Source organism: Comamonas sp. Z3 (genome assembly GCF_008121565.1).
GTDB lineage: Bacteria > Pseudomonadota > Gammaproteobacteria > Burkholderiales > Burkholderiaceae_C > Comamonas > Comamonas brasiliensis.
On sequence record NZ_VOQU01000002.1, the window covers coordinates 1 to 115,343 of the forward strand.

The following is a 115,343-nucleotide window of genomic DNA, read 5'->3' on the forward strand; positions in this document are numbered from 1 at the left end:
CGTCAGGCTCTTACAGTGAAAACCCCGTAGTCGCAAGATTACGGGGTTTTTTATTGGGTGCTTCAAAACGAGGAGCGCCTGTCGCATGCTGTCAAAGTATTGCAGCTTCAAAAATACCGGAAATCCAAAAAAAGAGAGCGCTAGGCGCTCTCTTTTTATTCTTGCGTGGGTGCGTAGAAGCGCAGGATGCCGTTTTCATCCAGGCGCCGCGTCAGTTGTCGGCTGTACCAGAGATAGTGCAGGTGGGCCAGAGCCTCGCCCATGGCAAAAGTCATCTGGTGGGTGTCCAGCTGGCGTTTGAAGAGGATGGGAAGGATGTCGGCAGCGCTCAGTCCTTGCTGCCGGGAGGCTTGCATGATGTCGTCCAGGCGCTCCTGGTGGTGGTCGAGCAGTTGCTGGACACGGGTATGCAATCCTGTGAAGGGTTTGCCATGCGAGGGCAGAACATAGATGTCCTGGGGGAGCTCGAAATAGCGCTTGAGCGATGTGAGAAACAGCTGCAGCGGATTGGCTTCGGGCTCGGAAGAATGCACGCTGACATTGGCGGAAATCCGGGGTAGAACCATGTCGCCGCTGATCAGTGTCTCGAGCTCGGCGCAATACAGCGCCATGTGCTCCGGTGCGTGGCCATAGCCGGCAATGCATTGCCATGGGCGGCCGTTGATGTTGATCTGGTCGCCATCCATGATGCGGTGATAGATGTCGGGGATGGGGGCCACCAGGGAAGAGTAGTAGCTGCCACGGCCGCGCACATGGAGCAGAAATTCTTCATCTCTCTGTCCGTGCAGGCTGTAGAAGTCCGCACCGGACTCGCCACCGAAGCCATCCCTGTCCTTCATGGCGACGCGGGCGACGTTGTAATCGGTGGCGCTGATCCAGAGGGGGGCATTCCACTGCCGGCAGATCCAGCCGGCCAGGCCGATATGGTCGGGGTGCATGTGGGTGACGATGACACGCAAGATGGGCAGGCCTTGCAGCTCGGAGGCAAAGATCTGCTCCCATTGATCGCGCGCCTCGGTGCGGTTGACGCAGCAGTCGACGACCGTCCAGCCTTCGCGTGTCTGACCATGGAGATCCATCTGGCGATCACGCAGCAGCCAGAGGTTGATGTGGTCCAGGGCAAATGGCAAGGTCATGCGGATCCACTTGACGCCGGGTGCGACTTCCAGGGTCTGGGCCGGACCGGGCAAGGTATCGCCGAGCGGGTAATGAAGTGCGGATTCTTGGCTTGAGGTCATGAGGCTGTATTTCGTTTAGCATTGACGTTAACGTAAACGTCAGTTTTGTCAAAGCATTTTAGAGACCGGCCTGCCCCATGCAGTCGCCTGTGCGATGCAAGACTCGGAACTCCACGAAATCATGTCGACCATCTACACCATCAGCGATCTTGCCAAAGAGTTTGATCTCACGACCCGGGCCATCCGTTTTTATGAGGACATGGGCTTGCTGCAGCCCGAGCGCTCCGGCGCAGGCGGTCGCAACCGCGTGTACTCGTCCCGAGACCGCGCACGTCTGCGTCTGACACTGCGGGCCAAGCGCCTGGGACTGTCGCTGTCCGAGGCCAAGGAAATCATCGACATGTACGACAGCCCGCGCGATACGGGCGTGCAGTTGCGCAAATTTCTCGATGTACTGGCCATCCATCGCAAGCAGCTTGAAGCGCAGATGGCCGATCTGCAGGTGACTCTGGATGAGGTGCGAGAGCAGGAAAAAGAGGCACGCACACTGCTGAAAAGAAGCGAGAGCAAAAATGGCGCATAATTGACGTTTACGTAAACGTCAATTGAAGCGCTTCGCTGGAGAATTGCCCATGTCTGCTGCAGGTAGCACCGAGTCTCGGGATTTCGTCGATAGGGTGAGACAGAGCTTTGCCAAGCAAGGCGCGATGGCCACGATTGGTGCAGAGCTGACCCTGGTGGAGCCTGGCGCTGTGGATATCTGCTTGGACTGGGCTGCGGGCCTGACGCAGCAGCACGGTTTTCTGCATGCCGGCATGCTCTCCACTGCACTCGACTCGGCCTGCGGCTATGCGGGACTGACGCTGATGCCAATGGATGCCGCAGTGCTCACCATCGAATTCAAGATCAATCTGCTGGCCCCGGCCAAGGGCCAGCGCTTTCGCATGGAGGGCCGGGTCATCAAGCCCGGGCGCACCATCACCGTATCCGAAGGCAAGGCATTTGCGATTGACCAGGGAAAAGAGAAGCTGGTTGCCACGATGAGCTGCACCCTGATGTGCGTGCAGCAGCGCGAAGGCATACAGCACTGACAAGACGATTCATCAGACCATATCTACAGGAGACAACCATGAGCCTTGCCAATCTGCCAGGACTGAACTTCCAGCTCGGTGAAGACATCGATGCGCTGCGCGATGCCGTGCGTGAATTTGCCCAGATCGAGATTGCTCCGCGTGCGGCCGAGATCGACCGCAGCGACCAGTTCCCCATGGATCTGTGGCGCAAGTTCGGCGAATTGGGCGTGCTCGGCATCACCGTCTCCGAGCAATATGGCGGTGCCGACATGGGCTATCTGGCGCATATGGTGGCGATGGAGGAAATCTCGCGCGCCAGTGCCTCCGTGGGCCTGTCCTATGGCGCTCACAGCAATCTGTGCGTGAATCAGATCAATCGCAACGGCAGCGAGGCGCAAAAGGCCAAGTATCTGCCCAAGCTCATCAGCGGCGAGCATGTGGGAGCTCTGGCCATGAGCGAGCCCGGCGCCGGCTCTGACGTGATCAGCATGAAGCTCAAGGCAGAGGACAAGGGCGGCTACTACCTGCTCAATGGCAGCAAGATGTGGATCACCAACGGGCCCGATGCCGATACCCTGGTGGTCTATGCCAAGACCGAGCCGGAGATGGGCGCGCGCGGCGTCACGGCCTTTCTGATCGAGAAGGGCATGCAGGGCTTCTCGATCGCGCAAAAGCTCGACAAGCTGGGCATGCGCGGCAGCCACACGGGCGAGCTGGTGTTCCAGAACGTGGAAGTGCCCGCAGAAAACATACTGGGCGGCCTGAACATGGGCGCCAAGGTCTTGATGAGCGGACTGGACTATGAGCGCGCCGTGCTGACCGGCGGCCCGCTGGGCATCATGCAGTCCGTCATGGACAATGTCGTCCCCTATATCCACGACCGCAAGCAGTTTGGCCAGAGCATCGGCGAGTTCCAGCTGGTCCAGGGCAAGGTGGCAGATATGTACACCGTGCTGCAAGCTGGCCGCTCTTTTGCCTATACGGTCGCTAAAAACCTGGATCTTCTGGGAACCGAGCATGTGCGCCAGGTTCGCAAGGACTGCGCCAGCGTCATCCTGTGGTGCGCCGAAAAGGCCACCTGGATGGCCGGCGAAGGCGTGCAAATCTATGGCGGCAATGGGTATATCAACGAGTATCCGCTCGGTCGCCTGTGGCGAGATGCGAAACTCTACGAGATTGGCGCTGGCACCAGCGAAATTCGCCGCATGCTCATAGGCCGCGAGCTGTTTGCTGAAACCTGCTGAAAAAGCGGGAGCTGCGCCGTTCTTTCAACCACAAAAAGAAGGATAGCTTCATGACAACGACCTCCATCGAAGAACTGTTTGTCCACAACCGCGAATGGGCAGACCAGATGGAGCGTGATCGTCCTGGTTTCTTTACCGGACTGATGGCGCAGCAAAAACCCAAATACATGTGGATAGGCTGCTCGGACAGCCGCGTGCCAGCCAACCAGATCACGGGTCTGGAGCCTGGCGAGGTCTTCGTGCACCGCAACGTGGCCAATGTGGTCGTACCCAGCGACCTGAACTGCCTGTCCACCATCCAGTACTCGGTCGATCATCTGAAGATCGAGCACCTGATGGTGGTGGGCCATTATGGCTGCGGCGGCGTGTATGCGGCGCTGAACAATCTGCGCCTGGGCCTGGTGGACAACTGGACCCGCCACGTGCGCGACGTGCGCGACAAGCACATCAAGCTGCTGGAAGGTATCTCCACCCAGTTCCGCCACGATGTGCTGTGCGAGCTCAACGCCATCGAGCAGGTGGTCAATGTGGCCCAGTCCACCGTCATGCAGGACGCCTGGGCCCGCGGCCAGAAGGTGACCCTGCACGGCTGGTGCTACAGCCTCAACAACGGCCACATCACCAACCTCGAAATGACCGTGCCAGGCGTGGGCGGTCTGGAGGATGTCTACAACAAGGCTGTCGAGAAGGTCGCTGCGCGCAAGCGTGACTGATCGCTGCCGCTGCGCAGTTGCAGTGCCCTCAAGCGGACCCAAGACCGGTGTCGCTTGTTCCGCTTGAGAGTGCTGATCACTTATTTGGAGCGACTGGCCCGCCATGTTTCCGCAACGACTGGACGCCCCCGAGGCCTATGCGATTGCGCAGGCCCTGATGCATGGCTACAACCAGCATTACCGCATGTTCAGTGCGGAGGCTGCCCGGGCCAAGCAACGCTTCGAGGCCATGGACTGGCCGGGCCAGCAGCAGGCTCAGCGTGAACGCATAGAGTTCTACGACCGCCAGGTGCGTGCCTGCATCCAGAGGCTGGAAGAGGAGTTTTCCGCCAGCCTGCAGAGCATGGCTGTCTGGCAGCAGGTCAAGCTCCATTACATCGGCCTGATGGTCGATCACCTGCAGCCCGAGCTGGCCGAGACCTTCTTCAACTCGGTCACCACCAAGATTCTGCACCGTACGCATTTCCAGAACGACTTCATCTTCGTGCGTGCGGCCGTCAGCACCGAATACCTCGAAAACACCGCGCCGGGGGCGGTACCCATCTACCGCGCCTATTACCCGGGCAATCTCGCCCAGCTCGAGGGTACGCTGCAGACCCTGTTCGAGCAGCTGCAGCTGCAATGCAGCTTCGAAAACCTGCCGCGCGACGTGCATCTGCTGGCCGAGCGCATACGCCAGAGGCTGGCAGGCCTGACGCTCAGGGCCAACTTCCAGCTCCAGGTGCTGTCCAGCCTGTTCTACCGCAACAAGGGGGCGTATCTGGTCGGCAAGATCATCACCGGCTATACCGAGCTGCCGCTGGCGATTCCCATACTGCATGGAGAGCACGAGCAACTGATACTGCATGCGGCCCTGTTCGGCGAGGACGACCTGCATGCGCTGTTCAGCTTTGCGCGCGCCTACTTCATGGTGGAGATGGAAGTGCCCAGCGCCTATGTGAGCTTTCTGCGCAGCCTCATGCCGCGCAAGCCCAAGGCGGAAATCTATAACGCCCTGGGTCTGGCCAAGCAGGGCAAGACCCTGTTCTACCGCGACTTTTTGCATCATCTGCGCCATTCCAGCGATAAGTTGCGCATCGCGCCCGGCATCAAGGGCCTGGTCATGCTGGTGTTCGATCTGCCCAGCTTCCCCTATGTGTTCAAGCTCATCAAGGACCGTATCGCCAGCAGCAAGGATGTTTCGCGTCCTCAGGTCAAGGCCAAGTACCAGCTGGTCAAGAAGCATGACCGCGGCGGTCGCATGGCCGACACCATGGAGTACAGCCTGGTGGCCTTTCCCAAGGAGCGCTTCAGCGACGAACTGCTGGCCGAGCTGCAGGCCCAGGCCCCCGAGCAGATCGAGATCAGCGACCGTGATGGCGACGGGCAGATGGAAGTCATCATCAGCCACCTCTACATAGAGCGCCGCCTGGTGCCGCTGAACCTGTTCCTGATGGAGTGTCTGGCGGAAGCAGACACCAAGCCGGAGCGTCGCGCAGCCATGGAGCGGGCGATTCTCGAATACGGCAATGCCATCAAGGACCTGGTCGCCACGAATATCTTTCCCGGCGACATGCTGTGGAAGAACTTCGGCGTCACGCGCGGCGGCAAGGTGGTGTTCTACGACTATGACGAGATCGAATACCTGACCGATTGCAATTTCCGCCAGGTGCCGCAGCCACGCACCGAGGAAGAGGAGATGTCGGGCGACGTCTGGTATTCGGTCGGCCCCAGGGATGTCTTTCCCGAGACCTTCGGTCCTTTTCTGCTGGGCCACCCGGCCGTGCGCGACATCTTCATGCGCCATCACGCCGACTTGCTGGAGGCAGACTTCTGGCGTGCCCACCAGAGCCGCATCCGTGACGGCCATTTCCTGGACGTGTTTCCCTATGAGCGCAGCCGCTTTCTGCATGCCGGCGACGCAGGACTGGACACGCAGCGTTTCGAGAGTTCCGCCCATAGCCTCGTTTGAAGAGGCAGATCACATCCATCCATTTTTCAAGGAGACAAACCATGCATCAGGATCCCGTAGTCATCGTCAGCGCAGCCCGCACTCCCATGGGCGCGTTTCAGGGCGATTTTTCCGATCTGGCTGCCCATGATCTGGGCGGCGCCGCCATCAAGGCCGCGGTCGAACGTGCGGGCATCCGGCCCGAGCTGGTGGAGGAAGTGCTGTTCGGCAACTGCCTGATGGCCGGCCAGGGCCAGGCTCCGGCTCGTCAGGCCGGCTTCAAGGGCGGTCTGCCGCAGAGTACGGGCGCCGTGACCCTGTCCAAGATGTGCGGCGCGGGCATGGAGGCGACCATCCTGGCACATGACCAGCTCATCGCCGGCAGCCGCGAGGTGATGATTGCCGGCGGTATGGAGAGCATGACCAATGCTCCCTATCTGCTCAAGAAGGGGCGTGGCGGCTACCGCATGGGACATGACAAGATCTTCGACCACATGATGCTCGACGGTCTGGAAGACGCCTATGAAGCCGGCCGCTCCATGGGCACCTTCGGTGAGGACTGCGCCGCCAAATACCAGTTCACGCGCGAAGCGCAGGATGCGTTTGCCATTGCCAGCGTGCAGCGCGCCCAGGCCGCCGCGCAAAGCGGTGCTTTTGACGCCGAAATCACGCCCGTCACCGTCAAGACCCGCAAGGGCGACGTGACCGTCAGCGTTGACGAAGGCCCGGCCAAGGCCAAGCTGGACAAGATCTCCAGCCTCAAGCCTGCGTTCAAGAAGGACGGCACCATCACGGCGGCGTCGAGCTCCAGCATCAACGATGGCGCTGCCGCCATGGTGCTGATGCGCGAGTCCACCGCCAAGCAGCTGGGCTGCAAGCCGCTGGCGCGCATCGTCTCGCATGCCACCTTTGCGCAGGCTCCCGAGTGGTTCACCACCGCGCCCGTCGGCGCGACCGAGAAGGCGCTGAAGAAGGCAGGCTGGGCCGTGGAGGATGTGGATCTGTGGGAGATCAACGAAGCCTTTGCCGTGGTGCCCATGGCGCTGATGGCCGATCTCAAGGTCTCGCATGACAAGGTCAACGTGAACGGCGGCGCCTGCGCCCTTGGACACCCGATTGGCGCCAGCGGCGCGCGCATTCTGGTCACCCTGCTGCACGCGCTGAAGACACGCGGCAAGAAGAAGGGCCTGGCCACGCTGTGCATCGGCGGCGGCGAGGCCACGGCCATGGCCGTTGAGCTGATCTGACGTCATTTGCTCAGAATCGTCACCAGTTTGCTCTACAGTGAACGCATGTTCAACGGATTGCACGCATTCGCGCTGAATGTGTGCAGTTCACATTGCGGAAATCATTCATGAGCGCAGACATTCACCACGACGAGAGCGAGACCATCAAGCCGCTGGAGCCGCAGCAGATTGATGCTTTCTGGGGCGATTTTTCCAACCAGCTGAGCCAGCTGGAGGAACTCGATCGTCAGGAGTTTGTGGAGAGCTCCAATGAGCTGCTGCAGCAATATGCGCCGGGCCTGAGCATGGAGCTGGAGGGCAAGCTCGGCGAAGCCGGCTCCCGTCTGGTGATTTCTGCCCATGGCAACACGGCGCAGTTCGAGAATGCGCAGGCCCTGGTGCGCCAGGCGCCACGTTTCGAGCATTACAGCGTGCAGGCGTTTCGCAGTCGCGCACTGGGCAGCAATTTCGGCATGCGCATGGACGGCTTCGAGCTGGCCTGCTCCGATATCCGCGTGGGCTACTACGATGCGGGAGGCATCATCGGGCTCAAGCTCTCGTTCGAGAAGCCCATAGCCCGGGACATGGCCGAGCATGCGCAGCACATGGCTTTCATCATGCTGGACCATGTACTGGGCGAGTGGGATTTTTCGGTGCGCGTGGGCCCGGTGGAATTTGTCGACGAGGCGGCGGCCGATGTCTACGGCTCCGCGCTGCTGTCGGAGTTTCCGCCGCTGTTCGATGGCTTCATCCGCCAGCAGCTGGGCCGCAGCTATGAATTCCCCCAGGAGGACAGCGACCGCTGGCTGTCTCTGGAAGTGCGCGCGCAGGATGCCGACGAGGACGCCGCCCCCGACATCCTGACCTTTCACGATGGTGCCAATGCCGTGGCCACGCGCGCCGATCTGTCTCACTTCATGGAGTGGCGCTTCAGCTTCTCCAGCCAGCAGGAGCTGGACGGCGTGCGCGATGCCCAGGATGCGCTGGACGAGCAGCTCAGCCGCGAGCAGCGCGGCATTCTGGCCTTCTCGCGCGTGGAAAACATGAGTGCCCGCGTGGCCACCTACTATGTGGAGGACCCGGCCCATGCGGTGCAGCTGGCCGGACAGCTGGGCCGCCAGCATGTGCCGGATCTGGAGGGCGAGCTCAGCGTGAGCTTCGACCCTTCCTGGAACGAGTTCCTGTCGCTGTACGCAGCCATCCACCGCAATGACCGTCCCGAGGAGGTGCTGGCCTCATGATCACATCGCGCGAGCAACTGATGCAGTTGTATGACCCTCCGGCCGAGCGCGCGTTGCTCAAGCAGCAGTGCGAGCTCGACAGGCACTGTCTGCGCTTCATCGCGCTGTCGCCCTTCCTGGTCATGGCCACGGGCGGTGCCGGCGGGGCCCTGCTCGATGCCTCGCCGCGCGGCGGCAAGCCGGGCTTCGTCAAGGCGCCCGATGCCAATACCTTGCTCATTCCCGATGCAGGCGGCAACAACCGGCTCGACAGCCTGAGCAATCTGCTCGACGATCCGCGCCTGGGCCTGCTGTTCCTTGTGCCGGGTTTTGACGAAACCCTGCGCGTCAACGGCAGCGCCCAACTGCGTGACGAGGCGCATTACACGGCCTTGTTTGCCAGCGATCATTTCCGTCCCAAGCTGGTGATCGAAGTCCATGTGCAGGAAGCCTATCTGCACTGTGCCAAGGCGCTGATGCGCTCGCGTCTGTGGAGCGAGGAGGCCAGGGTGGCACGCAACGTCATGCCCTCGCTCAATCAGATCATCCATGCGCAGATGGGGCTGACGGCCCAGCCCGAGTCGCAGGAAAGCATGGTGGCCCGTTATGGGGCCATGATTGCCGCCGAGCAGATCAAGAAAAATTGATAGCTGCTTGCGCTTTTCATGAAAGGATTCTGAATGAAAAACACCTTGAAACCTCATATTCATAGGCGCAAGAAGCTATGGCTTTGATACTCATCATGGGCGCGTCGCGCGGCCTGGGCCGAGCCCTGGCCGAGGCCTATCTGGCGCAAGGCCATCAGGTGATTGCCACCGTGCGCAAGGCCGAGGACAAGGCCGATCTGCAGGCACGCGGTGCCCGGGTGCTGCAGGTCGATCTGGCCGATCCGGCCAGCGTCAGCGGCCTGGCCTGGCAGCTCGAAGGGGCCAGCATCGATATCGCACTTTACGTGGCCGGTGTCTGGGACGGTCATGACGCAGGCGTGCCGCCTACCCAGCAGCAGTTCGATCTGGTGATGCACAGCAATGTGCTGGGCTTCATGCAGGCCCTGCCGCAGATTGCGCCCATGGTGCAGGAGGCCGGCGGCGTGATCGGCGCCTTCTCCAGCGGCATGTCCCTGCTGGGTGATGCGGACGAGAGCGCCTGGCTGTACCGCGTCAGCAAGGCTGCGCTCAATATGGCCGTGGTCTCGGCCTGCCGCCAATGGCCGGGCCTGACACTGCTGGCGCTGGACCCGGGCTGGGTGCAGACCGAGATGGGCGGTGCTGCGGCCCCGCTGTCGGTGAGCCAAAGCGTGCAGGGGCTGATGCAGGCCCTGGCGCAGGTCAAGCCCGAAGACCGTGGTCAGCTGCTGCGCCACGACGGCAGATACATCCAGCTTCTAGACGCCTAGCCCAGGCTGAACAAAGGGCATATAGCTATAAATATCGGAGACAACATGCTGCTGAACCAGGACCAGGAAATGATCCGCGACGCTCTGCGCGATTTTGTGCGCGAGCAGATCACCCCCCATGCCGCGCGCTGGGACAAGGAACATGAGTTCCCCAAGGAGGTGCACCAGGGGCTGGCCGCTCTCGGTGCCTATGGCATCTGCGTGCCCGAGGAACTCGGCGGTGCGGGCCTGGACTATGTGAGCCTGGCCTTGGTGCTTGAGGAAATCGCAGCCGGCGATGGCGGCACCAGCACCGTCATCAGCGTGACCAACTGCCCGGTCAATGCCATCCTGATGAAGTACGGCAATGCCGGCCAGCAGGAGCAATGGCTGCGCCCGCTGGCGCAGGGGCAGATGCTGGGTGCCTTCTGCTTGACCGAGCCCCATGTGGGCAGCGATGCCTCGGCGTTGCGCACCACGGCCGTGCGCGATGGTGGCGACTACGTGATCAACGGCGTCAAGCAGTTCATCACCAGTGGCAAGAATGGCGATGTGGCCATCGTCATTGCCGTCACCGACAAGGCGGCGGGCAAGAAGGGCATGAGCGCCTTCATCGTGCCCACCCGCAATCCCGGCTACCAGGTGGCACGCCTGGAGGACAAGCTGGGCCAGCACAGCAGCGATACGGCGCAGATCAATTTCGAGAACTGCCGCATTCCCGCCGCGAACCTGATCGGGGCCGAGGGCGAGGGCTACAGGATTGCTCTGTCGGCGCTGGAGGGCGGGCGTATCGGCATTGCCGCGCAAAGCGTGGGCATGGCGCGTGCCGCCTTTGAATGTGCACTGCAGTACAGCAAGGAGCGCGAGAGCTTTGGCCAGCCCATCTTCAACCATCAGGCCGTGGGTTTCAGGCTTGCCGACTGCGCCACGCAGATCGAAGCGGCCCGTCAGCTGATCTGGCATGCCGCCAGCCTGCGCGATGCGGGTCTTCCCTGCCTCAAGGAGGCAGCCATGGCCAAGCTCTTTGCCAGCGAGATGGCCGAGCGCGTATGCAGCGCCGCCATCCAGACCCTGGGCGGCTATGGCGTGGTGAGCGACTTCCCCGTGGAACGCATCTACCGCGATGTGCGCGTATGCCAGATCTACGAGGGCACCAGCGATGTGCAGAAGATCCTGATCCAGCGGGCGCTGGCCTGACGGGCTCCTGGGGGCAAAAGAGCGGCCTTGTCAACTGCCGTGCCGGGGTGTTGTGGCGCACCTGGGGACGCGCCGGTTGCCGACGTCACAAGGCCTGCTTAGGATGTGCTCAGCGGGAATGGTAACCTGCAGAGTCTTCAACCATTTGCAGCAGGAGTCCGGCATGCCTTTTGCCCAGGTCAATGGTCAGAATATCTACTACGAGGACACGGGAGGGCGCGGCCCGGCCCTGGTGTTCTCGCACGGCCTGCTCATGGATCACACCATGTTCGAGCCGCAGATACAGGCTTTGCAGGGGCAGTATCGCTGCATCAGCTGGGACGAGCGTGGCCACGGGCAGACTGCGGATCCCGAGCATTGCGAGGCCTTCAGCTACTACGACTCGGCCGACGATCTGGCCGCCCTGCTCAAGTACCTGGGCGTGGAAAAGGCCGTGCTCGTGGGCATGTCGCAAGGCGGCTATCTCTCGCTGCGCTGCGCGCTGATTCACCCCGATGTCGTGGGCGCGCTGGTGCTGATCGACACCCAGGCCATGCTGGAGGATCCCGAGCAGATGCCGCACCACGAGGCGCTGCTCAAGGCCTGGATGGAGCATGGTCTCTCGGACGACATGGCGACCATCGTGGAGCACACGATCCTGGGCCAGGGCTGGCCCGGGGCTGCGCAGTGGCGCGCCAAATGGAAGCAGGCCTCGCCGATCAATCTGGGGCAGAGCTTTGCGACGCTGGCGCTGCGCGACGACATCAGCCCGCGCCTGGCCGAGATCAAGGTGCCGGCACTGGTGATTCATGGTGACAAGGATGCGGCCATCGGCGTGGAACGCGCGCGCGCCATGTTCAAGGGCCTGCCCCATGCCCAGTGGGTGGATGTGGCAGGCGCAGGCCATGCGGCCAATCTCACGCACCCCGAACCCGTGAACGCGGCCATCAGGCAGTTCCTGGACGGCCTGCACTGAGGCTCAGGCCTCCCCGAGCTCGGCCATGCTGCGCTTGCGCAGCACCACGGTGATCTGGCCGTTGGTCTCTATCGTGGCGCGCTCCACCTCATGCGCGTTGAGACAGCCATTGGCGCGCAGGGCCGCTGACAGGTCTTCGCTCGTGATCTGCTCCTGCATCATCAGACCGGGCTGCACCACGCCCTGGTGAATCAGGACCTTGGGCCTGCCATTTACCAGCCTGCGCAGCCGGGCAAAGCGGTAACTCAGGTGCGAGAGCAGCGCATGGCAGCCCAGCAGCGTGGCGGCACTGATCAGGCCGCCGATCAGCGAGTTGTCGCCCGCGTTCATGGAGTTCTGTACCGCGTTGGACAGAATCAGCAGCAGCACCAGATCGAAAGGGGCGTACTGCCCGGTCTGGCGCCTGCCGGTCAAGCGCAGAAACACCAGCAGGAACAGGTAGACGCAGACTCCGCGAATCATGAACTCCCACCAGGGAACCAGCATGGAAAACATAGGCAGACCTTTGAGCAGCGAGCTGTGAACTGCTGCTACTGTGCTCTGGGGCGAGCGACTGTGCAAGCCGGCGGGCTCGTCTTGGCCGACAATGCAGCATTGCCAATCAAGAGTGCCAAAGTTGTGAAAGAAGCCGATAAAAAGCGGGACTGTCCTTGCGGACGCAAGAATGCCAAGGATCGGTCGCTGGCCTATGCCGATTGCTGCGGCCGCTATATCGATCACTGGGATACCCGGCCCGCTCCCGATGCCGAGGCTTTGATGCGCTCGCGCTATACGGCCTTCGTGTCTGAGAACCAGGAATACTTGCAAGCCACCTGGCATGCCAGCCAGCGCCCGGCGCAGCTGGATTTCGATGCCGCCACCAAATGGCTGGGACTGGAGGTAAAGCAGTTCAGGCCGACCGGCGAGGCCTCGGCGGAGGTCGAATTCGTCGCCCGCTACCGCCTGGCGGGTCGCGCCGTGCGTCTGCATGAGCGCAGCCGCTTCGTGCTCGATGCCGGGCGCTGGTTCTACGTCGATGGCGACCAGTTCTGAAGGTGCTTCGGCCGAGCTGACCCGGCTGCAGGCCGGTCTGCGCCTGTTGCAGTCACTGGCTTCGCGTGGCTCCTCCGAAATCGCGGCCTTGCTGATTCCGGCGCTGCTGCTGTGGGTCAGCACCCGCAACAGTCCCGCCGTCAGCGCAGGGCTGGCCTGGTGGTGGGGACTGATGGTCCTCATGGCACTGGGTTTTTTGCTGTTCCGCCGCTCGCTGCATCGCCAGTGGCGGTCGGCGCGCGACTGGGAGCCGCCACGACTGCAGGCCGCATTGACCGCATGGCAGCGGCAGCTGGCGCTGGCCGCGTTGATCAATGGCCTGCTCTGGGTCAGCGTGCTCGCATTTACCTGGGGCGAAAGCCATAGCGAGCTGCGCCTGCTGATCTATCTGGTGCTGCTCGGCGTGATGGCATCGGCCGCCACTTTTCTGGCGCCGGTGCCGCAGGTGTTCGCGGCCTTCATGGCGGGCATCTACCTGCCCATGCTGCTGTGCACGCTGCATTACTTTCCGCACAAAGGTCCTTATCTGCTGCCGCTGCTGCTGTTGTATGGCGCCATACTCGCCCGCCACGCCTGGGGCGCACGGCGTTTTGTGCAGCAGCAGATGGCGCATGAGCTGGAGCGCCAGGCGCTGGCAGAGCGCTACCGCGAAGCCAAGGAGCAGGCCGAGAATGCACTGGCCGAAAAGAACTGGTTTATCTCCGCCGCCAGCCACGATCTGCGGCAACCCCTGCATGCCATGGGTCTGATGCTCCAAGCTGCTCATCAGCGCAATCAGGATGACGATCTGGCGCAGCTGCTGCAGGAAATGCAGGCCTGCACGCGCGACCTGGGCTCCATGTTCAATGACCTGATGGACCTGTCGCGCCTGGAGGGCGACAGCTTCGCACCACAGTGGCAGGCGGTCCCCATGAAGGCGGTGCTTGACGAAGCCCAACGCCTGTTTGCGCGCGACGCAGCGCAGCGCGGGCTGCGTCTGCGCGTCAGGCAGCCAGCCCATATGCCGGCGCTGTGTACGGATGCGGTGCTGCTGCGGCAGATGGTTTTCAATCTGCTGCAGAACGCGCTGCGCTACACCGAAGAGGGCGGGGTGCTGCTGGTGCTGCGGCGTCGGCAGGGACGCTGGTTGCTGCAGGTCTGGGACAGCGGCTGCGGCATGAGCGAGCAGGAATGCGCGCAGGTCTTCATGCGCCACTATCGCAGCCCTGGCCGGCGGCTGCGCGATGCCAGAGAGGGCGTGCCGGCACCATTGCGCGGGCGTGGCCTGGGCCTGTCCGTGGTGGCGCTGGCGGCGCAACGTCTGGGCGTGGAATATGGCGTGCAGTCGCTGCCGGGCAAGGGTTCTTGTTTCTGGCTGCGCTGGCCGCAAGATGCCGAGCAATGGCAGGCTTCGTCAGCGCTGCCGACGCCGCCGCCCTTGTCCGGGCAGCCGTGGTTCGCCCCCCTGTCAGGGCGCTGTCTGGTCGTGGAAAGCGATGCACAGCTGGCCCCGGTGCTGGTGCGGATCTTGCAGAGTTGGGGCGTTCAGGTGCAAAGAGCGGCCGATCTGTCCGAGGCGCAGCAACTGCTGGCCGGTGGCTGGCAGCCGGACTTCGTGCTGTGTGATCAGCGGCTCAAGGATGGTGCCCGCGGAATGGACTGCCTGATGCAGCTGCTGGACGAGCATCCACAGGCCAGCGGGGCCTTGATGAGCGGTGACGAGGCGGTGCTGGAGCAGGTGCAGGATCAGGGCTATCTGGCCCTGGCGACGCCCTTGCAGCCCGATCAGCTGCACGCCGTGCTGGCGCGCTGCATGGCGAGCCGCCAGGCTGCCTAGTCCAGATCGACCTCGATGCCGCGCATGCGTGTGATCAGCGCCACGCGGTTGCTGGCACCCAGGCGTTGCAGCAGGGCGGTGACATGCTCCTTGACCGTGTATTCGGACAGGTTCAGGGCCTGCGCGATGGCTCGGTTGGACTTGCCTTGCAGCAACAGGCTCAGCACCTGGGACTGACGCGCCGTGATGCCCAGCTCTCTGGCGCTCATGTGCAAGGTGCTGCCCGCAGCGGATGCTGGCGGTGCGGCAGGAATCGGAGGCAGAGCCTCGAACCAGGAGCGGCCGGACAGCAGGGCTTGCACGGCCATTTGGAACACCTGAGCCGTGCTGCTCTTGTGCACAAAGCCATGTACACCCGCGGCTGCGGCCTTGTTGACGATGGCCGGGTGCTTGTCGCCGCTGGTCACCAGGATGCGCGTACCGGGCGCCAAGGCCAGGATGCTGTGCACGAACTCCAGTGATGCGCCATCTTCCAGCCAGAAATCCATCACGGTGATGACGGGCTCGCCCAGCGCAGCAATCACGGCCAGGGCCTCGTTGCCGTGGGCAGCACAGCGCACCTGGCGTACGCCGGCGCTGGTCATCAGTACCTGGGCCATGCCTTCGGCGACCAGTGGATGGTCATCCACCACCAGTGCATAGGGGGGCGCGCTCAGCTGGGTAATGCTCAGAATTTGCGGTAGATCGGGCATGAGCGTTCCTTTGGGGCTTGGTAACAAAGACCCCTCATCGGTAGGGAGCCAACTGGTGGCAAGCCTTCCGACAATGACTGTAAGACGACGCTGATGCTTATCTCTCAGTGTCGGGATATGGACATTTTCAACCAACATCAGGACTGAGGAGCAAGCCCGTGCCATCTCTCACGCAAATCACCCGTAGAACCGCAGCCCTGCTGCTGATTTCCACCCTGGCTGCCTGTGGCGGCGGCGACGGAGGCAGCGGCGCAGGCTCAGGAGGCGGCTCCGAAGGCGGCGGCAATACGGGAGGCGGGGACAACGGCGGCGGCAACAATGGTGGAGGTACCGGCGGCGGCACCGGCAATCAGGCCGTCACGGGGACCTACAAGATGGGCGGCCAGACGGCCACCAGCCATGCGCAGATGCTGGATGCCGCCAACAGCATGGGTGCCGACGGCTATGCGCTGTTCAGCTCCCTGGCGGGCTCGATCAGCCCAACCAGTACGGAGATCGGCGACTTCTATCTCACGGATACCGCGCATGCAGGCCGCAAGTTCAGCTATGTCAATCCTGCAGCGCAGCCATCGCGCACCGCCTTTCTGGCCCAGCTGAATCAACAGGGCAGCAGCGGCTATATGTACAAGTCCGATGCCGTGTTCAGCGATGTCAGCGACATCCGCAGCGTCTATGTCAAGGACAACAGCCGCAGCGACCAGTTCAGCTACCGGACGGTGACGCCCGTGGCCACGACTGCCGAAGCCTTTGCCACGGAGCTCAACGGCCAGGGCGCCGAAGGCTATCGCTATCTGGGTCCCCAGATCGTCAACAACGAGCTGTTCAGCCTGTATGCCAAGCGCAATGACAGCGTCACCTATACCTATCAGGTCGACAAGGTCGGCAGCGCATCCTCGGCTGCCGATGCTGCAGAAATGAGAACGCGCCTGGCACAGAAGGGTGCGGACGGCTGGTTCATCCGCGGCACGCAGGGGCTGGGCGGCGACCCGATGAACTTGAACTATGTGGATGTCTTCGAGAAAAGCTCGGCGCAGAATGGCGCCATCGAATATCTGGTCGAGGCCTCGGCAAGCAGTGATTCGCTCACGACCCAGCTGAACAATATGAATGCCAATGCGGCCAACGGCTTCTTCTATTTCAGCGGCATCATGACTGCCGACGGCAAGACCAGTACCATCTACGTCAAGAACAGCGCATGGATGATCAATCCACTGGCCGGAGTGACCTTCCCCTGAACCCGAAAAGGGCGTGAGCGCATAATCACGCCCTCCGTTTCTTGATACTAGGCGCCGTTGGGCGCCTTTTTCGCATCTTCCGATGCGCTGGTAATGTTCCCATGACTGCTTTTGACGCTGTGCTTTTCGACTGTGACGGTGTGCTGGTGGACAGCGAATCCATCACCAATCGCGTGCTGTGCACCATGCTCAACGAATCCGGCTGGGCGATCAGCCAGGAACAGTGCACGCGTGACTTCATCGGCAAAACGGTACGCAGCCAGGCGGCCGTGATCGAGGCCCATACCGGCAAGCCGCTGACCGATGCCTGGATGGCAGAGTTCTACGAGCGCCGCAATGCCGCGCTGAGTGCCGAGCTGGTAGCCATCGACGGCGCACTGGAAGCGGTCAGGCAGATTCATGCACTGTGCGATGGACGCATTGCCTGCGCCTCCGGTGCGGACCGTGCCAAGGTGGAGATGCAGCTCACCAAGGCGGGCATGGCGCCTTATTTCGAAGGCCATGTCTACAGCGGTCATGAAATGCCGCGCAGCAAGCCCTTCCCCGATGTGTATCTGGCTGCGGCCGAGGCGCTGAAGGCCGATCCTGCCAGGTGCCTGGTGATCGAGGACACCATGACCGGGGTTCAGGCCGGCGTGGCAGCAGGTGCCACCGTCTGGGGCTATTTCCCGGCCGACCAGGGCCATGCCACGGCAGAGCAACTGCTCGAGGCTGGCGCCGCGTGCGTGTTCGGCGACATGGGCGATCTGCCCGCCATGTTCGACGCCGTGCGCAGGAGTGCCGCCAGCGCCTTGGCCGGCGATGTCGACGAGCACGACCTGCGCTAAAACTCAGTCCCAGATCGACAGCGCCTCGCGCAGCTGCTTCATGGGCTGATCGTCGATCACGCTGTTGTGCAGCAGTATCACGCGCTGCACGGGCCAGCTTTCGACCTGCTTCACCCAGCTGCGCACGGCAGCCCTGTCCCTGACCAGCAGGCGCACGGTGCGCGGCACGGTCAGGCGCTCATGCCCGCCCGTCAGGCCCAGATACATGCGTACCGGCAGGCTTAGCGGTCCCTGCCAGCATTGCAGCACGTCGGTGGCTATGAGGCTGCCGCTGGCCGGGTGGAACCACAGCGTCTCGTCGAGCATGGGAAGGCCGTCCAGCCGCAGGCATTGCAGCTGGCCCGCCCAGGGCGCCTCGGAGTCTGGCGGCAAGGGCTCCAGCAGCGGCAGATCGGGGCGCTTGCGCAGCACGCCCTGGGTGCCATAGATCCGGGCCTGGGGATAAAGCCTGGCCAGCTTGCCCACGAACAGATGGTGCATGGCGCTGGGGGCCACAATGGCTTGCAGCGGCCCCAGGGCATCGAGCGCCGCTTTCTGCCCGTCCGTCAACGGTACGGCAGAGTGCGAGAACAAGCTGCCGTCGGCCAGCCGGATCACGGTCATGCGGGTGCTGACCTTCATTCCTGCATTGCTGAAGTGATAGCTGAGAGCCCAGACTCCGTCAGCGATTGCCTGCCAGGTTTCTGTGGATTTGTGCACGGCGAACTCCTTTGCGTCAGACGGCACGCTGGCCGGCGGTCTTGCGAAACTCCGAAGGGGACAGCCCTGTCCAGAGGCGAAAGGCTCGGATAAAGCTCTTGTCGTTGAGAAAGCCGCAGGCCTGGGCCACACGCTTGATGGGGCGGCTGGTGCGCAGCAGCAGCGCAATCGCGCGCTCGCGCCGGATATCGTCCTTGAGCGCCTGCAGCGAAACACCTTCTTCCTTGAGCTGGCGGTGCAGGCTGCGCTGCGACAGATGCAGCTGGCGCGACAGGGTCTCGGCCGTCTGCTGCTCCTCCCCGCTGGCGGCCAGCAGATGGCGCACGCGCTGTACCAGCGTCTTCTCGCGCTGATAGGGACGCACCTGGATCGGCAGGGCGCGCTGCAGCATGCGGTTGAGGGCTGCCTCATCGCGCGCCAGCGGTGCCTGCAGCCAGCGCGCTTCGAACTGCAGGCTGGCAACTGGCGCCCCAAAGGCAATGCTGCCCGGCGCGAACAGCACCTTGTAGACATCGGCATGCGCGGGCTCGGCAAACGGGAAGCTGGCATGCAGCAGGCTGATCGGTTCGTTGATCAGCCAGCTGGCAAAGCCGTGGATATTGCGCAGCACCGATACCATGCAGAACTCGCGCATGCTTCCCAGCGGGCGGCTTTCATGCAAGGTGAGCGTGGCAATGCCGGCCTGCTCGCCGAGCTGCAGTTGCAGGTCCTGCGCAATCAGGCCGTGATGGCGGCACCAGCGAGCCAGCGCCAGGCCCAGATGGGGGGCGCTGATGCTGGCACGGGCCAGCATGCCGTAGCTGCCCCAGGGCAGACGGCGCTCGAACCAGCCCAGGGCCTCGTCGTCGAGTTCGCGCATGGCCGCGTCGGAAAGCGCCTCCATCTGCAAGGCCGTGATGCGCTCTTCGGCATCATTGATCAGCTCTGGCGGGATTTGTGCCTTTTCCAGCGCGCCAAGCGCTGACATCTGCCTTGCTTCATAAGCACGGACAATCGCTTGGACAAACGCCATGGGGGTAATTGCCGGGTGCGATTTGAGCACAGAGCTGGCATGGTGTGGCAGTGGAGTCTTGACCAGGGAAGGGGTGAGCATTTGGCAATTATTGCAACCTTGCTGACCTCTTCTGAACAGGGCTTGCCCTTATTCTGAGATGCAGAAAACGGTGCTGAATGGACGCTGTGCAGCCAGTTTGCGGTTGGCTGCCGGCACGCAAGGAGACACAAGACCATGCCATCGCAAGTGAACCCGCTGACCGTCAGCTATGCCAAGGGGCGCACGGATGTGCCGCTGATCGAGCAGACGATAGGCGATTTTTTTGCCGCAATGGCAGGGCGCCAGGGCGCGCGTGACGCGCTGGTCAGCCGTCATCAGGGTCTGCGCTACAGCTATGCCCAACTGCATCAGGCCGCGCGCCAGCTGGCCAGCGCGTTGCTGTCTCGAGGGCTGGTCAAGGGGGACCGGGTAGGTATCTGGAGCCATAACAATGCCGAGTGGGTGCTGATGCAGCTGGCTACGGCTCAGGTGGGACTGGTGCTGGTCAATATCAACCCGGCCTATCGCACCTCTGAAGTCGAATACGCGCTCAACAAGGTGGGCTGCAAGGCGCTGGTGTCCATGCCGCGCTTCAAGACCAGCGACTATCTGGGCATGCTGCGCGAGCTGGCGCCCGAGCTGGCGAGCTGCGCACCAGGCCAGCTGCAATCCAGACGCCTGCCTGCCTTGCGCACGGTGGTGTGGATTGATGCGGCCGGCCCAGGTGCAGCGGATCTGGACGTCGAACAGCCCGGCATGCTGCGTTTTTCGCAGCTGATGGCGCAGGGCACCAGTGCGGATGAGCGCATTGATGCCATTGCGGCCACGCTCAGCAATCTCGATCCCATCAACATCCAGTTCACCAGTGGCACCACGGGCTTTCCCAAGGGCGCGACGCTGACGCACCGCAACATTCTCAATAACGGCTTTTTCATTGGCGAATGCATGCGCCTCACACCCGAGGACCGGCTTTGCATTCCCGTGCCCCTGTATCACTGCTTCGGCATGGTGCTGGGCAATCTGGCCTGCTTCACCCACGGCTCGACCATCGTCTATCCGAATGACGGCTTCGATCCCATCACCGTGCTGGAGGCGGTGCAGGCCGAGAAATGCACGGGCCTGCATGGCGTGCCCACCATGTTCATTGCCGAGCTCGACCACCCGCGCTTTGCCAAGTTCGATCTCTCCACGTTGCGCACCGGCATCATGGCCGGCTCGCCCTGTCCCATCGAGGTGATGAAGCGCGTGGTGCGCGACATGCATCTGAGCGAGATCACCATCGCCTACGGCATGACGGAAACCAGTCCCGTGAGCTGCCAGAGCGATGCCGATACGCCGCTGGAAAAGCGCGTGGCCACCGTGGGCAAGGTGCAGCCGCATCTGGAGGTGAAGATCGTGGACCCGTCCACGGGCGAGATCATGGCGCCCGGCCAGTCGGGAGAGCTGTGCACGCGCGGCTATTCCGTCATGCACGGCTACTGGGACGACGAGGCCAGAACCCGCGAGGCCATCGATGCCGAGCAGTGGATGCACACCGGCGATCTGGCGACCATGGACGCCGAAGGCTATGTGAATATCGTCGGCCGCATCAAGGACATGGTGATCCGTGGCGGCGAGAACATCTACCCACGTGAGATCGAGGAATTCCTCTATCGCCACCCCAAGGTGCAGGACGTGCAGGTGGTGGGCGTGCCCGATGTGCGCTATGGCGAGGAACTGTGTGCCTGGGTCATCGTCAAGCCCGGCCTGGAACTCGGCGAAGACGAGGTGCGCGACTTCTGCAAGGGACAGATCGCGCACTACAAGGTGCCGCGCTATATCCGCTTTGTGCAGGCCTTCCCGATGACGGTGACGGGCAAGATACAGAAGTTCAGGATTCGCGACGAGATGATCGAGTTGCTGGATCTGCGCCTGATCAAGACCGCCTGAAAATGGACTACCCCCTGTGCCGCTTCGCGACTTCCCTGCGCCGGGTGCCCCCCAAGGGGGACGACGCCCTTGCTGCGAGGCGGCTCTTGCTGGGCGTCTGTGACTTAGTGGTTGGCGTGCGTGCTGGTCATGGGCAGACCGGCAGCGCGGCGGGCGACCACGAGGCGCTTGCGCATGGCGATTTCCTGCATGTCCAGCTCGCTGACCAGGCTGCGCAGCGACTCGTCGTTGATGCGGTGGGCCTGTCTTTCGGCGTAGTAAAAGTCCCGTTCGGCATGAATGCACTCGATGCGGGTCTCGATCTCCATCACATAGCGCAGCTTGCGCTGGCGCACGACTTCGGGGGCCTCGCGCAGCAGCTCTATGCTCTGCGCGGCGCCGCTGCCGTCGTCGAGCAACTGGATGCGGTTGCGGTACTCCTGGGTCAGGTGACCGTTGACCTCCTGGCGCATCGCCACCCACTCGGGGTCGCGGCGCTGCATTTCTTCCTCGCTCAGCGTCAGCTTGGCCATGGCCGCCATGCAGGCCTGTTCGCGGGCCAGGCGCTCCTCGCGCACGGTGGGCGACTCTTCGTGCGGGGGCAGATGGCGCAGCACGATGGGCAGGCCCACGGCACCGATCACCAGCGTGAACAAAATCGTGCCCGTGGCGAGAAAGACCAGCATGTCGCGGCCCGGAAAGGGCTGGCCGTTGTTCAGCAGCATGGGCACGGACAGCGCACCGGCCAGTGTGACCGCACCGCGAATGCCGGCCAGCGTGGTGGCCAGATTCAGCAGTGGCGAGGGGCGCTCGGACATCTTGCCCTGCCGGTGGGCGCGCAGCAGCGAGCCATGCACACCCAGGACCAGCCAGATCCAGCGCATCAGCAGCAGCGCAAACGAAATGGCAGCCACATAGCCGACCAGAATCCACCAGTCATGGCCTGCCTGATGCAGCGGCACGCCGATGATGGATGGCAGCTGCAGGCCCAGCAGCAGGAAGATGGCGCCGTTGAAGGCGGCTTCCACCATGCTCCAGGTGCCTTCGGTCTGCAGGCGTTCGCTGATGTAGCTGCTGCGCTCCAGATCGGCGAAATTGGTGGCGATGCCGGCGGCCACGGCAGCCAGAATGCCGGAGACACCGATCTTCTCGCCCACGATATAGGCGGCAAAAGGCAGCAGCACCAGCAGCAACACCATCTGCGTGGCTGCGACATCGCCCAGACGGCGCGTGATGGTGCCGCGCGCATGGCTGAAGCCCCAGCCTATCAGCGCACCCACACCCAGGCCGCCGACGGCCATCCAGGTGAACTCCTTGGCCACTTCGCCCCAGGAGAACATGCCGGTCAGCGTGGCGGCAATCGCAAATTTCAGCGCCACCAGGCCCGATGCGTCGTTGAGCAGCGACTCGCCTTCCAGCACATGCATCGTCTTCTCGGGCATGCCCAGATTGCGCGTGATGGCCGAAACGGCCACGGCATCGGTGGGCGAGATCACGGCGGCCAGGGCGAAGGCCACGGTCAGCGGAATTTCGGGAATCATCCAATGGACGAGATAGCCCAGGCCCAGCACGGTGAACAGCACCAGGCCCAGGGCCAGCAGCAAGATCGGCTTGGCCAGTGCAAAGAATTCACGCTTGGGAATGCGCCAGCCGTCGGCGAACAGCAGCGGCGGAATGAAGAGCAACAGGAACAGCTCGGGGTCGAACGCGATGTGCAGGCCGGCTTGCGGCCAGGCAATCAGCGCACCCAGCGCGATCTGAATCAGAGGCAGGGGAATGGCCCGGACATAGCGGGCCACAATGCCTGTCAGCGCTCCCAGCAGCAAGACAAGCAGAACAGTTTCAACAGCGTGCATGAGGCATTTTCTTCAACTGCCGTGGCAGCGCCGTGTCTGAGCAAGAAAAAAACCAAGTTCTCACATCAGTTATCAAGCGGCAAAGTACGAGCCGTAACTCCTGAAACAGGCGTGTGCCAAGCACGGGACGGCCAGCAAGGACCGCTCCGCAGCGAGGCCATCGTCCCCCTAAGGGGGAAGCGGCGCAGCCGCTCAGGGGGCAATCATTTTTTAAGAGGCAAGCGATGAGCATTCTGGGCACACAACTGAATCCGCGTTCGGCAGATTTCCTGGCCAACGCCGCAGCCATGCAGGCGCTGGTCAATGAGCTGCATGCACGCTGCGATCAGAACGCGCTGGGCGGCAACGAGGCCGCGCGCGCCAAGCATGTGGCGCGCGGCAAGCTCCTGCCGCGCGAGCGCGTGCAGCGGCTGCTGGACCCCGGCACGCCATTCCTGGAGCTGTCGCCGCTGGCCGCGCTCAATATGTACAACAACGATGCACCGGGCGCGGGCGTGATTGTCGGCGTGGGCCGGGTCAGCGGCGTGGACTGCATGATCGTCTGCAACGACGCCACCGTGAAGGGCGGAACCTACTACCCGATGACGGTGAAAAAGCATCTGCGCGCACAGGAAGTGGCGGCACAGAACCGTCTGCCCTGCATCTATCTGGTCGACTCGGGCGGTGCCAACCTGCCCAATCAGGATGAGGTCTTCCCCGATCGCGAGCATTTCGGCCGCATCTTCTACAACCAGGCCAATATGAGCGCCCAGGGCATCGCCCAGATCGCCGTGGTCATGGGTTCGTGCACGGCAGGCGGCGCCTATGTGCCGGCCATGAGCGACGAGTCCATCATCGTCAAGAACCAGGGCACCATCTTCCTGGGCGGCCCTCCCCTGGTCAAGGCCGCCACCGGCGAGGTGGTCAGTGCCGAGGACCTGGGCGGCGGCGATGTGCACACGCGTCTGTCGGGCGTGGCCGACCATCTGGCCGAGAACGATCTGCATGCACTGGCGCTGGCTCGCCAGGCGGTGGCAAACCTGAACAAGGACAAGCCCATTTCCCAGGCCGATCATGCACCTGCCGCGCCCCTCTTCGAGAGCGAAGAGCTGTATGGCGTGATTCCCGTCGATACGCGCAAGCCCTTCGATGTGCGCGAGATCATTGCCCGCATCGTGGATGGCAGCCAGTTCGACGAGTTCAAGGCCCGCTTCGGCAACACCCTGGTCTGCGGCTTTGCGCGCATCGAGGGCATGCAGGTCGGCATCATCGCCAACAACGGCATCCTGTTTTCCGAGTCGGCCGTCAAGGGCGCACACTTCATCGAGCTGTGCTGCCAGCGCAAGGTGCCGCTGGTGTTCCTGCAGAACATCACGGGCTTTATGGTGGGCCGCAAATACGAAAACGAAGGCATTGCCCGTCACGGCGCCAAGCTGGTCACGGCCGTGGCCACGGCAGCGGTGCCCAAGTTCACCATCATCATCGGCGGCAGCTTTGGCGCGGGCAACTACGGCATGTGCGGCCGCGCCTATTCGCCCCGCTTCCTCTGGATGTGGCCCAACGCGCGCATCAGCGTCATGGGCGGCGAGCAGGCGGCCAGCGTGCTGGCCACCGTCAAGCGCGACGGTATCGAAGCCAAGGGAGCTAGCTGGAGTGCGGAAGAGGAGGAACGCTTCAAGGCGCCCATCCGCCAGCAGTACGAAGACCAGGGTCATCCCTTCTACGCGACGGCACGCCTCTGGGACGACGGCGTCATCGATCCCGCCGACACGCGCCGCGTGCTGGCGCTGGGTCTGGCTGCGGCACGCAATGCGCCGATTGAGGACACCCGCTTTGGTGTCTTCCGCATGTAAGCACACGGAGGCCCGAACATGATGCGCTGCACCGTCGCCGCCCTGATGCAAGCGCTGCTGTCTGCAGCGCTGGCACTGTCCGTGGCGGCGCAGGCCCGGGCCGAGGTGCAGCAGTTCGATGCGCGCATTCCGGTCTGGGTGCCGGAGGCCGGCAGCACGCCCGCGCGCACTGCCGAGCTCGCAGGCCATGTCTATCGTCCCCTGGGTCTCGGACCCTGGGGGCTGATCGTGCTCAGCCACGGCACGCCCAGCGGCAAAGAGGCGCGCGAAGCCATGACCGATCGCTACGGCCCGCAGGCGCGCGCTCTGGCCGAACTGGGCTATGTGGTGGTGACGGGTTTGCGCCGCGGCTATGGCGCATCGGACGGTCCTCTGGCCGACCGCTACGGCAGCTGCGATGATCCCGACTATGGCCATGCAGCCCAGGAGGCTGCGCGCGATGTGGCGGCCATCATGGCTTACGGGCAGAAGTTGCCCTATGTCGACAGCACGCATGTGGTGCTGCTGGGCAAGTCTGCCGGCGGCTTTGCCTCGCTGGCGCTGGCGGCCCAGCAACCCGCAGGTCTGCGCGGCGTCATCAATTTTGCCGGTGGCCGCGGTTCGCAGCAGCAGATGCGTGAGAAGACATCGGTCTGCGGCGAGGCGCAACTGCTCAAGACCGTGGCCGGCTTTGCCGCCACCAGCCAGGTGCCCCAGCTGTGGATCTATGCCGAGAACGATAGCTACTTTCGACCGCCGCTGGTGCGCCAGATGGCGCAAAGCTATCTGGCGGCAGGCCGGAAGCTGACCCTGGTGTTCGTGCCGCCAAGCGGCGCGGAAGGACACCAGTTTTTTGACCGGGCCGCCAATATCGGGCAATGGCTGCCGCAGGTCCGTGAATTCCTGATGCAGCAGCTGCCGGGTACGGCGGCTGCGCAACTGCAAAGCCATAACTCACTGGGAGACAAGCCATGACCGCTTTGACTTTGACCGTGGACGGCGGCATCGCCCGCGTTACGCTGGCTCAGCCCGCCATCCGTAATGCCTTCAGCGATGCGGCGATTGCCGAGATCACCGCCGCATTCCTTCAGGTCGGCGAGCGTGCCGATGTGCGCGCCGTGGTGCTGGCCGCCGAAGGACCCGCATTCTGCGCGGGCGCGGACCTGAACTGGATGCGCCGCATGGCCGATTACTCGCGCGACGAAAACCGCGTCGATGCGGGTCTGCTGGCCGAGATGCTGCGCGTCATCTACGAATGCCCCAAGCCCACGATTGCGCGTGTGCAGGGCGATGTCTATGCGGGCGGCATGGGCCTGGTGGCCTCCTGCGATATGGCGGTGGCGGCCGACACGGCAGGTTTCTGCCTCAGCGAGGTCAAGATCGGCCTGATTCCCGCCACCATCAGCCCCTATGTGATCCGTGCCATGGGTGCCAGGGCCGCGCACCGCTACTTTCTCACGGGCGAGCGCTTTTCGGCGCAGGAGGCGCATCGCATCGGCTATGTGCACGAGGTGGTCGATGCCGACGGGCTGGATGCCGTGGTCGACGGCTGGCTCAAGCATTTGCTGAGTGCCGGCCCCGCAGCGGTGCGGGCCTGCAAGCGCCTGGTGCTGGACATGGCCGAGCGCGAGATCAGCGAGCAGCTGATTGCGGCGACCGTGGAGTCGATTGCCACCATCCGCGCCAGCAGCGAAGGCAAGGAAGGCGTGCAGGCCTTTCTCAACAAGCGCAAACCCAACTGGCTGCCCGGATGAGATGACAGACCTGGCGGCCGGGGCGCTTCAGCCTGCGGGCTCGCATAGGAAATGAACACCATGGATATCTGGCAAACCATCATCGACTGGCTGCACCGCACCGGCCTGCACATCGATCCCGATACGGCCAGGGCCGTGGGCGATGCCGCGAGCCAGGTGGGCGATGTGGCCGCCAGGGCCGGGCAGGCCTTGGGACAGATGGACATGGCGTCCATGCTGGCGCTGGCGGCGGCTCTGGGCTGGGCCAGCGGTTTTCGCCTCTATGCCGTGGTGTTCGCCGTGGGCCTGCTGGGTGCCAGCGGTCTGATGCCGCTGCCTGGTGGTCTGCATGTGCTGCAGCACCCGATGGTTCTGCTCATCAGCGGCGGCCTGCTGTTCGTGGAGTTCTTTGCCGACAAGATTCCCGTGGTGGATTCGGTCTGGGACCTGTTCCAGAGCGTGTTGCGCATTCCGGCCGGTGCGGCGCTGGCAGCCTCGGTCTTCGGCGCCGACAACACCACCATGGCCATGGCCGCCGCGCTGATGGGCGGCACGCTGGCCGCGACCAGCCAGGCCGCCAAGACCACCACGCGTGCCCTCATCAATACCTCGCCCGAACCGTTCTCCAACTTGGGAGCCAGTCTGGCGGAAGACACGGTGTCGCTGGGCGCCATCTGGCTGGCGCTGACCAATCCGCTGGTGTTTGCCGCCGTGCTGCTGGTCGTGGTGATTGCGATGTGGCTGGTGATCTGGGCGCTTTGGCGCTTTCTCAAGGCGATTTTTCGACGCCTGCGCGGCAGTGGTGAGGCGCAGGATCCATTGCAAAAAACATAGCTGCTTGCGTTTGATGGATATGCGCTGAGCGGTGAATTGACCGATAAACGGAGACGATATGTTCAAGAAAATTCTGATTGCCAATCGTGGTGAGATCGCCTGCCGTGTGGCCGCGACCGCCCGCCGCATGGGTGTGAAGACCGTGGCCGTGTACTCGGATGCCGATGCCCAGGCCAAGCATGTGGCGGCCTGCGACGAGGCCGTGCACATCGGCGGCAGCGCGCCCAAGGACAGCTATCTGCGCTGGGAGCGCATTCTGGAGGCTGCCAAGGCCACGGGTGCCGAAGCCATCCACCCCGGCTATGGCTTCCTCTCCGAGAACGAGGACTTTGCCAATGCCTGCGCAGCGGCCGGCCTGGTCTTCATCGGCCCGCCCGCCAGCGCGATCCGCGCCATGGGTCTCAAGGCCGAGTCCAAGCAACTGATGGAAAAGGCCGGCGTGCCGCTGGTGCCCGGCTATCACGGACACGACCAGAACCCCGAGCTGCTGCACCGGGAGGCCGATCGCATCGGCTATCCCGTGCTCATCAAGGCCAGCGCGGGCGGCGGCGGCAAGGGCATGCGTCTGGTGGAAAAGAGCGAGGACTTTGCGGCTTCGCTGGAGTCCTGCAAGCGCGAAGCCATCAACAGCTTCGGCAACGATGCCGTGCTGATCGAGAAGTACGTGCTGCGCCCGCGCCATATCGAGATTCAGGTGTTTGGCGACACGCAGGGCAACTGCGTCTATCTGTTCGAACGCGACTGCTCGGTGCAGCGCCGCCACCAGAAGGTACTGGAGGAAGCGCCGGCGCCGGGCATGACTGCCGCGCTGCGCCAGAAGATGGGCGAGGCCGCCGTGGCCGCCGCCAAGGCCGTGAACTATGTGGGCGCGGGCACGGTGGAGTTCATCGTCGAGCAGCCCGGCGGCTACGACCAGCCCGAAGCCATGAAGTTCTACTTCATGGAAATGAACACCCGGCTGCAGGTGGAGCACCCCGTGACCGAAGCCATCACGGGCGAGGATCTGGTGCGCTGGCAGCTGCTGGTGGCTTCGGGACAGCCTTTGCCCAAGGCACAGTCGGAACTCCGTATCCAGGGCCATGCCATCGAGGCACGCATCTGCGCCGAGAACCCCGAGAACAACTTCCTGCCCGCCACCGGTCATCTGGCCGTCTATCGCAAGCCCGAATGCAGCAGCTTCGAGATCAGCGATGTGCGCGTGGACGACGGCGTACGCGAGGGCGATGCGATCAGCCCCTTCTACGACTCCATGATCGCCAAGCTCATCGTCCATGGCGAGGACCGTGCCCAGGCGCTGGCGCGTCTGGACGCGGCGCTGGCTCAGACCCATATCGTGGGCCTGACGACCAATGTGCAGTTTCTGCGCCAGGTGGTGAAGAGCCAGGCTTTCTCCAATGCCTTGCTCGATACCGCGCTGATCGAGCGCGAGCGCGAGGCCTTGTTCGGCAAGGATTTCGTGGGCCGCGACCTGGCCGTCGCCGCTGCCATGGCCTGGCAGCTGCAGGGCGAGCAGGCCGCGCAAGGCGCAGACCCCTTCAGCCGGCGCGACGGCTGGCGCATGTCGGGCCGCTATGTGCGTGCGTTCGGCTTTGCCTACCGCGGCGAGGACTTCACGGCCGGCCTGGCCTACGGTCGCGGCATGCAGGCGGCGCAGACCTATCAGCTCGGCATTGGCGAGGGCGAAGGCCGCAGCGATGCCGCGCTGCAGTGGCGCGCACTGGCCGACGGGCGGCTGGAGCTGGGCCTGGACGGCAAGCGCACGGTGGTCGTGGTCCATGCCCAGGGCGACCAGCTGTCCATCTTCACCGAAGCGGGCAGCACCCAGATCACCGTGGTCGACCAGCTGGCCCACGCCGGCGATACCGGCCATGAAGGCGGCCGCCTGACGGCGCCCATGCCCGGCAAGGTGGTGTCTTTCACGGTCAAGGCCGGCGACAAGGTCAGCAAGGGCCAGCCGCTGGCTGTGATGGAGGCCATGAAGATGGAGCACACGATTGCCGCCCCCGGCGATGGCGTGGTGCTGGAGCTGCTGTATGTGCCCGGCGACCAGGTCAGCGAAGGCGCGGAGCTGCTGCGCATCGAGGTGGCCGCCTGATCCGCCCAGGGTTGAACTGTTTAACAAAAAGAGCGGCTTGCGCTGGACTATCCATGAATTCAGTCACTTTCAATGGTGAAATCAAGACATGTAAAGCGCAAGAAGCTTCTTTTTTGATAGCGGTCCATTGGCCACCTGCGTCTGCAGCGGTCATGGCAAAGCGTTAGGCTTGGCATCCATGAAAGTCTTATTTTGCTGTGACGATACGCGGCCGGAACCCTGGCTCAAAGGTTTGCATGACGCGCTGCCGGGTGCGGAGATTGCCATCTGGGAGCCGGGCGCAGCCCAGGCCGACTATGCATTGGTCTGGGCGCCGCCCCAGCAGTTCCTCGACGAGCAGGCGGCCGGCCTGAAGGCCATGTTCAATATCGGCGCGGGCGTGGATGCCTTGCTGCCGCTGCGTATTCCCGCCGCGCTGCCCGTCTACCGTCTCGAGGATGCGGGCATGGCTGTGCAGATGGCCGAGTATGTGGCCCAGGCAGTGATCCGCTTCTTCCGTGGCCTCGATCGGTACGAGTCCGACATGGCGCAGGGCCTGTGGCAGCACCAGCGCAACCCCAGGCGGGTGGACTATCCCGTGGGCGTGATGGGCCTGGGCAAGATGGGCGAGCGCGTGGCCAGGGCGTTGACGGTGTTCGATTTCAAGGTCAATGGCTGGAGCCGCTCGCCGCGCGAGCTGCAGGGCGTCGAATGCTTCAGCGGCATGGACAGCCTGGACCGCTTTCTGTCCGAGACGCGCATTCTGGTCAACCTGCTGCCCCTGCACGACGAGACCCGCGACATCATCAACGCCCGCACGCTGGCGCTGCTGCAGCCCGGCGCCTATGTGATCAACGTGGGGCGCGGCGGCCATGTGGTCGATGCCGACCTGATTGCGCAGATCGAGTCCGGCCATGTCAGCGGCGCCATGCTGGACGTGTTCCGCGAGGAGCCGCTGCCCGAGAATCACCCGTTCTGGAAGCAGTCCGGGATCATCCTCACCCCCCATACCTCGGCCCGCACGCTGGCAGCGGACAGCATTGCCCAGATCGTGGGCAAGGTCGCCGCCATGAGCCGGGGTGAGCCCGTCACAGGTCGAGTCGACCTGAGCAAGGGCTATTGATAGCAAGGAGACAAGAATGAAGTACCCCGCACGCGTCAAGATCATCGATGTGGGCCCGCGCGACGGCCTGCAGAACGAAAAGCAGCCTGTGCCTGCCGCCGTCAAGATCGAGCTGGTGCAGCGCCTGCAGGACGCAGGCCTCAAGGAGATCGAGGTCACCAGCTATGTGTCGCCCAAATGGGTGCCGCAGATGGCGGACAACGCCGAAGTCATGGCTGGCATGGTGCGCAGAGCCGGGGTGCGGTATTCGGTGCTCACGCCGAATCTCAAGGGCTTCGAAGCCGCGCTGGCCAGCAAGCCCGACGAGATCGTGGTGTTCGGCGCGGCCAGCGAGGCCTTCAGCCAGCGCAACATCAACTGCTCGATTGCCGAGAGTATCGAGCGCTTTGCGCCCGTGGTGCAGGCGGCCCTGGAGGCAGGCATTGCCGTGCGCGGCGCCATGAGCTGCACCGTGGGCTGCCCCTACGAAGGCGAGATCGCGCCCGAGAAGGTGGGCTATCTGGCCGGGCTGATGAAGAGCATCGGCGTGCAGCGCGTGGATGTGGCCGACACCATCGGCGTGGGCACGCCCGTCAAGGTGCAAAAGGCGCTGGAGGCCACGCTGGCGCACTTCGATATCGACCAGGTGTCCGGCCATTTCCACGATACTTACGGCCAGGCCCTGAGCAACACGCTGGCGGCGCTGGATCTGGGGGTCTGGAACTTCCAGTCATCGGTCGCCGGACTGGGCGGCTGTCCCTATGCCAAGGGCGCCACGGGCAATGTGGCCACCGAAGACGTGGTCTATCTGCTGCAGGGCATGGGCATAGAGACCGGCATCGACCTCGACAAGCTGATCGATGCGGGCCAGTTCATCAGCGAGCATCTGGGTCGCCCCACGCAGTCGCGCGTGGCCAAGGCCTTGCTGACCAGGCGCGCGGGCTGAGGCCAAGCGCAGCCCGGGCAGGCATGGGCGTTGTTACCATCGCCGCCATGCAAGCAAGAACAAGTTTTTCGTGGGCCCTGTGTCTGGCGGCAGCTACCCTGCTGGGAGGCTGCGCCGGCATGGATGCCCAGGAGTGCAGGGACACGGACTGGGCCTATCTGGGTCAGCTCGATGCCATGGATGGCAGGCTGGACCTGTCCACCCGTGCCAGACGGCATTTCAAGGCCTGCAAGGACCAGGGCGTGCAGATGGATGCACGGGCCTATCAGCAGGGCTGGCTGCGCGGCCTGCAGGATTTCTGCACTCCCGAAAGCGGCAAGAGCTATGCGGAAGCCGGCAGAAAGTTCCAGCCGGGCTATTGCCCGGCGCCGCTGGAGGCGGCGTTTCTGCAAGGCTATGCGCCGGCGCGCGACCGCTATCAGGACAGGCAGTCGGTGCTTGAGCTGGAGCGTCGCATCGAGGCCAAGAGAAAAGAGCTGCGCGAGGCGCGTGACGCCAAGAACAGTGCCGGACATATCGCCTATGTCCAGAAAGACCTGCGTGATTTGCAGCTGGAGCTGGTGCAGCTCAGGCTCAAGCTGGCACAGTAGGGGCCGTGACGCTGCCGGATGGCGGCGCGATTTTCAGGAAAACATCATGTGTGGGTCAGAACTTCATGCGCTGCCGGAAGGCGTGCAGCGCGTCAGCCGCTTTTTGCAGGATGCCGGTCATCCGCATGCGCCGCAAATGCTGGACGGTGCGGCGCGTACCGCACAGGAGGCGGCAGACCAGCTCAGCATTCTGGTCGGGCAGGTGGCCAAGAGCATCATCTTCAAGCGCAGGAGCGATGGCGCGGCCGTGCTGGTCGTGACTTCGGGCGACAGGCGTGTCGATGAAAAGAAAGTGACGCAGCTGGTGGGCAAGGTCGGCCGCGCCGACGCGGACTTCGTCAAGGCCAGCACCGGCTTCTCGATTGGCGGCGTCAGCCCCGTGGCCCATGCAACCAAGGTGGTGACCTTGATCGATGCCGAGCTGCAGCGCTTCGAGACGGTGTGGGCCGCAGCAGGCCATCCGCACGGCGTGTTTCCTGCATCGCCCGCGCAGCTGCAGTCGCTGACCGCAGCCCCCTGGTCGGACGTGGTGGAGCAGGCATGAGTACGGAACTTCTTCAGGAGCAGCAGGCTCAGCAGCTGGCGCAACTGGCCGCCAAGGCCGAGGTGGCCCTGGTCTGGGCCGAGGCCGACCAGCCCGTGGCTTCGCCCTGCATCAACGTCTGCCGCATGACGCAGGACCGCAGCCATTGCCAGGGCTGCTTCAGAACCATTGACGAGATTCGCGCCTGGTCCAAGGGCGATGCCGAGCTGCGTCTGGAGATCTGGGGCCGGCTGCTGCAGCGCGCCGGCCTCGAGGACCCGCGCCAGGCCGAGATCTGATCACCCTTAGAGGAGAGTCGACATGAAGCACATCACCTGTTACCTGGACTTTGTGTCGCCTTATGCGTGGCTGGCGCTGGAGCAGATGCCCAAGGCGCTGCAAGGGCTCAGCTATCACGTGGACTATCGCCCGGTATTGCTCGGGGCCTTGCTGCAAGGCAATGCCAACCCTGGCCCGGCCGGCATTCCGGCCAAGAGACTGTGGACTTACAGGCATGTGACTTGGCTGGGTCAGGCGCTGGGCGTGGAGTTGCAGATGCCGGCACAGCATCCGTTCAAGCCGCTGCCGCTGCTGCGGCTGGCGCTGGCCCATGGGCGTGACGGCAGCATCAACCGCTTTGTGGCGCAGGCCGTGATGCAGCATGTCTGGCAGGGCGGCCATGAGGCCAATGATGCGCAGCGCCTGCAGGAGCTGCGCGCGCAGTTGAAGGAGCAGCTGCGCCAGGAAGAGGACAGTGCCGAGGTCAAGCAATGGCTGCGCGGCAATACCGAACAGGCGCAGCAGGCCGGCGTGTTCGGCGTGCCGGCCTGGGTGGTGGACGGCCATGTCTTCTGGGGACTCGATGCCTTGCCCATGCTGCGCAGCTATCTGGAGGGCAATGCCTGGTTCGATGCGCAGTGGCAGGCGTCGGCCCAGGTGGAGTCAGGCCTGGGCTGAAGCCTGATTCAGGCCTGTAGAGCTGCAGGCCTGTCGTTCACTCTCTTACTGCGCTGTGGCCTGCTTGGCAGCGCCGCGATAGCGCTCCAGCCAGTGGGCATAGGGCGCGGGCAGGGTCCAGTCGGGGCGGGCCACGCCCAGGCTTTGCGCCAGCTGATAGGTGTAATGCGGGTTGGCCAGATGGGCGCGGCCGATCATGACCAGATCGACCTGGTGCTCGGCCACGATGCGCTCGGCAACCTGCGGATCATCCATGCCCCAGCCCGAAGCCACGGGCAGGCCGGCACTGCGGCTCACGCGCTGGGCAATCGGCGCCAGGAAGGCGGGCGTGCCCCAGGGGATCTTCACATCGGGAATCACGAAGTTGACGCTGACATTGAGCAGGTCCAGGCCGCGCTCGCGCATCTGGCGCGTGACGGCGATGGATTCCTCCAGGGTTTCTTCATCGCGGCCGTCGTACTCGATGACGCCGAAGCGCGCCGTCAGTGGCAGATGCTCGGGCCAGACCTCGCGCACCCTGGCCACGGTCTCCAGCAGAAAGCGGGCGCGGTTGCTGAAGCTGCCGCCGTAGGCATCGTCGCGCTGGTTGCTGTGGGGCGAGAAAAAGCTCTGTGCCAGATAGCCGTGGGCAAAGTGCAGCTCCAGCCATTCGAAGCCGGCCGCAAGCGCGCGGCGGGCTGCCGCGACAAAGTCGGCCTGCACGCGGGCGATGTCCTCCAGCGTCATGGCGCGGGGGACGCGCGGCAGACCGCCGCCAAAGGCAATGGCCGATGGTGCGATCGGCTGCCAGCCGCGGGCATCGCCTTCGGCAATATGGTCGTCGCCTTCCCAGGGATTGTTGGCGCTGGCCTTGCGTCCGGCATGGGCGATCTGGATGCCGGGCACGGCGCCTGCGGCCTTGATGCCGGCGGCAATGCGCGACATGCCTTCGATCTGGGCGTCGTTCCACAGGCCGGTGCAGTCGGGCGAGATGCGGCCTTCGGGCGACACGCCCGTGGCTTCGACAATCACCAGCCCCGCGCCGCCGCGCGCCATGGAGGCGTAGTGGACCTGGTGCCAGTCATTGGTGAGACCGTCCACGGCGCTGTACTGGCACATCGGCGGAATGGCGATGCGGTTGCGCAGGGTCAGGCTTTTGAGAGTGAAAGGGGTAAAGAGTGCAGACATGCGGAGTATCGGTGGTGCGAATGGAATGAGCCGGCAGTCCTGCAGCAGAGCAGGATGCCAAAAGTTTGATAGCGACCTACGCGCCTCATGGCTGGTTTTCAGCATTAAAGACATCTGAAAATCAATGAATGAAGGTGCTGGAAGCTATCAAAAAATCAAGGACAGCGAGATTCTGAAAACTGCGGAGACCGGCCCCGGGCAATGATCTGCCTGGAGACGAAGTTTTCGGTGTTGCCCGGCATGAGGTCGGCGGGCCAGTGAATGCGGTGCATGCAGGGCTTCTGTCGAAGAGGATTGGGGAAATGATGGGGTCTGTGGTGAAATAAATCCAATCGATATTTCTGATTTGTGAAATCATGCCGACTGATATCAAGAGTCTGGACCTGAATCTGCTCAAGGCCCTGGATGCGCTGCTGGACGAGCGCAGCGTGACGCGCGCTGCCGAGCGTCTGGCGCTGACCCAGCCGGCGGTCAGCGGCATGCTGACGCGACTGCGCGAGAGCTTCGACGATCCCTTGTTCGTGCGCACGCAGCGCGGCATCGCCCCCACGCTGCGCGCGCTGGCACTGGCTGGGCCGCTCAAGGAATTGCTGTGCAATGCCGAGGCGCTGCTGCGTCCCCAGGCCTTTGATCCCGCTACGGCACATATGACGCTGCGCATTGCCGCCACGGATTACGCGCTGCAGGCGGTGGTGCTGCCGTTTCTGGCCGTGTTGCGTCAGCGCGCGCCTGGTCTGTGTGTGGCCGTGGTGCCGGCCCAGCATCTGCCGCTGCACGAGCGGCTGGAGCGCGGCGATATCGATATGGCGCTGGTTACGCCGGAGCGCACGGCCCCCGATCTGCATGCACGCCGGCTGTTCGACGAACGCTATGTCTGCGTGATGCGCCAGGGCCATCCCGATGCGCGCCGGCGCGGCCTGTCACTGCAGCGCTTCTGCGCTCTGGATCATGCGCTGGTGTCCTATGACGGAGGCAGTTTTCATGGTGTGACGGACGAGGCGCTGGAGCGCCTGGGACTGCGGCGGCGTGTGGCGCTTTCTGTGACCAGCTTTCTGGTGCTGCCCGAAATCCTGCGCAGCAGCGATCTGATTGCCGTCGTGCCGCGGCGTCTGGTCAAGCCCGACTCGGGGCTGGTGGTGCTGGAGCCGCCGCTGGAGATTCCGGGTTTCACCAAGACGGCTGCCTGGCATGCGCGCACCCATCGCTCTCCAGGGCACCAGTGGGCACGGGAGCTGCTGTTCGAGCTGGCGCAGGCCGGCGGGATGGACGTGGAATGAGCGCGGCCCGCAGAAACCGTGGCGGTCTCTGCGGGCCGAGGTGAGGGCAGATTCCTGCCGGGGCCCGGCATGGTGCCAGGCCCTTCACATCATCAGTGGCCGGATGCGCCTGCGGCGCCCAGACCGGTTTCCGAACGCACTTGCTGCGCAGGGAACACGGCGCGCTCCTTGGCTGCCTGAGCGCTCTTGTCGAGCACGGAGAACAGCCACACGCCAAAGAAGCCGATCGCCATGGAGAACAGTGCAGGCGAGGCGTATGGGAACCATGCCGAGCCGGCCGGGTTGCCCAAGGTGCCTTCCCATACCGAGGGCGAGACAATGGTCAGGCCCACGGAGGAGACCAGACCCAGGAAGCCGCCGATCACGGCGCCCTTGGTGGTGCAGTCTTTCCACAGCACGGACAGCAGCAGGGGCGGGAAGTTGGCCGAAGCCGCCACGGCAAAGGCCAGCGAGACCATGAAGGCAATGTTCTGCTTCTCGAACACAATGCCCAGCAGCACGGCGACAAAGCCCAGGCACAGCGTGGTGATGCGCGAAACCCGCAGTTCGGAGGCGCTGTCGGCCTTGCCCTTCTTGATCACGGTGGCGTAGAGGTCGTGCGAGACAGCCGAGGCGCCAGACAGGGTCAGGCCTGCGACCACAGCCAGAATGGTGGCAAAGGCCACGGCCGAGATAAAGCCGTAGAACACATCGCCGCCCACGCTCTTGGCCACCAGCACGGCTGCCATATTGGCCGTGCCTGCGCCGCCGTGGATCACGCCCTTGGCCGTGTCTGCCATTTCGGGGTTGGTGAGCACCAGGGTGATGGCGCCGAAGCCGATGATGAAGATCAGCACATAGAAGTAGCCGATCCAGGTCGTGGCCCAGAACACGCTCTTGCGCGCTTCCTTGGCGTCAGGCACGGTGAAGAAGCGCATCAGGATGTGGGGCAGGCCCAGCGTGCCGAACATCAGCGCCATGCCGAAGCTGATGGCGGAGATCGGGTCCTTGATGAAGCCGCCCGGGCCCATGATGGCCAGGCCCAGTTTCTCTGCGACGGATGGCTCGGCACCGCCATTGGCGGCGATCTGGGTGCGTACCTTCACGCCTTCGGCAAACAATGCTTCGGGGCTGAAGCCGTATTTGGACAACACCATGAAGCCCATGAAGGTGACGCCGGCCAGCAGCAGGCAGGCCTTGATGATCTGCACCCAGGTAGTGGCCGTCATGCCGCCAAACAGCACATAGATCATCATCAGACCGCCGACCAGCACCACGGCAATCCAGTAGTCCAGGCCAAACAGCAGCTTGATGAGCTGGCCTGCGCCGACCATCTGGGCAATCAGGTAGAAGGCCACCACCACCAGCGTGCCGCAGGAGGCAAAAATCCGGAAGGGCTTTTGCTCGAAACGGTAGCCGGCGACGTCGGCAAAAGTGAAGCGGCCCAGATTGCGCAGGCGTTCCGCCAGCAGAAAAGTCAGAATCGGCCAGCCCACCAGAAAGCCGATGGAGTAGATCAGGCCGTCATAGCCGCTGGCCATGACGGAGGCCGAGATGCCGAGGAAGGAGGCGGCGGACATATAGTCGCCCGCAATCGCCAGACCGTTCTGAAAGCCGGTGATGCCGCCGCCTGCGGTATAGAAGTCGGAGGCCGACTTGGTGCGGCCCGCAGCCCATTTGGTGATCCACAGGGTTGCCACCACAAAGGCGGTGAACATGATGATGGCCGTCCAGTTGGTGGCCTGCTTGGCGGCGTTGCCGACGTCACCGCCGGCGGCCAGCACGGGCGCCGTTGCGGCCAGCGCCGCAGCGCCCGCCAGCCATTGTGAAGAGATGCGCTGCTTCATTGCTTGATGCCTTTGAGAATGTCGCGGGTGAGCTGATCAAACTCGTTGTTGGCGCGGCGCACATAGAGGCCGGTAATGATCACGGAAAAAATGATGACGCCCATGCCGATGGGAATGCCCAGCGTGGTCACTCCCGCGCCGATGGGCTGCGCCAGGAACTCCTTGTCGAACGCGATCAGCGCGACATAGCCGTAGTACACGATCAGCATCAGAACGGTCAGTGCCAGGCCCAGTCGATTGCGCTTGCGGCGCAGTTGCTGGTAGGCGGGGTTGCTTTGGATGGTCTCTATCACCGGGTCTCGCACAGCGTTGTCTCCTTTGAAGTTTTCCAGCCTGCCATCAGCTACGCGGTGGCTTGCTTGCAATGCATTCTGAGAAGCCCGTCTGACCGCCCCCTTACTTACGATATCGGTGTTTGCCCCCGGTTTTTCACATCGGAAAAAAACGGGTCCGGGTAAGTGCGGAGAGGGTCGGGTAATGCCCAGTCTTGAATTTTGGAGAAGCGATTTTTTGTAAGTTGGCGGTCAGTTGTCGCTTTGATATTGGGCAAACAGGTGAGTTGGCAGCGCCTGACATTCCAAAAACCTAGGAGACAAACATGGCCATCAATGCGACAGCAAACATGGGAGGTAAATCGGCCCCACGGCCGATGAGCCCGGAAGAGCGCAAAGTCATCTTTGCGTCTTCACTCGGAACCGTTTTCGAGTGGTACGACTTCTATCTATACGGATCTCTGGCAGCCATCATCGCCAAGCAGTTCTTCAGCGGTCTGGATGCGGGGTCGGCCTTCATCTTCGCCTTGCTGGCCTTTGCGGCAGGCTTCATCGTGCGCCCCTTCGGCGCGCTGGTGTTCGGCCGTCTGGGCGACATGATCGGGCGCAAGTACACCTTCCTGGTGACGATCCTGATCATGGGCCTGTCCACCTTCATCGTGGGGATCTTGCCCAACTACGCCAGCATCGGCGTGGCCGCTCCCGTCATCCTGATCGCGCTGCGCATGCTGCAAGGCCTGGCCCTGGGCGGCGAGTACGGCGGCGCTGCCACCTATGTGGCCGAGCATGCGCCGCAGGGCAGGCGCGGTGCCTACACCTCGTGGATCCAGACCACGGCAACGCTGGGCCTGTTCCTGTCGCTGCTGGTGATCCTGGGCGTGCGCACCATGCTGGGCGAAGAAGCGTTTGCCGACTGGGGCTGGCGCATTCCCTTCCTGGTGTCCATCCTGCTGCTGGCCATCTCGGTCTGGATTCGCATGACGCTGTCCGAGTCTCCCGCCTTCCAGAAGATGAAGGCCGAAGGCAAGGTCTCCAAGGCACCGTTGACGGAGTCCTTCGGCCAGTGGAAGAACCTGAAGATCGTGATCCTGGCGCTGGTCGGCCTGACTGCGGGCCAGGCCGTGGTGTGGTACACCGGCCAGTTCTACGCGCTGTTCTTCCTGACCCAGCAGCTCAAGGTCGATGCCGTCACGGCCAACCTGATGATTGCGGCTGCCCTGCTGATCGGCACGCCTTTCTTTGTGATCTTCGGTACGCTGTCCGACAAGATCGGACGCAAGCCCATCATCATGCTGGGCTGCATTCTGGCGGTGCTGACCTACTTCCCCGCTTTCAAGGCGCTGACCGAAGCAGCCAACCCCGATCTTGCCGCCGCACAGGCCAAGAACAAGGTGGTCATCGTGGCCGATCCTGCGGAGTGCTCCTTCCAGTTCAACCCCACAGGTACCACCAAGTTCACCAGTTCCTGCGACGTGGCCAAGCAGGTGCTGGCTGCCGGTTCCGTGAGCTATGAAACAGAGGATGCACCAGCCGGCACGCAGGCCATGATCCGTATCGGCTCGACCGAGATCCCTTCGTTCTCGCTCAAGGGCCTGCCCGCTGACGAGGCCAAGGCCAAGGACGGCGCCTTCAAGAAGACCGTGGCTGCAGAGCTGGCCAAGGACGGCTATCCCACCAAGGCCGACCCTGCCAAGATGAACAAGGTCATGATGGTCGTGATCCTGACCTATCTGGTGCTGCTGGTGACCATGGTCTACGGCCCGATTGCGGCCATGCTGGTGGAGCTGTTCCCGACCCGCATCCGCTACACCTCGATGAGCTTGCCCTACCACATCGGCAACGGCTGGTTCGGTGGTCTGCTGCCCACCATGTCCTTCGCCATCGTGGCGCAGACCGGCAATATGTACAACGGTCTCTGGTACCCCATCATCATCGCCGGTGTGACGGCCGTGATCGGTACGCTGTTCGTGCCCGAAACCAAGGATCGCGACATCTACGCCGAAGACTGATGTGAAGTGACGGTGCTGCAATTTATGCAGCATCACATCGAAGACCTGCAAGGCTCGTGCTTTGCAGGTCTTATGCCTTTTACTGCAGCACTAATGGGTTACAGCAGTGTGGCAACAAAGCATCATTGCGTTACTTTTTTGCGATGCAAATCATGCTTTTGAGAGGGGCCCACCTAGAATCACACCTAGCCGCGAGAGGGCCAACAACCTACAAGCCAATGCGGTGCAAAAACACTATCCCAGGATATAGGAGCATTGAATGACCAAGATGACTCGCATCGCTCTGGCCGCACTGGCTGTGATGGGCGCGACCACTGCAATGGCACAGAGCAGCGTGACGCTGTACGGCCGTATCAACACCACCGTCGAGCGTCAGAAGTCCGGTGATCAGTCCGTGTCCGGCCTGTACAACAATGCCTCGCGCTGGGGCATTCGCGGCACCGAAGATCTGGGTGGCGGCCTGAAGGCTGGCTTCACGCTGGAGTCCGGCTTCAACTCCGACACCGGCACCGGTTCCGCCTGGACCCATCCCACGACCGGCATGTCCTTTGCCCGTCAGAGCGAAGTGAACCTGTCGGGTGGCTTCGGCATGATCCGTCTGGGCAACTTCGTGCCCGAGTCCTACTATGCAACCGCTGACTACATCAGCATGCACAACCACGACACCGGTTCTTCTTCCGATGCGCTGTACTACGATCCCGTCTGGTTCGGCGGTCTGAGCACCAAGAACAAGGTCGGCTACCGCACCCCCAGCATGGGCGGTCTGACGGTGGATGCCTCCGTGTCGCTGCACGAGAAGGATCCTACGGTCGGTCCCCGCAAGAACGGCTATGACCTGGCCGCCAACTACGCCACCGGTCCTCTGCACCTGGGCGCTGGCTTCAGCAAGGTGGGCGACAACTGGCAAGCTGCCCTGCGCGGCCTGTACACCTTCGGTCAAGTGACTCTGGGTGCCTACTACCAGCGCAACAAGGACGACAACCAGATCACCGGCACCGGCGCCGGCTCGCGCAACAACTTCCGTCTGTCGGCCATGTATGCCCTGGGCGCTTCGGAGTTCCACGCCAACGTGGGTCACGCCAACAAGTGGAGCCACATCGCCGACTCTGCAGCCACTCAGTGGACTCTGGGCTACAACTACAACCTGAGCAAGCGCACCAAGGTCTATGGCTACTACACCAAGGTGAACAACAGCAAGGGTGCGAACTATGTGACCGGTGCTGCCGGCGCGGACTTCAGCTCCTTCGCTCTGGGCGTGCGCCACAACTTCTAATTTGTGCACCGCGCAAGCGGTGTCTCCAGCAGCTGCAGCTGATAATGCAGACCATTACTCCAAGTTCATACCCCATGTCGCGAGGCATGGGGTTTTTTCTTATGCGCAGCCCGACCTGTAGTAAGCCACGCGCAAACTCGATGGGGCTCAATGGTCGTGCTGACCGTAGCGGCGCAAGCCGCCGCCACGGCTGCTTTTCATAACGACTCTGGAGACTGATATGTGGAAGCTCGCGATTGGTTTTGTGGTGTTTGCCGCCGTGGCGCTGTTTGTCATCATGAAGGCGGGTGACAAGGTGGACATGAGCGGCGAAAAACATGGTGCGGATGCAATCCATGCACCGGCGGAGTCCAAATGAACACTGCCGCACCCGCGCAAAGCCCCGCAAGCCGGGGCTTTTTTTCGGCCGCTGCAAAACCTTAATGCACATGCGCAACCCAGGTTCTTGCCAGGACTGCCTAGAATGTTTGGCCTCCATTGAAAAGACCGCAGAACATGACGCAGGGCCTGATCCGTATCCGTGGTGCTCGCCAGCACAATCTTCGCAATCTGGACATCGACATCCGTACCGGTGAGCTGACCGTGGTCACCGGTCCCAGCGGCTCGGGCAAGTCCAGCCTGGTGTTCGACACCTTGTACGCCGAAGGTCAGCGTCGCTATGTGGAGACCTTCTCCGCCTATGCGCGGCAGTTCCTCGACCGCATGGACAAGCCGGCCGTGGACAAGGTCGAGGGTGTGCCGCCCGCGATTGCCATCGACCAGACCAACCCGGTGCGCAACTCGCGCTCCACCGTGGGCACGATGACGGAGATCAACGATCACCTCAAGCTGCTGTTTGCGCGCGCGGCCCAGCTGTTTGACAGCAGGACGGCCCTGCCGGTGCGCCATGACACGGCGGACAGCATTTACGCCGAACTGGCCCAGCGCTGCGAGGCGGCGGGCGATCCGCGCATTGCCATCACCTTCCCGGTGGAGCTGCCGGCCAATACCTCGGCCGAAGAGGTGGAGCAATGGCTGTCTGCCAGCGGCTTCACCAAGGTGCAGGCCGAGCGCGAGGTGGAGCGCGCTCATGCGGCCAGTGACGAAGTCGCCAAGGGCAAGAAAAAAGCCAAGCCAGCCCCCGAGAAGATCAAGGTGCTGGATGTGATCGCCGACCGCTTTCGCCTCGGCAAGGCCGAGCGCGCCCGTGCCATGGAGGCGATCGAGGTGGGCCTCAAGCGCGGCAGCGGCAGGCTCACGGTGTATGTGCTGCCCGAGAGTGCTGCAGAGGCGGCCGAGCCCGAGCTGTGGAAGTTCTCGCTGGGTCTGCATTGCCCTGAAAGCAATCTGACCTATCAGGAGCCGATTCCCTCGCTGTTCTCGTTCAACTCCGCAGTGGGAGCCTGCGATGCCTGCCGTGGTTTCGGGCGCGTCATCGGGGTGGACTGGGGTCTGGTGATTCCGAACGAAAAACTCACCTTGCGCACCGGTGTCATCAAGCCGATCCAGACGCCGGCCTGGAAGGAGATTCAGGACGACCTGATGCGCCACTCCGAGGCCGAGGGCATTCCGCGCGATACGGCCTGGTCCAAGCTGACCCAGGCGCAGAAGGACTGGGTGATCGAGGGCTCGCCCAACTGGAACGGCAAGTGGAGCCAGACCTGGTATGGCATTCGCCGCTTCTTCGAGTACCTCGAAAGCAAGGCCTACAAGATGCATATCCGGGTGCTGCTGTCCAAGTACCGCAGCTATACCGAATGCCCGAGCTGCGGCGGTGCCCGCCTCAAGACCGAAAGCCTGCTCTGGCGCATTGGCAGCAAGCAGGCAGCGGATGCCGTGCTGCCGCCCGGCGACGAGAGCGGCAGATACCAGCGCTTCATGCCGCAGGCAGTGGGCTGGAGCCGTGAGCAGCTGGAAAGCCTGCCAGGCCTGTGTCTGCATGATCTGATGCGTCTGCCGATCACGCGCCTGCGCGAGTTCTTTGCACAGCTGGTGCCCAGCGAGGCAGCCGACAGGAACGATGGCGAAACCCAGGCCTTGAAGATGCTGCATGCCGAAGTCATGACGCGGCTGCAGTATCTGTGCGATGTGGGCATAGGCTATCTCACGCTGGACCGCCAGAGCCGCACGCTGAGCGGTGGCGAGGTGCAGCGCATCAACCTCACCACCGCTCTAGGCACTTCGCTGGTCAACACCTTGTTCGTGCTCGACGAGCCATCGATAGGTCTGCACCCGCGCGATATGGAACGCATCACCGAGGCCATGCAGCGCCTGCGCGATGCGGGCAATACGCTGGTGGTGGTGGAGCATGACCCGGCAGTGATGTTTGCCGCCGACCGCATGATCGACATGGGCCCTGGCCCCGGTGCGCGCGGCGGCCAGATCGTGTTCGACGGCACGCCAGAGGATCTGCGCCAGGCCGATACCCTGACCGGTGCCTACCTGGGCGGGCGCAAGCAGGTGGGTTTCGGCCTCAAGCGCATGGTGACCGAGAGCACGCCGCGCCTGATTCTCGAAGGCGCGCGCGAACACAATCTGCAGGGCATCAGCGTGGACTTTCCGCTGCAGCGCCTGGTCACCATCACCGGCGTTTCGGGCTCGGGCAAATCCACGCTGATCCAGGATGTGCTGGTGCCTGCGCTGATGCGTCACTTCGGCAAGCCCACCGATGCCGCAGGCGCATTCGAGCGCCTGCTGGGCGCAGACCATCTGGCCGATGTGATGTTCGTGGACCAGTCTCCGATCGGCAAGACGGCGCGCTCCAACCCGGTCAGCTATGTGGGCGCCTGGGATGCGATCCGCGAGCTGTTCGCCGTGGCACCACTGTCGCGCCAGCGCGGCTACACCGCTGCCAAGTTCAGCTTCAACAGCGGCGACGGCCGCTGCCCGACCTGCGGCGGCTCGGGCTTCGAGCATGTGGAGATGCAGTTCCTCTCGGACGTCTATCTGCGCTGCCCGGACTGCAACGGCACGCGTTATCGCCCCGAGATTCTGGAAGTGAAAATCGAGCGCAACGGCCAGCCGCTGAATGTGGCCGATGTGCTGGAAATCACGGTGGCCGAAGCCGCGCTGCTGTTTGCGCAGGACCGCGACGTGATCCGCGCGCTGCAGCCCATCGTCGATGTGGGCCTGGAATACGTGAAGCTCGGCCAGCCGGTTCCCACGCTGTCGGGCGGCGAGGCCCAGCGCCTCAAGCTCGCAGGCTTTCTGGCCGAGGCGGCCAAGGCGCAGTCCAAATCCAAGCAGTCGCTGGCCAAGAAAGGCACGCTGTTCCTGTTCGACGAGCCCACGACCGGCCTGCATTTCGAAGACATCGCCAAGCTCATGCGCGCATTGCGCAAGCTGCTGGAAGCGGGCCACTCGCTGATCGTCATCGAGCACAACCTGGACGTGATTCGCGCCAGCGACTGGCTGATCGATCTGGGCCCTGAAGGCGGTGATGGCGGCGGTCTGATCGTCGCCGAGGGCACGCCCGAGGAGGTGCGCCATGTGAAGGAGTCGCACACGGCCCAGGCCCTGCGCGAATACGACCTGGCCATGGGCGTGGGCGGCGAGGCGGTGCGCGAAGTCGCTCCCATGCTCTACAAGCCGCAGCGCAAGGCCCAGGCCGAAAAGGCGCCGCAGGCCAAGAACGCGATCGAGATCGTCAATGCCAAGGAACACAACCTCAAGTCCCTGAGTGTGGATGTGCCACGCGGCAAGTTCAATGTGGTGACCGGGGTGTCGGGGTCGGGCAAGTCCACGCTGGCTTTCGACATCCTGTTCAACGAAGGCCAGCGCCGCTATCTCGAATCGCTCAATGCCTATGCGCGCTCCATCGTGCAGCCTGCGGGCCGTCCCGAGGTTGATGCGGTCTATGGCATACCGCCCACGGTGGCCATCGAGCAGCGCCTGTCGCGCGGCGGTCGCAAGTCCACGGTGGGCACGACCACCGAGATCTGGCACTTTCTGCGCCTGCTCTATGTGAAGCTGGGCGTGCAGCATTGCATCCACGACGATGCCATCGTGCAGCCGCAGACCGAGGAAAGCATTGCCGCGCAGCTGATGACGAATTTCCGCGGCCAGACCATAGGCCTGCTGAGTCCGCTGGTCGTCAACCGCAAGGGCGTCTATACCGAGCTGGCCGACTGGGCCAGACCCAAGGGCTACACGCATCTGCGCGTGGACGGCGAGTTTCTGCCGACCACGGGCTTTCCGCGCATAGATCGCTTCAAGGAACACACCATCGAGCTGCCCGTGGCCAGCGTGACGGTGACCGCAGCCAACGAGAAGGAGCTGCGCGGCCATCTGCGCCAGGCACTGGAAATCGGCAAGGGCGTGCTGCATGTGCTGTCCGGCATCGAGAACCTGGCCGACGCCATGCAGGGCGGCCGGAGCACGGCCGGCATCGGCGCGCTGCAGGTGTTCTCCACCCAGCGTGCCTGCCCGGTCTGCGCCACCAGCTATGCCGAGCTGGACCCGCGTCTGTTCTCCTACAACAGCAAGCATGGCTGGTGCCCCGATTGCGTGGGCACGGGCGTGAAGCTGACCAAGGACCAGCGCAAGGTCTATGACGACACCTTGCTGGCCGACGACAACCGTGGCCGGGAGGTGAAGTTCGAGGGCCAGGAAGTGGAAGATCTGGCCGAGGTGGAATGCCCCAAGTGCCACGGCACACGTCTGAACCCCGTGGCGCGAGCCGTGAAGTTTCACGACGAGGCGATTACCGATATCGCCCAGCTGTCGGTCAGCGATGTGCGCCGCTGGATACAGAGTCTGGAGCTTACGGGCCGCGAAGCCGATATTGCGCGCGATCTGATTCCCGAGATCCAGAGCCGTCTCGAATTTCTTGAAGAAGTCGGTCTCAACTATCTGACGCTGGACCGCGGCGCCCCCACCCTGAGCGGGGGCGAGGCCCAGCGCATCCGTCTGGCCGCACAGCTGGGCAGCAATCTGCAGGGCGTCTGCTATGTGCTGGACGAACCCACCATCGGCCTGCATGCGCGCGACAACCAGATTCTGCTCAATGCCTTGCACAAGCTCGGCGACAAGGGCAACACGCTGGTGGTGGTGGAGCACGACGAAGACACGATTCGCCGCGCCGATCACGTGATCGATATCGGCCCCAGCGCCGGCATTCGCGGCGGCCGTCTGGTGGCCGAGGGCACGGTTGCCGACATCATGGCGGCCAAGGACTCGGTCACCGGGCGCTATCTGCTGCACGCCATGCGCCACCCTTTCAAGCCACGTCTGTGGGTGGGAGAGGGCCAGCCTCCGGTACAGCCGGCTGCTATCGATGCAGAAGCTTCTGACGCTGGCGATATGGAGGCTTCAGACAAGAAGCCATCCAAAGCCAAGAAAAAGAAAGCGGTAGCTGCTAATGAAAATGTGGTTCAGCAAGAGAGCGACGCATTGCACTGGCTGACGGTGCTGGGCGCGAATCTGCACAATCTGCAGAATGTGGACGCGCGCGTTCCGCTCGAGCGGCTGGTGGCCGTGACCGGGGTTTCGGGCTCGGGCAAGTCCACGCTGGCGCGCGATGTGCTGCTGAGCAATGTGGCGGCCTGGGTGCAGCAGCGCTCGACCAAGGCCGGCCGCGATGCCATGGATGCCGGCAAGTCGCCGGCGCTCGTGGGCTGCAAGGGGCTCAAGGGCTTCGAGACCATCGATCGCGTGCTCGAAGTCGACCAGACTCCGATCGGCAAGACGCCGCGCTCCTGCCCCGCGACCTATATCGGCTTCTGGGACACGATTCGCAAGCTGTTCGCCGAGACCCTGGAGGCCAAGGCACGCGGCTATGCGGCCGGCCGCTTCTCGTTCAACACCGGTGAAGGCCGTTGCCCGGCCTGCGAGGGCCAGGGCGTGCGCACCATCGAGATGAGCTTTCTGCCCGATGTGAAAGTGCCTTGCGAAGTCTGCCACGGCGCACGCTTCAACCCCGAAACGCTGGCCGTGACCTGGCGCGGCAAGAGCATTGGCGATGTGCTGCAGATGGAGGTCGATGAGGCCGTGGAGTTCTTCGCCTCCATGCCCTCGATTGCCCATCCGCTGCAGTTGCTGAAAGACGTGGGTCTGGGCTACCTGACCCTGGGCCAGCCATCGCCCACACTGTCGGGCGGCGAGGCCCAGCGCATCAAGCTGGTGACCGAGCTGACCAAGGTGCGCGACGATATCGGCCGACGCGGACAGAAGGCTGCGCACACGCTGTATGTGCTGGACGAGCCCACTGTGGGCCTGCACATGGCCGATGTGGACAAGCTCATCCATGTGCTGCACCGACTCGTCGATGGCGGCCACAGCGTGGTAGTCATCGAGCATGACCTCGACGTGATTGCCGAGGCGGACTGGATCATCGATCTGGGCCCCGAAGGCGGCAAGGACGGCGGGCGCATCGTGGCCACGGGAACCCCCGAGGATCTGGTCGGCATCGGCACCCACACCGGCAAGGCACTGGCGCCGGTGCTGGCGCGGTAAGAGGCGGCGCGCACCATGTCTTTCTCGCGCAGCAGCTTTCCTGCACCGGCGGAGCTGGCCGCCTCGCGTGTCGCGTGGATGGCGCAGATCGCGCGCCCACCGCTGCCGCCGGCGGTGCAGGCCTGGATGACGTGGGCGCGTGGCTGCAAGGATGCGCTGCCGTGGTTGCAGCTTCCTGCATGGCGTGAAGGCGCGGGCAACTGGCTCGCGATGCAGCGTGCCACCGATACGACCGGGCTGTGGTCTCAGACTGGTGAGTACCGCTTCGGCCTGGACCTCAAGGCCAGCACGCCCGGTGATCTGCGCTGGATCGATGGTGCGGTGGCGGATGGCTGGAGCCCGCACTGGCTGGTGCTGACCCATGGCCTGGATGGCGACCCGCTGATCGGTGACATGAGCCGGCCCGAAGTGCCTGTGCTGTGGAAGTGGCATGACGAGCCGCACCGCGCGGCCAGGCCATTGTTTGCCTCGCTCGAGGAGTTGATGGCGCACGTGCAGCCCAAGGCAGCCAAAGCGCCACTGGTACCGCGTGAAACACGCTCTTCCATCATCTTCTACACCGTGCGCCTGCTGGAGCTGGGGCCCGATCCGGCCAGGGTCATGCTGGCGCTCAGGAAAATCTTCACGACGATGTCTGTGCAGGAGCTGCTGAAACTCAAGACCCGGCTGCCGCTGACGCTGCTGGACGATAGCGTCAGCGCCTTGCAAAAAGACCGCCTGGTGCAGCATTTCGAGGGTCTGGGCGCTCGCGTGGAAGTGAGTGAACGTCGCTTGTAGCGCGCAGGCAAGGGCGGTCGATACGGCGCATGCAGCGCGCCCTTCCACAACTCACCTCACCATCATCACGCATCACCCGCGCCATTTCAGCAAAGGCAGGTGCATGGTGTTCATGGAGCTGCAGCACCGATTATTTGATCGAAAAAAAGGCCCACGTGATGCACGCAGGCCTTGTGGTCCAGCACAGTCCGCTTTACTGGAAGCCCAGCGTATGCGGCAGCCAGGTCGACAGCTCGGGGATAAAGGTCAGCAGGCACAGCACGACGAAGTGGGCCAGCAGGAACAGCGGCATCTCGCGCGTCAGCTCGGTGATGGACACGCGCGTGGACACGGCGGTCACGAACAGCAGGCCGCCGACCGGTGGCGTGATCATGCCCAGCGTGAGGTTGACGATCACCACCATGGCGAAGTGCGTGGGATCGATGCCCAGGCTGAAGGCGATGGGCGCGAGAATGGGCACCAGAATCATCACGCCGGGCAGCGGCTCCATGAAGATGCCGAAGACCAGCAGCAGAATGTTCACGGCAATCAGGAACATCACGGGCGACAGCTCCCAGCTCACGATCAGCCCGGACAGATACTGGGGAATGCCTTCCACCGTGAGCACCCAGGCAAATGCTGCCGAGGTCGCCATCACCAGCAGCACCGAGGCCGTGAGCATGGCCGAGCGCGCCAGGATGCCGGGCAGGGCCGACCACTTGAGCGTGCGGTAGACCCATTTGCCGCAGACCAGGGCATAGAACACGGCCACGACGGACGCTTCCGTGGGCGTGAAGATGCCGAAGCGGATGCCGACCACGATGAGCACGATGAGCATCAGCGCGGGGATGGCCTTGAAGCTGGTGCTCCACATCTCGCGTGCCGAAGGGCGCGGCTCGGTGCTGCGGTAGTTGCGCTTCTTGCAGACCCACCAGTTGACGGCCGCCATGGCCAGCGCGATCAGAATGCCGGGAATGAAGCCGGCCATGAACAGGCCGCCCACGGACACATTCTCATCCTGCAGCGCATAGATGATCATGCTCACCGATGGCGGAATGATGGGGCCCACGATGGCGGTGCTGGCCGTCAGCGCGGCTGCATAGGGGCGGCTGTAGCCGGCCTTGTCCATCATCTTGACCATCATGGAGCCGGGGCCGGCTGCATCGGCCAGGGCCGAGCCCGAGATGCCCGAGAACATGGTCAGCGACAGCACATTGGCATAGCCCAGGCCGCCGCGCAGATGGCCGACGAACTGGGCGGCAAAGCGCAGCAGCACGGCCGTGAGCGCACCGCCCGACATCAGCTCTGCGGCCAGGATGAAGAAGGGCACGGCCATCAGCGGAAAGCTGTCGATGCCCGTGAACATTTCCTTGAAGACGATCAGCTGTGGATAACGTCCACCGACAAAGACTGCAAGGGCTGCCGAGATGGCCAGCGCAAACGCCACCGGAAAGCCCAGCGTGAGCAGGGCGATGATGGCAACAAATAAAGTGATACCCATGATGTTTCAATCGATCAGTGATTCATGGCGCAGCGCATGAAACTGGCGCACCCCAAGTGAGATACACCGAGGAAGGGCCTATGCCGGCCGCGCCGCCCCGCACCGAGGTGTGTCTCCCTCCCGCGAACCGAGAGAGGGGGGGAGGCGCGCAGCGACTCAGATTCGCGGCGCAATGCATAAAACTGGGCTGACCCAGGCCAGGGACAGCGAGCAAGGGCCGCCCCGCAGCTAGGCTGTCGTCCCCCTTCCAGGGGGAAGGCGCGCAGCGACCTTGATTCGCGGCGCAACGCATAAAACTGGCCTGACCCAAGCCAGGGACAGCGAGCAAGGGCCGCCCCGCAGCGAGGCTGTCGTCCCCCTTCCAGGGGGAAGGCGCGCAGCGACTCAGATTCGTGGCGCAATGCATAAAACTGGGCTGACCCAGGCCAGGGACAGCGAGCAAGGGCCGCCCCGCAGCTAGGCTGTCGTCCCCCTTCCAGGGGGAAGGCGCGCAGCGACTCAGGGGGTGTTTCATATAGACGCTGCGGCATCCGCATCCATTTCATCCGACTCTGCGTAGCTGCCTGCGGTGATGTAGCCGCGTGCGATGAACAGCAGATGGATCAGCATCAGCACAAAGCCCACAGGCATGGCGCCGTAGATATAGGAGATCGGAATGTCCGTGGCCGCCGTGGTCTGAAAGCGTGTGGCGTACACATACTGCGACGAGGTCACGGTCATCACGACAAAGAAGACCGCCAGGATCAGCACGACAAAGCCGCGCATGGCCTGCGCCTTGCGGGTGCTCACGCTGCGGTGCAGATTGTCGATGGCCACATGGCCGCCAAAGCGCAGCACCAGGCCGGAGCCCAGAAAAGTGACCCAGATCATCATGTGGCGGGCCACTTCTTCGGCCCAGACGATGGAGTCGCCCGTGGTGTAGCGCAGCACCACATTGGCAAAAACGATGCAGGCCATGGCCAGCAGCAGCAAGATCAGCAGCCAGCGATTGCCGGCCACGAGAGTGCGTTCGATACGATCAAGCATAGGAATGGGGGTGAGCAGAGGCAGCGGCGAAGCCTGCCGCAAGAGCCGGCTGCGTCACGGAGTTGAAGGCTGCGTCATCATCGGCGGGAATTGGCGCAAGTCCATTCGTGCTGACCGCAGCCGGGCAAGGACCTGCCTTGCCCAGGAGTGAGAAAAATGCATGGACCAGCCTCAGCGGAGGCCGTCCCATGGTGCCGTTGCTTACTTGACGGCGGTGATGGAGTCCAGCGTCTTCTGGCCGAACTTCTTGGCGTATTCCTTGTAGGCGGGCTCCAGCGCGGTGCGGAAGGCGGCCTGATCGACCTTCTCGACGACCTTCATGCCGTTGGCCTTGGCTTCTTCAACGCCCTTCTTCTCCACGTTGTCCACAAAGGCGCGCGAGGCAAGCGCCCCCTTCTTGGCGGCTTCCGTGAAGGCGGTCTTCTGGGCGGCATTCAGCGATCCCCAGAACGAGGGCGACACGATCAGGGCCATGGGGGCGTAGACGTGGGAGGTCAGGGTCAGGTGCTTTTGCACTTGCCACAGCTTGGCGGACACCAGCACGGAGATGGGGTTCTCCTGGCCGTCGATCGTGCCTTGCTGCAGCGCACCGATGACTTCGGGCCAGGACATGGGGGTGGGCGAGGCACCCAGGGTGCGGAAGGCCGTGATGTGCACGGGGTTCTCGGTCACGCGGATCTTCAGGCCCTTGAGGTCAGCCACGCCATTGACGGCATGCTTGTTGTTGCTCAGGTGGCGAAAGCCCTGCTCGCCCCAGGCCAGCGCGATCAGGCCGCGCTTCTGGAACTTGGCCAGCAGGTCCTGACCGAAGGCACCGTCCATCACGGCTCGTGCGTGCTGGGTGTCGCGGAACAGGAAGGGGATGTCCACCACGCCCACATCGGGCACGAAGTTGCTCAGGGCGCCGGTGGAGACGATGGCGGCTTCCACGGTGCCCAGCTGCAGACCTTCGATCAGCTCACGCTCGCCACCCAGGGCGGAGGCGGGGAACTGCTTGAACTTGTAGGCACCATTGGTGCCTTTTTCCACGCCTTCGGCCCAGGCGTTGGCGGCAGCGCCGTAGTGGGAGTTGACGGCCAGCGCATAGCCGATCTTGACTTCCTTGCCCTGGGCAAATGCAGTGCCTGCGGTCAGGGCGGCTGTTGCTGCCACGGCCGTGGCGACGAAGGTGCGGCGAATCATGCGCATGGTGTTGGTCTCTCAGAAATGTTTTGAAATGAATCAAAAATTGTAGTGAGTGCCAACCGTGGGTTTTTACGCATCCGGGGGTCGTCTTGTACGGGTGGGTGCATCGTGTTTGGCGATGGATGGGCGTCAAAAAAGGCCTCTGTGCCGACAAGCACGGAGGCCTTTGAAAATGAGAGCTGCTTGCGCTTGTTCTAAAACGATTTCAGATCGTTTTGATATTGAAATCGTTAAGCAATAAGCGGTTACAGCTACTATTTTTGCTGAGCCAGCAACTGATCGGCAAGCTGCACAAAGCCGTCGCCGCGCTCGGCCGTGGTCACATAGCGCGGCAGATGCCTGAGCTGGGGCACGAAGCGCGCGATATTGGCCACGCCCACGCTGTGGGGCATGTGCTCGAACATCTGCTGGTCGTTGGTCGAGTCGCCGATATACACCCAGCGCGCCAGCGTGGCGTCCAGATCGATGTCGAACAGCTCGCGCGTGATCCAGCGCGCACCTTCGAGCTTGTTGTGCTCGCCGAACCAGCCGTTGATGTGGATGGAGCTGACGGTGGCATTCATGCCGGCCGCCTTCATGATGGCCACGCATTCATCGATCTGTGCCTGGGGCAGGTTCGTGAATTCGCTGTGATCCACGGCGATATCGCATTCGCGGCCGGCCGAGTCCGTGGCGCGTTTGGCGCCGGGCACGGTGGCCTCGATCTGCTCGAGCACCTGCTGCATGCGGGCAAAGTTGCGGGCGCGCTCGTCGGCCGCTTGCTGGTAGAGCTTGTCCAGGCCGCCCTGGGCATTGCGGCGCAGGGCCACGGCACCGTTCTCGGCCACGATGGCGTCCACGGGCCAGGCCGATGCAAACGGCACGCTCCAGCCGACGGGGCGGCCGGTGATGGGCACCACTTTCAGGCCCGCATCCTTGAGGCGCGCAATGGCGGCCACCACATGCTCGGGCACCACGCCGTCGGTGGTCAGCGTGTCGTCGATATCGGTCAGCACGCCCAGCAGCTTGGCAGGTGTCTGCAGCTCAGACAAAGGACGCAGAAATTCTTGGCTCACAACAAACTCTCAATGCATTGCAAAAGACGCTTGAACCTGGCGCGGCCCATCGGCGGGACGCCGAACAAGGGCCGCCCCTTACGCTCAGGGCGTCGTCCCCCTGCGGCGAAGCCAGAGAGGGGGAAGGCGCGAAGCGCCTCAGGGGGTGATCGCGCTCAGTTCGCTGAGCCCAGTGCCAGGCCCGCATGCTCGCGCAGCGGGTGGAAATGAATCTTGGGGAAACGCTCCTGGGCCAGGCGCACGTCATAGGGGCTGGTGCACAGATAGGCCAGGGTGTCGGCCGCATCATGCGCCAGACGCATGGGGTAGGCGTTCTCGAACTCGCGCAGCTCGGCGGGCGAGTCGGCCGTGATCCAGCGCGCACCGGTGTACTGGCAGCCTTCCAGGCGGACGTCGCAGTCGTACTCGGTCTTGAGGCGGTGCTGCACCACTTCGAACTGCAGCTGACCCACGGCGCCCAGCAGCATGTTGCCGCCGACATCGGGCTTGAAGACCTGAATCGCGCCTTCCTCGCCCAGCTGCATCAGGCCTTGCTGCAGCTGCTTGGTGCGCAGCGGGTTTTTGAGCACCACGGTCATGAACATTTCGGGCGCGAAGAAGGGCAGGCCGGTGAACTGCAGATTGGGGCCATCGGTGATGGAGTCGCCCAGCTGCACGCCGCCGTGAATCGTGAAGCCGATGATGTCGCCCGCATAGGCTTCGTCGACGGCTTCGCGGCGCTGCGACATGAAGGTCACCACGGATGTGGGGCGCAGTTCCTTGCCGGTGCGCTGCACCTTCATCTTCATGCCAGGGGTGTACTTGCCGCTGGCCACGCGCACGAAGGCGATGCGGTCACGGTGATTGGCATCCATGTTCGCCTGCACCTTGAACACCACGCCTGCGAAGGTCTTGTCTTCGGGGTTGATGGTGACTTCTTCGCGCTGGCGGTTCACTTCGGTGAAGGCAACGCGCGGGCCGGGCGGGGGCGACATGTCGACCACGGCGTTCAGCACTTCCATCACACCGAAGTTGTTCACGCCGGAGCCGAAGAACACGGGGGTCAGCTTGCCGTCCAGAAACGCCTGGTGGTCCCATTCGGCCGATGCGCCCTGGGCCAGTTCCATGCTCTCGATGGCATCGTCGTAGGCCTGGCCGAAACGGGCACGCAGTCTGTCGACTTCCGTCAGCGCAATGACTTCGAAGTCTTCGGGGCGCTTTTCGCTGCCGGCGGCAAACACCGTCATGCTCTGCGTCTGCAGATTGATGATGCCGCCGAAGCTCTTGCCCTGACCCACGGGCCAGGTGATGGGGCAGCAGGGCATGCCCAGTTCGCGCTCGACTTCGTCCATGATGTCCAGCGGGTCGCGCACTTCCCGGTCGAACTTGTTGACGAAGGAGATGATGGGCGTGTTGCGCTGGCGGCAGACCTCGATCAGGCGGCGGGTCTGCGATTCAACGCCGTTGGCCGCGTCGATCACCATCAGCGCAGAGTCCACGGCCGTCAGCACGCGGTAGGTATCTTCCGAGAAGTCCTTGTGGCCGGGAGTGTCGAGCAGGTTGATCACATGGTCGCGGTAGCTCATCTGCATCACCGACGAGGCCACCGAGATGCCGCGCTGCTTCTCGATTTCCATCCAGTCGGAGGTGGCGTGGCGCGAGGCCTTGCGGCCCTTGACGGCGCCGGCAATCTGGATCGCGCCCGAGAACAGCAGCAGCTTTTCGGTCAGCGTGGTCTTACCCGCGTCCGGGTGGGAGATGATGGCGAACGTACGACGGCGCCGGGTTTCTGGGGCGTATGACACAGTATTGAGAGCTGTAAATACAGCCGGAGAACGCCGGCTGTGACAACAAAAGGTGCAGCGGTCCGTTTGCCGCACCAGGCCCGCACCCATGCAGGGCAGACCTGTGAATAAGTCTTGAGGGCGCTTATTTTAACGGCAGGGCCAATTCTTGGAGCCGCTGCGGAAATGCGGGCCGGTCGACGCCATTGCCCAAGGCCGCTGGCTCCGGCAACTGGCAGATGCACAGCACAATAGGGGCCTTGTTTCCGGCCCTCATTTTTCCCTCATGAACAGCGCCCCGCAGGATGTGAATACCTCCTTACCTAACCAGTCTCCTGCCACTGCAGCTCCGGTATGGATCAAGCGCGGCACACCCGAGTACTGGCGGGTCAGCGTGGCGCTGTTCCTGGCGGGGTTTGCCACCTTCTCCCTGCTGTACTGCGTGCAGCCGCTGCTGCCGGAGCTGGTCCACAGCTTTGCCATCAGTCCGGCCCAGAGCGCTCTGGCACTGTCGGTCTCCACGGCCTGCCTGGCCGGATCCATCGTGCTGGCTGGGGCCTTGTCCGAGGGGCTGGGGCGGCGCAAGCTGATGTTCATCTCCATGGCCCTGGCGGCGCTGTGCAATCTGCTGGCTTCATTCATGCCGCAATGGCATGCGCTGCTGGCCGCGCGCGCGCTGGAAGGCTTGTTGCTGGGCGGCGTGCCCGCCGTGGCCATGGCCTATCTGTCCGAGGAGATCGATCCGCCCGGCCTGGGCTTTGCCATGGGCCTGTATGTGGGCGGCACGGCGCTGGGCGGCATGCTGGGCCGGGTCGGCATGAGCGCCATGACCGAGTTCTGGGGCTGGCGCCACGCCATGGCGGTGCTTTCGGTGCTCGATCTGCTGGCCGCCCTGGGTTTTGTCTGGCTGTTGCCCCATTCGCGCAACTTCATCAAGAAGACCGGGCTGGGCGCCAGATACCACCTGCAGGCCTGGGGTCGGCATCTGCACCACCCGGGCCTGCCGCTGCTGTTCCTGATCGCCTTCGGCCTGATGGGCGTGTTTGTCAGCATCTACAACTATGCCGGCTTTCTGCTCAGTGCATCGCCCTATGGTCTGAGCCAGTTGCAGATCAGCCATATCTTCTACGCCTATCTGCTGGGCACGGCGGCGTCGCCGATTGCCGGGGGGCTGGCCGACCGGCTGGGTCGCGGGCCGGTGCTGGTCGCGGGCACTTTGCTGATGGCCGTGGGCGTGGTGCTGACCCTGTTGCCGCCGCTGGCCGCCATCGTGACCGGCATGGTCCTGCTGACGGCCGGCTTCTTTGTCGCGCATTCGGTGGCCAGCGGCTGGGTGGGGCGGCTGGCCACCCAGTCCAAAGGCCATGCCTCGTCGCTATACCTCTGGGGCTACTACATGGGCTCCAGCGTGCTGGGGGCCGGGGCGGGCTGGTTCTGGTCGCGCTGGGGCTGGACGGGCGTGGGCTCCGTGGCCCTGGCCGTGCTGGCGCTGGTCATCGTGCTGGCCCTGCGCGTGCAGTGGCTGGCCAAGGTAGCAGCCGCGAACCGGGCCGCGTCTTGATGCCGTCTTGATATCGGCAAGCCCAATCTCTACCCGTTCTTGACGGGCGAATTCCTACAGTTCCTCCATCGCAATCAAGCCGCGTGAACGGCTTGCGGGAGGAATGAAATGAGCATCACCTGGATCGAAGCCCTGGCCGCCCTGACGGCGCTGGGGCTGTTTGCCTATTTGGGCTATGCGCTGCTGCGCCCCGAGAAATTCTGAAGGGGGCGCCATGCAAGTGCTGCAAGACCTTGTTTTTGTGAGTCTGACCGTGGTCTGCTTTGTCGGACTGCTGGGCTTTGTGCGCGCCCTGGCGCGTATCTGAAAGGGGTGGATCATGTGGCTACCCTGGATGGAATTCGCGGCCGTGCTGACGGCGGCGACCTTGCTGACGATTCCCATGGGCCAATGGCTGGCTCGCTGCTTTACCAGCGAGCACCACGGCTGGCTGGAGCGCCTGAGCTACCGTGCCATGGGCGTGAACCCGCAGGAGCGCATGGGCTGGCAGCGCTATGGCGCAGCCCTGGTGCTGAGCAATGCGCTGATGATGCTGCTGGGCTACGGGCTGCTGCGCCTGCAGGGCGCCCTGCCGCTGAATCCGCTGGAGATTGCGGCGCAGGCGCCCGACCTGGCTTTCAACACCGCCGCCTCCTTCATCACCAACACCAACTGGCAGGCCTACTCGGGTGAGAACAGCCTGAGCAATGCAACGCAGATGGTGGTCATCACCTTTCTGATGTTTGCCGGTGCCACCACAGGTGTCGCTGCCGGTGCCGGCTTTGTGCGCGGACTGGCACGATCCAGTAGCAAGGATGTCGGCAACTTCTGGGTCGACTTCGTGCGCGTGTTCTGGCGCGTGCTGCTGCCGCTGTCCTTCATCATGGCCCTGGTCTATGTCTGGCAGGGCATTCCGCAGACCCTGCATGCCGAAGCCGTGGCGACGACGCTCGAAGGAGGCCGTCAGCAGCTGCTGATGGGGCCGGTGGCCAGCCTGGAAAGCATCAAGCATCTGGGCACCAACGGCGGCGGATTCTTTGCCATGAATGCGGCCCATCCCTTCGAGAACCCGACGCCGCTGACCAATCTGCTGCACATCCTCTCGATGCTGCTGATTCCTGCGGGCATGACCTACGCCTTCGGCTCCATGCTGCTGCGTCGCAAGCAGGGCTGGGTGCTGTTTGCAGCCTGCATGGTGATGTTCGTCGGCTTTCTGAGCCTGGTGTTCGTGGCCGAGCAGAACGGCAGCCAGCTGCTGGCGCGCTCTGGAGCCGATCAGCAGTACAGCCTGACCCAGAGCGGCGGCAATATGGAAGGCAAGGAGCTGCGCTTCGGCATTGCCGATACGGCCTTGTTCGTGGCGACCACCACCGCGGCCACCACGGGCTCGGTCAATGCCATGCATGATTCGCTGACCCCGCTGGGCGGCATCACACCGCTGGCCCAGATGATGCTCAACTGCGTCTTCGGCGGCGACGGCGTGGGGCTGATCAATCTGATTCAGTACGCCATCCTCACGGTGTTTCTGGCCGGCATGATGATAGGCCGCACGCCGGAATTCCTGGGCAAGAAGATCGAGGTGCGCGAGATCAAGCTGGTCATGCTCGCAGTGCTGGTGCCGCCGGCCTGCATTCTGGGATTCACGGCGCTGGCCGCGCTCTGGCCCGATGCCGTTGCCAGTCTCAACAACCGCGGCCCGCACGGCTTCTCGGAGATCCTCTACGCCTATGCATCGGCCACTGCCAACAACGGATCGGCCTTTGCCGGGCTGAACGCCAACACCCCGTTCTTCAACACCACCACGGGTCTGGCCATGCTGGCGGGACGCTTTCTGACGCTGCTGCCCATGCTGGCCGTGGCCGGCAGCCTGGCGGCCAAGGCCACCGTGCCCGCAGGGCCGGGAACATTCCCCACGGCCACACCGCTGTTCATGGGCCTGCTGGTGTTCGTGGTGCTGGTGGTGGGCGGTCTCACCTTTCTGCCGGCACTGGCCCTGGGTCCCGTGATCGAGCAGCTGCAAATGCTGGTGGGTCAGCTCTACGCCTGACGCCTTCTTCCAAGTGATGCCAATGGTCTGCAGTCCTTTTGCGGCTGCAGACCGGGGAGCAAACATGAAAACATCGACTCAAACTCTTTGCACCTCGGTGCAGCCCGGCCATGCAACAACGCAGCCCGAGGCGCAAGCCGCTTCCTGGCCCCGGCTGCTGGGCTCCAGCGTGCGTGCCGCCTTGCTGGTGATGGTGGTCTCGGGCATTGCCTATCCCCTGCTGACCACGGGCGTAGCACAGGCGCTGTTTCCCCATGCGGCCAATGGCAGCCTGATCGAGCGCGAGGGCTTGATCGTGGGCTCGGCCCTGATCGGCCAGCAGTTCACCGGGCCACAGTATTTCCACGGTCGGCCCAGCGCCACCATGGCGCCGGATCCGAACCAGGAGGGTGCAAGCCTTGCCGCTGCCTACAACGCAGGGCTTTCCGGTGCCAGCAACCAGGGGGCGACGCACAAGGACCTGTCCGAAGCCGTGGCGCAGCGTGTCGCCCAGTACCGCGCCGATAACGACATGGCCGCAGATCTGGCGGTGCCGGTGGATGCGGTCACCGCCTCCGCCTCGGGCCTGGACCCGCATATCTCGCTGGCCAATGCCAGGCTGCAGCTGCCGCGCGTGGCACAGGCGCGCCAGCTGCCCGAGGCCAGGCTTGTGGAACTGATGGACAGGGCCACCGAACCGCGCAGCCTGGGCCTGCTGGGCGAGCCGCGCGTGAACGTGTTGCAACTCAATCTGGCGCTGGATGCCTTGCAGCCCGCCAACAGCGCCGCGAAGGAGTAAGCCATGAGCGCAAGAAAAATGACGGCAGGCCGCAGCCTGCTTGACGCCGCGCTGGTGAAGTCGGCGCTCTGGGATGCGCTGCGCAAGCTCTCGCCACGCACGCAGTGGGCCAACCCGGTGATGTTTGTGGTGTATCTGGGTGCGATCCTGAGCAGTCTCTTGTGGTGGCAGAGCCTGATGGAGCCGGGCAGCGAGAACAGCGGCTTTGTGCTGGCGATTGCGCTGTGGCTGTGGTTCACCGTGCTGTTTGCCAACTTTGCCGAGGCCCTGGCCGAGGGCCGCAGCCGCGCGCAGGCCGCCAGCCTGCGCGGCATGAAGCGCGATACCGTGGCCAAGCTGCTGCAGCAGCCGCATTTCGGCAGCTCCTGGATTCCCATGCGCGCCAGCGAGCTGCGCAAGGGGGTGGTCATCTTCGTCGAGGCCGGTGACACGATTGCACTCGACGGCACGGTGATCGAGGGCGTGGCGTCGGTGGACGAAAGCGCGATCACCGGCGAATCCGCTCCCGTGATCCGCGAGGCCGGCGGCGACTTCTCGTCGGTGACTGGCGGCACGCGCGTGCTGTCGGACTGGCTGGTGGTGGAGGTCACGGTCAACCCCGGCGAGTCGTTTCTGGATCGCATGATCTCCATGGTCGAGTCGGCCAAGCGCCAGAAGACCCCGAACGAGATGGCGCTGACGATCTTGCTCGTGGGTCTGACGCTGGTCTTTCTGCTGGTCATCGTCACGCTGTGGCCGTTCTCGGTCTTTGCGGTGACGCAGGCCGGCACCGGCTCGGTGGTCGGCATCGCCGTGCTGATTGCGCTGCTGGTCTGCCTGATTCCGACCACCATCGGCGGCCTGCTGTCGGCCATCGGCGTGGCCGGCATGAGCCGCATGATGCAGGCCAACGTCATCGCCACCTCAGGGCGGGCCGTGGAGGCTGCCGGCGATGTGGACGTGCTGCTGCTGGACAAGACCGGCACCATCACCCTGGGCAACCGCCAGGCCTGCGACTTCCTGCCGGCGCCGGGAACGAGCGCCGCGCAGCTGGCCGAAGCGGCCCAGCTGTCCTCGCTGGCCGATGAAACCCCCGAAGGCCGCAGTGTGGTGGCGCTGGCCAGGGAGCGCCATGGCCTGCCCGAGCGCAGCAGCGCCGATTTCCCGGGCGAGTTCGTGCCCTTTACCGCACAGACGCGCATGAGTGGGGTCGATCTGCAGGGCGCTCAAGGCCTGCGCAGCTTGCGCAAGGGCGCTGCCGATGCTGTGCGCCGGCATGTCGAGGCGCTGGGCGGCAGCTTCCCGGCCCAGGTGCAACTGTCCGTGGATAACGTCTCGCGCAAGGGCAGCACGCCGCTGGTGGTGGCCGATGGCGCCAAGGTGCTGGGCGTGATCGAGCTCAAGGACATCGTCAAGCCAGGCATGCGTGAGCGCTTTGCCGAGCTGCGCCGCATGGGCATAAAGACGGTGATGGTGACGGGCGACAACCCGCTGACGGCGGCCGCCATTGCCGCCGAGGCCGGGGTGGACGATTACCTGGCCGAAGCCAGGCCCGAGGACAAGCTGCAGCTGATCCGCTCGCACCAGGCGGCCGGTCGTCTGGTGGCCATGACGGGGGACGGCACCAACGATGCGCCGGCCCTGGCCCAGGCCGATGTGGCCGTGGCCATGAACAGCGGCACCCAGGCCGCCAAGGAAGCCGGCAACATGGTCGATCTCGACTCCAACCCCACCAAGCTGATCGAGGTGGTGGAGACCGGCAAGCAGATGCTGATGACGCGCGGGGCCTTGACCACCTTCAGCATTGCCAACGATGTGGCCAAGTATTTCGCCATCATTCCGGCCGCCTTTGTGGGTACCTATCCGCAGCTGGCCTCGCTCAACGTGATGCAGCTGCACAGCGCGGATTCCGCCATCCTGAGCGCCGTGATCTTCAACGCGCTGATCATCATCGCCCTGGTGCCGCTGGCCTTGCGCGGCGTGCAGTACCGCGCCGTGGGCGCCGCCATATTGCTGCGCCGCAACCTGCTGATCTACGGCCTGGGCGGGCTGATCGTGCCGTTTGTGGGCATCAAGCTCATCGACCTGCTGTTGACCGCGCTCCATCTGGTCTGAGCCTTTTGCCTTTCGGGGCTCCTCCGGGCTGCCTGGCTGCCGAGAAACGTGCAGCCGGGGCCGCCCTGTCTCTTTCGCATTTCCTATGTCTCAATCTCCCGTGAAGAAATTTCTGGCCGGACCCTTCCTGGCCGTGGCAAGCGCCTTGCTGCTGATGGCTGCTTCCGGCGCCACCCCCGCCAGGGCCCAGACTCCTGCCGACGAGGCTACCGACAAGCCGCCCGTCACCGGTTCGCTCGGCCTGCTCAGCGACTATCGCTTTCGCGGCATTTCGCAAACCTGGCAGGGGGCGGCCGTGCAGGGTGGTGTGGAGCTGGCCCTGCCGCGCGGCTGGTATCTGGGCACTTCGCTGTCCAATGTCTCGACCCACAGCTACGGCCGGGGCCAGGGGCTGGAGCACGATATCTACGGCGGCTGGCGCGGCGATGTGGCGCCCGGCTGGCAGCTCGACGCCGGGCTGCTGCACTACCGATACCCCGGCGCGAGGCTGATGGCCGATGACGGCACTGCCAGGCGCTTTGACACCACCGAGCTCTACCTGGGCGCAGCGCATGGCGGCTTCAGCGCGAAGTGGTCTGTGGCGCTGACGCCTTATTTCGGGCTGGGAGAGAGCACGGCGGCTTCAGCCTTCGCGTCGGCGCTGCGCCCATCGGGCAGCAGCCGAGGCAGCCAGTATCTGGATCTGAACTATCAGCATCCGCTGGCCGATATCGCCACCCTGGGTCTGCATGGCGGCTATACCTGGGTGCGCAATTACAGCGATGTTTCCTATGCCGACTGGCGGCTCTCGCTGTCCAGGAGCTGGGGCGCGTGGACGGCCTCGCTGGCCTATGTCGGCACCTCGGCCGATGCCCGCTTCTACAGTGCTGCCAACGGCCTGGGCCAGTGGCGGGATCTGGGGCGCAGCGGCTGGTTGCTCGGACTGAGTGCCGCATTCTGAGCGGGTTTGAGTGATACGCTGATCGTCCGATGCCTTCATCCACCAACACCTCCGCCGCGTCGCGCCCCGATCCCGACGCACTGCTCGCCCAGTTGCAGGCCGACAGCCAGCGCGCCCATCGTGGCAAGCTGCGCATCTACTTCGGCTCCAACGCCGGGGTGGGCAAGACCTATGCCATGCTGGCGGCCGCGCAGCGCGAGCGCCAGGCCGGGCGCAGCGTGCTGGTGGGGCTGGTGGAAACTCACGGCCGTGCCGAGACCGAGCAGCAGCTGCATGACCTGGAGCTGCTGCCGCGGCGTCAGCTGGTCTACCAGGGCCGGCAACTGGACGAGTTCGATCTGGATGCGGCACTGGCGCGGCGCCCGGAAGTGCTGCTGCTCGACGAGCTGGCGCACAGCAATGTGAGCGGCTCGCGCCATCCCAAGCGCTGGCAGGATGTGCAGGAGCTGCTGGAAGCGGGAATCGAGGTGTGGACCACGCTCAACGTCCAGCATCTGGAAAGCCTCAACGATGTGGTGGGCGGCATCGTGGGCATACAGGTCCACGAGACCGTGCCCGACCATCTGTTTGACGATGCCGACGAGGTCATCGTGGTCGACATCCCCCCCGAGGAGCTGCTCAAGCGCCTCAAGGCGGGCAAGGTCTATCCGCTGGAGCAGGCCGAAAGGGCCTCGCGCAATTTCTTCCGCCAGGGCAATTTGCTGGCGCTGCGCGAGCTGGCCTTGCGCCGCACGGCAGACCGGGTCGATGAGGACATGCGCGACTATCGCCGCGAGCGTGCCATCGACGATGTCTGGCCGACGCGCGAGCGCCTGCTGGTGGGCGTGGGCGGGCGCGCCGGCGACGATGCCCTGGTGCGCCAGGTGGCACGACTGGCGAGAAGGCTGGAGGCCGACTGGGTGGTGGTCTATGTGGATGCGCCCGAGCGCCAGCATCGGCCCCGTGCGGCCCAGGAAGCCGTGCTCAGGACTTTGGCGCTGGCCGCGCGTCTGGGGGCGGAAACGGCCACCATTCCCGGCGCCCAAGTGGCCCAGGCCCTGGTGGATTTTGCGCGTGAGCGCAATGCCAGCCATCTGGTGCTGGCACGGGTGCATGAACCTTTGAGTCGCTGGCTGCGCTGGCGCTCCCCCAGCCTGTCCGAGCAGATTGCCGCGCTCGATCCCGGCCTGGACGTGCTGCTGCTGTCCGTCAAGCAGAGCAACAATGAAAGCGCCTTGCGCTTGCCGGCAGCGCGTGAACAGACCATTCCATGGAAGGGCTATGTGGGCGTGACCCTGGCCTGCCTGGCCGCCACGGCGGTGGCGGAGCTGCTGCTGCGGGTCTTCGATCCGGCCAATGTGGTCATGCTGTTCCTGCTGGTGGTGGTGCTGTCCGCCGTGCGCTGGGGACGGGGCCCTGGTGCCTGGGCGGCCCTGCTGTCGGTGCTGCTGTTCGACTTCTACTTTGTGCCGCCGCGCAACTCCTTCAGCGTCAACGATACCCAGTATCTGTTCACCTTCAGTCTGATGCTGGGCGTGGCCCTGGTCTGCGGCCAGCTCACGGCGCGGCTGCGCCACGAGGCGCGCGTGGCCGCAGAGCGTGAGAGGCGGGCCGGCGCGCTGGCCAGGCTGGCGCGCGATCTGTCCGGTGCGCTGACGCAGGAGCAGGTCACGCGCATTGCGCTGACCACCATGTCAGGCGTCTTCGACGCCCAGACCGGGCTGCTGGTGCCCGATGCCGACGAGCAGCTGCAGCTGGCGCAGGGCAGCGAGGGTCCGATCGATACCAGCGTGGGCCGCTGGAGCATGGAGCATGGCCAGATGGCCGGCTACGGCACCGATACCCTGGCCGCCGCGCCGGCGCTGTATGTGCCGCTGATGGCGCCCGTGCGCTCGCGCGGCGTGCTGGTGCTGCAGCTGCGCGCGCCGCAGAAACTGCGGGTGCCCGAGGAGCGCCGCCTGCTCGATGCCTGTGCCAGCCAGATCGCACTGGCGCTGGAGCGCGTGCATTTTGTGGAAGTGGCGCAGCAGACCCAGATTGCCATGGAGGGCGAGCGCATGCGCAACACCTTGCTCTCGGCCGTCTCGCACGATCTGCGCACGCCGCTGACGGGCATTCTGGGAGCCGCCCAGGCGGCCTTGCCGCATGCGCCCCAGGGGCCTGCGCATCACATGCTGCTGCAGATTCGCAATCAGGCCCAGGCGCTGCAGCAGCTGGTGGACAACCTGCTGGCCATGGCACGCCTGCAGCAGGGCGGCGTGCAGCTCAAGCGCGAATGGCTGCCGGTGGACGAGCTGGTCGGCAGTGCGCTGGCGCAGATGCGCGAGCGACTGGCAGCTCATGTGCTGCAGACCTCGCTGCCGGCCGATCTGCCCTTGCTGCAGCTCGATGCCGTGCTCATGGAGCGGGTGCTGGTCAATCTGCTGGACAACGCCATCAAATACACGCCCGAGGGCACGAGCATCATCGTGGCCGCGCGCGTGCTGGGCAGCGACTGCGTGCTGAGCGTGCAGGATGCCGGGCCGGGCCTGCCGGTGCATCTGCCTGTCGAGCAGTTGTTCGAACCCTTTACCCGCGGGCAGGCGGAGAGCGCCGTGTTCGGCATGGGGCTCGGGCTGGCGCTGGCGCAGCGCATCGTGCAGGCCCATGGCGGCCGATTGCAGGTGGCACAGGCAGAGCCCGGGCCGGGCACCGTCTTCAGCATCTCGCTGCCCGTGCCCGAGCAGCCGGCCATGGACGAATGAGCCGACAATCCCGTGCATCCCATGCAAATCCGAACATGACAAGCGCCTCCCCCCGCATCTTGCTGATTGAAGACGACGCCAGCATCCGCCGCTTTGTGCGCCTGGCACTGGAGGACGAAGGCTGGCAGGTGTTCGAGTCCGAAACCGCCAGGCGCGGCCTGATCGAGGCCGCCAGCCGCCAGCCCGATGCCGTGGTGCTGGATCTGGGCCTGCCCGATGCCGATGGCAAGAGCGTGATTGCCGAGCTGCGTGGCTGGAGCCAGCTGCCGATTCTGGTCCTGTCCGCGCGCGAGCGGGAGGAGGAGAAGGTGGCGGCGCTGGACGCCGGTGCCGACGACTATCTGACCAAGCCCTTTGGCGTGCCCGAGTTGCTGGCCCGGCTGCGCGTGATGCTGCGCCGCCGTCAGCAGGCGTCGGCAGCAGACAAGCCCGGCAGCTGTGCGCGTTTCGGCACGGTGGTGGTGGATCTGGCGGCCCACGATGTCAAGCGCGACGGTGTGGCTGTGCACCTGACGCCCATAGAGTTCCGTCTGCTGGCGACCCTGATTGCCGGCCATGGAAAGGTGCTGACGCACCGCCAGCTGCTGCTGCAGGTCTGGGGGGCGGAGTACCTGGACCGCCCTCACTATCTGCGCGTGCACATGGCCAATCTGCGCCAGAAGATAGAGAGCGATCCGGCCCAGCCCCGGCATCTGATCACCGAGTTGCAAGTCGGTTATCGCTTGGTGGGACTGGAAGGCTGATTCCTTTATAATCGCCGTCCATCCGAGGAGCGTTGCAGCGTTCCCCAGCCAGCCATGAGCTGGCCTGCGCGGGGCGTGAGGCTCGGATTTCATCCCGCAACGACGCTCGCCCACGCTTTCTGTGCGGTGAGCCGGTTTATTCCCCCTCTGCTGCAGAACGTGGTTTTTCATTCAAGATTTGGAGAAAACCATGAACGCTGCCGTGCGCTTCAACCCCGCTGATTCGGCCATTACCGATATTTCCCTGGCTGCCTGGGGCCGCAAGGAAATCAGGATCGCCGAAACCGAGATGCCCGGTCTGATGGCCGTGCGTGAGGAGTTCGCTGCTGCCCAGCCCCTGAAGGGCGCGCGCATCACCGGCTCGCTGCACATGACCATCCAGACCGCCGTGCTGATCGAGACGCTGACGGCTCTGGGCGCGCAAGTGCGCTGGGCCTCGTGCAACATCTTCTCGACCCAGGACCACGCAGCGGCTGCCATCGCCGAAACCGGCGTGCCAGTCTACGCCATCAAGGGCGAGTCGCTGGAAGACTACTGGAACTACACCCACTCCATCTTTGAATTCGGCGCCGCCGGCACCGAAGGCGAAGGCCCCAACATGATCCTGGATGACGGCGGCGACGCCACCATGCTCATGCACCTGGGCAAGCGCGCCGAGAAGGATCTGTCCGTGCTGGCCAACCCCGGCTCGGAAGAAGAGCGCATCGTCTTCGCCGCCATCAAGGCCAAGCTGGCCCAGGACCCGACCTGGTACAGCCGCAAGTCGGCCCAGATCATGGGCGTGACCGAAGAGACCACCACCGGTGTGCACCGCCTCAACGAAATGTCGGCCAAGGGCACGCTGCTGTTCCGCGCCATCAACGTCAACGACTCGGTGACCAAGTCCAAGTTCGACAATCTGTACGGCTGCCGCGAATCGCTGGTGGACGGCATCAAGCGCGCCACCGACGTGATGATCGCCGGCAAGGTGGCTTGCGTGGCCGGCTACGGCGACGTGGGCAAGGGCTCCGCCCAGGCGCTGCGCGCGCTGTCGGCCCAGGTCTGGGTGACCGAGATCGACCCCATCAACGCCCTGCAGGCCGCCATGGAAGGCTACAAGGTCGTGACCATGGAATACGCTGCCGACAAGGCCGATATCTTCGTGACCACCACCGGCAACAAGGACATCATCCGTCACGAGCACATGGTTGCCATGAAGGATCAGGCCATCGTCTGCAACATCGGTCACTTCGACAACGAAATCGATGTGGCTTCGATCGAGAAGTACAAGTGGGAAGAAGTGAAGCCCCAGGTGGACCAGATCGAGTTCCCCGACGGCAAGAAGATCACCCTGCTGGCCAAGGGCCGTCTGGTGAACCTGGGTTGCGCCACCGGTCACCCCAGCTTTGTGATGTCCAACTCCTTCGCCAACCAGACCCTGGCCCAGATCGAGCTGTTCACCCGTCCCGACGCCTACGAAGTGGGCAAGGTCTATGTGCTGCCCAAGATCCTGGACGAAAAGGTCGCCCGGCTGCACCTGAAGAAGGTCGGCGCCATGCTGACCGAACTGAGCGACGAGCAGGCCGCTTATATCGGCGTGAGCAAGCAGGGCCCTTACAAGCCTGAAACGTATCGCTATTAACTCCCCCTGAGGCGCTTTGCGCCTTCCCCCTCTCTGGCTTCGCCGGAGGGGGACGACAGCCTCGCTGCGAGGCGGCTCTTGCTCGCTGTCCCTTGTTTGGTGTGCGCCAGCATCGGGGTTGTGTTGATTTATTTGATAGCTGCTTGCGCTTGTTAGGTAATGATTTCAGATAGATATCTATCTGAATCTCAAGCAAGACGAACGCAAGCAGCTATCTAAAAAAGATTTCTTTTGCCCGTTGCACGCCGTGCAGCGCCTGGCACCGGTTTATTTCAAAGGAAGCGACGCTATGCGCGCAGATGTTTTTTTGGTTGAAGCAGGTCATGCTGCCACCCGTTCCCAGGCCCAGCGCCTGATCGCCTCGGGTGTGGAGTGGCGGCTGACGCCGCTGGCGCCTTGGAAGAAAGTGGCCAAGAACGGCGATGACATTCCTGCCGGTGCCGAGCTGCAGCTGCTGGACGCCGCCGAGGCCAAATACATCTCGCGCGGCGGGCTCAAGCTCGAAGGCGCGCTGGCCGCGACCGGCCTGAGCGTCAAGGGCTTGCGCTGCCTGGACGTGGGCCAGAGCACGGGCGGCTTCACCGATTGCCTGCTGCAGGCCGGTGCGACACAGGTCATCGGCCTCGACGTGGGCCACGGCCAGCTGCACGAGCGCCTGAAGAATGACGAGCGCGTGGTCTGCGTCGAGGGCTTCAACGCCCGCGCGCTGACGCCCGAGCTGCTGGAGAAGGCCTGCGACGAGGCGCTGTGCGAAGTCATCGAGGAAGAAGAGGACAACGACACCCAGCCCGTCGCCCCCTATGCCTGGATGCGCAACGGCGGTCAGGTCGATGAGGACTATGACGACAGCGACGATGCCAAGGAGCAGGATGTCGAGAGCTTCAAGGCCGAGCGCGCCGCCAAGGCCAAGGCCCGGGCCGAAGGTCTGGCTCCGGTGGAACTGCGCCGCAAGCCCGGCACCGAGAATATCGATATCACCCCGGCATTTGATTTCGTGACCGGCGATCTGTCCTTTATCTCGCTGACCCTGGTGCTGCCTGCCGTGGTGCAGCTGCTCAAGCCCCATGGCCAGCTGCTGATGCTGGTCAAGCCGCAGTTCGAGCTGCAGCCCGGCCAGATCGGCAAGGGCGGCATCGTGCGCGACACGGCCCTGTACGCCGAGGTCGAAAAGCGCATTCGCGACTGCCTCGGCGATCTGGGGCTGAGCGTCAGGCAATGGCTGGACTCGCCGATAGAAGGCGGCGACGGCAATCACGAATTCTTTGTCTGGGCCCAGCAGGGCGCTGAAGTCAAGGCTCCGGCCCCTGTCGTTGCAGACGAAGCGGCTGCGGCCAGGCCGGCCGTCAAGGCGGCCGCCAAGCGCCCTTCGCGTGCCGACATCAAGGCCCAGCGCGCCAAGCAGGAGCTGTATGAAGACCCCGAGGTGGCCAGCTTCGGCCAGCCCGGCCCGGCCCGCAGCAAGCAGAAAAAGCGAAACGAGCGTTGAGTAGAAAGCGCAAGCAGCGCTGAGCACAAGAGCGTGGCGGGTGCCGAGCCATCGGAGCCCGCCCATGACCCAGGATTCAGAGACATAGACCGCCATGAGCTTTCCCGTCAGCTTCGAGTTTTTCCCCACCAAGACGCCCGAAGGCGCTGCCAAGCATGTGGGCGTGCGCCAGGCCCTGTATGCGCGCAAGCCCGAGTTCTGTTCCGTGACCTATGGTGCGGGCGGCTCCACCCAGGCCGGCACCTTCACCATGGTGCGCGACATCCAGAACGAGGGGGTGGGCGCGGCCTCGCACTTCTCCTGCATCGGCGCCACGCATGAAAAAGTGCGCGCCGAGCTGAACGAACTCAAGGCCATGGGCGTCAAGCGCATCGTCGCCTTGCGCGGTGACCTGCCCAGCGGCTACGGCCTGGGCGGCGAGTTCCAGTACGCCAGCGATCTGGTGGCTTTCGTGCGCCAGGAGTTCGGCGACTGGTTTCACATCGAAGTTGCCGCCTATCCCGAAACTCACCCTCAAGCAAAGTCCCCTCGCAGCGATCTGGACGCATTTGTTGCTAAAGTGCGCGCTGGTGCAGATTCCGCCATCACGCAATACTTCTACAATGCCGACGCATACATGCGCTTTGTCGATGAGGTGAGGGCTCTGGGGCTCGACGTGCCGGTCGTGCCAGGAATCATGCCGATTACCAGCTCTACACAGCTGATGCGCTTCTCGGATGCATGTGGTGCCGAGATTCCGCGCTGGATTCGTCTGCGTCTGCAGACGTTCGGAGATGACACCGCTTCCATTCGTGCGTTCGGTCTGGATGTCGTGACTCATCTATGCGAGCAGTTGCGCAGCCAGGGGGCTCCCGGGCTGCACTTCTATACGATGAACCAGAGCGTCGCCACTCTGGAGATCTGCGACCGTCTGGGTCTGTAAGCCAAAAGCTTGCCGGCCGCGAGGCGGCCGGTCTTGGGCGGCTCTCACTTGAGCTTTCAAGGAGATTGCGCCCGTGCAACCGAAATTTTGGCGCTTGCGTTGTTGTCAGTGGATAGGTCTTGCCGTCGTTACCGCGACCATGGCCGGCTGTGCTCCACTGCCGGAAAAGCCCGAGGAACAGGCCACCGTCACTCAGAGCCAGCCCCGAAAAAAGGGAGCGCAGCCCACGGTCTCCGCTCCCTTGCTTCCCGATGCCTATGCGCGCAGCAACTATCGCGACAAAGGCCTGGGCGTCAAGGCCAACAAGCCTGCGGATGCCGACAAGGCAGACCTGCCCGAAGACAGCAACAAGTACGAACTGAGCCCTCCGCGTGAAAGCGACCAGGCGGGCCTGGCCTCCTGGTATGGCGAGCAGTTCCATGGCCGCAAGACGGCCAGCGGCGAGCGCTTCGACAGCATGGACATGACGGCAGCGCACAAGACCCTGCCTTTCGGAACGCGTGTCTGCGTGCGCAGCTCCGTGACCGGCAAGAGCGTGGTGGTGCGTATCAATGACCGCGGCCCCTTCGCGCCCGGTCGCGTCATCGACCTGAGCAAGGCTGCAGCCCAGGAGCTGGGCATGCTGGGCCTGGGCATCAAGCCCGTGGAGCTGTGGCAGCTGGAGGCCGACGAAGACGAATGCCCGGCCACGCTCAATGCGTCGAGCCGAAAGCGTCACCCCAGCGTGGCGCTGGGCGCTGCCACCGCCAAGACGCGCGCGGCGTCCGCGAGGCAGCCCACCCGCAAGGTGTCACAGACCGCCAAGCGCAAGCGCTGAACCATTATTGCTGGTTGAGGGCGGCGCATCGCCTGCAAAGCTGGTGCGCCTGGACTGCAGAGGGCCGGCAAGGGCCGACCCGCAGCCGCGCAATCAGCCGCCAGACTCCAGCGTGAATCCTGCGTTGCTGTCCTGACCCAGCAGCTTGACCAGCTGCGGCATGGCGGGCTTGAGCTGATCCTTGAGATTGAACGGCGGGTTGATCAGGAACATGCCGCTGGCGGGCAGGCCGCCGCGTTCGGAGGTCTTGTTGCTCTTGACCGTGAGCGTGGCATGCAGCCAGCTCTTGCCGGCCTTGGTGGTTATGGTCTTGAGCCGCTTGGGCAGATCATGGGCATCCGGGCGCGGGATGATGGGGTACCAGACGGCGTAAGTGCCTGTGGGAAAGCGCTTGAGGCTGTCCGCCACCATATCCAGCACGCGGCCGTAGTCGGTCTTCAATTCGTAGCTCGGATCGCAGAGCAGCAATGCGCGGCGCGAAGGCGGAGGCAGGAATTTCTTCACGCCTTCGAAGCCATCCTCGTGCAGGATGGCGACCTGGCGCCTGGCTTCCAGCTGGGCCATGTTGCCGGTCAGCGAACGCATGTCCGTGGGGTGCAGCTCGAAGGCCTTGAGGCGGTCATGGCCGCGCAGCAGTGCCTGTGAGATGAAGGGCGAGCCGGGGTAGTTGCGGATGGCATTGCCCCGGTTGAAGCGGCGCACCATCTGCAGATAGTCCTGCAGCACCGGGGCCAGCTCGGCCTCCTTTGCGGCAGCTAGGCGCAGCACGCCTTCTTCGGCTTCGCCGCTCTTGCTGGCGTAGTCGCCGTCCAGGCGGTACAGGCCCGCTCCGCCGTGGGTGTCGAGCACCGTCAGCGCAGCCTCTTTTTGCGTGAGGTATTGCACGGTGGCAATCAGAACGGTGTGCTTGAGCACATCGGCGTGATTGCCTGCATGGAAGGCGTGGCGGTAACTGAACATAGAGATGGATGGTAACCAGCAGGGCAAGAGGGGAACAGCACTTTTTACCCTGTGGTCTTTAAAGGCTGTCGGCGCCTGGGTGCAGAGGGAGAAACAGGCACTGGGGGCTGTTTCACAACAGGCTGCTGCACGAAAACACGCAGATTCTGGCGTTTTTGTATAATGGCGGGCTTCGCAGCGATTTTATGGTTCCCGCGGCGAAGGCTTGGGCCAAGTTTAAATGGGTCCGAGTAACCCCGCCTAAGAGGCTTCCTTTAAAAGACCTGTCTTTTTCAAGAAGAAGCACCGACCGCGGAAAAGGGACCGCCAAACCCTCTTGAAAGAGAAAACTCATGTCTACATTCAGCGCAAAGCCCGCTGAGGTGCAACACGAGTGGTTTGTGATTGACGCCACCGATAAGGTGCTCGGACGTGTCGCCAGCGAAGTGGCACTCCGTCTGCGCGGCAAGCACAAGGCCATTTACACACCTCACGTTGACACCGGTGACTACATCGTCATCATCAACGCCTCCAAGCTCAAGGTCACTGGTACCAAGAACCTGGACAAGGTGTACTACCGTCACTCCGGTTTCCCCGGTGGCATCACTGCTACCAACTTCCGCGACCTGCAAGCCAAGTTCCCTGGCCGTGCTCTCGAGAAGGCCGTCAAGGGCATGCTGCCCAAGGGTCCTCTGGGCTACGCCATGATCAAGAAGCTGAAGGTTTACGGCGGTGCTGAGCACCCCCATACCGCACAGCAGCCTAAGGCTCTGGAAATCTAAGGAGACCTAGATGATTGGTGATTGGAACAATGGCACAGGCCGTCGCAAGTCCAGCGTCGCTCGCGTGTTTCTGAAGAAGGGCTCCGGCAAGATTACTGTGAATGGCAAGGACATTCAGCAGTACTTTGGTCGCGAAACCTCCATCATGATCGCAAAGCAACCCCTGGTTCTGACTGAGAACCTGGAGACTTTCGACATTCAAGTGAACGTCCATGGCGGCGGCGAATCCGGTCAAGCCGGTGCAACCCGTCACGGCATCACCCGTGCCCTGATCGACTATGACGCAGCTCTGAAGCCTGCACTGAGCCAAGCCGGCTTCGTGACTCGCGACGCTCGTGAAGTCGAACGTAAGAAGGTCGGTCTGCACTCCGCACGCCGCGCCAAGCAGTTCTCGAAGCGTTAATCCGTTTCCCCTGCAGGAAAGACTCTGCGGAGTCTTTTCAGGAAAAGCCGCCTCGAATGCAAGTTCCTGGCGGTTTTTTTCATGGGCGGCCGCAGCCTTGTCCAGCGCTTGCGCAAAGCCCCCACTTGCACTGGCGACAAAGAGATACGGCCGGTATTCCCGAGCCCCTTGCTGTACCATTTCAGGCAATCAAGAAACTACGGAGTAATGCCATGAGCGCCGTTGCTGAAACCACGACCACCGAAATGCCTTCCCCCATCGTCTTCACCGACAGCGCTGCTGCCAAGGTGGCCGACCTGATCGCCGAAGAAGGCAATCCCGATCTGAAGCTGCGCGTTTTTGTGCAAGGTGGTGGCTGCTCCGGTTTCCAGTACGGTTTCACCTTCGACGAGATCACCAACGACGACGACACCACCATGACCAAGAACGGTGTCTCGCTGCTGATCGACTCCATGAGCTATCAGTATCTGGTGGGCGCCGAGATCGACTACAAGGAAGATCTGCAGGGCGCCCAGTTCGTGATCAAGAACCCCAACGCCTCGACCACCTGCGGTTGCGGCTCCAGCTTCTCGGTCTGAGTCGGATGATTGTCTGCGCGCCGGCCGCTCTGGTCTGGCGTTCGCATATTGCTTAAGCCGCTGCGAGTCAGCGGCTTTTTTATTGCCGTGCCGCCTTGTTCCGGAGCTGCCCATGGGTGAGATGCCCGCCGCGCACCATAGTGCCCCCCACAAAGAAAGACTGCTGTGGCTAGTGGCCATCGGCTTTTTCATGCAGTCGCTGGACGCGACCATTCTCAACACGGCGTTGCCGGCCATGGCGACCGAGCTGGGCGAGAGCCCGATGAAGATGCAGTCGGTCATCGTGGCCTATGCGCTGACCACGGCCATGCTGATTCCGGCCACGGGCTGGGTGGCCGACCGCTTTGGCACGCGCCGTGTCTATGGCTGGGCGATCGGCCTGTTTGTGCTGGGTTCGGTGCTGTGTGCGCTCTCGCCCAGCCTGCCGTTTCTGATCGCGGCACGCGTGGTGCAGGGCGTGGGGGGCGCCATGATGCTGCCCGTGGGGCGGCTGGCCGTGCTGCGCACCTATCCGCGTGGCGAGTTCATTCGCGCCATGAGCTTTATTGCCATTCCCGGCCAGGTCGGGCCGTTGCTGGGGCCTACCCTGGGCGGCTGGATGGTGGAGTACGCCAGCTGGCACTGGATCTTCTGGATCAATGTGCCCGTGGGCCTTATCGGCCTGTGGGCCACCTGGCGCTGGTTCCCGCGCAGCGCGCCCGTGGCCGTGCACCGTTTTGACGGTACGGGCTACGCCATGCTGGCCTTCGGCATGGTGGCCATTTCCATCGCGCTGGACGGCCTGTCCGGCATGGGGCTGGGCATGGCGCTGGTGGTGGTGCTCATGGTGTTCGGTCTGGCCAGCCTGGCCAGCTACTGGATGCATGCGCTGCGCGTGGATGAGCCGCTGTTTGCGCCGGGCCTGTTCAAGGTGCGCTCGCTGCGCGTGGGCCTGCTGGGCAATCTGTTCACCCGTTTCGGCAGCGGCGCCGCGCCGTTCCTGATCCCGCTGATGCTGCAGGTCGGCCTCAAGATGTCGCCCATGAACGCGGGTCTGATGATGCTGGCCACGGTCACCGGCAGCATGCTGGTCAAGCGCATCGCGGTGCGCACGGTGCAGCGCCATGGCTACAAGCGCGTGCTGCAGGTCAACTCGGTGATGCTGGCCCTCATGCTGGCTTCGTTCGGGCTGGTGGTGCCGGGCACGCCGGTCTGGCTGCTGCTGGTGCAGCTGTTCATCTTCGGTGGCTTCAACTCCATGCAGTTCTCGGCCATGAATTCGGTCACGCTCAAGGATATGGAGGGCGAGTCGGCCAGCAGCGGCAACAGCCTGCTGTCCATGGTGCAGATGCTGGCCATGAGCATGGGCGTGGCCCTGGCCGGAGCCTTGCTGACGGGCTTCAGCGATATGTGGCCGGCGCACAGCGACGAGCGCATGCAGGCCATCCGCGCCACCTTTGTGACGGTGGCCTTGATGACGCTGGCGGCCACGCTGGTGTTCAGCCAGCTCGATGTCGACGAGCCTGTACGCCCGGCTCCGGATGGTGGCGATGCCTGAAAATTTGATAGCTTGCAGCGATTGTCAATAAACGATTTCAGATAGTTTTATCTATGAAATTGTTTATTGGAAGGCGCTATTAGCTATTGATAGGGGAGCGTGACTCGGCTTCCACTTCCTGGGACTTACCCGTAGGAAACGGGGTTTTGTACGGGTTCACCCTTGATTTTGGTCATGGATATATGACGCACTACATAGCCCCTATGAGCGCGTCCATATGAGAAGCTGCCCCTGCAGGCGTAGCCTTCGATCTTGACGAATGCTGCGTTTGGAATGCATCTTGCATGCAGGCATTCAATCTCACCCAGTCCCACGATCATGAGCACCAGTCAGAACTCTCAACCGATACGCTTCTTCCACCGTGGCGAGGTGGTGGAAGTGCAAGGCCCGCACCCCACACGCTCCGTGCTGCAATGGCTGCGCGAGGATGCCCATTGCACGGGCACCAAGGAAGGCTGCAACGAAGGCGATTGCGGTGCCTGCACGGTAGTCATCGGCGAGCTGGCCGAAGCCGGCGACGAGCAGGCCGTCAACGGCCTGCGCCTGCAGACCGTCAATGCCTGCATTCAATTCCTGCCCAGCCTGCATGGCAAGGCCTTGTTCACGGTGGAAGACCTCAAGAGCCAGTGCGCGGGCAAGTCTGCCTGCGCCGGCAAGCCTGCAGGCCCGCAAAGCCTGCATCCGGTACAGCAGGCCATGGTGGAGTGCCATGGTTCGCAATGCGGCTTCTGCACGCCCGGCATCGTGATGACGCTGTGGTCGGCCTATGAGCATCACCAGCAGCAGGGCAGCGAGCCCACGCGCCAGCAGCTGGCCGACGAACTCTCGGGCAACCTGTGCCGCTGCACGGGCTATCGCCCGATTCTCGATGCCGGTCAGCGCATGTTCGACCTGCCGGCGGTGCGACTGGATACGGCGCCCGTGGTGGCTGCGCTGCAAGGCCTGCAGGCCGAGGCCGGCGACGCGGGTCTGAACTATGCGGCCCCCCAGGGCCTGCGCACCGACTTCTTCCACGCTCCGCGCACGCTGGCAGATCTGGCCAGCCTGTGCGAGGCCAAGCCCAAGGCGCGCATCGTGGCAGGCTCCACCGATGTGGGGCTCTGGGTCAACAAGCAGTTCCGCGACCTGGGCGACATGATTTACGTCGGCGATGTGGCCGAGATGAAGCGCATCGAAGTACGGCCCGATGCCGAGGGCGGCGAGCTGTATATCGGCGCCGGGGCTTCGCTGGAATCGGCCTGGAGTGCGCTGGTGCAGCGCTGGCCCAGCCTGACCGATGTCTGGCTGCGATTTGCCTCCACACCCATCCGCCACGCGGGGACCATGGGCGGCAATGTGGCCAACGGCTCGCCGATCGGCGATTCGCCGCCGGTGCTGATGGCGCTGGATGCCCAGATCGAGCTGCGCAAGGGCGAGCGTGTGCGCCGCATGCCGCTGACGGATTTCTATCTGGACTATATGAAGAACCAGCTGGAGGCGGGCGAGTTCGTGCAGGCCCTGGCGGTGCCGCTGGCGGCCATGCAGCGCCAGGTGCGTGGCTACAAGATCAGCAAGCGCTTCGACTGCGATATCTCGGCCCTGTGCGCCGGCTTTGCCATCGAGCTCGATGGCGAGATCGTGCAATCCATCCGACTGGCCTTTGGCGGCATGGCGGCCACGGTCAGAAGAGCGGCGGCAGCCGAAGCGGCCCTGCTGGGCAAGCCCTGGAGCCCGGAGAACGTGAAGGCCGCACAGGCCGCGCTGGCCCAGGATTTCAAGCCCATGAGCGATATGCGCGCCAGCGCCGACTACCGTCTCAAGGTGGCGCAGAACCTGATCCAGCGTCTGTGGCTGGAAACGCGCGCCGATCAGCCGCAAAGTACCGAGGCGACCAGTGTCTGGAGCGTGATGCCCCATGTTGTTCCTGCTGCCGTGGAGCAAGGAGTCTGAAATGAACCACCCCCATGAACTGACGAATGAACTGGTGGCAGAAGCCTTTGCCGACTACCGCAAGAACCAGGCCTATCGCATCGACGAAGTGACCGAGGCTAAGGCCCATGACCAGGGTGCCCGCGTGGGTGTCAGCCGCAAGCACGAGTCCGCACACCTGCATGTGGCCGGCGAGGCCGCCTATATCGACGACCTGCCCGAGCTGGAAGGCACGCTGCACTGCGCCCTGGGGCTCTCGCCCGTGGCCCATGGCCGTCTGACGGCGCTGGCGCTGGAGGCCGTGCGCGCCATGCCCGAAGTGGTGGAGGTGATCACGGCAGCCGATATTCCCGGCGTCAACGACTGCGGCTCCATCATTCATGACGACCCCATCCTCTGCGACGGCGAGATCCGCTACGTGGGCCAGCCCCTGTTCGCCGTGATTGCCCGCTCGCGCGACGCGGCAAGGCGTGCTGCGGCCCTGGCCAAGGCGGCCGCCACCATCAGCGAGCTGCCGCCCGTGCTGACGCCGCGCCAGGCCCATGAGCTGGGCCAGTACGTGATGCCGCCCATGCACCTGGAGCGCAGCACCCGCGAAGGCGGCGCGCGCGCCGCCATGGATGCCGCGCCGCACCGCCTCAAGGGCTCCTTCGATGTGGGCGGGCAGGAGCAGTTCTATCTGGAAGGGCAGATCAGCTACGCCACGCCCAAGGAAGACGGAGCCGTACATATTCACTGCTCCACCCAGCATCCCAGCGAAATGCAGCACCTGGTGGCGCATGCCCTGGGCGTGGCTTCACACAGCGTGCATGTGGAATGCCGGCGCATGGGCGGCGGCTTCGGCGGCAAGGAGTCGCAGTCGGCGCTGTTCGCCTGCGTGGCGGCCGTGGCGGCGACCCGGCTGCAAAAGCCGGTCAAGCTGCGCCTGGACCGCGACGACGACTTCATGATCACCGGTCGCCGTCACTGCTTCTGGTATGAGTACGAAGTGGGCTATGACGATGAAGGCCGCGTGCTGGGAGCCGAGATCTCCATGGTCTCGCGCGCCGGTCACTCTGCCGATTTGTCGGCGCCGGTGATGACGCGTGCGCTGTGCCATTTCGACAATACCTACTGGCTGCCCGATGTGCTCATGCACGGCTACATGGGCAAGACCAACACCCAGAGCAACACGGCTTTCCGTGGCTTTGGCGGACCGCAGGGCGCGATTGCCATCGAGAACATTCTGGATACGGTGGCGCGCAGCCTGGGGCGCGATCCGCTCGATGTGCGGCGCGTCAACTTCTACGGCAAGGGCGAGCGCAACATCACGCCCTATGAGCAGGTCGTGACCGATAACGTGATTCACGAGCTGGTGGCCGAGCTGGAGGAGTCCAGCGACTACCGTGCGCGCCGTGCGGCCGTGAATGCCTTCAACGCCGGCAGTGCCGTGCTCAAGCGCGGCCTGGCGCTGACGCCGCTGAAGTTCGGCATCTCCTTCAATGTGGCCCACTTCAACCAGGCCGGCGCACTGGTCCATATCTATACCGATGGCTCGATTCTCGTGAACCATGGCGGCACCGAAATGGGCCAGGGCCTGAACACCAAGGTGGCGCAGGTGGTGGCGCATGAGCTGGGCGTAGCCTTCGAGAATGTGCGCGTGACGGCCACCGATACCAGCAAGGTGGCCAACACCTCGGCCACGGCGGCCTCGACGGGAGCCGACCTCAACGGCAAGGCCGCACAGGATGCCGCACGCCAGCTGCGCGAGCGTCTGGCCGAATGCGCTGCACGCCTGCATGGCGGCGACGCCGGGGACGTGCGCTTTGCCAACAATGCGGTGCAGGTCAATGGCCAGAATGTGCCGTTTGCCGAGCTGGTGCGCGCAGCCTATCTGCAGCGTGTGCAGCTGTGGTCGGATGGCTTCTATGCGACGCCCGGGTTGCACTGGGACGGCAAGCGCATGAAGGGCCACCCCTTCTTCTACTTTGCCTATGGCGCGGCCGTCAGCGAGGTGGTCATCGATACGCTGACGGGCGAATGGAAGCTGCTGCGCGCCGATGTGCTGCATGACGTGGGCCGCTCGCTGAACCCGGCCGTCGATGTGGGTCAGGTGGAGGGGGCCTTCATTCAGGGAATGGGCTGGCTGACCACCGAGGAGCTGGTCTGGCATCCGCAAACCGGAAAGCTCACGACCCATGCGCCCAGTACCTACAAGATTCCCACGGCCAATGACTGCCCGCCGGTCTTCAATGTGCGCCTGTTCGAGGGCGACAACTATGAAGACTCCATCCACCGCAGCAAGGCCGTGGGCGAGCCGCCGCTGCTGCTGCCGTTCTCGGTGTTCTTCGCGATTCGCGATGCGGTGTCCGCCGCCGGCGAGCACCGGGCGAATCCGCCTCTGCAGGCACCGGCCACGTCAGAGGCCATCCTCAGAGCAGTGGAAGCCGTTCAAGGGCACACTGGCTAGTTTTTCCTCACAGGTGTTGTCGCCTTGCGGGGCGGCAGCCATTTGAGTCATGGCTGTTTGCCGCGGGGCAAGGCCATGTGCTGCGCCGTCCATTTGGCGGCGCAGGACCGGGCGCGTTCCTCGCGTTGCGCCTCGCATGCAAAACAACACGGAGACTATGCAATGAACTGGACAGAGCGGATATTCAAACTCAGGGAGCACAACACCAATGTGCGCACGGAACTGGTCGCAGGGCTGACGACCTTTCTTTCAATGGCCTACATCATGTTCGTCAACCCCTCCATCCTGGGGGATGCGGGCATGCCCAAGGGCTCGGTCTTTGTCGCCACCTGCCTGATCGCAGCGCTGGGGTCGACCATCATGGCGCTGTATGCCAACTACCCGATTGCGCTGGCGCCGGGCATGGGGCTGAACGCCTATTTTGCCTATGTGGTGGTACTCAAGATGGGCTATACATGGGAGGCTGCCCTGGGGGCGGTGTTCGTCTCGGGATGCCTGTTCCTGATCTGCACGATGCTGGGCCTGCGTGAGCTCATCATCAAGGGCATACCGCAGTCCATACGTGTGTCCATCACCGTCGGGCTGGGACTGTTCCTGGCGCTGATCGCGCTCAAGACCGCCGGTGTGGTTGCTGCCGACCAGAACACCTATGTGACGCTGGGCGATCTGCACAAGCCCGAGGTCATCATGGCGCTGCTGGGCTTCTTGCTGATCGTGGTGCTGGACCGTCTCAAGGTGCCGGGTGCATTGCTGATCGGCATTCTGGCCGTGACCGTGGCCTCGTTCTTCTTCGGTGGCAACACCTTCCACGGCATCTTCTCGGCGCCTCCCTCCATCGAGCCCACCTTCATGAAGCTCGACATCAAGACGGCGCTGACCACGGGCTTCCTCAACGTGGTGCTGGTGTTCTTCCTGGTGGAGCTGTTTGATGCCACCGGCACGCTGATGGGCGTGGCGCGCCGCGCCGGCCTGCTGGTGCCTGAGCGCATGGGGCGTTTCAACCGCTCGCTGCTGGCCGATTCGGGCGCGATTTTCGTGGGCTCCATCCTGGGTACTTCCAGCACCACCGCCTATGTGGAGAGCGCTGCCGGTGTGCAGGCTGGCGGTCGTACGGGCCTGACGGCTCTGACGGTTGCGATGCTCTTCCTGGCCTGTCTGTTCATCGCGCCGCTGGCCGGTGTCGTGCCCGGCTATGCCACCGCACCTGCGCTGCTGTTCGTGGCCTGCCTGATGCTGCGTGACCTGACGGAAGTGCAGTGGGATGAAACCACCGAAGCCATACCGGCAGTCGTCACCGCGCTGATGATGCCTTTCACCTACTCCATCGCCAACGGCCTGGCCTTCGGCTTCATTACCTATGCCGTGCTCAAGCTGTTCACGGGCAAGGTCAAGGAGGTGCACTGGATCATGTGGGTGATTGCTGCCCTGTTCCTGTTCAAGTTCATCTACGTCGGCGGTCACTGAGTCGTCAGGCGCCGATCGAACCCGGCATGGCTCGAAGGAGCCAGCCGGACAGGACATCCAAGAAGCGAAAAGCAGTCCGGCTACTGGTGGGTCGGGCTGCTTTTTGCATTGCGGGCGCCGGGCCTGCCGATGGCCTGTGCCTTGATGGGCAGACGCCCGGATGGTCATTCATTTCCCCGGGCCTCAACAACATTGATTTCATGAGCATATTGCCGAATCAAGGCTTGTGGTGCGTTCGTGCGCCTGGCCTCGATGGTCGCCTGCCGCCTTAAGTGCCTGACAGCACAGCGAAATCCATGCGCGTCCGCTGGACCGGCACCGGCGCTCGGATGAGTTGGTTGTTTCCAAATTTGAAATCAATATTTTTGAATCGATCGACGGCTCCCTAGCATCTGCCCCATTGCATACATGGGAGAAGAAAGTGGACAAGCGTCGATTTCTGCTGGCCGGGCCTTCATGGCTGGCAATGGCGGCAGCCGGTATCACCGGTGCTGCGCATGCTGCGGTGGACGCCAAGACCAGGCTGGTCGTCGCTGACCAGAGCGAGCTGATTCGCCATCTGCTGGATGCCAGCGGCGAACGCAAGAAGACCGGCTTTCAGCTGGAGCTGCCCAATTTTGCCGGCGGTCCGGCCATCTTCGAGGCCATCCGCGCCGGAGCGCTGGACATGGCCTATGTGGGAGACACACCTCCCATCCAGGCGCGTGCAGCAGGCGTGAACCTGCCCATCATCGCAACCTTCACCCGAGCCAGAGCGGAATATCGTTTGCTGCAACATGCCGGCGCCGGGGTGGAGCGGCTGAGCGATCTGCGTGGCAAGCGCGTGAGCTATGTCGAAGGCTCGGGGCGCCAGGTTTTCCTGATCGAGGCCCTGAACCGGGCGGGCCTGACGCTCAAGGATGTCACGCTGGTGCATCTGCGCGTGGCCGAACTCAACGATGCCTTGCGCGCCCGCGCCGTGGATGTCGCCACCATTGCCGAGCCGCATGTCACGCGGCTGTCCAGGCAGATCGGTGCGCGTGTGGTGCCCGATCCCCTGGAGCGTCAGCTGCTGCCTTCCACCTCCTATATCTATGCCCGTCCGGAGGTGCTGGCCGATCCGCAGAAGGCCGAGGCCATTCGCGAATTCCTGGCCTCCTTCGTGCGCGCGGGGCGCTGGAGCAATACCCATCGCAAGGAATGGGAGCAGCATTACCTGCGCAACTTCCAGCGCCTCGATGCCGAGAGCGCTGCGGCCATACAGGCGGCGCAGGCTCCGCTCGAGTTCCAGACCGCTGCACAGGCCCAGCCTCATCATCAGAAGCTCATCGACATCCTGCACAGCGCCGGCAGCCTGCCCCGGCGTCTGGATGCCAGGGACTCCTTTGTGGCGAGCTATGACGGCGTGATCGTCGCCAATCGCTGAGGAGCTGCCGTGATGACTCCGATTCCTCTGGAAGCGCGCGTGGCCGGCTGGCAGTCTCAGACCGGAGCGCCGCTTGCCGCGCCAGACCGCAAGACCCCGGCACTGGTGCCGGCCCGCCTGTCGCCGGGCATGCTGCTGGCCGGGCCGGCCCTGCTGTTGCTGTTGTGGGAGGCCGCATCGCGCCTGGGTTATCTCTCGCCCGAGACGCTGACCGCACCGTCTCAGGCATTGCGCACAGGCTATGAAATGGCCCTTGATGGAAGCCTGCTGCCGCATCTGCTGGCGTCGGCCGGGCGCGCCTACACAGGGCTGTTTCTGGGCATTGTGGTGGGCGTGCTGCTGGCGCTGGCTGCCGGACTGAGCCGCACCGGCGAGGCCCTGATCGATGGCCTGGTGCAGATCAAGCGGGCCGTTCCCACGCTGGCGCTGATTCCGCTGGCCATCATCTGGCTGGGCATAGGCGAGGCGATGAAGGTCTTCCTCATCTTCACCGCCGTGCTGATTCCCATCTATATCAACACCCATGCAGCGCTGCGCAGCATAGACATCGGTCATGTGGAGCTGGCGCAGACGCTGGGACTGTCGCGTGCCGAGTTCATTCGCAAGGTGGCCCTGCCCGGAGCCTTGCCAGGCTTTTTTGTCGGCCTGCGCATGGCGGTCTCGCTGTGCTGGACGGCGCTGGTGGTGCTGGAGCTGATCAACACGCAGACCGGCATCGGTTACTTGATGAACCGTGCGCGCGACTGGGGGCAGACCGATGTGATCGTGGTGGGCATTCTGATCTACGCGCTGCTGGGTCTGCTCTCCGACGCGGCGGTGCGTCGCCTGGAGGCACATGTGCTGTCCTACCGGAGGTCGCTGGGATCATGAACCGTCCATCATTGGCAGGTGCTGTGCACCTGCATGGCTTCAGCCGCAGCTTTCATGGCAAGCAGGTGCTCGACGACCTCGGGCTTGATATTGCGCCGGGGCAGTTCGTGGCGCTGCTGGGAGAGTCGGGCTCCGGCAAGACCACGCTGTTGCGCGCATTGGCCGGTCTGGATGTCGAGGCCCGGAGTTCGGGGACGGCGGTTGCACACGGCAATGTGTCCGTGCTGTTCCAGGATTCGCGCCTGCTGCCCTGGCTGACGGTGCTGGACAACCTGACGCTGGGTCTGGACGCCCAGGCTGTCCGGCCTGCCGCAGCTCAGTTGCTGCGCGAGGTGGGGCTGGCAGACAAGGCAGCGGCCTGGCCCGCCAGCTTGTCGGGCGGGCAAAAGCAGCGCGCGGCACTGGCCCGCTCCTTGCTGCGCGAGCCGCATGTGCTGCTGGCCGACGAGCCTTTTGGTGCCCTCGATGCGCTGACCCGCCTGCGCATGCAGGGCCTGCTGCGGCGCATGGTGGAGCGCGTGCGCCCGACGGTGATCCTGGTCACCCACGATGTGGATGAATCCCTGCTGCTGGCAGACCGGATTCTGGTGCTCAGGGACGGAAAGATCGCCGAAGACCATGCGCTGGATCTGGCCCATCCGCGGCGCCCCGACCACCCTGCTTTCATGCAGCTGCGCGCGACCTTGCTGCGCAGTCTGGGTGTGGAAGCCGAATTTGTCTGAAAGAAGCTGTGCCATGACGCGACAACTACACCTGAACCTGTTTCTGATGACGCGAGGCCACCATGAAGGTGCCTGGCGTCACCCCGGCGCCAATCCCAAGGCACTGACCGACCTGCAACTGTATGTGGATGCTGCCCGCATTGCCGAGGCCGCCAAGTTCGATGCCGTGTTTCTGGCCGACGGGCTGGTCGGGCCCGACAGCGGGCAAATGGCCTCTTCGGGTCAGCTCGAGCCGTTGCTGCTGCTGGCGGCGCTGGCGCAGCATACCGAGCGTATCGGGCTGATCGGAACGGCTTCCACCACCTACAGCCTGCCCTATACGCTGGCGCGGCAGTTCGCCACGCTGGACCACCTGTCCAAGGGCCGGGCAGGCTGGAATATCGTGACCTCCTGGTTGCCTCGGGCCGGCGAAAACTACGGACTGCAGCAGAATGTCGAGCATGCCGAGCGCTACCGCATCGCCGAGGAATTCGTGGCCGCAGTGGATGCGCTGTGGCGCAGCTTTCCGGGCGCTGCGGTGGTGGACGATGCCGCATCGGGCCAGTACCTGGACATCGGCCAGGTGCGCCCCGTCAACTATGCGGGCACGCATATCCGTACGCGCGGACCGCTGAATGTGCCGGGCAGCCCCCAGGGCCGTCCGGTACTGGTGCAGGCCGGCCAGTCCGATACCGGCCGGGCCTTTGCCGCGCAATGGGCCGAGGCCATATTCACGGCGCATGGCAGCAAGGAGTCGGCGCAAGGCTTTTATGCCGATATCAAGGGACAGGCGAGGGCGCTGGGGCGCCGGGCCGAGGATATCGTGATCCTGCCGGGCATCAGCGCCGCGATCGGCTCCACGGAGTACGAAGCCCGCCAGGTGTGGGAGGAGCTCGACAGCCTGACCAGCATCGAAGTGGGGCTGGGACGTCTGTCGGCCCGCTTTGGTGGCCATGATTTCAGCGGCCTGCCGCTGGACCGCCGCCTCACGCGCGATGACTTTCCGGACCCCACACTGGTGGAAGCTTCCAAGAGCCGCGCCATAGGCTATGTGGAGACCACGCTGCGCGACGGGCTCACGCTGCGTCAGCTGCTCAAGCGGCTGGCAGGCGCGCGCGGGCATCTTGCGATTGCCGGCACGCCCGAGCAGGTGGCGGACACGATCGAAGACTGGTTCCGCACGGGTGCTGCCGATGGTTTCAATGTGATGCCACCGGTGATCACGCAGCAGCTGGAGCTGTTTGCCAGCGAGGTCGTGCCCATTTTGCGCAAGCGTGGGCTGTTCCGCAGCGACTACCAGAGCAGCACGCTGCGCGGCCATTTCGGCTTGCCCGATCTGCCGGCCGTGCAGCACAGGCTGCAGGCGGATGCCGCAGTAGCGGCCTGAGCCTGCAGGCGGGAGGACAGCCGGCTATCAGTCTCAGGCGGGGTGGATGGCACCCAGAATGCGCGGGCCGCCGGCGCCCGTCACGCTGGCCAGATTGCCGGGCAGGCCCAGCAGGCACTGGCGTGCCAGCCAGGCAAAGGCAGCGGCTTCCACTTCCAGCGGTGGCAGGCCGCGCTCAGCCGTGGAGCTCACCTTCACGCCCGGCAGCAAGGCGGCCAGGCGTTGCATCAGATAGGTATTGAGTGCACCGCCGCCGCATACCAGCAGTTCGGTGCCGCCCCTGCCGAAACGCCGGACGGCATGGGCGCAACTGGCGGCGGTGAATTCGGTAAGGCTTGCCTGCACATCGACCGCAGCGGCCTGCGCCGCATGCTGCTGCAGATGCCGCTCCAGCCAGTCGGCGTGAAACAGATCGCGCCCCGTGCTCTTGGGCGGCTCCTGGGCCAGATAGGGATCGCCCAGCATGGCGGCCAGCAGCTCGGGAAGGACCTTGCCGCTGGCAGCCCACCGGCCGCTCTCGTCATAGCCCTTGCCGGTATGGCGCAGGCACCAGCCGTCCATCAGTGCATTGCCGGTGCCGGTATCGAAGCCGAGCACCGAGCCGTCGGCACCCAGCACGCTGAGATTGGCAATGCCGCCGATATTGAGCACCAGGGCTGTTTCCCCGGGCTTGCCGAACACGCTTTGGTGAAAGGCCGGCACCAGTGGCGCACCCTGACCGCCCGCCGCCAGATCACGGCTGCGCAGATCGGCGACGACGGTGATGCCGGTCAGCTCGGCCAGCAGGGCGGGGTTGTTGAGCTGCAGCGTATAGCCCGTGCCATCGAACATCTGGGGGCGGTGGCGCACGGTTTGCCCGTGGGCACCTATGGCGGCGATCTGCCCGGCCCGGGCGCCGGCAGTGGTCAGCAGCAGCTGCACTACCTGCGCATAGTGGCGCACCAGTGCATTGGCGGCCAGGGCGGCGCGATGCAGTTCATCCTGGCCGTCGGCAGTATTGAGGGCCAGCAGCTCGGCGCGCAATGCCGCGCCGAAGCTGCAGCTGGCATGTTGCAGCACCTGGGTGCCACGGCTGAAGTCCACGAGAACCCCATCGACGCCATCCAGCGAGGTGCCGGACATCAGGCCGATATAGAGAGGGCTTTGGGCGGCTTGTTCAATGGCATTGGGCATGGCAGATCGGAAGGTAGGCTTACGGTTTTACTATCTTAGCTGTAGCGTTCGGTGCATGTCTGATGGGCGCTGCCAACGATCTTCATGCGCAAATGAAAAAGGGCTGCAATCTGCAGCCCTTGGTGTGCATGGCGACGCTGGCTCAGCGCGCGCTGGCCACGGCATACGATTGCGTGCCGGCGTTGAGTTCGATGCGCATCTGCGCGGCCTGCTGCTCGAAGGCCGGGCGGGCGGCCTTGGAGATGGGCTGGGCGGCGTCGGTGATCTGGGCAATGGTCAGCGGATCGCGCTGCTCGCCCTTGTCGCGGAACTCGAAGTGCAGATGAGGGCCGGTGGCCCAGCCCGTGGAGCCCACGGCGCCGATGATGTCGCCCTGGTCCACGCGCTGACCGCGCTTGACGTCAATGCGGCTCAGGTGGGCATAGACGGTGGTGTGCTGGTTGGCGTGGTCGACAAAGATCACATTGCCGTAGCCGTTCTGCACGCCGGCAAAGGACACGACGCCGTCGCCCACGGTACGCACCTTGGTGCCGGTGGGAGCCGCAAAGTCGGTGCCCAGATGAGCGCGCCAGGTTTTCTGGATGGGGTGGACCCGCATGGAGAAGCCGCTGCTGATGCGCGAGAACTCCACGGGATAGTTCAGATAGGCCTGGCGCAGGCTCTTGCCGTCCAGCGTGTAGTAGGCGCCCTTCTTGCCGGCTTCCTGGAACCACATGGCCTGATGCGACTTGCCATTGTTGTAGAACTCGGTGCTCAGCACGCGGCCGGCACGCAGTGGCTCGCCATCGGCTTCCAGCGATTCATAGACCACCGCAAATCGGTCACCCTTGCGCAGGCCGCGGCGGAAGTCGAGCTCGCCCTGGAAGATGTCGGCCATCTGCATGGAGATGCTGTCGGGAATGTCGGAGGCATCCGTGGCGGCAAAGAAGGAGGAGCGAATCACGCCACCGGCCAGACGCGGGCTGGCCGTGAGCTTGCCGGTCTCGATCTTGGATTGCAGCTTGCCGTCCACGCGCTCCACGGTCAGGCGCTGGAAGCTGCCATCTTCGCCAGGAGCCCAGCGCACGGTCAGCTGGCTCAGTTGCTGGTCGGGCGTGGTTTCGGCGGACACCAGGCGGCCGGCGCGACCCAGCACGTTCTGGCGCACGGCATCGTTGCTGCGCATGAAGGCTGCGGCCTGCGGATCGGCAATGCCAAGGCGCTGCAGCAGCGACTCGGTCGTGTCGTTGGCACGGGTGTATTCGGAACGGTAGAGGGAGAAGGACTGCAGATCCGTCAGATCGGCCAGATCCTGGCCGGCGGCCAGGGAGGTGACGGGTTCGGTCAGTGTGCGTACGGGAAGGTCGGCGGGGTCGGGCCCCAGGCTGGCCACTGCAAAGGCACCGCTGCCACCGGTCAGCAAAACAGTCGCCAGCGCGGCCGTGGCGCGCTTGGGGTGTTTTTGCAGAGCCGATGTCAGCCGTGCGATCAGAGCACCGCCGGCATTTTTCAAGCCAGTCATCAAAACATCAAATCCTTGGGAAAGCGTGTCGGTGGAGTTGGTATTTGTTACGACTGACACGTCTCCAGCAGCTCTACCGTGCCATAAGTCCATCCAAAGAGGTCTTTATGAGGGAGCAGTCTAGAATTGACCGTAACACCAAACCTCCAAGTATATCGGCCGCGTCCTACCTCGCCTGCCGAAAAACCCTTATGAATCAATCTGCTGTTACAAGTTTTCCCGTGACCGACAGAGTGAACCAGGCGCTGGAAGTCACTCTGCGTGGAGTCGATGAGCTGCTGCCCAAGGACGAGTGGGTCCAGAAACTGGCCAGGTCCGAAGCCACCGGTGTGCCCCTGCGCATCAAGCTGGGCCTGGACCCGACAGCTCCCGACATCCACCTGGGGCACACCGTGGTGCTCAACAAGATGCGCCAGCTGCAGGACCTGGGTCATCAGGTGATCTTTCTGATCGGCGACTTCACCACGCTGATCGGCGACCCTTCGGGCCGCAACTCCACGCGTCCGCCGCTGACGGCCGAGCAGATCAAGGCCAACGCCGAGACTTATTACACCCAGGCCGCCAAGGTGCTGGACCCGGCCAGGACCGAGGTGCGCTACAACAGCGAGTGGTGCGACCAGCTGGGCGCGCGCGGCATGATCCAGCTGTCGGCCAAGTACACGGTGGCGCGCATGATGGAGCGCAACGACTTCCATACGCGCTTCACCGACGGCAGCTCCATCAGCCTGCACGAGTTTCTCTATCCGCTGCTGCAGGGCTATGACTCGGTGGCGCTCAAGTCCGATCTGGAGCTGGGCGGCACCGATCAGAAGTTCAATCTGATGATGGGCAGACATCTGCAGGCCGAGTATGGTCAGGAGCAGCAGTGTGTGCTCACAATGCCTTTGCTGGTGGGCCTGGATGGCGTGCACAAGATGTCCAAGTCCAAGAACAACTACATCGGCATCACCGAGGACGCCAACACCATGTTCGCCAAGGTGCTGTCGATCTCGGACGAGCTGATGTGGGACTGGTACACCCTGCTGTCCTTCAAGAGCCTGGCCGATATCGCCGCGCTCAAGGCCGAGATCGAGGCCGGCGGCAACCCCAAGCATGCCAAGGTGGCCCTGGCCAAGGAAATCACCGCACGCTTCCACAGCGCAGCGGCGGCCGAGGCGGCCGAGCAGGATTTCATCAACCGCTCCAAGGGCGGCATCCCCGATGACATCCCTGAAATCAACCTGCCCGGTGCTCCGCTGGGTATTGGTGCGCTGGTCAAGCAGGCCAATCTGGCTGCATCGACCGGCGAAGCCAACCGCCTGATCGATGGCGGCGGCGTGCGCATCGACGGCAACGTCATCAGCGACCGCGCACTGAAGCTGGATGCCGGCACCTTTGTGCTGCAGGTGGGCAAGCGCAAGTTTGCGCGTGTCACGCTGAGCTGAGCGGCGCGTCACCGCTGCGCGCAACAGGGCAAGGCGCCGTCCTTGCCGACATGGTCTGTCGAAGGTATCAGTCATCAAAATGAGAGCTTCTTACGCTTGATACATCTACGTTTCAATTCATTTTGTATTTGAAACAAAGGTGGATCAAGCGTTGGCAGCTCTCTTTTTTTATGGGGTCGGCTCGCCCGCGCCCCGCATGGCGTCGCGTGTCTGGCGGGCTTGCTCCATCAGCCACTGACAGAAAGCCTGTACCTCGGGTCGCTCGCTGCTGCGCGGGCCTTGCAGCAGCCAGTACGACAGCGGCGACGCCAGGCGATGTTCGGGCAATACCTCGATCAGGCTGCCGGCCGCCAGCGCATCGGCCACCAGCGGCAGGCGCGCGATGGCCAGGCCCTGGCCGGCCAGCGCGGCCTGCACGATCTGGTGGGCGTAGTTGAAGTACAGCCAGCGCGGCGGCTGCAGCTGGTCGCAGCCGTTGGCGGCAAACCAGCGCTGCCAGCTCAGCCACTCCAGCTGGGGCATGCGATGTACGTCGCCGGTTTCAATCAGCGTGTAGTGGGCCGCATCGGCGGGGCTGCGCACGGCAGGGCCGCTTCTGAGTAAGGTGGGGCTGGCGACCAGCACCAGCTCTTCACCGAACAGGGCCTTTGCCGAGGCATCGGAGACGCCGGCGCTGTAGCGTATGGCCAGGTCCACATCGGTGGTTTCCAGATCCACCACTGCGTCGCCCGTGTCGATGCGAATGTCGATATCGGGATGGGCGCGCTGGAACGCCTCCAGACGCGGAATCAGCCACATGGCGGCAAAGCTGGCCCAGGTGGTGATGGCCACGCTCTTGCGGCCCACGGTCTGGCGGATCTGGCGCACCGTGGCGTCGATCGACTCCAGTGCGGGTTGCGCCGCATGCAGCAGCTGGGCACCGGCCCCGGTCAGCTCCACGGCGCGCGAATGGCGCAGGAACAGCGGGATGCCCACCTCGTCTTCCAGCGACTGGATCTGGCGGCTGACAGCGGACTGGGTCAGCGCCAGCTCGTCCGCTGCGGCTCGAAAGTTCAGGTGCCGGGCCACGGCCAGAAAGGCGCGCAGATGGCCGGCACCGATGGCGCGGGTACGAAGCAGCGGAGTGGGGCTGGTGGTGGCATGAGGCATGGCAGGGCAAGCATAAGGCGTTTGCAGCCACTGTTGCCCGCGCTTGCAGTTGCCGACGTCGGCTATGGGTCGATAATCAGGCGGTTTTCATCCCACAAATCAATATGACTGCACCTCTGGACATCGTCGTCATGGCTGCCGGCAAAGGCACCCGCATGAAAAGCCGCCATCCCAAGGTGCTGCAAAAGCTGGCCGGTCGCGCCCTGTTGCAGCATGTGCTGGACACCGCGGCGCAGCTCAAGGCGCGCTCGGCCGTGGTGGTGACGGGCCATGGTGCTGCGGAAGTGGAAGCTGCCATCACCACCGCCAATGGCGCGGATGGCTCCATGGACCTGAAGTTTGTGCGCCAGGAGCCCCAGCTGGGAACCGGCCATGCCGTGCAGCAGGCCGTGCCTGCGCTCAAGGACGATGGCCTGGTCGTGGTGCTGTCGGGTGATGTGCCGCTGACCCAGGCCGACACGCTGCAGGGTCTGCTCGATGCCGCAGGCAGCGACAAGATGGCGCTGCTCTCCGTGACCATGGCCGATCCCACGGGCTACGGCCGCATCGTGCGCAACGATGCCGGCACGGTGCAGCGCATCGTCGAGCAAAAGGACGCCAGCGAAACCGAACGTGCCATCACCGAGATCTACAGCGGCATCATGGCCGTGCCTGCCAGGCATCTGACCGCATGGCTGGCCAGGCTCGACAACAACAATGCCCAGGGCGAGTACTACCTGACCGATATCGTCGCCATGGCCGTGGCCGACGGCGTGCCCGTGGTGGGCCACCGCATTGCCGATGCACTGCAGGTGGCAGGCGTCAACAGTCCGCTGCAACTGGCAGAGCTGGAGCGGGCGCACCAGCTGCGCCAGGCGCGTCAGCTGATGGAGCAGGGCGTGCGCATGGCCGATCCTGCGCGCTTCGACCTGCGTGACGATGCTCGCGGCACCAAGGCCAGCCTGAGCTGCGGCCAGGATGTGGAAATCGACGTGAACTGCATCTTTGCCGGCAAGGTGACGATTGGTGTCGGCGCCAGGATCGGCGCCAACTGCCATCTCAGCAATGTGAGCATTGCCGACGATGCCGTGATCCATCCCTTCACCCACATCGACGGCGAGAAGGCCGGTGTGGAAGTGGGCCAGGGCGCGCTGATCGGACCGTTTGCCCGCCTGCGCCCCGGCGCCAAGCTGGGTCGAGAAGTGCATATCGGCAACTTCGTCGAGGTGAAGAACTCCACCCTGGCCGACGGCGCCAAGGCCAATCACCTGGCCTACCTGGGCGATGCCACGGTGGGTGAACGCGTGAACTATGGCGCAGGCAGCATCACTGCCAACTATGACGGCGTGAACAAGCACCGTACCGTGATCGAGGCCGATGTGCATATCGGTAGCAACTGCGTGCTGGTGGCTCCCGTGACCATTGCCGCCGGCGGCACGGTGGGCGGCGGCTCCACCGTGACCAAGAACACCGAGGTGGGTGCCTTGACGGTCGGACGCGGCAGGCAGGTCAGCATCCGCAACTGGAAGCGCCCCGAAAAGCTGCCCAAAGCCTGATGGAACCCATGCAGCCAGTTGTTGAAAGCAAGGTGCCTCGGACGCTGGACGAGGCGCTGGCGCTGCTGGCCAGACGCGAGGCCGAGCTGGCCGCCTTGCGCACGGCCCAGCAGGAATGGGTGCATGCGGTCTCGCATGATCTGCGGGCCCCGCTGCGCCATCTGCTGGCTTTCAACCCGTTGATTGCCGAATTGCTGCAGTCCCCCGGCCCTGGTGTCGAGGACCTCGAAGAGGCGCGCAGCTTTTTGCAGACCATGGACCAGTCCGCCCAGCGCATGGCGGCCATGTTCGAAGGCTTGCTGCAGCTGGCCCGGGCCCAGCGCCATGTGCTGCAGCCGCAACCCGTGGACTTGTCGGGCTTGCTGGGCAGTCTGCGCCAGCGTCTGCAGGCGGGCACGCAAGGCCGGCGCATCGAGTGGTGTCTGCCTGCTGCGGCTCCAAAGCTGCAGGCCGATCCGCATCTGCTGGAGCTGGCTTTGGATGCAGCTCTGACCAATGCCGTCAAATTCACGAGAGCTATGCCGCTGGCACGCATTCAGGTCGACGTGCAGCGCGACGGGCAAGGCGGCTGCTCCATCTCGGTGACGGACAACGGCGTCGGCTTCGAGCAGGCGCGCTCGGGCAAGCTGTTTGGCGTCTTTCAGCGCATGCATCGCGAAGCCGAGTTCGAGGGCCTGGGCATCGGCCTGGCGTTGGTGCGCGACGTCTGCCGCCGCCATGGCGGCGAGGCGGAACTTCAGGCGCAGCTCAATGCGGGATGCCAGCTGCAGATGCACTTGCCCACCTGTCTGCCCTAAGTGGTCAGACCACGTCGCGGTCCAGGCTTTCCTGCCCGGAGCCCGCCGCGCTGATCCGTGTCGACTCGGGTCGCATGGGCATGGTGGAGGGGCTGTGCTGCCTCTCGGGCTGCTGGGTGGCATCCATCACCTGGTCGCGCCCGCCGCTCTTGGCGCTGTAGAGCGCGCTGTCGGCCGCTTTGATCCATTCGGTCACCGAGCCGAAACTGTCATCGGCTGCGGCAACGCCGATGCTTGCGCTGATCTGCAGCTGCGGATAATCGCGAACGCGTATCTGGGCAATTTTTTCGCAAATGCGCATGGCCACGGAATATGCCTCCCTGGCCGTGGTGTGCTTGCACAGCACGGTGAATTCATCGCCGCCATAGCGCCCTGCAATATCGTTGCTACGCAGACTGTTTCTAATGGCCAGCCCGATCAGCTTCAAAACATCGTCGCCCACAATATGACCGTACAAATCGTTCACGCTTTTGAAACGGTCGATGTCAATCACCAGCAGACAGGTCTGCTCCTTGACGCTGCGGTGCTGGTGCAGGGCGGCACGGGCCTTTTTCCACCAGTAATCGCGGCTGTATACCGTGGTCAGCGGATCGATGCGCCCCAATAGCTTGAGCTGGAGATTCTGCCGGGCCAGAGTCTTGAGCATGCGGCTGTTGGACCAGCTGGCATAGGCGCTGTGCATAACGATCAGCGGCAGCAGGCTCAGCTGCACTGCCAGCGGCGCATCCCATTGCGGGCTGGGCGTGATGGCCAGGCTCATGAAAAACATGCCGCACAGCAGTGCGATCAGGGATGGCAGCCAGCGGCGCTTCAATCCGGTATAGAAGCGGTCGGCCACGCCTATGGCCAGAATGCAGATGCCGGGCAGCAGACTCCAGTGCATCAGAGCGATCCAGCAACCGACGATCAGCGCATCGATCAGGGAGTTGAAATACTCCGCCTGGAACTGATCCTGTTGCCGGCTTGAATGCAAGAAAGCAATATGTGGCCACGCCAGTGCACTTACCGCCGTGAATGCCCACCAGGCGAGATTGGTCGGGAGATATGACAGGCTCGCAGCTACCACTGCTCCGCCCAGTGCCATATAAGAGGCGCGCAGAGGATAGGTGCGTCGGTGAATATCTCGATGCAAGGGCATCTGGTGGATTTGGCTTAAGTCAAGATCGCGAGAATAATCGAATTAATACAATTTGTATCAAATATTAAGGCGCCTGCGCGGCATCTACACCACACATTGCGGTTCAAGAATAAAGGCGTGCAAGTCCCTAATGATGAGGGGCTGGCAAAGGCAGTTCGGTACTGAATTTGGCGCGTTTGAGACTGAAGAAGGCTTTGACATTGCGCACATTGGCGTCCTGCGTGAACAGCTTCTGGCTCAAGGCCAGATAGGCTGGCATGTCGGTGCTGGCCACGACGAGGACGAAGTCGGGGCCGGGAGAGACGCGCCAGCATTGCTGCACGCCGGGCTCGGCAACGGCTTTGTGCTCGAATTGCAGCAGCGAGGCGCTGTCCTGCCGGTCCAGCGAGACTTCCACAATGGCCTGCAGCCCATGGCCAGTGAAGCGCGCAATGTGTTCGCAGCTGAGGATGGCGACCTGTTTCTCGATCAGACCCAGCTCCTGCAGCCGCTTGACCCGGCGCAGGCAGGTGGCGGCAGACAGCTCCAGCAGCCGGGCCAGGGCCTGGTTGCTCAGGCTGGCATCCCGCTGCAATTGCTGCAGTAGCTGGAGGTCGATGTGGTCCAGATTGATGGAATTTTCATTCATTTGTATGAATTTTATTGAATAAAAATTCAAACTGCAGTAATGGTGAAATTTTTAGTCATTTTTAAAATTTTATTGATTGAAAATTTTTCATTGCAGCAGATAGCATGCTCGCTCAATCAACCTAAGGTGTACCTCTATGTGTGGCATTGTTGCTGCGGTTTCTCATCGCAATATCGTTCCGGTTCTGGTCCAGGGTCTGCAGCGACTGGAGTACCGCGGTTATGACTCCTGTGGGGTGGCGGTGCAGGCCGCGGACACCAACGGCCTGAGCCTCGGGCTGCAGCGTGCGCGTTCCACAGCCCGCGTGGCCGAGCTGATGGAGCAGGTCAAGACCGAACATGTGGAAGGTTTCACCGGCATTGCCCATACCCGCTGGGCCACCCATGGCGAGCCTGCGGTGCGCAATGCCCATCCCCATTTCAGCCATGGCCCCGGCATCTCGGCCGTGGCCGATACCGATGCACCGGCACGCGTGGCCCTGGTGCACAACGGCATCATCGAGAACTACGAAGCCTTGCGTACCGAGCTGCAGGCCAAGGGCTATGTATTTGCCAGCCAGACCGACACCGAGGTCATTGCTCACCTGGTGGACAGCCTCTACAGCGGCGATCTTTTCGAAGCCGTGCAGGCCGCGACAGCCCGTCTGCATGGTGCTTACGCGATTGGCGTGATGCACCGGGACGAGCCCCAGCGTGTGGTCGGCGCCCGCGCCGGCTCCCCGCTGATTCTGGGTGTGGGCAAGGACGGCGGCGAGCATTTCCTGGCCAGCGACGCGATGGCGCTGGCGGGCGTCACCGATCAGATCGTGTATCTGGAAGAGGGCGACCTGATCGATCTGCAGCCGGGACGCTACTGGGTCATCAGCAGGAGCGGCGAGCGCCTGACGGAGCAGCAGCGTCCGGTCAGGACCGTGATGGCACACAGCGGCGCAGCCGAGCTGGGCCCTTATCGCCACTACATGCAAAAGGAAATCTTCGAGCAGCCGCGCGCACTGGGCGATACGCTGGAGGGCTTGAAGAACATTGCCCCCGAGCTGTTTGACGGGGTCACTTCGGAAGGCAAGACCGGTGCTGCTGCCTGGCGCGTGTTCAAGGAGATCGACCGGGTCCTGATTCTGGCCTGCGGCACCAGCTATTACAGCGGCTGCACGGCCAAGTATTGGATCGAGGCGATTGCCGGCATTCCCTGCAATGTGGAAGTGGCCAGCGAGTACCGCTACCGCACCAGCGTGCCCGATCCCAAGACCCTGATCGTGACCATCAGCCAGTCGGGCGAGACGGCCGATACATTGGCGGCCCTGCGCCATGCCCAGAGCCTGGGCATGAAGCACAGCCTGACCATCTGCAATGTGGCCACCAGCGCCATGGTGCGCGAGTGCGAGCTGGCCTATATCACCCGGGCCGGCGTGGAGATCGGCGTGGCATCGACCAAGGCCTTCACCACGCAGCTGGCCGGCCTGTTCCTGCTGACGCTGGCGCTGGCCCAGTCCAAGGGACGCCTGACGGAAGAGAAGGAGCAGCAGTATCTGACTGCCATGCGCCATCTTCCCGTGGCCCTGCAATCCGTGCTGGCACTGGAGCCGCAGATCATCAGCTGGGCCGAAGACTTTGCGAAGAAGGAAAACGCACTGTTCCTGGGTCGCGGCATTCACTACCCCATCGCTCTGGAAGGCGCGCTCAAGCTCAAGGAAATCAGCTACATCCACGCCGAGGCCTATCCCGCCGGCGAGCTCAAGCATGGCCCGCTGGCACTGGTGGACAGCCAGATGCCTGTGGTCACCGTGGCGCCCAACGACGAACTGCTGGAAAAGCTCAAGAGCAATATGCAGGAAGTGCGTGCGCGCGGCGGTGTTCTCTATGTGCTGGCCGATGCCAAGACCAATATCGAAAGCAGCGAAGGCATGCATGTGATTCGCATGCCCGAGAACTATGGTGCGCTGAGCCCCATCCTGCACGTGGTGCCGCTGCAGCTGCTGGCCTATCACACGGCGGTGGCACGCGGCACCGATGTGGACAAGCCGCGCAACCTGGCCAAGTCGGTCACGGTGGAATAAGCAGACGGTCTCTGCCGCGAAAAGCGTTCCTGGCTGAAGTCGCAGTTTCAGGCGACCCGGGAAAGTTTTTCTCGATGAAATCCAGGTGGAGCTGATGTCGGCTGCATCGCTAAATGCGATGAAAAGCGCTCGTTGGAGCGCTTTTTCTATTGGGCGTCGGATGGGCTCGGCAGGTCAAGCTTCGGCCATCGGGTTGATTCAGGAGTGCATGGTGTTCTTCAACAAGTCTCAGGCACCGGCATCCGCATGTTCGTGTGCTACTGACCGGCTCTCAATCTGTGTCGATGCCTGCAACCAGCACAAAGGCAATACGAGCAGGTTTACCGGAGCGGTTGGCCCAGGCATGGTTGGTTCCACGCTGAATCAGAACATCGCCCGCTCGCAGCACGGTCTCTTCCTTATCCATGATGGCAATCAGCTCTCCTTCCAGCATGAGCGCGTAGTCCACGGAGTCCGTGCGATGCATGCCAGGATGCTCGCCGGGCTGAACATTTCGATGGGCATCGCCATACATGCGTGAAAACGTCGCATTCAAAGCAGCCTGAAGTTCCTGAGGGTCGGCGGGCTCGGCAGGAATATCCAGAATGCGTAGCACGGTACCAAGCGGCGGGGGCGCAACGCCCTGATGCAGATGAATGGTGTCGGGTGAGCCGATGTTTGCAGGGGCCGCATCAGTTCGCCATAGATTGGTGATGCGATATCCGGGCCGTTCCGGCACGAAGCGGATTGCGGGCGATGGGCCATCTTCGGCCAGATAGGAACGTCCTTGCTCATCGTTGGCAGTGACGACGCGGCGAATGGGCGCTGGGGTTGTGTAGTTGCTCATGAGCTGGCTGTGATGGATGGATTAGTTGGTGCCGGCATTGCGCTTGGCTGCCTCGCCCTGCTTGCGAAACTCGGTGGTAATGCGCTTTTCCCATTGCTGACGGCTTTGGTAGTGCACGACCTGATCACCGCTTTGGGCAATGCGTTTGACCGATTCAGACTTGGTGGCTTTGGCACAGGCATCGTCAAGCTTTGCCAGTGCGGCCTCGGGAACCCCACGGGGAACAAAGAGGCCTGCAAAAGAGTCTTCCTGCACCTTCATGCCCAGTTCCTTGAAGGTGGGAGTGTCGGGAAACGCGGGATGACGATGTTCCGAAGTAACGGCCAACAGCCGCAACTTGCCGGCACGAACCTGAGGTGCAGCAGAGGCTGCAATGCTGCTGACAAAGTCCAGGCGCCCTGCCAGCAATTCCTGGATCGAACCCGCATCACCCTTGTATGGGATGTGATTGAGTTGTAGCTTCTGGTCTCGCTCGAGCTGATCTATGGCTAGAAAAGGGGCCGAGTTGGGGCCGGGAGAGCCGTAGTTCAGTGATTTCTGTTTGGCGGCGGCAATCAACTCCGCGATCGTTTTGTAGGGGCTGTCGGCACGCACGCTCACTCCCAGAATGTTCTCGGTCACCCCGCACAGCGGTTGCACGGCATCAGGACTTAGCTTGAGTCCCTTGACGTAATGCGGTTGGATGGTGATGGGCGTCATGGGGGTAAAAGCCATGGTCAAGCCGTCGGCGGGAGATTGGGCCAGCACATTCATTCCAATGACGCCGGAGCCTCCCTCACGCGAGATCACGACGATGCTTTGACCCAGCTGCTTGTGCATTTCCTCCGCCAGAGTCCTGGCCATGACATCGGTCGAGCTTCCTGCGGCCCAGGGATTGATGATGGTCAGTGGCCTATGCGGAAAATTCTCCTGCGCCTGGAGCGAGCCGACTCCCAGGCAAGTGAGCCCCATAACGAGGGAGGATGCATGGCGCCAGATGTTCATTGTTTGTCTCCTTGTATTTCTGAATTCAGTCAGTCGACTGAATGAATGTTGATGCAAAAATGGAGACTACGCAAGAGGACGATCACGTGACCTCACTATCATTCGCAGTCATGAGAAAAACTGCCTCCGTTGATGTTCCCGCCGTATCGGGGAGAAGGGCTGCCCTGCGCCAAGCCGAACAGGCGGAAGTCACTTCTTCGGGAGTTGACAGGCCACGTGCCCAGGCAAGGCAGCGCATGCTGTGCGCGGCTGAAAAATTGTTTGCGCAGCATGGTTACGCGGGGACATCGTTAAGAGCGGTGATGGCTGAAGCAGACGTGGATACGGGGGCGATTCACTATCATTTCAAGAACAAGCTGGGCTTGCTCAAGGCTCTTTTCGAAGAGCGCGTGCAACTGGTCAATGCGCAGAGAGAAGCCTTGCTGGCGCAACTTGAACAGCGTCATGCGAACGAGCCTCCGAGCATTGAAGAAGTGCTTCGGGCGTTCATTGCTCCGGCATTGCGCACTGCATATGGCTCGGACGAGTCCTCGTTCAACCGGGTGGCTGCCCTGTGTTCGGTGGATCCTCTGAAGGAAGTCCGAGAGGTCGTATTCAAAGCGTATGACAAAACCGCTCTGAGGTTCGCCTTGTTGCTGCGTCGCGTGACACCTCATCTGAGTGAGACGGAGTTTCAGTGGCGCCTGGAGTGCATGTATGGTGCGATGATGTATATCCGCTCAGACAATGGGCGTGTCAGCCATATGCTCAACGACAGGCATCGGAGTGATCCGGTGGAAAAGGTGATTGAGCAGTTGATTGCTTTCACGGCGGCAGGGTTCGCGGGATCGAAGATGGCGTGAGATGACGCATCGGCAAGGTTGAGCGAGAGCTCAAAGCTTTGACGGCAGGCGGCGGGATGGATGGGAAAAGGAATGGACGCCGCATGAATCCCGGGTCTGTGCCTGCGGCCCCCATTCGCAGGAATGAAAAAGCGCTCCATGGGAGCGCTTTTCTGTGTTGGCATGGCAGGTGGATGGCTGGCTTCAGCGCTGGCTAGACTCCTGCCGCTTTGAAGACCCGGCGCAGTACCTGCATGGGCAGAAACTTCACGCGGCGGCGTTTGAGTTCATGTCGGTAGAGGCGCTCCCTCTCAATGAAGTTGATTTTTTCTTTCATTGCGATGTGTCTGGATGGCTAACCCGACTAATCTAACAGCGTAGTGCGCATTTTCCGTAACACCCTGTCAGAGGGATTCGGCATCCACATCCCGGCGCTGAAACCTACATGTTCTGGCATGCATGCAGCCATACTGGTTCGCCCATGAAAAACGCCCCTTTCGGGGCGTTTGTGCAGAGCGAATTTGCTTACATATTATTGGGCAGCACGGTCACGATCTGCGGAAAGAACCACAGTATCACGAGCGCCAGCACCATCAGCAGGAAGTACGGTGCGCAGACGCGGGCCAGATAGGTGATCTGCTTGCCCGTCATGCCCTGGAGCACGAACAGGTTGAAGCCTACCGGTGGCGTGATCTGGGCGGTCTCCACCGTGATCACGAGGAAGATGCCGAACCATAGTGGGTCGATGCCTGCGGCCTGGATGATGGGCAGAACCACGCTGGAGGTCAGCACAATGGTGGAGATGCCGTCCAGAAAGCAGCCTATGAGAATGTAGAACAGCCCCAGCACCGCAATCAGCATGGCGGGCGAGAGGTTCAGGCTGCCCACGTATTCGGCCAGCTGGCGTGGCAGGCCGATATAGCCCATGGACAAGGTCATGAAGGCTGCACCGGCGAGGATCAGCGCAATCATGCAGTACAGGCGGGTGGCTCCGAACAGCGATTCCTTGAAGTTCTTCCAGGTCAGAGCTCCTTGCAGGGCCGACAGAATCAGCGCTCCCGTCACGCCTATGCCGGCCGCTTCGGTTGCGGTGGCAATGCCGCTGTAAATGCTGGCAATCACACCCGAGATCAGCAGCACGACGGGGATCAGGTGCCGCGACTCGTAGACTTTTTGCCTGAAGCTCATGGAGCTGTCGGCCTTGGGCACCTTGTCCGGGTTCATCAAGGCCCAGATCATGATCCAGCCGCTGAACATCAGTGCCAGCATGATGCCCGGCAGCACGCCTGCCATGAAGAGCTTGGAGATCGACAGCTCGGCCGACACGCCATAGACGATCAAGATGATGGATGGGGGGATCAGCAGGCCCAGCGTGGCGGGGCCGCCCAGCGAGCCGATCACCATGTTCTCGGGATAGCCGCGCTTGCGCAGCTCGGGCACATTCATCTTGCCCACGGTGGCGCAGGTGGCGGCCGAGGAGCCGGACACCGCAGCAAAAATCGTGCAGCCGATGACATTGGTGTGCAGCAGGCGGCCCGGCAGCGCGTTGACCCAGGGTGCCAGACCGCGAAACATGCTCTCGGACAAATTGGTGCGGTAGAGAATCTCGCCCATCCAGACAAACAGCGGCAAAGCCGTCAAGGTCCAGCTGCTGGCAGAGCTCCAGATGGTCATGGCCATGGCATCGCCCGCAGCGCGCGCGGTGAAGAACTCCATGCCGAACCAGGCAACGCCCGCCAGCGTCAGTCCGACCCAGACGCCCCCGCCAAGCAGGACCAGCAGCACCACGATCAGTGCAATGCTTGCGGTGATTTCATTCATGAGGGGTTCCCTCCTTCTCTGCCGCCTTGCGTTTGCCCAGCAGCTCCAGCACCAGTTCGTCACAGAACGCGATGAAGAAAACAATCGTGCCCAGAGCCATGAAAATCTGCGGAATCCATAGCGGTGTGGCGTCGATGCCCACGGAGATGTCCTCGATCTCCCAGGACTGCCAGACCAGCCGTGTGGAATAGAAAGCCAGAAAAGCCGAAAGAAGGGTGGCGACGCCCAGGGCGGTCAGCTCCAGCGCCTTGTAGGCTTGGCCCTTGAGCGCACCCAGCAGCAAGGTGACGCGGATATGTTCACCTTTCTTCAAGGTGCTGGCCAGGGCCATGAAGCCGGCACCTGCCATGGCGTAGCCTGCATAGGCGTCGGTGCCAGGGGCGCTGAAGCCAAAAAGCCGGCTGGTGATGGTCAGCAGCACCATCGCCAGCACGCCGATCATGGCGATGCCGGCAAGCCAGGCACTGCCTTCATATAAACCATTGAGTAACTTGCGCATGCTTGTCTTCCTGAGCGGATGAGGTCATCGGCCACCCGCCCCGAATGCCGGGGCCGGGCGAGCCGATGCAATCTGCGCCTTACTTGCCAGCCTTGTAGCCGTCGAGAATGGACTGGCCGTCAGCGCCGGCCTTGTCCGTCCATTCCTTGATCACGGTCGCACCGATCTTGCCCAGGTCTGCCTTGAGCTGGGCGGAGGGCTGCTCGACCTGCATGCCGCCTTGCTTGAGGGCGGCAATCGAGCGCGCATCCACTTCCCTGGACTCTTTCCAGCCGCGCTGCTCGGCGGCGGCAGCGGCCTTGAGCACGGCCTCCTGCGTGCTCTTGTCCAGTGCGCCGAAGGCCTTCTTGCTCACGGTCACGGCATTCTTGGGAATCCAGGCCTGCACGTTGTAGTAGTACTTCAGGCTTTCAAACAGCTTGTTGTCGGCACCGGTTGCGCTGGAGGTGATCAGGCCATCCACCACGCCGGTCGCCAGAGCCTGGGACAGCTCGGCCTCCTGCACGGTCACGGGCTGGGCGCCGATCAGCTCGCCAATGCGGGCTGTGGTCGGGGAGTAGACGCGCCACTTCATGCCCTTGAGATCGGCCGCGGAGTTGATGGGCTTCTTGGTGTAGATGCCCTGGGGCGGCCAGGCCACGGAATACAGCAGCACCTGTCCCTGCTTGTCCAGCAGCTTTTGCAGCGCGGGTTTCTGGGCCTGGTAGAGCTTGTAGGCATCGTCATAGTTGCTCACCAGGAACGGGAGTCCATCGACACCGAAGATCTGCGACTCATTCTGAAAGCTCACCAGAAAGAATTCGCCCATCTGTGCATTGCCGGTCTGCACGGCACGCTTGATTTCGGGCATCTTGAACAGCGATGCACCAAAGTGCGGCGTGATCTTGAGCTTTCCGCCCGTGGCGGCATCCACATCCTTCACGAACAGTTCGTTGTTCTTGGAGTGAAAGTTTCCTGGTCCGTATGCGGTGGCGAAATCCCACTTGGTTTGTGCCATGGCATGACCGGCAATGCCGATGCCGGCGAGCAAGGTGGCGGTGGCGCAGAAAAAGCGACGCTTCATGAAAACTCCTCGGATAAGAGATGCGGACGAATGAACTCAGGCAAGAGTTGTGCCAAAAGTAGCATTTGTCTCAACAAACATCCATGAGGGATTTCAACGAGTTTTATGAAGCGTAGGGCGTTGTCTTTATGGTCTCTAGTGGGGAGTGAGGGATTGTTGAACAAAAATGGTCAGGGAGCCTTGATTCCTGCTTCTGCCAGACGCCGTGCATAGGCGGCCAGAATGATGCGCTCCGAGTGCACCAGATAGGCACTGAGTTCCTGCGCCGCCTCTGCGGGCCTGCCGGCTTCGAAGATCTGCAAGATCTTCAGGTTCATGCTCACATAGGGTGCATGCAGAAAATGCGGGTCGCGCAGCAGGCCGAAGGCCAGGCGCAGCTCCGCCAGCAGGTGCGAGAACATCTCGTTGAGGCGTTCGCTGTCGGCCAGGGCCACGATGGCTTTGTGAAACGCCATATTGGCGGTACCCACCTCGGACCAGTCCTCGGTCTCGCTGTGCCGCTGGCCGCTTTCCACGGCCTCGCGCATCCGCGTCAGTGCAGGGTGCATGGGGTAAGCCTGTGCAAGGGCCTGGCACTCGATCATGCGCCGCACGCGATAGATATCGATGATGGACGCCATGCTTGGCACGGCCACCGATACGCCCTTGTTGGGCTCATGCACCAGCAGACCTTCCTTGGTCAGCATGCGGAACACCTCGCGCAAGGTGTTGCGCGAAATATCCAGCGCTTCGCTGAGTGCCGCTTCGGACAGACGCTGGCCCGGGCTCAGCACGCCCTTGACCAGCTGGCTGCGTATTTCTTCGGCGATGCGTTCGGTCAGATTCTGGACCTCTGCTGCGACTTTCATGGCATTCCCTTTTTGCTGTCGCCAGAGTGTAGCCATCGTTCTGTTGACTCAGAGACGTCGAGAAGATTGGCGATACCTAGGGTTTGCTCTATTACAAAGTCTATTTGTTCTGCAAACAATTTCATTTGTGGAATCAATATAAATAGATTGTTCAACAATTAGGGGAATGAGGCAGGTCTGAAGCAGAGCTGCCCAGCCTTCCTCAAAAGAGCTGGGCGGGTTGCTGAGAGCGTTCCCGTCTTTGGTAGGGCCCGCCGCGCAGCGGATCAGGGCGTGATTTCCGGAGGCTTCCATGCCTGTAGACGTAAACCTGTGGCCGCTGATCGGCGTGCTCATCATCATTGCCGGCTTCGCGCTGCGCTTTAATCCCATGCTGGTGGTCATCGTGACCGCCATCGGCACTGCCTTCGCGGCGGGCTTTCCGCTGGACAAGGTGCTGGCCGCCATCGGGGCCGGCTTCATCAAGACCCGCAATCTGCCGCTCATCATCTTGCTGCCGCTGGCCGTGATCGGCCTGCTGGAGCGCCATGGCCTGCGTCAGCATGCGCAAAACTGGATCAGCTCCATCAAGTCGGCCACTGCCGGCCGCCTGCTGATCGTCTACCTGGCAGCGCGTCAACTTACCGCTGCCATCGGCCTGACCAGCCTGGGCGGTCATCCCCAGATGGTGCGTCCGCTGCTGGCGCCCATGGCCGAAGGCGCGACGGAAAGCCGTTACGGCAAGCTGTCGGTCAAGGTGCGCGAGAAGCTGCGCGCCATGTCGGCTGCCACGGACAACGTGGGCCTGTTCTTTGGTGAAGATATCTTCGTGGCCTTTGGCGCGATCGTGCTGATGACCACCTTCCTGAAGGAGGCCGGCATCGAGGTCGAACCGATCCATGTCGCGCTGTGGGGCATTCCAACGGCCATCTCGGCCTTCGCCATCCATGCCTTGCGCCTGCATCGCCTGGACAGGCAGCTGGCGCGTGAAATTGCTGCGGAAAAGAAAGCTGCCCAGGGAGAACAGGCATGACCATCACCATTCAATACCTGTACTACCTCGTCGGCCTGGTGCTGGCGGTGACGGCCGTGATGACGCTGCGCGACGGCAGCAACCCGCGCCGTTTCTCGGCGGGCCTGTTCTGGGCGCTGTATGCGCTGGTGTTCCTCGTTGGCGATCTGCTGCCGCCCGTATGGGTGGGGGCGGTGGCGGTCGTCATGGCCCTGATTGCCGGTTTCGGCGGCGTGATGGGCGGCAAGCATCAGCCGCGCACCGATGCACAGTACCTGGAAAGCGCCAGGCGCCTGGGCAACAAGCTGTTCGTGCCGGCGCTGGCCATCCCGCTGATCACCATGGTGGGCACGCTGTCGGCCAAGCATCTGGTCTTTGGCGGCACTCCCCTGATCGACCCCAAGAACAGCACCCTGGTCAGTCTGGGCATCGGCTGCGTGATCGCGCTGGTGCTGGCCTGCAAGATGACGCGCGAGACTCCCGTGCAGGGCCTGCGCGAGTCGCACCGCCTGATCGATGCACTGGGCTGGGCCCTGGTGCTGCCGCAGATGCTGGGCATGCTGGGTCTGGTGTTCTCGGATGCCGGTGTGGGCAAGGCCGTGGCCTATGTGACCACCACCTACATCAATATGGATGTGCGCTTTGTGGCCGTGGCCGTGTATGTGATCGGCATGGCGCTGTTCACCGTCATCATGGGCAATGGCTTTGCGGCCTTTCCGGTGATGACCGGCGGTGTGGGCGTGCCCGTGCTGGTTGGCGTCTACCATGGTGACCCGGCCGTGATGGCGGCAGTCGGCATGTTGTCGGGCTACTGCGGCACCTTGCTGACGCCCATGGCGGCCAACTTCAACCTGGTGCCCGCAGCACTGCTGGAAATTGACAAGAATGCCGTCATCCGTGCGCAGGTTCCCACGGCCATCACGCTGCTGATCGTCAATGTGTTCCTGCTCAACTTCCTGATGTTCCGATAAGAGAGAGTTGCCATGACTGAGGCTGCCCACCGAATCCTGCTGACCGGCTTTGAGCCCTTCGACAAAGATAGCGTCAACCCCTCGTGGGAAGTGGCGCGCGCGCTGAACGGCGAGCTGATTGCGGATGGCGTGGTGCATTCCGTGCAACTGCCCTGCGTGTTCGGTGCGGCCATGGAGGCGCTCGACGAGGCGCTGGCCAGGCTGCAGCCCACGCTGATCATCAGCCTGGGGCTGGCCGGCGGGCGCACTGAAATCACGCCGGAGCGTGTGGCCATCAATATCGACGATGCCCGCATTCCGGACAACGCGGGCCATCAGCCCGTCGACCAGTCCGTGGTGCGCGATGCGCCCGCTGCCTACTTCTCGACCCTGCCCATCAAGGCCATGGTGCGCCATCTGCGGGACGCGGGCATTCCGGCTGCGGTGTCGAACACGGCGGGCACTTTTGTCTGCAACCATGTGTTCTATGCCCTGATGCACAGGCTGTCGCGCCGTGCGGGCCCTGGCGTGCGCGGCGGCTTTATTCACATACCCGCGCTGCCGCAGCAGGCCGCGCGCCAGCCAGGCATGGCCAGCATGGCGCTGGAGACACAGATTCAGGGCATCCGCACAGCCATTCATACGGCCATGACGGTGCAGCAGGATTTGCAGGAACACGCAGGTCAGCTGCATTGATGCCGACCGGGAGAAGAATGATGAAAATGGATTTGAACAGCGATCTGGGCGAGAGCTTCGGCGCCTGGCGCATGGGCGATGATGCGGCCATGCTGGACATCGTCAGCAGCGCCAATGTGGCCTGCGGCTTTCATGCCGGCGACGCGGCCGGGATACTGGCCACGCTCAGGGCCGCCAAGGCGCGCGGCGTGGTCGTGGGCGCGCATGTGGCCTACCGCGACCTGTCGGGTTTCGGGCGCCGCAACATGGATGTGGCCAGCGGCGATCTGGTGGCCGACGTGATCTATCAGATCGGCGCTCTGCAGGGCCTTGCGCAGGCTGCCGGCACCAGCGTCCAGTATGTCAAGCCGCACGGCGCGCTCTACAACACCATTGCCCAGGACAAGCGTCAGGCCATGGATGTGATCAATGCCATCAAGGCCATCAATCCCAGGCTGGTGCTGATGGCGCTGGCCGGGGCGCCCCTGATCGAGTGGGCCCGCGATGCCGGCCTCAGCGTGGTGGCCGAGGCCTTTGCCGATCGCGGATACACGCCCGATGGCGCCCTGGTCTCGCGCCGCGAGCCCGGTGCCGTGCTGCACGACGAAAACCTGATCGCCGAGCGCATGCTGACCCTGGTGCGTGAGGGAGTGATCGAGGCCGTGGACGGAACTCTGGTGCGTGTGCAGGCCGACTCCATCTGCGTGCATGGCGACAGCCCCGGTGCCGTGGCCATTGCGCGCAACATCCGCCAGCGCTTCGAGCAGGAGGGCGTGCAGATCACCTCCTTTGTGGACACCGCGCCATGAGTGCCATGCGCTTTTTGCCCGTCAACCGCCACGCCATCCTGGTGGAGCTGGCCGACCTGCAGCAGACGCTGGTGCTGCTGGGGGCCCTGCAGGCTAGTCCCATTGAAGGCGTGCAGGAGCTGGTGCCTGCTGCGCGCACCATTCTTGTACAGTTTGCGCCCCATATCATCGGCGCGGCGCAGCTGGTGCGGCGCATTGCCGCCTGCGATCTGAGCGGCAGCGTGCAGCGCTCGGACGTGCTGGTGCAGATTCCCGTGCGCTATGACGGCGAGGATCTGGCCGAAGTCGCCCAGATACTGGGCCTCACGGCCGAAGAGGTGGTGCGCCGCCACACGGGCAGCGAATGGTCGGTGGCCTTTACCGGCTTTGCGCCGGGCTTTGCCTATCTGAGCGGCGGCGACCCCGTCTTCAATGTGCCGCGCCGGGCCACGCCACGTACCAAGGTGCCTGCGGGCGCCGTGGCGCTGGCCGGCAGCTTCAGCGCGGTCTACCCCCAGGCCAGCCCCGGCGGCTGGCAGATCATCGGCGTGACCGATGCCGCGATGTGGGATCTGGCGCGCGACCTGCCGGCCTTGCTGCAGCCCGGCTACCGCGTGCAGTTTGTCGATATTGCTACGCAAACAGAAGCTGCCAGCGCTCTATCCAGTTCGATTTCAGCTAGTAAAGTAGATGAAATCAATAAGGGTCAAACGCAAGCAGCTACGAATTTAAAAGCAAATGCTGCGGCCTTGCGTGTGCGCGCCACAGGCCTGCTCACGTTGTTTCAGGATAGAGGTCGCCATGGCCAGGCCGGCCAGGGCGTTTCGGCCTCGGGTGCCATGGATCAGGCGGCGTTCAAGGCGGCCAACCGGCTGGTCGGCAATGCCAGCCAGCAGCCGGTGCTGGAGACGGTAGGCGGTGGCCTGTCGCTGCAAAGCGTGGGCGAGAACGTAGTGGCCGTGACCGGCGCGGACGCTCCTCTCAGCATCACCACGGCCGACGGGCGCCGCTGGTCTGCGCCGCGCTGCGCTGCGATTGCGCTGGCCGATGGGGACACGCTGAGCCTGGGCCAGCCCGTGGCCGGTGCCCGCTGCTATGTGGCGGTGCGCGGCGGCTACGAAGTGGCTCCCGTGCTGGGCAGCGCTTCGACGGACACCCTGGCCCATGTCGGTCCGCCCGCTCTGCAAACTGGGCAGTTGCTGGCGGTGCTGCCGGCCCCCCATGCCGTGGTGGCCGAGCTGGCCCTGCCGCTGCAGGAGCTGCCGGCCCCGGACGGCGAAGTGTTGCTGGATGTGGAACTGGGGCCGCGTACCGACTGGTTCACGCCCGAGGCCGTAGCCTTGCTGGCCGTCCAGCGCTGGCAGGTCACGCCCCAGTCCAATCGCGTGGGCCTGCGACTGGCCGGAGAACAGGCGCTGACGCGCGCCGTGAGCAGCGAGCTGCCCAGCGAAGGCACGCCGCTGGGGGCCATCCAGGTTCCCGCCAGCGGCCAGCCCGTGCTGTTTCTTGCCGACCATCCGCTGACCGGCGGCTATCCCGTGATCGGCTGCGTGGCACCTCATCATCTGGATCTTGCGGGACAGATTCCCGTAGGGGCCTGGATTCGTTTCAACCCCATCCGCACCTTTGCAGAGCTGGTGCCTGCAGTCGCGGAGTGAGGAGTGACTTGATGAAAAAAGCTCTGATTGCCAACCGTGGCGAAAACAGCTGCGCAGCAGTTGTTTCACCAGATTACCGGGCCTGCGCAGCAGGCGGCGGCGGTCTCGCATCCCTGTCTTACGCTTGCTGAGGTGGCAACCATGATTACCAAAGTTCTGATTGCCAACCGTGGCGAAAACAGCTGCGCAGCAGTTGTTTCACCAGATTGCCGGGCCTGCGCAGCAGGCGGCGGCGGTCTCGCATCCCTGTCTTACGCTTGCTGAGGTGGCAACCATGATTACCAAAGTTCTGATTGCCAACCGTGGCGAAAACAGCTGCGCAGCAGTTGTTTCACCAGATTGCCGGGCCTGCGCAGCAGGCGGCGGCGGTCTCGCATCCCTGTCTTACGCTTCCTGAGGTGGCAACCATGATTACCAAAGTTCTGATTGCCAACCGTGGCGAGATCGCCGTGCGCATTGCACGCGCCTGTGCCGACTATGGCGTGAAATCCGTCGCCGTCTATGCCGATGCCGATATCGACGCCCTGCACGTGCGCCGTGCCGACGAGGCCTACGGCCTCGATGGCGACAAGCCTGCCGACACCTATCTGAACATCGCCAAGCTGATTGCGATTGCCAAGCGTTCGGGCGCCGATGCCGTGCATCCAGGCTATGGCTTTCTGTCCGAGAGCGAAGCCTTTGCGCAGGCCGTGCTGGATGCGGGTCTGATCTGGATCGGCCCGCGCCCCGACACCATCGCCAAGTTGGGCGACAAGGTCGAGGCGCGCAAGATTGCGCTGCAGGTCGGTGCGCCGCTGGTGGCCGGCACGCCCGATCCCGTCAAGGATGCCGACGAAGTGCTGGCCTTTGCCCAGCAGCATGGTCTGCCCATCATCATCAAGGCTGCTTTTGGCGGCGGTGGCCGCGGCATGAAGATCGCCTGGCGCATGGATGAGGTGGCCGAGCTCTATGCCTCTGCCGTGCGCGAGGCCGTGACGGCTTTCGGTCGTGGTGAATGCTTTGTGGAGCAGTTCCTCGACAAGCCGCGCCATATCGAGGCGCAGGTGATTGCCGACACGCATGGCAATGTGGTGGTGCTGGGCACGCGCGATTGCTCGCTGCAGCGTCGCAACCAGAAGCTGGTGGAAGAGGCTCCTGCACCCTTCATCACCGATGCGCAGCGTGAACGCATTCACAGTGCGGCAAAGGCGATCTGTGCGCAAGCCGGCTATGTCAGCGCCGGAACCGTGGAGTTTCTGCTCAGCGGCAATGGCGCCATTTCCTTCCTCGAGGTCAATACCCGCCTGCAGGTCGAGCACACCGTGACCGAGGAAACCACGGGCATCGATCTGGTGCAGGAACAGCTGCGCGTGGCCGACGGTCTGCCGCTGTCCTTCACGCAGACTCCGGCACCACGGGCCCATTCCATCGAGTTCCGCATCAATGCCGAAGATGTGGGGCGCGGCTTTCTGCCCACGCCGGGTCTGATCACGCGTTTTGCCCCACCTTCGGGGCCGGGTGTGCGACTCGATTCGGGTGTCGAAACTGGCTCTGTGATCCCCGGAACGTTTGACTCCATGATGGCCAAGCTCATCGTCACGGGGGCCACGCGTGAGCAGGCCCTGGCCCGTGCCCGACGTGCGCTGGCCGAGTTCCGCATCGAGGGCGTGGCTTCGGTGCTGCCCTTCCACAAGGCCGTGCTGAATCAGGCCGACTTTGTGGGGGCTGCGGGCTTCAATGTCCACACCCGCTGGATCGAGACCGAATTTGCCGAGCCGCTGGCCGCAGCCGCCCGCGCCGAGCCCGTGGCCGACACCAGCCTGCTGCGCACCGCCATCGAGATCGACGGCCGCCGCGTGCAGCTGGGCCTGCCCGCCATGCTGCTGCAAGGACTGTCTGCGCCGGCGACCGGTGCGACCCAGGCCGCAGTGTCGCAAAACGTGGACCCCGATGCCGTCATCTCGCCGATCGCCGGCAATCTGCATGCCTGGAAGGTGGCCGATGGCGACGAGGTCAAGGAAGGCGATGTGATCGCCGTGATGGAAGCCATGAAGATGGAAATGCAGGTTTCGGCCCACAAGAGCGGCCGCATCACGCTGGCCGTGCAGCCAGGCACTGCTCAGGCCTTGAGCGCCGTGATCGCGCATATCCGGTAGGCCCGGCCAGGTCAGGTCAGGCCCGGCCAGGTCAGGCACGGCCCGCACAAAGCGCGACCTCCGTGTCGCGCTTTGTTTTTCTGGCCTTGCTGCACTCAAGCCAAACTCCGCCTGTTTGCACCCTGCCGAAAGAGGTTTTTGCCGGGGGCTTGACCTTTACATGATGTCAATCTCTACAGTGGCCTTCAACGTGAATGGAGAACGCGATGAATGCACTGACCAAAAGCGGAGCCTTTGAGCTGTCTGTGGAAGGAATGACCTGCGCTTCCTGCGTGGGCCGGGTGGAGCGGGCGCTCAAGAAAGTGCCCGGTGTGCAGGAGGCCGTGGTCAATCTGGCCACGGAAAAAGCCAGCCTCACCGTGGCCGATCCGGCGCAGGCTGCGGCCATCCTGCCGCAGGCTGTGGCGGCGATCGAAAAAGCGGGCTACGCGGTGCCCGCGCAAAGCGTGGATCTGCAGGTGAACGGCATGACCTGCGCGTCCTGCGTCGGCCGTGTGGAGCGTGCGCTCAAGAAGGTGCCCGGAGTGCAGGAGGCGGTGGTGAATCTCGCGACCGAACGTGCCAGCGTGCAGCTGCAGGGCGGCGTGACGGTGGGCGCCCTGATCGCGGCGATTGAAAAGGCCGGCTATGAAGCGCAGCCCGTGGCGCACAGCGCCGGCGCGACTGGCGAGGACGCCACAGCCCAGCGCCAGGCACAGGAGCTCGAATCGCTCAAGCGTTCCCTGATCTTTGCGACCCTGTTCGCACTGCCCGTGTTTCTGCTGGAAATGGGCGGTCACATGGTGCCCGCGTTTCACCACTGGATTGCGGGCAGCATCGGCACGCAGAACAGCTGGTACATCCAGTTCGCGCTGACGGCCGTGGTGCTGTTCGGGCCGGGGCGGCGCTTTTTCGAGAAAGGCGTGCCCGCGCTGCTGCGCGCAGCGCCCGACATGAATTCGCTGGTCGCGGTGGGCACCTCGGCGGCATTCGCCTATTCGGTGGTCGCGACCTTTGTGCCGCAATGGCTGCCTGCAGGCACCGTGAATGTGTACTTCGAAGCCGCGGCCGTCATCGTGGCACTGATCCTGCTGGGCCGCTTTCTGGAGGCGCGTGCCAAGGGCAATACCTCGGAGGCCATTCGCCGCCTGGTGCAGCTGCAGGCCAAGACCGCGCGCGTGCGCAAGGGCGGCCATGTCCAGGAAATCGATATCGCCCAGGTGCGTGCCGGCGATCTGATCGAAGTGCGTCCCGGCGAGCGCATTCCCGTCGATGGTGAGGTCATTGAAGGCCGCAGCTTTGTCGACGAATCCATGATCAGCGGCGAGCCCGTGCCGGTCGAGAAGGTCGAGGGCGCCGAAGTGGTGGGCGGCACGGTCAATCAGAACGGTGCGCTGGCTTTCAGAGCCACCAAGGTGGGTGCCGATACGCTGTTGGCACAGATCATTCGCATGGTGGAGCAGGCCCAGGGCAGCAAGCTGCCGATCCAGGCGCTGGTGGACAAGATCACCATGTGGTTTGTGCCGGCCGTCATGGCCGCGGCCCTGCTGACCTTTGTCATATGGCTGATCTGGGGTCCCGATCCCGCACTGAGCTTTGCCCTGGTCAATGCCGTGGCCGTGCTCATCATTGCCTGCCCCTGTGCCATGGGGCTGGCCACGCCGACTTCCATCATGGTGGGAACCGGGCGTGCCGCGCAAATGGGAGTGCTGCTGCGCAAGGGCGAGGCACTGCAGCAGCTCAAGGATGCCAGGGTGGTGGCGGTGGACAAGACCGGCACGCTGACCCGTGGCCGTCCCGAGCTGACCGATCTGGTGCTGGCCGACGGCTTTGAGCGCGGCGCCGTGCTGGCGCAGGTGGCTGCCGTGGAAGACCGTAGCGAGCACCCGATTGCGCGTGCCATTGTCGATGCGGCCAAGGCCGAAGGGCTGGAGATTCCGGCCATCAGCGATTTCGCATCGGTGACCGGTTTCGGCGTGCGTGCCGTGGTGCTGGGCGACCAGGTGGAGATCGGCGCCGACCGGTTCATGCGCGAAATTGGCCTGAGCGTTGACGGCTTTGCGGCCGAGGCCGAGCGCCTGGGCAGCGAAGGCAAGACGCCGCTGTATGCAGCCATCGGCGGACGGGTGGCGGCCATGATTGCCGTGGCCGATCCGATCAAGCCCACCAGCAAAGCCGCGATCGATGCCTTGCACGCTCTGGGCCTGAAGGTGGCCATGATCACCGGCGACAACCGTCACACGGCCGAGGCGATCGCCAGGCAGCTGGGCATTGACGAGGTGGTGGCCGAGGTGCTGCCCGGCGGCAAGGTCGAGAGTGTGAAGCGCCTCAAGGCCGAGCATGGCACGCTGGCCTATGTGGGCGATGGCATCAACGACGCACCGGCCCTGGCCGAAGCCGATGTGGGCATTGCCATAGGCACGGGCACCGATATCGCCATCGAGGCGGCCGATGTGGTGCTGATGTCGGGCGATCTCTCGGGTGTGCCGAATGCGATCGCGCTGTCCAAGGCCACCATGAAGAACATTGGCGAGAACCTGTTCTGGGCCTTTGCCTACAACGTGGCGCTGATACCGGTGGCGGCTGGACTGCTCTATCCGTTCAACGGCATGCTGCTGTCGCCCGTGTTTGCCGCTGGGGCCATGGCGCTGTCCAGCGTATTCGTGCTCTCCAACGCACTGCGGCTCAAGCGCTTCAAACCCGCGCTCTGACAAGAGGGGCGGCAGCAACGGATGGACAGGCGCCGGAAGATGTTCCGGCGCTTATCCCGTGGCCAGGGCTATTGTCTGGGCAGTTGTGGCACGTCCACGAAGTCGTCAAGGCTCAGTCCTTTTTCCTGCAGCAGGGCTTCGAGCACGGGCTTGAGCCGGCCCAGGCTGGCTTCCACGGTTTCGCGCACGGTATCGACCACCACCTGGGTGCTGCGCTCGATCTCGATATTGACCAGATCGCCGACCTTCTTGTCGCCGAACACCGTCATGCGCAGGGTTTCGGGAATCAGCCAGACCTCGAACCAGCCCTCCTTGCGGTTCACTTCGGCCACTGTCAGGCTGGCGCCGTTGACGGCGATATAGCCCTTGGCAAACACATAGGGGCGAAAGGCCTCGGGAATGCCGAAGCGGATCTTGTGATTGGTCTCGGTCTGCATCACCTCCAGCAGCGGCGCCATGAAGTCCACATGGCCCGACAGCGGGTGGCCGCCAATCTCGGCACCGTCCTTGGCGGCGCGCTCCACATTGAGCGTGTCGCCGGCCTTGCAGCTGCCCAGCGTGGTGATGTTCAGGCTTTGCAGCATCACATCAAAGCTGGCGCTGGTGGGCGAGAGGTTTTCGGTCACCGTCAGGCAGACGCCGTCATGCGAGACGCTGGCGCCAATGGCCAGATCCTGGCAGAAGCCTTCGGGGAACTCCATGATGAAGGTGCGCAGGCCGTCCTGGTCGCGCAGCGCGGCAATCTTTGCCACGGCCTGAATGATGCCGGTAAACACGGGGCAGACTCTCTTATCAACAGGCGGACGCTGGGCGCCAGCCTTGGGTCAAAAAAGCTATTTTGCCTGTTTGCCCGGTAACCCGGCCAGCGTCTAGGCGAAGGTCGGTCGGCCTTCCCAGAAGCCGCTGATCAGCGCCTCGGGCTTTTTGAGCGCACGCACCCAGGCGCAGTCGGGCCAGGCCTGCATCTGCACATTCATGCCGGCAAACACGCCATAGCCCGGGCCGGCCGCGATCTCGCCATCGGCCTGCAGGGTCTCGCCGCTGCGGATGCTGCAGGCCGCGCGGATATCGCCCTGGGCCTTGATGCCCCAGCCGGCCTGAATATGGTTGCCGCAGAGGATGGCGTCGTTGCCGGCAATGCCGTGGCCTACATCGAGCAGGCCCTGCACCTCGATGGCGCCGCCTGCTTTCAGGCCCTTGCCGCAGTGCATATCGCCTTGCACCTGCACCTCCTGGCCGATATGGGCATTGCCCTTGAGCTTTACATGGCCGCCGCCGCGCAGCTCCCAGCCACAGCGCAGGTCTTCGGCGCGCACCTCGCCTTGCACCTCCACGCTCCAGGCCGCCTTGATGCTGCCGCCGGCCTGCAGAAGTTCACTGGCAAAGATGGCGCCGCCGCATTGAATCTCTTCGCCCGCTTCGAGCTTGCCCGCCCGTAGGCCGCCGCCCGCCTGCAGGCTGCGGCCTACCAGCAGCTGGCCGGTGACGCGCACATCGCCGTGCACGATCAGCGTGCCGGCATAGACGAAGTGGTCGGCCTCCAGATGCTCGAGCTCCAGCACGCTGTTGGTGGAGCCGAAGTTCTCCAGCAGCCAGCGTGCATCTTCCACACGGCCTGCGGCCACCTGGGTGTCCATGGCAGCCTGGTAGTCCCCGCCGGCCAGGTTGTTGCGCACAAACCAGCGGTAACCCATGGCACAGGGATTTTTGCCGCGCAAGAAATTTTGAGTGAGTTCCATGT

96 protein-coding genes and 1 riboswitch are annotated in these 115,343 nt (G+C 63.5%); of the genes, 68 read left to right on the forward strand and 28 right to left on the reverse strand.

Annotated features, from left to right (window positions below; all coding sequences use genetic code 11):
* Positions 1–155 precede the first annotated feature (155 nt).
* Entirely contained in the window at positions 156–1,238 is a 1,083-nt protein-coding gene (locus tag FSY59_RS04740) for an MBL fold metallo-hydrolase (protein WP_148728589.1), read from the reverse strand.
* A 121-nt stretch (positions 1,239–1,359) separates the two neighbouring features.
* On the opposite strand from FSY59_RS04740, the gene FSY59_RS04745 reads away from it, so the two are divergent.
* The 11 genes from FSY59_RS04745 (at position 1,360) to FSY59_RS04795 (ending at position 12,111) form a co-directional block, all read left to right on the forward strand.
* On the forward strand, positions 1,360–1,761 hold the full coding sequence (locus FSY59_RS04745) for a MerR family DNA-binding transcriptional regulator (RefSeq protein ID WP_003061601.1): 402 nt from the start codon (positions 1,360–1,362) through the stop codon (positions 1,759–1,761).
* A gap of 49 nt (positions 1,762–1,810) precedes the next feature.
* Positions 1,811–2,269 (forward strand): PaaI family thioesterase, encoded by a 459-nt coding sequence (locus FSY59_RS04750; RefSeq protein ID WP_019042456.1) that lies wholly within the window; start codon positions 1,811–1,813, stop codon positions 2,267–2,269.
* 38 nt (positions 2,270–2,307) lie between these two features.
* Complete coding sequence (locus FSY59_RS04755) at positions 2,308–3,495, forward strand: isovaleryl-CoA dehydrogenase (RefSeq protein ID WP_003059109.1); 1,188 nt, start codon at positions 2,308–2,310, stop codon at positions 3,493–3,495.
* A 50-nt stretch (positions 3,496–3,545) separates the two neighbouring features.
* Entirely contained in the window at positions 3,546–4,208 is a 663-nt protein-coding gene (gene can, locus FSY59_RS04760; protein WP_003059108.1) for a carbonate dehydratase, read from the forward strand.
* A 103-nt stretch (positions 4,209–4,311) separates the two neighbouring features.
* Positions 4,312–6,159, forward strand: a complete 1,848-nt coding sequence (gene aceK / locus FSY59_RS04765) for a bifunctional isocitrate dehydrogenase kinase/phosphatase (RefSeq protein ID WP_148728590.1) — start codon at positions 4,312–4,314, stop codon at positions 6,157–6,159.
* Between the two features lie 41 nt (positions 6,160–6,200).
* Complete coding sequence (locus FSY59_RS04770) at positions 6,201–7,385, forward strand: acetyl-CoA C-acyltransferase (protein ID WP_003059103.1); 1,185 nt, start codon at positions 6,201–6,203, stop codon at positions 7,383–7,385.
* Between the two features lie 107 nt (positions 7,386–7,492).
* Positions 7,493–8,605, forward strand: coding sequence for a hypothetical protein (locus FSY59_RS04775; RefSeq protein WP_003059101.1), 1,113 nt, complete (start codon positions 7,493–7,495; stop codon positions 8,603–8,605).
* On the forward strand, positions 8,602–9,231 hold the full coding sequence (locus tag FSY59_RS04780) for an MSMEG_1061 family FMN-dependent PPOX-type flavoprotein (protein WP_148728591.1): 630 nt from the start codon (positions 8,602–8,604) through the stop codon (positions 9,229–9,231). The genes FSY59_RS04775 and FSY59_RS04780 overlap by 4 nt, the downstream gene beginning before the upstream one ends.
* Positions 9,232–9,308: 77 nt before the next feature.
* Positions 9,309–9,980, forward strand: coding sequence for an SDR family oxidoreductase (locus FSY59_RS04785; protein WP_003059099.1), 672 nt, complete (start codon positions 9,309–9,311; stop codon positions 9,978–9,980).
* 45 nt (positions 9,981–10,025) lie between these two features.
* Complete coding sequence (locus FSY59_RS04790; RefSeq protein ID WP_019042454.1) at positions 10,026–11,156, forward strand: acyl-CoA dehydrogenase family protein; 1,131 nt, start codon at positions 10,026–10,028, stop codon at positions 11,154–11,156.
* A gap of 163 nt (positions 11,157–11,319) precedes the next feature.
* Positions 11,320–12,111, forward strand: a complete 792-nt coding sequence (locus FSY59_RS04795; protein WP_003059085.1) for an alpha/beta fold hydrolase — start codon at positions 11,320–11,322, stop codon at positions 12,109–12,111.
* 3 nt (positions 12,112–12,114) lie between these two features.
* Here FSY59_RS04795 and FSY59_RS04800 read toward each other — a convergent pair whose 3' ends face one another.
* The gene (locus FSY59_RS04800; protein WP_003059083.1) at positions 12,115–12,606 is read right to left on the reverse strand and encodes a DUF421 domain-containing protein; all 492 of its coding nucleotides are present in this window, start codon (positions 12,604–12,606) and stop codon (positions 12,115–12,117) included.
* Positions 12,607–12,729: 123 nt separating this feature from the next.
* On the opposite strand from FSY59_RS04800, the gene FSY59_RS04805 reads away from it, so the two are divergent.
* Together FSY59_RS04805 and FSY59_RS04810 are read left to right on the forward strand one after the other, a co-directional pair.
* Entirely contained in the window at positions 12,730–13,143 is a 414-nt protein-coding gene (locus FSY59_RS04805; RefSeq protein WP_019042452.1) for a YchJ family protein, read from the forward strand.
* Positions 13,127–14,959, forward strand: a complete 1,833-nt coding sequence (locus FSY59_RS04810) for a hybrid sensor histidine kinase/response regulator (protein ID WP_003059079.1) — start codon at positions 13,127–13,129, stop codon at positions 14,957–14,959. Before FSY59_RS04805 ends, FSY59_RS04810 begins: the two co-directional genes overlap by 17 nt.
* Here FSY59_RS04810 and FSY59_RS04815 read toward each other — a convergent pair.
* Complete coding sequence (locus FSY59_RS04815) at positions 14,956–15,651, reverse strand: response regulator transcription factor (protein WP_148728592.1); 696 nt, start codon at positions 15,649–15,651, stop codon at positions 14,956–14,958. The two genes, FSY59_RS04810 and FSY59_RS04815, sit on opposite strands and share 4 nt — an antisense overlap.
* A gap of 158 nt (positions 15,652–15,809) precedes the next feature.
* Here FSY59_RS04815 and FSY59_RS04820 point away from each other — a divergent pair, with 158 nt between their 5' ends.
* The gene (locus tag FSY59_RS04820) at positions 15,810–16,886 is read left to right on the forward strand and encodes a hypothetical protein (protein WP_148728593.1); all 1,077 of its coding nucleotides are present in this window, start codon (positions 15,810–15,812) and stop codon (positions 16,884–16,886) included.
* Positions 16,887–16,987: 101 nt separating this feature from the next.
* On the forward strand, positions 16,988–17,713 hold the full coding sequence (locus FSY59_RS04825; protein ID WP_148728594.1) for an HAD family phosphatase: 726 nt from the start codon (positions 16,988–16,990) through the stop codon (positions 17,711–17,713).
* Between the two features lie 3 nt (positions 17,714–17,716).
* Here FSY59_RS04825 and FSY59_RS04830 read toward each other — a convergent pair whose 3' ends face one another.
* Both FSY59_RS04830 and FSY59_RS04835 read right to left on the reverse strand, forming a co-directional pair.
* Positions 17,717–18,412, reverse strand: a complete 696-nt coding sequence (locus tag FSY59_RS04830) for a DUF4336 domain-containing protein (protein ID WP_003059071.1) — start codon at positions 18,410–18,412, stop codon at positions 17,717–17,719.
* A gap of 16 nt (positions 18,413–18,428) precedes the next feature.
* On the reverse strand, positions 18,429–19,505 hold the full coding sequence (locus FSY59_RS04835) for an AraC family transcriptional regulator (RefSeq protein ID WP_043005398.1): 1,077 nt from the start codon (positions 19,503–19,505) through the stop codon (positions 18,429–18,431).
* A 135-nt stretch (positions 19,506–19,640) separates the two neighbouring features.
* Here FSY59_RS04835 and FSY59_RS04840 point away from each other — a divergent pair, with 135 nt between their 5' ends.
* The gene (locus FSY59_RS04840) at positions 19,641–21,374 is read left to right on the forward strand and encodes an AMP-binding protein (protein WP_148728595.1); all 1,734 of its coding nucleotides are present in this window, start codon (positions 19,641–19,643) and stop codon (positions 21,372–21,374) included.
* A gap of 104 nt (positions 21,375–21,478) precedes the next feature.
* On the opposite strand, the gene FSY59_RS04845 is transcribed toward FSY59_RS04840, so the two are convergent.
* Positions 21,479–23,209 carry a Na+/H+ antiporter gene (locus tag FSY59_RS04845; protein ID WP_003059066.1) on the reverse strand — a complete coding sequence of 577 codons (1,731 nt, stop codon included), beginning with the start codon at positions 23,207–23,209 and terminating at the stop codon, positions 21,479–21,481.
* Between the two features lie 224 nt (positions 23,210–23,433).
* Between FSY59_RS04845 and FSY59_RS04850 the strand changes: the two genes are divergently transcribed.
* The 11 genes from FSY59_RS04850 to FSY59_RS04900 all read left to right on the forward strand — a co-directional run bounded on the left by FSY59_RS04850 (position 23,434) and on the right by FSY59_RS04900 (position 33,779).
* A complete protein-coding gene (locus tag FSY59_RS04850; protein WP_148728596.1) occupies positions 23,434–25,041 on the forward strand; it encodes a carboxyl transferase domain-containing protein in 1,608 nt (535 codons plus the stop codon).
* Positions 25,042–25,059: 18 nt separating this feature from the next.
* Entirely contained in the window at positions 25,060–25,995 is a 936-nt protein-coding gene (locus tag FSY59_RS04855; protein ID WP_003059064.1) for a S9 family peptidase, read from the forward strand.
* Positions 25,992–26,774, forward strand: coding sequence for an enoyl-CoA hydratase/isomerase family protein (locus FSY59_RS04860; RefSeq protein ID WP_148728597.1), 783 nt, complete (start codon positions 25,992–25,994; stop codon positions 26,772–26,774). The genes FSY59_RS04855 and FSY59_RS04860 overlap by 4 nt, the downstream gene beginning before the upstream one ends.
* Positions 26,775–26,834: 60 nt before the next feature.
* The gene (locus FSY59_RS04865) at positions 26,835–27,587 is read left to right on the forward strand and encodes a DUF4126 domain-containing protein (RefSeq protein WP_148728598.1); all 753 of its coding nucleotides are present in this window, start codon (positions 26,835–26,837) and stop codon (positions 27,585–27,587) included.
* Between the two features lie 58 nt (positions 27,588–27,645).
* A complete protein-coding gene (locus FSY59_RS04870; RefSeq protein ID WP_148728599.1) occupies positions 27,646–29,682 on the forward strand; it encodes an acetyl/propionyl/methylcrotonyl-CoA carboxylase subunit alpha in 2,037 nt (678 codons plus the stop codon).
* Positions 29,683–29,860: 178 nt separating this feature from the next.
* On the forward strand, positions 29,861–30,784 hold the full coding sequence (locus FSY59_RS04875; RefSeq protein WP_148728600.1) for a glyoxylate/hydroxypyruvate reductase A: 924 nt from the start codon (positions 29,861–29,863) through the stop codon (positions 30,782–30,784).
* A gap of 16 nt (positions 30,785–30,800) precedes the next feature.
* Positions 30,801–31,709, forward strand: a complete 909-nt coding sequence (locus FSY59_RS04880) for a hydroxymethylglutaryl-CoA lyase (RefSeq protein ID WP_148728601.1) — start codon at positions 30,801–30,803, stop codon at positions 31,707–31,709.
* Positions 31,710–31,756: 47 nt separating this feature from the next.
* Positions 31,757–32,299: a DUF2799 domain-containing protein gene (locus tag FSY59_RS04885; protein ID WP_232536074.1), complete on the forward strand. Its 543-nt coding sequence runs from the start codon at positions 31,757–31,759 to the stop codon at positions 32,297–32,299.
* Positions 32,300–32,345: 46 nt separating this feature from the next.
* Positions 32,346–32,843: a YbaK/EbsC family protein gene (locus FSY59_RS04890; protein WP_003059053.1), complete on the forward strand. Its 498-nt coding sequence runs from the start codon at positions 32,346–32,348 to the stop codon at positions 32,841–32,843.
* Entirely contained in the window at positions 32,840–33,121 is a 282-nt protein-coding gene (locus FSY59_RS04895) for a DUF1289 domain-containing protein (protein ID WP_003059052.1), read from the forward strand. The genes FSY59_RS04890 and FSY59_RS04895 overlap by 4 nt, the downstream gene beginning before the upstream one ends.
* A gap of 22 nt (positions 33,122–33,143) precedes the next feature.
* On the forward strand, positions 33,144–33,779 hold the full coding sequence (locus FSY59_RS04900; RefSeq protein ID WP_003059051.1) for a 2-hydroxychromene-2-carboxylate isomerase: 636 nt from the start codon (positions 33,144–33,146) through the stop codon (positions 33,777–33,779).
* A gap of 45 nt (positions 33,780–33,824) precedes the next feature.
* Here the strand turns inward: FSY59_RS04900 and FSY59_RS04905 are convergent, their stop codons facing one another.
* Positions 33,825–34,946, reverse strand: coding sequence for an NADH:flavin oxidoreductase/NADH oxidase (locus tag FSY59_RS04905; protein ID WP_050872071.1), 1,122 nt, complete (start codon positions 34,944–34,946; stop codon positions 33,825–33,827).
* 356 nt (positions 34,947–35,302) lie between these two features.
* Here FSY59_RS04905 and FSY59_RS04910 point away from each other — a divergent pair, with 356 nt between their 5' ends.
* Positions 35,303–36,223, forward strand: a complete 921-nt coding sequence (locus FSY59_RS04910; RefSeq protein ID WP_148728602.1) for a LysR family transcriptional regulator — start codon at positions 35,303–35,305, stop codon at positions 36,221–36,223.
* Between the two features lie 92 nt (positions 36,224–36,315).
* On the opposite strand, the gene FSY59_RS04915 is transcribed toward FSY59_RS04910, so the two are convergent.
* Positions 36,316–38,049 carry a cation acetate symporter gene (locus FSY59_RS04915; RefSeq protein ID WP_003059048.1) on the reverse strand — a complete coding sequence of 578 codons (1,734 nt, stop codon included), beginning with the start codon at positions 38,047–38,049 and terminating at the stop codon, positions 36,316–36,318.
* Entirely contained in the window at positions 38,046–38,354 is a 309-nt protein-coding gene (locus FSY59_RS04920; RefSeq protein ID WP_003059047.1) for a DUF485 domain-containing protein, read from the reverse strand. Before FSY59_RS04920 ends, FSY59_RS04915 begins: the two co-directional genes overlap by 4 nt.
* A 293-nt stretch (positions 38,355–38,647) precedes the next feature.
* Here FSY59_RS04920 and FSY59_RS04925 point away from each other — a divergent pair, with 293 nt between their 5' ends.
* The 5 genes from FSY59_RS04925 (at position 38,648) to FSY59_RS04940 (ending at position 48,812) form a co-directional block, all read left to right on the forward strand.
* Positions 38,648–40,330 (forward strand): MFS transporter, encoded by a 1,683-nt coding sequence (locus FSY59_RS04925; protein ID WP_003059046.1) that lies wholly within the window; start codon positions 38,648–38,650, stop codon positions 40,328–40,330.
* A 259-nt stretch (positions 40,331–40,589) separates the two neighbouring features.
* On the forward strand, positions 40,590–41,603 hold the full coding sequence (locus tag FSY59_RS04930) for a porin (RefSeq protein ID WP_003059045.1): 1,014 nt from the start codon (positions 40,590–40,592) through the stop codon (positions 41,601–41,603).
* A gap of 220 nt (positions 41,604–41,823) precedes the next feature.
* A complete protein-coding gene (locus FSY59_RS27340; RefSeq protein WP_003059044.1) occupies positions 41,824–41,961 on the forward strand; it encodes a hypothetical protein in 138 nt (45 codons plus the stop codon).
* A 137-nt stretch (positions 41,962–42,098) separates the two neighbouring features.
* Complete coding sequence (gene uvrA, locus FSY59_RS04935) at positions 42,099–48,035, forward strand: excinuclease ABC subunit UvrA (RefSeq protein ID WP_148728603.1); 5,937 nt, start codon at positions 42,099–42,101, stop codon at positions 48,033–48,035.
* Positions 48,036–48,050: 15 nt separating this feature from the next.
* Positions 48,051–48,812 (forward strand): hypothetical protein, encoded by a 762-nt coding sequence (locus FSY59_RS04940; protein WP_148728604.1) that lies wholly within the window; start codon positions 48,051–48,053, stop codon positions 48,810–48,812.
* A 193-nt stretch (positions 48,813–49,005) separates the two neighbouring features.
* On the opposite strand, the gene FSY59_RS04945 is transcribed toward FSY59_RS04940, so the two are convergent.
* From FSY59_RS04945 to FSY59_RS04970, 5 genes are all read right to left on the reverse strand, one after another.
* Complete coding sequence (locus FSY59_RS04945) at positions 49,006–50,292, reverse strand: TRAP transporter large permease (RefSeq protein WP_148728605.1); 1,287 nt, start codon at positions 50,290–50,292, stop codon at positions 49,006–49,008.
* Positions 50,293–50,802: 510 nt separating this feature from the next.
* Entirely contained in the window at positions 50,803–51,318 is a 516-nt protein-coding gene (locus tag FSY59_RS04955) for a TRAP transporter small permease (protein ID WP_148728607.1), read from the reverse strand.
* Positions 51,319–51,519: 201 nt separating this feature from the next.
* Entirely contained in the window at positions 51,520–52,506 is a 987-nt protein-coding gene (locus tag FSY59_RS04960) for a TRAP transporter substrate-binding protein (protein WP_003059037.1), read from the reverse strand.
* A 251-nt stretch (positions 52,507–52,757) separates the two neighbouring features.
* Positions 52,758–53,558, reverse strand: a complete 801-nt coding sequence (locus FSY59_RS04965) for an HAD-IIB family hydrolase (RefSeq protein WP_043370762.1) — start codon at positions 53,556–53,558, stop codon at positions 52,758–52,760.
* Between the two features lie 155 nt (positions 53,559–53,713).
* A complete protein-coding gene (locus tag FSY59_RS04970; protein ID WP_043370764.1) occupies positions 53,714–55,342 on the reverse strand; it encodes a peptide chain release factor 3 in 1,629 nt (542 codons plus the stop codon).
* A gap of 265 nt (positions 55,343–55,607) precedes the next feature.
* On the opposite strand from FSY59_RS04970, the gene FSY59_RS04975 reads away from it, so the two are divergent.
* The 12 genes from FSY59_RS04975 to FSY59_RS05030 all read left to right on the forward strand — a co-directional run bounded on the left by FSY59_RS04975 (position 55,608) and on the right by FSY59_RS05030 (position 71,032).
* On the forward strand, positions 55,608–56,882 hold the full coding sequence (locus FSY59_RS04975; protein ID WP_148728608.1) for an MFS transporter: 1,275 nt from the start codon (positions 55,608–55,610) through the stop codon (positions 56,880–56,882).
* Positions 56,883–56,990: 108 nt separating this feature from the next.
* Complete coding sequence (kdpF, locus tag FSY59_RS04980) at positions 56,991–57,086, forward strand: K(+)-transporting ATPase subunit F (protein ID WP_003059029.1); 96 nt, start codon at positions 56,991–56,993, stop codon at positions 57,084–57,086.
* 115 nt (positions 57,087–57,201) lie between these two features.
* Complete coding sequence (gene kdpA / locus FSY59_RS04985) at positions 57,202–58,908, forward strand: potassium-transporting ATPase subunit KdpA (protein ID WP_003059025.1); 1,707 nt, start codon at positions 57,202–57,204, stop codon at positions 58,906–58,908.
* A gap of 64 nt (positions 58,909–58,972) precedes the next feature.
* Positions 58,973–59,686: a K(+)-transporting ATPase subunit C gene (kdpC, locus tag FSY59_RS04990; RefSeq protein WP_003059023.1), complete on the forward strand. Its 714-nt coding sequence runs from the start codon at positions 58,973–58,975 to the stop codon at positions 59,684–59,686.
* Positions 59,687–59,689: 3 nt separating this feature from the next.
* Positions 59,690–61,780, forward strand: coding sequence for a potassium-transporting ATPase subunit KdpB (kdpB, locus tag FSY59_RS04995; RefSeq protein WP_148728609.1), 2,091 nt, complete (start codon positions 59,690–59,692; stop codon positions 61,778–61,780).
* An 85-nt stretch (positions 61,781–61,865) separates the two neighbouring features.
* On the forward strand, positions 61,866–62,720 hold the full coding sequence (locus FSY59_RS05000) for a TorF family putative porin (protein WP_148728610.1): 855 nt from the start codon (positions 61,866–61,868) through the stop codon (positions 62,718–62,720).
* 29 nt (positions 62,721–62,749) lie between these two features.
* On the forward strand, positions 62,750–65,443 hold the full coding sequence (locus FSY59_RS05005) for a sensor histidine kinase KdpD (RefSeq protein WP_148728611.1): 2,694 nt from the start codon (positions 62,750–62,752) through the stop codon (positions 65,441–65,443).
* A gap of 35 nt (positions 65,444–65,478) precedes the next feature.
* Positions 65,479–66,186: a response regulator gene (locus tag FSY59_RS05010; RefSeq protein WP_148728612.1), complete on the forward strand. Its 708-nt coding sequence runs from the start codon at positions 65,479–65,481 to the stop codon at positions 66,184–66,186.
* Between the two features lie 18 nt (positions 66,187–66,204).
* A riboswitch (S-adenosyl-L-homocysteine riboswitch) is annotated at positions 66,205–66,301 on the forward strand.
* A 75-nt stretch (positions 66,302–66,376) separates the two neighbouring features.
* Complete coding sequence (ahcY, locus tag FSY59_RS05015; protein WP_148728613.1) at positions 66,377–67,807, forward strand: adenosylhomocysteinase; 1,431 nt, start codon at positions 66,377–66,379, stop codon at positions 67,805–67,807.
* Between the two features lie 289 nt (positions 67,808–68,096).
* Entirely contained in the window at positions 68,097–69,293 is a 1,197-nt protein-coding gene (locus FSY59_RS05020; RefSeq protein ID WP_003059012.1) for a TlyA family RNA methyltransferase, read from the forward strand.
* A 94-nt stretch (positions 69,294–69,387) separates the two neighbouring features.
* Positions 69,388–70,215, forward strand: coding sequence for a methylenetetrahydrofolate reductase [NAD(P)H] (gene metF, locus FSY59_RS05025; protein ID WP_003059010.1), 828 nt, complete (start codon positions 69,388–69,390; stop codon positions 70,213–70,215).
* A gap of 139 nt (positions 70,216–70,354) precedes the next feature.
* On the forward strand, positions 70,355–71,032 hold the full coding sequence (locus tag FSY59_RS05030) for a septal ring lytic transglycosylase RlpA family protein (RefSeq protein WP_148728797.1): 678 nt from the start codon (positions 70,355–70,357) through the stop codon (positions 71,030–71,032).
* A 93-nt stretch (positions 71,033–71,125) separates the two neighbouring features.
* Here the strand turns inward: FSY59_RS05030 and FSY59_RS05035 are convergent, their stop codons facing one another.
* A complete protein-coding gene (locus FSY59_RS05035) occupies positions 71,126–71,992 on the reverse strand; it encodes a 23S rRNA (adenine(2030)-N(6))-methyltransferase RlmJ (protein WP_148728614.1) in 867 nt (288 codons plus the stop codon).
* Between the two features lie 332 nt (positions 71,993–72,324).
* On the opposite strand from FSY59_RS05035, the gene rplM reads away from it, so the two are divergent.
* The 11 genes from rplM (at position 72,325) to FSY59_RS05090 (ending at position 85,455) form a co-directional block, all read left to right on the forward strand.
* Positions 72,325–72,753 carry a 50S ribosomal protein L13 gene (rplM, locus tag FSY59_RS05040; protein WP_003059004.1) on the forward strand — a complete coding sequence of 143 codons (429 nt, stop codon included), beginning with the start codon at positions 72,325–72,327 and terminating at the stop codon, positions 72,751–72,753.
* Positions 72,754–72,763: 10 nt separating this feature from the next.
* Positions 72,764–73,156: a 30S ribosomal protein S9 gene (rpsI, locus tag FSY59_RS05045; protein ID WP_003059002.1), complete on the forward strand. Its 393-nt coding sequence runs from the start codon at positions 72,764–72,766 to the stop codon at positions 73,154–73,156.
* Positions 73,157–73,368: 212 nt separating this feature from the next.
* On the forward strand, positions 73,369–73,734 hold the full coding sequence (gene erpA / locus FSY59_RS05050) for an iron-sulfur cluster insertion protein ErpA (protein WP_003059000.1): 366 nt from the start codon (positions 73,369–73,371) through the stop codon (positions 73,732–73,734).
* An 82-nt stretch (positions 73,735–73,816) separates the two neighbouring features.
* Positions 73,817–75,271 (forward strand): multidrug transporter subunit MdtD, encoded by a 1,455-nt coding sequence (gene mdtD / locus FSY59_RS05055; RefSeq protein ID WP_255439167.1) that lies wholly within the window; start codon positions 73,817–73,819, stop codon positions 75,269–75,271.
* Positions 75,272–75,589: 318 nt separating this feature from the next.
* Positions 75,590–77,200, forward strand: a complete 1,611-nt coding sequence (gene xdhA, locus FSY59_RS05060; protein WP_050871764.1) for a xanthine dehydrogenase small subunit — start codon at positions 75,590–75,592, stop codon at positions 77,198–77,200.
* Between the two features lies 1 nt (position 77,201).
* On the forward strand, positions 77,202–79,628 hold the full coding sequence (gene xdhB / locus FSY59_RS05065) for a xanthine dehydrogenase molybdopterin binding subunit (RefSeq protein ID WP_003058994.1): 2,427 nt from the start codon (positions 77,202–77,204) through the stop codon (positions 79,626–79,628).
* A gap of 162 nt (positions 79,629–79,790) precedes the next feature.
* A complete protein-coding gene (locus FSY59_RS05070; RefSeq protein ID WP_003058992.1) occupies positions 79,791–81,092 on the forward strand; it encodes an NCS2 family permease in 1,302 nt (433 codons plus the stop codon).
* 421 nt (positions 81,093–81,513) lie between these two features.
* Positions 81,514–82,497, forward strand: coding sequence for an ABC transporter substrate-binding protein (locus FSY59_RS05075; RefSeq protein ID WP_034401197.1), 984 nt, complete (start codon positions 81,514–81,516; stop codon positions 82,495–82,497).
* Positions 82,498–82,509: 12 nt separating this feature from the next.
* On the forward strand, positions 82,510–83,367 hold the full coding sequence (locus tag FSY59_RS05080; RefSeq protein WP_043370784.1) for an ABC transporter permease: 858 nt from the start codon (positions 82,510–82,512) through the stop codon (positions 83,365–83,367).
* On the forward strand, positions 83,364–84,089 hold the full coding sequence (locus tag FSY59_RS05085; RefSeq protein WP_003058985.1) for an ABC transporter ATP-binding protein: 726 nt from the start codon (positions 83,364–83,366) through the stop codon (positions 84,087–84,089). The genes FSY59_RS05080 and FSY59_RS05085 overlap by 4 nt, the downstream gene beginning before the upstream one ends.
* A 13-nt stretch (positions 84,090–84,102) precedes the next feature.
* Positions 84,103–85,455 (forward strand): LLM class flavin-dependent oxidoreductase, encoded by a 1,353-nt coding sequence (locus tag FSY59_RS05090; protein WP_148728616.1) that lies wholly within the window; start codon positions 84,103–84,105, stop codon positions 85,453–85,455.
* Between the two features lie 33 nt (positions 85,456–85,488).
* Here the strand turns inward: FSY59_RS05090 and FSY59_RS05095 are convergent, their stop codons facing one another.
* The gene (locus FSY59_RS05095; protein ID WP_148728617.1) at positions 85,489–86,628 is read right to left on the reverse strand and encodes an anhydro-N-acetylmuramic acid kinase; all 1,140 of its coding nucleotides are present in this window, start codon (positions 86,626–86,628) and stop codon (positions 85,489–85,491) included.
* A gap of 142 nt (positions 86,629–86,770) precedes the next feature.
* Positions 86,771–88,129 (reverse strand): M23 family metallopeptidase, encoded by a 1,359-nt coding sequence (locus FSY59_RS05100; RefSeq protein WP_003058979.1) that lies wholly within the window; start codon positions 88,127–88,129, stop codon positions 86,771–86,773.
* 191 nt (positions 88,130–88,320) lie between these two features.
* On the opposite strand from FSY59_RS05100, the gene tyrS reads away from it, so the two are divergent.
* Positions 88,321–89,553 (forward strand): tyrosine--tRNA ligase, encoded by a 1,233-nt coding sequence (gene tyrS, locus FSY59_RS05105; protein ID WP_043370788.1) that lies wholly within the window; start codon positions 88,321–88,323, stop codon positions 89,551–89,553.
* A 168-nt stretch (positions 89,554–89,721) separates the two neighbouring features.
* Here the strand turns inward: tyrS and FSY59_RS05110 are convergent, their stop codons facing one another.
* A complete protein-coding gene (locus FSY59_RS05110; protein WP_003058974.1) occupies positions 89,722–90,702 on the reverse strand; it encodes a LysR substrate-binding domain-containing protein in 981 nt (326 codons plus the stop codon).
* A gap of 104 nt (positions 90,703–90,806) precedes the next feature.
* Here FSY59_RS05110 and glmU point away from each other — a divergent pair, with 104 nt between their 5' ends.
* Positions 90,807–92,237: a bifunctional UDP-N-acetylglucosamine diphosphorylase/glucosamine-1-phosphate N-acetyltransferase GlmU gene (gene glmU / locus FSY59_RS05115; RefSeq protein WP_148728618.1), complete on the forward strand. Its 1,431-nt coding sequence runs from the start codon at positions 90,807–90,809 to the stop codon at positions 92,235–92,237.
* Positions 92,237–93,034: an ATP-binding protein gene (locus FSY59_RS05120; RefSeq protein WP_148728619.1), complete on the forward strand. Its 798-nt coding sequence runs from the start codon at positions 92,237–92,239 to the stop codon at positions 93,032–93,034. Before glmU ends, FSY59_RS05120 begins: the two co-directional genes overlap by 1 nt.
* 4 nt (positions 93,035–93,038) lie before the next feature.
* Here the strand turns inward: FSY59_RS05120 and FSY59_RS05125 are convergent, their stop codons facing one another.
* Both FSY59_RS05125 and FSY59_RS05130 read right to left on the reverse strand, forming a co-directional pair.
* Entirely contained in the window at positions 93,039–94,172 is a 1,134-nt protein-coding gene (locus tag FSY59_RS05125) for a diguanylate cyclase AdrA (RefSeq protein WP_003058968.1), read from the reverse strand.
* A gap of 127 nt (positions 94,173–94,299) precedes the next feature.
* The gene (locus FSY59_RS05130) at positions 94,300–94,800 is read right to left on the reverse strand and encodes an Lrp/AsnC family transcriptional regulator (protein ID WP_148728620.1); all 501 of its coding nucleotides are present in this window, start codon (positions 94,798–94,800) and stop codon (positions 94,300–94,302) included.
* 136 nt (positions 94,801–94,936) lie between these two features.
* On the opposite strand from FSY59_RS05130, the gene glmS reads away from it, so the two are divergent.
* Complete coding sequence (glmS, locus tag FSY59_RS05135; RefSeq protein WP_003058965.1) at positions 94,937–96,853, forward strand: glutamine--fructose-6-phosphate transaminase (isomerizing); 1,917 nt, start codon at positions 94,937–94,939, stop codon at positions 96,851–96,853.
* A 271-nt stretch (positions 96,854–97,124) separates the two neighbouring features.
* Here glmS and FSY59_RS05140 read toward each other — a convergent pair whose 3' ends face one another.
* Both FSY59_RS05140 and FSY59_RS05145 read right to left on the reverse strand, forming a co-directional pair.
* Complete coding sequence (locus tag FSY59_RS05140; RefSeq protein WP_003058963.1) at positions 97,125–97,679, reverse strand: cupin domain-containing protein; 555 nt, start codon at positions 97,677–97,679, stop codon at positions 97,125–97,127.
* Between the two features lie 21 nt (positions 97,680–97,700).
* Positions 97,701–98,663, reverse strand: coding sequence for a tripartite tricarboxylate transporter substrate binding protein (locus FSY59_RS05145; RefSeq protein WP_148728621.1), 963 nt, complete (start codon positions 98,661–98,663; stop codon positions 97,701–97,703).
* 41 nt (positions 98,664–98,704) lie between these two features.
* Between FSY59_RS05145 and FSY59_RS05150 the strand changes: the two genes are divergently transcribed.
* Positions 98,705–99,505: a TetR/AcrR family transcriptional regulator gene (locus FSY59_RS05150; protein ID WP_255439172.1), complete on the forward strand. Its 801-nt coding sequence runs from the start codon at positions 98,705–98,707 to the stop codon at positions 99,503–99,505.
* Positions 99,506–100,009: 504 nt separating this feature from the next.
* On the opposite strand, the gene FSY59_RS05155 is transcribed toward FSY59_RS05150, so the two are convergent.
* From FSY59_RS05155 to FSY59_RS05170, 4 genes are all read right to left on the reverse strand, one after another.
* Positions 100,010–101,305, reverse strand: a complete 1,296-nt coding sequence (locus FSY59_RS05155) for a TRAP transporter large permease (RefSeq protein WP_003058954.1) — start codon at positions 101,303–101,305, stop codon at positions 100,010–100,012.
* Entirely contained in the window at positions 101,298–101,804 is a 507-nt protein-coding gene (locus FSY59_RS05160; RefSeq protein ID WP_003058951.1) for a TRAP transporter small permease, read from the reverse strand. The genes FSY59_RS05155 and FSY59_RS05160 overlap by 8 nt, the downstream gene beginning before the upstream one ends.
* A 79-nt stretch (positions 101,805–101,883) precedes the next feature.
* A complete protein-coding gene (locus FSY59_RS05165; protein ID WP_148728622.1) occupies positions 101,884–102,867 on the reverse strand; it encodes a TRAP transporter substrate-binding protein in 984 nt (327 codons plus the stop codon).
* A gap of 170 nt (positions 102,868–103,037) precedes the next feature.
* Positions 103,038–103,715: a GntR family transcriptional regulator gene (locus FSY59_RS05170; RefSeq protein WP_003058942.1), complete on the reverse strand. Its 678-nt coding sequence runs from the start codon at positions 103,713–103,715 to the stop codon at positions 103,038–103,040.
* A 292-nt stretch (positions 103,716–104,007) separates the two neighbouring features.
* On the opposite strand from FSY59_RS05170, the gene FSY59_RS05175 reads away from it, so the two are divergent.
* From FSY59_RS05175 to FSY59_RS05205, 7 genes are all read left to right on the forward strand, one after another.
* Positions 104,008–104,727, forward strand: a complete 720-nt coding sequence (locus FSY59_RS05175) for a DUF969 domain-containing protein (RefSeq protein ID WP_003058940.1) — start codon at positions 104,008–104,010, stop codon at positions 104,725–104,727.
* Positions 104,724–105,677, forward strand: coding sequence for a DUF979 domain-containing protein (locus FSY59_RS05180; RefSeq protein ID WP_003058938.1), 954 nt, complete (start codon positions 104,724–104,726; stop codon positions 105,675–105,677). Before FSY59_RS05175 ends, FSY59_RS05180 begins: the two co-directional genes overlap by 4 nt.
* 12 nt (positions 105,678–105,689) lie before the next feature.
* Positions 105,690–106,352 carry a pyroglutamyl-peptidase I gene (gene pcp / locus FSY59_RS05185; protein WP_003058936.1) on the forward strand — a complete coding sequence of 221 codons (663 nt, stop codon included), beginning with the start codon at positions 105,690–105,692 and terminating at the stop codon, positions 106,350–106,352.
* A 20-nt stretch (positions 106,353–106,372) separates the two neighbouring features.
* Positions 106,373–107,140 (forward strand): LamB/YcsF family protein, encoded by a 768-nt coding sequence (locus FSY59_RS05190; protein WP_003058933.1) that lies wholly within the window; start codon positions 106,373–106,375, stop codon positions 107,138–107,140.
* Between the two features lie 5 nt (positions 107,141–107,145).
* Entirely contained in the window at positions 107,146–108,777 is a 1,632-nt protein-coding gene (locus FSY59_RS05195) for an urea amidolyase family protein (protein ID WP_148728799.1), read from the forward strand.
* 410 nt (positions 108,778–109,187) lie between these two features.
* Positions 109,188–110,912: a biotin carboxylase N-terminal domain-containing protein gene (locus FSY59_RS05200; protein ID WP_148728800.1), complete on the forward strand. Its 1,725-nt coding sequence runs from the start codon at positions 109,188–109,190 to the stop codon at positions 110,910–110,912.
* 206 nt (positions 110,913–111,118) lie between these two features.
* On the forward strand, positions 111,119–113,602 hold the full coding sequence (locus tag FSY59_RS05205; RefSeq protein ID WP_148728623.1) for a heavy metal translocating P-type ATPase: 2,484 nt from the start codon (positions 111,119–111,121) through the stop codon (positions 113,600–113,602).
* 68 nt (positions 113,603–113,670) lie between these two features.
* Here the strand turns inward: FSY59_RS05205 and FSY59_RS05210 are convergent, their stop codons facing one another.
* Positions 113,671–114,378, reverse strand: a complete 708-nt coding sequence (locus FSY59_RS05210; protein ID WP_003058924.1) for a riboflavin synthase — start codon at positions 114,376–114,378, stop codon at positions 113,671–113,673.
* 93 nt (positions 114,379–114,471) lie between these two features.
* On the reverse strand, positions 114,472–115,341 hold the full coding sequence (locus FSY59_RS05215) for a FapA family protein (protein ID WP_255439174.1): 870 nt from the start codon (positions 115,339–115,341) through the stop codon (positions 114,472–114,474).
* Positions 115,342–115,343: the final 2 nt, after the last annotated feature.

What these genes read in the sequence shown, in the direction of transcription:
- FSY59_RS05195 (WP_148728799.1), top strand. Translation starts at nt 107,146, where the DNA reads ATGCGCTTTTTGCCCGTCAACCGCCACGCCATCCTGGTGGAGCTGGCC.
- FSY59_RS04790 (WP_019042454.1), top strand. Translation starts at nt 10,026, where the DNA reads ATGCTGCTGAACCAGGACCAGGAAATGATCCGCGACGCTCTGCGCGAT.
- FSY59_RS05160 (WP_003058951.1), bottom strand. Translation starts at nt 101,804, where the DNA reads ATGCGCAAGTTACTCAATGGTTTATATGAAGGCAGTGCCTGGCTTGCC.
- FSY59_RS05155 (WP_003058954.1), bottom strand. Translation starts at nt 101,305, where the DNA reads ATGAATGAAATCACCGCAAGCATTGCACTGATCGTGGTGCTGCTGGTC.
- FSY59_RS05080 (WP_043370784.1), top strand. Translation starts at nt 82,510, where the DNA reads ATGACTCCGATTCCTCTGGAAGCGCGCGTGGCCGGCTGGCAGTCTCAG.
- FSY59_RS04900 (WP_003059051.1), top strand. Translation starts at nt 33,144, where the DNA reads ATGAAGCACATCACCTGTTACCTGGACTTTGTGTCGCCTTATGCGTGG.
- FSY59_RS05175 (WP_003058940.1), top strand. Translation starts at nt 104,008, where the DNA reads ATGCCTGTAGACGTAAACCTGTGGCCGCTGATCGGCGTGCTCATCATC.
- FSY59_RS04860 (WP_148728597.1), top strand. Translation starts at nt 25,992, where the DNA reads ATGACCGCTTTGACTTTGACCGTGGACGGCGGCATCGCCCGCGTTACG.
- uvrA (WP_148728603.1), top strand. Translation starts at nt 42,099, where the DNA reads ATGACGCAGGGCCTGATCCGTATCCGTGGTGCTCGCCAGCACAATCTT.
- FSY59_RS05005 (WP_148728611.1), top strand. Translation starts at nt 62,750, where the DNA reads ATGCCTTCATCCACCAACACCTCCGCCGCGTCGCGCCCCGATCCCGAC.
- FSY59_RS04875 (WP_148728600.1), top strand. Translation starts at nt 29,861, where the DNA reads ATGAAAGTCTTATTTTGCTGTGACGATACGCGGCCGGAACCCTGGCTC.
- xdhA (WP_050871764.1), top strand. Translation starts at nt 75,590, where the DNA reads ATGAGCACCAGTCAGAACTCTCAACCGATACGCTTCTTCCACCGTGGC.
- FSY59_RS04850 (WP_148728596.1), top strand. Translation starts at nt 23,434, where the DNA reads ATGAGCATTCTGGGCACACAACTGAATCCGCGTTCGGCAGATTTCCTG.
- metF (WP_003059010.1), top strand. Translation starts at nt 69,388, where the DNA reads ATGAGCTTTCCCGTCAGCTTCGAGTTTTTCCCCACCAAGACGCCCGAA.
- FSY59_RS05165 (WP_148728622.1), bottom strand. Translation starts at nt 102,867, where the DNA reads ATGAAGCGTCGCTTTTTCTGCGCCACCGCCACCTTGCTCGCCGGCATC.
- FSY59_RS04745 (WP_003061601.1), top strand. Translation starts at nt 1,360, where the DNA reads ATGTCGACCATCTACACCATCAGCGATCTTGCCAAAGAGTTTGATCTC.
- FSY59_RS04890 (WP_003059053.1), top strand. Translation starts at nt 32,346, where the DNA reads ATGTGTGGGTCAGAACTTCATGCGCTGCCGGAAGGCGTGCAGCGCGTC.
- FSY59_RS04770 (WP_003059103.1), top strand. Translation starts at nt 6,201, where the DNA reads ATGCATCAGGATCCCGTAGTCATCGTCAGCGCAGCCCGCACTCCCATG.
- FSY59_RS05130 (WP_148728620.1), bottom strand. Translation starts at nt 94,800, where the DNA reads ATGAATGAAAATTCCATCAATCTGGACCACATCGACCTCCAGCTACTG.
- FSY59_RS04865 (WP_148728598.1), top strand. Translation starts at nt 26,835, where the DNA reads ATGGATATCTGGCAAACCATCATCGACTGGCTGCACCGCACCGGCCTG.
- FSY59_RS05110 (WP_003058974.1), bottom strand. Translation starts at nt 90,702, where the DNA reads ATGCCTCATGCCACCACCAGCCCCACTCCGCTGCTTCGTACCCGCGCC.
- FSY59_RS04845 (WP_003059066.1), bottom strand. Translation starts at nt 23,209, where the DNA reads ATGCACGCTGTTGAAACTGTTCTGCTTGTCTTGCTGCTGGGAGCGCTG.
- FSY59_RS04740 (WP_148728589.1), bottom strand. Translation starts at nt 1,238, where the DNA reads ATGACCTCAAGCCAAGAATCCGCACTTCATTACCCGCTCGGCGATACC.
- FSY59_RS04925 (WP_003059046.1), top strand. Translation starts at nt 38,648, where the DNA reads ATGGCCATCAATGCGACAGCAAACATGGGAGGTAAATCGGCCCCACGG.
- FSY59_RS04810 (WP_003059079.1), top strand. Translation starts at nt 13,127, where the DNA reads ATGGCGACCAGTTCTGAAGGTGCTTCGGCCGAGCTGACCCGGCTGCAG.
- aceK (WP_148728590.1), top strand. Translation starts at nt 4,312, where the DNA reads ATGTTTCCGCAACGACTGGACGCCCCCGAGGCCTATGCGATTGCGCAG.
- FSY59_RS04960 (WP_003059037.1), bottom strand. Translation starts at nt 52,506, where the DNA reads ATGCGCATGATTCGCCGCACCTTCGTCGCCACGGCCGTGGCAGCAACA.
- FSY59_RS04800 (WP_003059083.1), bottom strand. Translation starts at nt 12,606, where the DNA reads ATGTTTTCCATGCTGGTTCCCTGGTGGGAGTTCATGATTCGCGGAGTC.
- FSY59_RS05125 (WP_003058968.1), bottom strand. Translation starts at nt 94,172, where the DNA reads ATGCCCTTGCATCGAGATATTCACCGACGCACCTATCCTCTGCGCGCC.
- kdpB (WP_148728609.1), top strand. Translation starts at nt 59,690, where the DNA reads ATGAGCGCAAGAAAAATGACGGCAGGCCGCAGCCTGCTTGACGCCGCG.
- tyrS (WP_043370788.1), top strand. Translation starts at nt 88,321, where the DNA reads ATGAATCAATCTGCTGTTACAAGTTTTCCCGTGACCGACAGAGTGAAC.
- FSY59_RS04905 (WP_050872071.1), bottom strand. Translation starts at nt 34,946, where the DNA reads ATGTCTGCACTCTTTACCCCTTTCACTCTCAAAAGCCTGACCCTGCGC.
- FSY59_RS04955 (WP_148728607.1), bottom strand. Translation starts at nt 51,318, where the DNA reads ATGCTTGATCGTATCGAACGCACTCTCGTGGCCGGCAATCGCTGGCTG.
- FSY59_RS05085 (WP_003058985.1), top strand. Translation starts at nt 83,364, where the DNA reads ATGAACCGTCCATCATTGGCAGGTGCTGTGCACCTGCATGGCTTCAGC.
- FSY59_RS05070 (WP_003058992.1), top strand. Translation starts at nt 79,791, where the DNA reads ATGAACTGGACAGAGCGGATATTCAAACTCAGGGAGCACAACACCAAT.
- FSY59_RS04750 (WP_019042456.1), top strand. Translation starts at nt 1,811, where the DNA reads ATGTCTGCTGCAGGTAGCACCGAGTCTCGGGATTTCGTCGATAGGGTG.
- FSY59_RS05120 (WP_148728619.1), top strand. Translation starts at nt 92,237, where the DNA reads ATGGAACCCATGCAGCCAGTTGTTGAAAGCAAGGTGCCTCGGACGCTG.
- FSY59_RS05030 (WP_148728797.1), top strand. Translation starts at nt 70,355, where the DNA reads ATGGCCGGCTGTGCTCCACTGCCGGAAAAGCCCGAGGAACAGGCCACC.
- FSY59_RS04885 (WP_232536074.1), top strand. Translation starts at nt 31,757, where the DNA reads ATGCAAGCAAGAACAAGTTTTTCGTGGGCCCTGTGTCTGGCGGCAGCT.
- xdhB (WP_003058994.1), top strand. Translation starts at nt 77,202, where the DNA reads ATGAACCACCCCCATGAACTGACGAATGAACTGGTGGCAGAAGCCTTT.
- FSY59_RS04775 (WP_003059101.1), top strand. Translation starts at nt 7,493, where the DNA reads ATGAGCGCAGACATTCACCACGACGAGAGCGAGACCATCAAGCCGCTG.
- rpsI (WP_003059002.1), top strand. Translation starts at nt 72,764, where the DNA reads ATGATTGGTGATTGGAACAATGGCACAGGCCGTCGCAAGTCCAGCGTC.
- FSY59_RS05190 (WP_003058933.1), top strand. Translation starts at nt 106,373, where the DNA reads ATGAAAATGGATTTGAACAGCGATCTGGGCGAGAGCTTCGGCGCCTGG.
- FSY59_RS05035 (WP_148728614.1), bottom strand. Translation starts at nt 71,992, where the DNA reads ATGTTCAGTTACCGCCACGCCTTCCATGCAGGCAATCACGCCGATGTG.
- FSY59_RS05170 (WP_003058942.1), bottom strand. Translation starts at nt 103,715, where the DNA reads ATGAAAGTCGCAGCAGAGGTCCAGAATCTGACCGAACGCATCGCCGAA.
- kdpF (WP_003059029.1), top strand. Translation starts at nt 56,991, where the DNA reads ATGAGCATCACCTGGATCGAAGCCCTGGCCGCCCTGACGGCGCTGGGG.
- FSY59_RS05215 (WP_255439174.1), bottom strand. Translation starts at nt 115,341, where the DNA reads ATGGAACTCACTCAAAATTTCTTGCGCGGCAAAAATCCCTGTGCCATG.
- FSY59_RS05145 (WP_148728621.1), bottom strand. Translation starts at nt 98,663, where the DNA reads ATGAACATCTGGCGCCATGCATCCTCCCTCGTTATGGGGCTCACTTGC.
- FSY59_RS05090 (WP_148728616.1), top strand. Translation starts at nt 84,103, where the DNA reads ATGACGCGACAACTACACCTGAACCTGTTTCTGATGACGCGAGGCCAC.
- FSY59_RS04840 (WP_148728595.1), top strand. Translation starts at nt 19,641, where the DNA reads ATGCCATCGCAAGTGAACCCGCTGACCGTCAGCTATGCCAAGGGGCGC.
- FSY59_RS27340 (WP_003059044.1), top strand. Translation starts at nt 41,824, where the DNA reads ATGTGGAAGCTCGCGATTGGTTTTGTGGTGTTTGCCGCCGTGGCGCTG.
- kdpA (WP_003059025.1), top strand. Translation starts at nt 57,202, where the DNA reads ATGTGGCTACCCTGGATGGAATTCGCGGCCGTGCTGACGGCGGCGACC.
- FSY59_RS04755 (WP_003059109.1), top strand. Translation starts at nt 2,308, where the DNA reads ATGAGCCTTGCCAATCTGCCAGGACTGAACTTCCAGCTCGGTGAAGAC.
- can (WP_003059108.1), top strand. Translation starts at nt 3,546, where the DNA reads ATGACAACGACCTCCATCGAAGAACTGTTTGTCCACAACCGCGAATGG.
- FSY59_RS04945 (WP_148728605.1), bottom strand. Translation starts at nt 50,292, where the DNA reads ATGGGTATCACTTTATTTGTTGCCATCATCGCCCTGCTCACGCTGGGC.
- FSY59_RS04910 (WP_148728602.1), top strand. Translation starts at nt 35,303, where the DNA reads ATGCCGACTGATATCAAGAGTCTGGACCTGAATCTGCTCAAGGCCCTG.
- FSY59_RS04785 (WP_003059099.1), top strand. Translation starts at nt 9,309, where the DNA reads ATGGCTTTGATACTCATCATGGGCGCGTCGCGCGGCCTGGGCCGAGCC.
- FSY59_RS04815 (WP_148728592.1), bottom strand. Translation starts at nt 15,651, where the DNA reads ATGCCCGATCTACCGCAAATTCTGAGCATTACCCAGCTGAGCGCGCCC.
- FSY59_RS05140 (WP_003058963.1), bottom strand. Translation starts at nt 97,679, where the DNA reads ATGAGCAACTACACAACCCCAGCGCCCATTCGCCGCGTCGTCACTGCC.
- glmS (WP_003058965.1), top strand. Translation starts at nt 94,937, where the DNA reads ATGTGTGGCATTGTTGCTGCGGTTTCTCATCGCAATATCGTTCCGGTT.
- FSY59_RS05000 (WP_148728610.1), top strand. Translation starts at nt 61,866, where the DNA reads ATGTCTCAATCTCCCGTGAAGAAATTTCTGGCCGGACCCTTCCTGGCC.
- FSY59_RS05095 (WP_148728617.1), bottom strand. Translation starts at nt 86,628, where the DNA reads ATGCCCAATGCCATTGAACAAGCCGCCCAAAGCCCTCTCTATATCGGC.
- FSY59_RS04940 (WP_148728604.1), top strand. Translation starts at nt 48,051, where the DNA reads ATGTCTTTCTCGCGCAGCAGCTTTCCTGCACCGGCGGAGCTGGCCGCC.
- FSY59_RS04895 (WP_003059052.1), top strand. Translation starts at nt 32,840, where the DNA reads ATGAGTACGGAACTTCTTCAGGAGCAGCAGGCTCAGCAGCTGGCGCAA.
- FSY59_RS04915 (WP_003059048.1), bottom strand. Translation starts at nt 38,049, where the DNA reads ATGAAGCAGCGCATCTCTTCACAATGGCTGGCGGGCGCTGCGGCGCTG.
- FSY59_RS05150 (WP_255439172.1), top strand. Translation starts at nt 98,705, where the DNA reads ATGAATGTTGATGCAAAAATGGAGACTACGCAAGAGGACGATCACGTG.
- FSY59_RS05010 (WP_148728612.1), top strand. Translation starts at nt 65,479, where the DNA reads ATGACAAGCGCCTCCCCCCGCATCTTGCTGATTGAAGACGACGCCAGC.
- FSY59_RS05020 (WP_003059012.1), top strand. Translation starts at nt 68,097, where the DNA reads ATGCGCGCAGATGTTTTTTTGGTTGAAGCAGGTCATGCTGCCACCCGT.
- FSY59_RS05100 (WP_003058979.1), bottom strand. Translation starts at nt 88,129, where the DNA reads ATGACTGGCTTGAAAAATGCCGGCGGTGCTCTGATCGCACGGCTGACA.
- FSY59_RS05205 (WP_148728623.1), top strand. Translation starts at nt 111,119, where the DNA reads ATGAATGCACTGACCAAAAGCGGAGCCTTTGAGCTGTCTGTGGAAGGA.
- FSY59_RS04780 (WP_148728591.1), top strand. Translation starts at nt 8,602, where the DNA reads ATGATCACATCGCGCGAGCAACTGATGCAGTTGTATGACCCTCCGGCC.
- pcp (WP_003058936.1), top strand. Translation starts at nt 105,690, where the DNA reads ATGACTGAGGCTGCCCACCGAATCCTGCTGACCGGCTTTGAGCCCTTC.
- FSY59_RS04975 (WP_148728608.1), top strand. Translation starts at nt 55,608, where the DNA reads ATGAACAGCGCCCCGCAGGATGTGAATACCTCCTTACCTAACCAGTCT.
- erpA (WP_003059000.1), top strand. Translation starts at nt 73,369, where the DNA reads ATGAGCGCCGTTGCTGAAACCACGACCACCGAAATGCCTTCCCCCATC.
- FSY59_RS04795 (WP_003059085.1), top strand. Translation starts at nt 11,320, where the DNA reads ATGCCTTTTGCCCAGGTCAATGGTCAGAATATCTACTACGAGGACACG.
- FSY59_RS04870 (WP_148728599.1), top strand. Translation starts at nt 27,646, where the DNA reads ATGTTCAAGAAAATTCTGATTGCCAATCGTGGTGAGATCGCCTGCCGT.
- FSY59_RS04855 (WP_003059064.1), top strand. Translation starts at nt 25,060, where the DNA reads ATGATGCGCTGCACCGTCGCCGCCCTGATGCAAGCGCTGCTGTCTGCA.
- FSY59_RS04930 (WP_003059045.1), top strand. Translation starts at nt 40,590, where the DNA reads ATGACCAAGATGACTCGCATCGCTCTGGCCGCACTGGCTGTGATGGGC.
- FSY59_RS04825 (WP_148728594.1), top strand. Translation starts at nt 16,988, where the DNA reads ATGACTGCTTTTGACGCTGTGCTTTTCGACTGTGACGGTGTGCTGGTG.
- rplM (WP_003059004.1), top strand. Translation starts at nt 72,325, where the DNA reads ATGTCTACATTCAGCGCAAAGCCCGCTGAGGTGCAACACGAGTGGTTT.
- glmU (WP_148728618.1), top strand. Translation starts at nt 90,807, where the DNA reads ATGACTGCACCTCTGGACATCGTCGTCATGGCTGCCGGCAAAGGCACC.
- FSY59_RS04835 (WP_043005398.1), bottom strand. Translation starts at nt 19,505, where the DNA reads ATGCTCACCCCTTCCCTGGTCAAGACTCCACTGCCACACCATGCCAGC.
- FSY59_RS05180 (WP_003058938.1), top strand. Translation starts at nt 104,724, where the DNA reads ATGACCATCACCATTCAATACCTGTACTACCTCGTCGGCCTGGTGCTG.
- ahcY (WP_148728613.1), top strand. Translation starts at nt 66,377, where the DNA reads ATGAACGCTGCCGTGCGCTTCAACCCCGCTGATTCGGCCATTACCGAT.
- FSY59_RS04880 (WP_148728601.1), top strand. Translation starts at nt 30,801, where the DNA reads ATGAAGTACCCCGCACGCGTCAAGATCATCGATGTGGGCCCGCGCGAC.
- kdpC (WP_003059023.1), top strand. Translation starts at nt 58,973, where the DNA reads ATGAAAACATCGACTCAAACTCTTTGCACCTCGGTGCAGCCCGGCCAT.